This is a genomic window from Holophagales bacterium, from assembly GCA_016699405.1.
GTDB lineage: Bacteria > Acidobacteriota > Thermoanaerobaculia > Multivoradales > JAGPDF01 > JAAYLR01.
In genome coordinates this window covers 745,487-859,103 of the sequence record CP064972.1, presented here as the reverse complement: position 1 = coordinate 859,103, position 113,617 = coordinate 745,487, and the positions used below count along the sequence as shown (strand labels likewise).

The following is a 113,617-nucleotide window of genomic DNA, read 5'->3' as shown; positions in this document are numbered from 1 at the left end:
GTCGCCGATCCACAGGATTTCGTCCACCCCGGCCCGCGCCACTTCGAGATTGCCGAGAACCGCCGCGGCAAGCGAGGTGCTCTTGAGGTCGCCGCGCCGCCAACGCCAGTCCGGCCGCGAAATCGCCGACCACCCGGTCGCCGTCGCAAGATCGGGGAAAGCGATCTGAGCGGGGAGCACGAACAGGGTCGGCTCTCCCTCGGTCGGCGGCCGGTGCTGCCGAGTGGCGAACGCGCCGCGCGTGACCTGCACATAGAGCGAGCCGTCAAAGCGGCCGGTGGCGGCGAGCAGGGCGTGGGTCGTCTCGACGAGGCGGCGCGGTTGGGGGATCGCCAGGCCGGCGAGGCTCGCGTCGAGCCGGGCGAGGTGCTGCCGCAGGAAGAGCGGGCGCCCGGCGAGAACCTTCATCGTCTCGTAGACGCCGTCGCCGAACAGAAACCCGCGGTCCAGCGGCGAGATCCGTGCCTCGGCAACCGGCAGCACCGACTCGCCGAGGGCGCAGAGCGGGGGAATCGCAGCCGGCGAGCTCACCGCGCTATGCCGCCGCCTCGTGCTCGTCGAAGAACCCCTCGACCGCGGCAAGCAGCGTCGGCACATCGGCGAGCGTCTGCAGCCTCTGCCGGAGATGGCGTCCATTCGGCAGGCCATGCGTGTACCAGCCGGTGAACTTCTTGAGCTTGTGGAGAGCGAACGTGGACTCTTCGCGCTCGGCCACGAGACGGAGGTGCCTGAGAATGAGGTCTCGCCGGTCGGCGAGCGTGGGCTCCGCCCAGCTCTGACCCGCGAGATGACGGGCCGTCTGCAGGAAGATCCACGGGTTCTTCGTCGCGGCGCGGCCGATCATCACGCCGTCGCAGCCGGTTTCGGCGAACATCCGCGCGGCGTCCTCGGGCGTCTGCACGTCGCCATTGCCGAGCACCGGAATCGTCAGTGCCTCCTTGAGGCGGGCGATCTCTCCCCATTGCTCGCGGGCGTCGCCGCCGAACATCTGCCGTGCGGTGCGGGCGTGGAGCGCCACGGCCTGAGCGCCGTTGTCCTCGCAGATCCGGCCGAGCTCGAGAAAATTTCGCCTCGGCTGGTCGAGACCCAGGCGGAACTTCACGGTGAGCGGAATGGCGATCGCGCGGCGTACGGTGGCGATGATCTGCGTCGCCAGCTCGAGGTCACCCATCAGCGCGCAGCCGGAGCACCCCTTGAGCACCTTGTTGGCTGGGCAGCCCATGTTGATGTCGCAGACGTCGGCGCCCATCGCTTCGACCTGTCGCGCCGCCTCGGCCATCGTCTCGGGATCGGAGCCGTAGATCTGGATCGAGATCGGTCGCTCCTCCTCGACGAACGTCATCAGGTCGAGCGTCTTCTGGATGCCGCGCACGAGCGCCCGCGAGGCGATGAACTCCATGGTCACCAGCCCGACGCCGCCGATTCGGCGCACGATGAGGCGGAAATCGCGGTCCGTCACCCCGGCCATCGGAGCGAGGACGAGCGGCGGGTCGATCTGCAGGTTGCCGAGGCGCAGCATGGCGCCGCGCATTCTAACGGCCAGTGGCCCGGGTCCGATGGGCCAGGCGCCCGAGCAGCCGGGCGAAGAGGGCACCGAGAAAGCCCCACCAGGCTCCGCCGACGAGGGAGCTCCAGGTCAGCAGGGTGCGGCCGCTCTTGCCGAGGTAGGCGAGCGACCAGGGCAGATCCATCCAGACGACCAAGCCGCCGCGAGCCCCCTGCCCGTAGCGCGTCCAGATCCAGGCAAGCGCCAGGGTGTGGAGGAGGAAGGCGGCAACGAAGGCGCGCTTGACCGGCGCGCGCGGCAGTTCGTCCCGGCGGCTCATCTCCACAGAGCATAGACGCTTGCGGCTGCCCCTGGCGGCAGCGGCAACCGAGAAGCAGCGACGCACCCGCTATGATCGCCCCGTGGCCTGGTACCGCGACTGGTTCGGCGAGGAGTATCTCGAGCTCTACGCGCACCGCGATGCCGGTGAGGCCGATCGGCACATCGACTTCGTCGCGTCGGTCCTGGCGCCGCGGCGACCGCGGCGCGTCCTGGATCTGGCCTGCGGCGCGGGCCGGCACAGCACGGCGCTTGCCCGGCGTGGCTTCGCCGTCTGCGGAGTCGATCTCTCGCTGACCTTGCTCGGCAAGAGCCCGGATCTCGCGCGGGTACGCGGCGACATGCGCCGCTTGCCGTTTGCCGCCGGAGCCTTCGACTGGGTGCTCAACTTCTTCACCTCGTTCGGCTACTTCGAGAGCGAGCGCGAGAACTTCCACGTCCTCGAGGAGATCGCGCGCGTGCTCGCGCCGGGAGGCGGATTTCTCATCGACCTGATGAATCTCGACCACGCCCTGGCGAATCTCAAGGAGCGGGAAAGCCACGAGATCGACGGGCGAAGGGTCGAGATCGAGCGCCGCTTCGACGCGGTGTCCCAACGGATGCTGAAGCGGATCCGGGTCGACGAGCCCGGCCAGGCGCCGCGCTCGTTCCTCGAAAGCGTGCGTGCCTACCGTGAGGACGAAGTCGTCGGTGGCCTGCGCTGGGCCGGGCTCGACGTGGCGAGCGTGCACGGCAGCTTCCGCGGAGAGCCGTTCCGGCCGGAGAGCGAGCGGCTGATCCTGATCGGCCGCCGCCACAACTGAGACAGAATCGACGGAGATGAATTCCCAGATGAGCGAGCGACCGGACCTCGTGGCGAGCGGCTTGGTCGGTGGGCTGCCGGCGGCGCTGCTTGCCGGGCGCGACGGGGCGCTGCTCGAGCCGCTCCGCTTCCTCCCGCCGGGCGATCGACCGAGCGGGCCGCCGCCGGCGGTCGATCGACGCGCGCTCGCCGAGGCGCTCGGCGAGGCCAACGCCGCGTACGGCCACCCGCGCGCGTCGACCTTGGCGGCGAAACTGGCGAACCCGGCCACGCGTGTCGTGGTGACCGGCCAGCAGGTCGGCATTCTCGGCGGGCCCCTCTATGCGCTGGTCAAAGCGGTCGCCGCGGTGCGCTGGGCCGAGGAGCTGGAGAAACACGGAGAGCCGGCGGTCCCGGTGTTCTGGATGGCCACCGAGGACCACGACTGGGCCGAGGTCGCGGCCGCGACCGTGCTGGCTCCGACGGGACCGCGTCATGTCGACCTGGGGCCCGACCCTTCTCCCCTCCTGCCGGTGGGAATGCGCACCCTCGGGGGGGGCATCTCGTCACTGTTGTCGGAGCTCGCCGAGCTCTTCCCGGCGGAGCGCTACCGCTCGTGGCTCGCCGAGCTCGCCGCCTGGTATCGCCCCGAGGCGCGCTTCGGCGAGGCGTTCGCCCGTCTCTTCGCCCGTCTCCTTGGCGAGCGAGCTCCGCTGCTGCTCGATTCGCTCCTGCCGGCGGTCAAGAGCGCCTCGGCCCCCTATCTGGCCCGGCTGGTCGAGCGGCGGGACGACCATGCGGCGGCGCTTGCCGAGAGCGAGGCGCGAATCGTCCAGGCCGGCTACTCCCTGCAAGTTGCACCGCAACCCGGGGCGAGCCCGCTCTTCCTGCTGCGCGGTGGCGAGCGCCGCCGCATCGAATGGCGCGGTGCAGAGAGCTTCCGTCTGCGCGGTCGCGCGGGTGAGGAACCGGTGGCTCGCCTCCTCGAAATCCTCGAGGAGAACCCCGGGGTGGTCGGACCGGGGGTTCTGGTCCGCCCGGCGATTCAAGACGCCATCCTGGGGACCACGCTCCAGGTCATGGGTCCAGGAGAGCTCGCCTACCTCGCGCAGACGGCGCCGGCCTACTCCCTGCTCGGTGTGGAAGCGCCCTGGGTGGCACTCCGCCCCCAGGCGCTGGTGATCGATGCGCGACAGCGCGCGCAGCTCGCCGAGCTCGGGGTCGACCTCGGGGGCCTGCTCGTCGATCCAGACCGCGCCGAGCGGGCGCTCGGCGAACGGGCCGGGGCCGGCTTCGTGCAGGCCGATCGCAACGCGCTCGCGGGGGTGCTCGCGGGCTGGCGTGACGCGGCGCTGGCGATCGACCCACAGCTCGAACGGCCCTGGGAGAAGACGCGCGACCAGATGCTCGGCGCGCTCGAGCAGTTCGCGAGCCGGGTTGCGGCGGCGGCCGTTCGTCGCGACGAGGTGCAGTCGCGGCGTTTTCTCGCCCTGCGCGAGCACGTCCTGCCCGCCGGCGTACTGCAGGAGCGCAGCGTCGCGACGGCGCACTTCCCGGGCAAGTACGGCGATGGCTTCGTCGCGGCGCTCTTCGCGCAGCTCGACCTCGATCCCCGGCGTCTCTCGCTGATCGACCCGGGTGCCTGAGTGCCGCCCGGGCCCGCCTGAACTAGAGTCCCGAGCGATGAGCTCTCCTCTCGATGTTCTCGCCATCGGTCCCCATCCCGACGACGTGGAGCTTGCCTGTGGCGGGACCCTCGCCAAGCTCGCCCGTGCCGGGCGCCGGGTGGGCATCCTCCATCTCACGCGTGGCGAGGCCGGGACGCGGGGGACGGCCGAGGAACGGCGGCGTGAGGCCGAAGCGGCCGCCGAGGCGCTCGGCGCCGCCGACCTGGTCCTGCTCGATTGCGGCGACGGTTCGTTGCGCCACGGCGTCGCGGAGGAGGAGGCGCTCATCGCCGAGCTGCGCCGACTCCGCCCCGAGTTGGTGCTGGGTCCGCCACCGGTCGATCGGCACCCGGATCACGGTCGAGCCCACCGTCTGGTCACCGATGCCTGCTTCTATTCCGGGCTAGCGCGGCGAGGTCAGGGGCTCCCCCACCGGCCCGCGGCGCTCTTCAGCTACATGCTGCACGACGGGTTCGAGCCGAGCTTCGTCGTCGATGTCACCGACGCCTGGCCGGCGAAGATGGCGGCACTCGACGCCTACGGGAGCCAGATCTATCGCCCCGGGGCGGAACCGGCTGACGATGGGCAGCCGATGACCAAGATCGCCTCGCGCGAGTACCGCCTGGCGGTCGAAGGGCGGGCGAGACACTTCGGCGGCCTGATCGGCGCCGAGCTCGGTGAGCCGTTCCGCAGTCGCACCCCCCTCGCCGTTGCCGACCCGTTCACGCTCCTCCCGGGAGGTCTCCGATGAAGATCGGTATCAGCTGCTACCCGACCTTCGGCGGCTCGGGGATCGTCGCCACCGAGCTCGCCATGGCGCTTGCCGAAGGGGGGGACGAAGTCCACGTCATCAGCTACGCGCTCCCCTCGCGGTTGACGCTCGCCGACCCGCGTCTCTTCTTCCACGAGGTGGCGATCACCCACTATCCGCTCTTCGAGTATCCGCCCTGGTCGCTGGCGCTCGCCTCGAAGATGGTCGAGGTCGCCCGCTACCAGGGGCTCGACCTGCTGCACGTGCACTACGCCGTGCCCAACGCCGTCTCAGCCGTGCTCGCGCGTTCGATCCTGGCTCCGCGCCGTCTGCCGGTGGTCACGACGCTCCACGGCACCGACGTGACCCTGGTGGGCAACGACCCGAGCTACCTCGAAACGACGCGCTGGAGCATCCTGCAGAGCGACGCGGTGACTGCCGTCTCCTCGGCGCTCCGCGACGCGACGATGCACCAGCTCTGCATCGAGGACAAGCCGATCGACGTGGTGCCGAACTTCATCGACCCGCGCCGCTACGAGGCGGCGCGCCTGCTTCCCGGTGCCCGCCGGTGGGCGCGCGGCGACGAGCGGGTGATCGTCCACATCTCGAACTTCCGCCCGGTCAAGCGAGTGCTCGACGTGGTCGAGATCTTCGCTCGCGTGCGCCGGCAGATGCCGGCGCGGCTTCTCTTGGTCGGAGACGGCCCCGACCGCGTGCGTGCCGAGCAGCGCTGCCGCCAGGACGGGCTCTGCTCCGACGTGATCTTCCTCGGCAACTTCCCGGCGATCGAGGAGATCCTGGTCGGCGCCGATCTCTTCCTGCTGCCGTCCGAGAGCGAGTCGTTCGGTCTCGCGGCGCTCGAGGCGCTCTCGTGTGAGGTGCCGGTGGTGGCGAGCCGGGCGGGCGGCCTCCCCGAGGTGGTGGTCGAAGGCGAGAACGGCTACCTCCGACCGGTCGGCGATGTCGAAGCGATGGCGGCGGCGGCCATCGACCTGCTCGCCGATCCCGCCAAGCTGCGCGCCTTCGGGGCGGCCGGCCGTCGCTGGGCGCTGGCGCGATTCGAGCAGGGTGCGATCGTCGCCCAGTACCGAGAGGTCTACACGAAAGCCCTCGCGCACGCCGGATGAGCGCAACGGACGGCGGCTATCCGGCCCCGGCGGGAGAGGGCCGAAGCGAGCTGCGCGATCGCGGGTCCCTCTTCCTCGCCGTCGTGTCGCCCTGCGCTGACGAAGACGAGGCGAAGCGCATGCTCGCCGCCGTGGCAGCGCGTCATCCCGAGGCGACCCACCACTGCTGGGCCTATCGGCTCGGCGATCCTCCCCGGGAGCGGAGCGCCGATGCTGGCGAGCCCGGCGGCACCGCCGGAGCGCCGATTCTCCAGGCCCTGCGGAGCGCCGGGCTCTCGGACGCGTTCGCCGTCGTCACCCGGTGGTTCGGCGGGGTCAAGCTGGGCAAGGGGGGCCTGGTGCGCGCCTACGGCGGCGCGGCGCGCGACGCGGTCGCGGCGACGCCGGTCCTCCGGCGCGTCCCCGTCGACGAGCTCGAGGTCGAGCTGCCGTTCGCGCGACTGGGCGCGGTCAAGCGATTGCTGCGCCCGCCCGAAGTCGAGCTGCTCGCCGAGTCCTACGGCGAGACGGTGAGACTCCGCCTCCGTGTGCAGCGGCCGCGAGTCGCCGCGCTGCGCGCCACCTTCGCCGAGCTCGGCGCGCGGGAGATCGCCGGCGAGGATTGAAGCCCTTCTGGGGCTCCTGTACACTGACGCGGTTCCACCTTCGACCGCTTCCATGCAAGGAGATCGCGCGATGAGCGAGCCCTATGTTCCGCCTCCGCCGCCGGCTGCGCCGCCGCCGGCCGCGTCGAGCAACCGGACCCTGATGCTGGTGCTTTCCTATCTCGGACTGCTCGCCCTCGTCCCGCTGCTGGTCGAGAAGGACGACGCCGAGGTGCAGTGGCACGCCAAGAACGGACTGGTCTTCACCGGGGCGTTCATGGTCATGTTCGTCGCCCTCTCGATCATCGGCATGCTGCCGGTGGCCGGTTGCCTCACGCTCATCCTCTGGCCGTTCGTCGGTCTGGGCTGGCTGATCGTGACCATCATGGCCATCGTCAAGGCGACCAATGGCGAGCGCTTCGTCATCCCGGGCCTGAGCGACCTCGTCGCCAAGTTCTGATCGAAATCGCGCCGACACGGAGAGACCCACGTGAGCGAACCGTTCCCGCCGCCGCCCCCGCCACCCGCTCCTCCGGCCCCTGCCGGATCGAGCAATCGGGCGACGGTCGCCCTCATCCTCGGCATCCTCGGTGTCGTCTGCTGCGGCCTCTGCGCCCCCTTCGCCTGGGTCATGGGCAACCGTGAGCTCGAGGCGATCCGCAGCGGCCTGGCGCCGGCCGCCAATCAGGGGCTGGCCACCGCCGGCAAGATCCTCGGCATCATCGGCACGATCCTGTTCGCTCTGGGGATCGTCTGGATGATCTTCTTCGGCGGGATGGCGATCGTCTCGGCCATGGCCGGAGGCGCAGGCCACTGAACGGAACGGGAGGGGAGCACCTCCCCTCCCGCGCGCTCCGCCTCTGGGTCGTCGCGGGAGTCGGCGCGTTGATCGCGGCGGCAGCGGCGTCCATCGCGGTCGATGCGCTCGACGCCGGCCCGGTCCTCTGCCTCTTTCGTCGTTTCACCGGCATCCCCTGCCCCGGTTGCGGTTTGACCCGGGGCGTGGCTCGCCTGATGCGCGGCGAGCTTCGCCAGTCGTTTGCGCTCCATCCGCTCGCGCCGGTGATCGTCCTCGAGGCGGCGGCGCTCTGGGTGGTGTGGGGTGGCGTGCTGTTTCGCCGACTCCCGCGTCCCTCAGAGTCCACGGTGTTGCGCCTTCTGTGGGTCAACCTCGCGTCGCTCGCTGTCGTCTGGTTGGCGCGACTCGCCCTGGGGACGCTCCCGGGATGAGCGGGCCCGCTGCGCCTCCCTCTCCCCGGCGTCGTCGCCGACTCCTCTGGGGAGCGATGCTCCTCGCATCGCTCCTCGCCGTCGACCTGGCACGCGCGCCGGCGAGCCAATGGAGCAATCGAGTCCTCCTGGCGTCGGTGCGCGCCTATCGCGCCAAGCTCTCCCCTCACTTCGCCCGCCGCTGTCGCTTCACTCCGAGCTGTAGCGAGTACGCCCTCGCGGTGCTGGCCCACGACGGGGCGCTCGTCGGAAGCCTTCGCGCGGGCTGGCGGATCGTGCGATGCGGGCCGTGGACGCCGCGCGGAACCGTCGATCGGCCGGAGCCGTCCGGCGGCGAAGGCACGACCCGCGCTCCCACCAGACAACCCCCCTCCGGGAGCCCAACCCGATGACGATCGAGCCCTTTGCCGGGTCGCCCTCGCCTCCGCAACCCCCCATTCCCTGGGAGGACCGGCAGCGACTCGGCCGTGTCCTCGCCTTCGTCGAGACCCTCCGGCTCTTCACCCTCGCTCCAAGGGAAGGCTTCGCCCGCATGCGCGAGCGCGGCGATCTGGCCAGCCCTCTGATCTGGGGGGTGCTCTGCGCCTGGCTCGGCGTCGTGGCGGCCCAGTTCTGGTCGCTTGCGCTCGGTCCCCTCGCCTGGCTCCCCCTGCTGCCCGGCGGGCTTCGGCAGGAATGGGCGGGAAGCGTCGCCGCCCTGGCCTTCGGTCTCGTGGCGACACCGCTCCTGGCGCTCGTCGGGCTCTTCGTGAGCGCCGCGATCGTCCATCTCTTTCTCTGGATGTTCGGCGGTCTTGCCGAGTCGCGCGCCGGCTACGAAGGCACGCTGCGGGTCGTCGCCTACTCCTCGATGGCGCAGGTCGCCAACGTCGTGCCGATTGTCGGCTGGGTGGCGGCGGTCGGTTGGACGCTGACCCTGCAGGTGCTCGGCCTCACTCAAGTGCACCGGACGACGCCTGGGAGGGCGATCGCGGCGGTCCTGATGCCCGCCCTGCTCTGCTGTGCCGCCGCGCTCGTCTTCCTGGCGGCGGTGGTGGCGCTCGTGGCCGGGGCGATCCTCGGCACTGGCGCCCATCGACCCTGAGAGGAAACGCGCCGGCGCGTCGCCAAACCGGTAGAATCGCCCCCCTTAGCGAACGCCGCCGATGCGTGCCCGCGCGTTTCCCGCTGTCCCCAAGCTCCGTTTCCTCCTCGGAGCGGCCGTCGTCGCCGCCCTCTTCCTGTTGCAGCTCTGGGAAGACCGGGGAAGTGCCGCGCGGCGGGTGGGGATCTCGATGGAGACCCGCGACGGCGCCGTGGTCGTCACCGCGGTGACCCCTGGCCTGCCGGCCGACCGCGCCGGCCTGAAGGGTGGCGACCGCATCCTCTCGATTGCCGGCCGGCCCCTCGCGGGCCGCACGACCTACGACGAGATCGCTTCGGAGTTCGCCGAGGGAGTTCCGGTCACGTTCGCGGTCGGGCGCGAAGCGGGTCCGCAAGTCCTCCCCGTGACGCCGGGGACCCCGTTCGAGTGGGGGCCGGTCGCGATGGTGGTGCTGATCCTTGCCGCCTACCTCGCGCTCGCCGGGCTCGTCGCCCGGCAGCCGGAGGGCGACATCCGCGCCCTCCTCTTGCAGCTCTTCTCGCTGGCTGTGGCGTTCGAGTTCGCCCTGCCGACCGGCCTGATCGGCAGCCCGACGATCGCCTTGATCAGCCTGACCCTGCAGCAGCTGATCAACGGCGTTCAGTTCGGCCTCGAGCTTCACCTGGCCTCGGTGCTGCCCGATCGTCCCGAGTGGATCCGCCGTCGTCCCTGGCTGATCCGTCTCTACTATGCCGTCGGGCTCGCCTTCGGCTTCGGCGTCGCGGGGACCCAGCTCCTCGAAGGCCTCGGGGTCGAGGCCCTGCCGTGGAGCGCCGAGCAGGCGCAGGCCGTCCTCTATCAGGCCGGATTCCCGGTGTGGGCACTCGCCGTCGCGATGCTTCTCGGCCACGCGATGCTCACCCACGCGGAGCCGCGGCGGCGGCAGCAGGCCGGCCTCGTCTTCCTCGGCATCCTCCCCTGGGTCGCGTCGGTGCTGATCGGCCTCGTGTTCGACCTCGCCGGCATCGCGCGTTGGGATTGGCTCGACAACTGGCCGCTGCTGGTCCTGCCCTATCCGATCGCCGTTTTCATCGCCATCTACCGCTACCGGCTCTTCGACATCGAGTTGGTGGTCCGTCGCAGCCTCCTCTACACGGCGCTCACCTCGACCCTGCTGCTCGTCTTCTACGCCGTGCTCGGCGCCGGCGGAGCGCTCTTCTCCCACCTGGTCGGCGGCACCCGCGACTCGCTCTGGGTCGTCTCGGGGGCAACGCTGCTGCTCGGACTGATGTTCGCGCCCCTGCGTCAGTCCCTGCAGCGGCTGATCGACCGCCGGTTCTTCCCGGAGCGCACGGCTCTGCGGCAGCGCCTGGTCGACCTCGCCTCCGGCCTCCCGGCCCGCGGCAAGTTGCCGTTGATGGGGCAGCACCTGGTCGGCCGGCTGCCGGAGATCTTCGACGTGCGCACGGCGACGCTCTTGCTCGCCACGCCCGAGACCGGGCACATGGTCACCCTCGCCTCGACGGCCTTCGACCTCGAGGAGCAGTTCGACCAGTCGTTCCTGCTCGCGCCGGACGATGCCGGCATCCAGATGCTGCGCCGTTCGGCGCGGCCGCTGGTCGCCAGCCTGCCGGCGGCGCGGAGTGCGACGATGGCCCAACGGCTGCGGCGACTCGGTGCCGAGCTCGCCGTGCCGCTCATCTCGCAGGAGACGATGGTGGGGCTGCTGCTGCTCGGCGAGAAGACCGACGGCCGGCCCTACACGGCCGAAGAGCTCGAGCTCCTGTCGCTGCTCGGACATCATGTGGCGACGGTCTTCGAGAACGCCCGGCTCTTCGAGTCGGCAACCTACGAGGGGCTGACCGGCCTCTTGCGACGCGAGGCGATCCTCGACCAGCTCGAGCGCGAGCTGCAGCGCGCAGCGCGCTACCGCCGGCCGCTGTCGATCGCCCTCGCCGATCTCGACCACTTCAAGTCGATCAACGACCGTCATGGTCACCTCGTCGGCGATCTCGTGCTGAAGCGGACGGCCCAGGCCGTGGCCCTCGCCCTCCGCGCCACCGACACGGTCGGCCGGTTCGGCGGCGAGGAGTTTCTCGTCGTGCTTCCCGAAACCGACCTGACCGGCGCGAGCGCGGTTGCCGAGAAGCTCCGCGAAGTCGTCGAGGAGCTGCAGATCGAGCTCGAAGACGGCGAGGTGCTCGGCGTCACCACCTCGATCGGCCTCGCCTCCGTGCCGGATGCCGAGCGACCGGGCCTCAAGAGCGCCCGGGATCTGCTCGTCGAGGCCGACCGGGCGCTCTATCGAGCCAAGGCGGAAGGGCGGAACCGGATCGAGCCCGCCGCGGTCGTCGCGTGATTCGCCTCAGGCGACGTCGTGCCGCCATTCCTGCCGGGATCCTCCTGGCAAGCCTGCTCGCCACCCCGTCGGTTGCCGCGACCACCCGGCACGCGCCCCCGTCCCCGCGATGCGACCTCCTCTTCGCCGGGGGGCGGGTCGTCGACGGAACCGGTGCGCCCTGGTTCCGCGCCGATGTCTGCGTCGCCGACGGTCGCATCGTGGCGGTCGGCTCTCTCCAGCGCTCGCCGGCTCGCCGCCGAATCGACGTTCGGGGACTGGTCGTCGCTCCGGGGTTCATCGACCTGATGGGGCAGTCCGAGTACAACGTGCTCGTCGACGGCCGGGCGGCCAGCAAGATCACCCAGGGAGTCACTACGGAGATCACCGGCGAAGGAAGCTCCATCGCGCCGCTCGACGCCCGGATGCTCGAAGCCGGGCGAGAGACCTACGAACGCTACGGTTACCGCCCCACCTTCACGACGCTCGCCGGCTACTTCGCCGAGCTCGAGCGCCGGGGAAGTGCGATCAACCTGGGGACGTTCGTCGGCGCCGGCGGGCTGCGCGAGATGATCGTCGGGCGAGACGACCGTGCGGCAACGCCGACCGAGCTTGCGGCGATGGAGGCCGCCGTCGCCCGGGCGATGGAAGAGGGAGCGCTCGGCCTGTCGAGTGCGCTCATTTACGTCCCGGACCGCTTCGCGTCGACCGAGGAGCTGATCGCCCTGGCGAAGGTGGCGGCCCGCTACGGCGGCATCTACGCGACCCATCAACGCGACGAGGGCGCCGATGGATCGGTCGGACTCGACGCCAGTCTCGAGGAGGTCTTTCGCATCGCGCGGGAGGCCGGCATCCCGACAGAGATCTTCCACCTGAAAGCGTCCGGTCGGGCGAGCTGGGGGCGCATGCCGGAGCTTCTGGCCAAGATCGAACGGGCGCGCGCCGCCGGACTCGACGTCGGAGCCGATCAGTACCCGTGGGCGGCGAGCTCCAATCAGCTGTCCGCGAGCCTGCCGGCGTGGGTTCTCGAAGGCGGCACCGAGGCGATGCTGGCCCGGCTCGCCGATCCCGCCCAGCGAGAGCGCGCCCGCGCAGAGTTCCTGCGTCGCGCCGATGCCGCCGACTGGCCGGCGGGCGCCGAGCGCATCCTGATCACCGGGGTCCTGACGGCGGAGCTCGAGCGGTATCAGGGGATGACGCTGGCGGCGATCGCGGCGGAGCGCGGCGTCGATCCGTTCGACGCCCTCGTCGATCTGGTGATCGCCGATCGCGGCCAGACCGCGCGCGTCACCTTCGGGATGAGCGAAGAGGACGTGCGTGCCGCCCTTCGCCATCCGCTCGTCGCCTTCTGCACCGATTCGGGGGCGCGGGCGGAAGACGGACCCTTCTCCCGCCAGCGCGTCCACCCGCGGGCTTTCGGCTCGGCGCCGCGGATCCTCGGCCACTACGTCCGGGAGGAGAACCTGCTGACCCTCGAAGAGGCGATCCGCAAGATGACCTCGCTTCCCGCCTCGCGCCTGCGGCTTGCCGACCGCGGCCTGATCCGGCCGGGCATGGCGGCCGACCTGGTCGCCTTCGACCCGGCGACGATCGCCTCCCGGGCGACCTACGAGAGCCCGCTGCACTACAGCGCCGGAGTGCCGTTCGTCGCGGTCAACGGCGTCCTGGTGGTCGACGAGGGGAGGATCACCACGGCACGCCCCGGGAGAGCCCTGCGTGGGCCCGGCGCCCAACCGGGGGGCTCGCGCCGTCGGCGGAGTGGCGCGGAGCGGGTCGTCGAGGGGGGGGAATAGCGAAAGGGCGGGCCCTGGATCGGCCCGCCCCGTGAAGCGTCGGTGTGGCGCCGGGATCACCAGGCGATGATCAATCCCGCCGACACCTGCCCCTGGGTGAAGTCGTTGCCGTAGGTGTAGTCGTCGTCCCACCAGTCGTGGTTGTCGTTGTGCCAGTGGTTGTTGTCGGAAAGGTCGGTCCAGAAACCGCGCCCCTCGAGCCGCAGGCCGACGTGCTCCTGGTCGTCGAAGAAGACCTTCACACCGCCACCCAGGCTGGTCGAGAGCCGGGTTTCGCTCGACGCACCGGCAATCTTCGGGTCGAGCTCGCCGACGCCGAGGCTGGCGACGAAGAAGGGGCTGACCCGTCCGGAATGCCCCTGCCAGAGCAGACCGACATGGTAGTAGGAGACGTCGAAGTCGGCGACGGCGAAGTTCGGTCCGAACAGCCCCTCGTCGAAGCGCAGCTCGGTCGACTGCCGGCTGGCCAACAGCTCGATCTGCAGATTCCGCGACAGCGGGATGTCGAAGGAGACGCCGTAGGACGGGCTGTCCTTGGCCTCCAGATCGGTGTTGAACTGGAACGTGTCTTGGCCGTCGAGGGTGCCGCCGAAGTTGTAGCCGATGCGCGGTGTCAGCTCGAAGCGGTAGCCGGTGCCGGCGGCACCAGCCACGGCGGGGACGAGAGCGAGCGCCAGCGCGGCGAGAGCAAGGGTCTTGAGTTTCACGAGAGTCCTCCTTCCACGGGACCTGGAATCGAATCGGCCGCCATCGAGCGGCGGTCCAGAGTCTTTAAACGCAAATCCGATGCCGGGGTTCTGGGGGCGTTTCGCGCTCGGAAGGTCCTGAGGTGGAGACGGTGCCGTCCCCGTTTCGCCGCAGCGACTGTCGCGGCGCCGCCCGGCGAGTCTATGATCGCGCCGACGCCGCCATCTGGCGAGAAGCGTCGAGCCGATGAGCCAACCGACCCCCGTCGAAGTCCGCCGCCTCCCCCTCGAACGCCGGCTGCTGATCGTCTGGAACGACGGCCACGCTGCCGCCTACGAGTACGATCACCTGCGCGGCTACTGCCCCTGTGCCGGCTGTCAAGGGCACGCCCCCGCGCGTCTCGAATTTCACCCGCCCCGATCGCCGGTCGACCTGCTGCGGATCGAACAGGTAGGGCATTACGCCCTGTCGTTCCGCTGGTCGGACGGCCACGCGACCGGGATCTACCGATTCGACCTGCTGCGCGCGCTCTGCCCCTGTCCGGCCTGCCGCGCCTCGTCGGTCCCACGCCCGGAGGAAGAACCGTCATGAGCCCCGTGCTGTTCCTGCTCGCCACGCTGATGGCCGAAACCCCTGCTCCCGCCAAGCCCGCCGGACCCGTCAAGGTCAAGCTCGAGACCACCAAGGGCGCGATCGTCCTCGAGCTCGACGCGGCGAAGGCCCCGCAGACCGTCGAGAACTTCGTCAAGTACGTCCGGGACGGTCACTACGACGGGACGGTCTTCCACCGGGTGATCCCAGGCTTCATGGTCCAGGGTGGCGGGTTCACCGCCGACATGGCCCAGAAGCCGACGCGTGCGTCGATCCAGAACGAGGCCGACAATGGCCTGCGCAACGCGCGCGGGACGGTGGCCATGGCCCGCACGAACGACCCCCACAGCGCCTCGGCCCAGTTCTTCATCAACGTCGTGGACAACGCCTTCCTGAACCACACGGCCAAGAGCGCCCAGGGTTGGGGCTACGCGGTGTTCGGCAAGGTGGTCTCGGGAATGGAGACGGTCGACGCCATCGCCAAGGTGCCGACCGGCAACAAGGGTCCCTTCCAGAACGTCCCCATCGAGCCGGTGGTGATCACCAAGGCGACGGTTCAGCCGTAGGCGACGGGAACCCCCGGCGGCGGCGAGATGCCGCCAGAAGCAGCGAAGCCCTCCGTGAGGAGGGCTTCGTCGTTTCGCGAGAACCCCGCGAAGGGCTCTGGATGGCTCGGGAGGGATGGTGCCGAAGGCCGGACTCGAACCGGCACGGGTTGCCCCACACGCCCCTCAAACGTGCGCGTCTACCAATTCCGCCACTTCGGCTTCAAAGAACCAGCGAACAACCGCGAAAGTCTACCAGAGCCGCGCGACTCTGCCACCCTCCCCGGACGACCGTCAGGGGGCCGGCGTCGCGGTCGGGGTCGTCGCGGGGGCGGTCTGCGCCGTCGGCGCGCCAGCCATCACGGACGAGCGGTGCTGCTTGCCCTGCAGGATCGCGATCCCCAGCGTCGTCAGGATGAAGGCCACGAACGAGCCGACAGTCAGCCGGTGCAGCAGGGTCGTGGCGCCGCGGGCTCCGAAGGTGGCCATCGAGCCGCCACCGCCGAAGACCGATAGATCGGCCCCCTTGCCCTGTTGGAGCAGCACGACCAGGATGAGAAAGACGCAGATGACGACGTGAATCACATAGAGCAGATAGATCACTTGGGGGGGTCCTCGTCAGTCGGGGCGGCGAAACCGCAAGCGGCAATGATAGCGAGGAATTTCCCCGGGTCAAGGCTGGCCCCGCCGACGAGGAAGCCGTCGATCTCCGGCTGGGCGATCAGCGAGGCCGCATTCTCCGGGGTGACCGACCCGCCGTAGAGGATCCGCAGGGCCCCGGAAGGGTAACCCAGGCGCTCCAGCTCGGTGCGCAGGAAGGCGTGGGCCTCGCCGGCGATCTCCGGGGTCGCCGTCTCCCCGGTACCGATTGCCCAGACCGGTTCGTAGGCCAGGCAGAACGTCGCCGGGCGGCTTGCCAACCCGGCGGCGAGCTGCCGGGCGAGGACGGCAAAGGTCTCGCCGGCGCGCCGTTCTTCGCGCGTCTCGCCGACGCAGAGCAGCGGCTGCATGCCGTGGCGAAGTGCGGCGGCGACCTTCTTGCCGACCAGCTCGTCGCTTTCGCCGTGGTCACGCCGCCGCTCGCTGTGCCCGCAAAGGGCCCAGCAACAGCCCAGCTCGGCGAGTTGGAGCGGGGAGACGTCTCCGGTGTGGGCGCCCTTTTCCTCGGGATGGAGATCCTGCGCGCCGAACGCTACCGGGCCCTCGGCGAAGGCGTCTGCGGCGGCCGGCAGGAGCGTGAAGGAGGGAAACACGACGACCTCGACCCGCGGGTCGGGAACCGGGATGCCGCCGAGGACCGCGCGACCCCAGGCCGCGACCTCGGCGCGCAGCAGGTGCATCTTCCAATTGGCAGCGGCGATCGGGCGGCGCGGCATGGCGACCTCAGCCCTTCACCAGGGCAGCGACACCGGGCAGCTCACGCCCGGCGAGGAACTCGAGCGATGCGCCCCCGCCGGTCGAAACGTGGCCCAGGCGGCCGGCGACCCCGGCCTGATGCGCTGCCGCGACGGTCTCCCCGCCACCGATGACGGTGAAGCCCGGACAGCTCGCCAGCGCCTCGGCGACCGCGCGCGTTCCCGCGTCGAAGGGCGGTTTCTCGAAGACGCCGAGCGGTCCATTCCAGAAGAGGGTGCGGGCCTGGCCGACGGCGGCAGCGAAGCGCCGCCGCGTCTCGGGACCGACGTCGACGGCGAGCATGCCGTCGGGAACCGCGCTCGCGGTCACGGTCTCAATTCGTTGCGGGTTGTCGAAGCTGTCGGTGACGACGAGATCGACCGGCAGGAGCATCTCGATGCCGCGCTCGGTGGCCCGGGCGAGAATCTGGCGCGCCAGGTCGAGCCGCTCCCGCTCCACCAGCGAGGCCTTTAGGTCGTGGCCCTGGGCAGCCAGGAAGGTGTTCGCCATGCCGCCGCCGACCATCAGGATGTCGAGGCGCGGCAGGAGGTTCTCCAGCGTGTCGATCTTCCCTTCGATCTTGGCTCCGCCGAGGATGGCGGCGAAGGGGCGATCCGGCTCGCCGAGCAGGCGTCCGAGCGCCTCGACCTCGCGCACCATCAGCCGCCCCGCTGCCTTCCGTGGCAGGTGGGGAAGCACCCCGGTCACCGAAGCGTGGGCGCGGTGCGCCGAGCCGAAGGCGTCATCGACGTAGGCGCGTGCCGGTGCGGCGAGGGCGCGGGCGAACTCCGGGTCGTTCTTCTCCTCCCCGGGATAGAACCGCAGGTTCTCCAGCACCGCGACGCCGCCGGCGGGAAGCTCGGCGACGACACGCGCCACCGGCTCGCCGAGGCAGTCTTCGGCAAAGGCCACCGGCTTGCCGAGCAGCTCGCCGAGCCGCTCGGCCGCCGGGCGAAGGCTGTACTTCAGGTTCCGTTCGCCCTTCGGCCGGCCGCAGTGCGAGCAGAGCAGCAGCTTGGCGCCGGCGGCGACGAGCTCGCGGAGGGTCGGCAACGCTTCGACGAGGCGGGTGTCGTCGAGCACCCGGCCCTCCTTCATCGGGACGTTGAAATCGACGCGGACGAGCACCGGAACGCCGTCGAGCGAGCCGAGATCGAGATCTTCGAGCGTGAGCATGCGGGTCATGAGGGGCTCCTTGCCGGAGGCGATCGAGAGAGTCCAGCCGATTGTAGACCCCGTCACGACGCCGCTCCCCGGCCGATCGGGTGGGGGTGGAGGGCGGTCGGTGCCGCGTCTCAGCCGCCGCGGGCGAGAATCAGGCCGAGGAGCTCGGCCAGGCGGTGGGTGTAGCCGTACTCGTTGTCGTACCAGGCGACGACGCGGAAGAGGCGATCGCCGGCCGCCTGCAGCAGCGGCAAGTCGACCACCGCCGATCGCGTCTCGCCGATGAAGTCCGAGGAGACGAGCTCCTCCTCCTCGACGCCGAGAATCGGGGCCAGGTCGCCGCGGGCGGCCTGGCGGAAGGCGTCGGCGACCTCGTCGCGCGTGGTGCCCCGGCGGAGGGTGACCGCGAGATCGACGAGCGACCCGGCCACGATCGGCACGCGCATCGCCAGCCCCTCGACCTTGCCGGCCATCGCGGGCATAACCGAGCCGATCGACGCGATGGCGTCCGAGGTGGTCGGGATGATGTTGGCGATCGCCGCCCGCGCCCGACGCGGGTCGACATGCGTCATGTCGACCAGGTTCTGGCTGTTGGTCACGCAATGGACCGTGTTCATCAGCGCATGGTCGACACCGAAATGGCGATCGAGGACCAGGAGCAGCGGGGCGAGACAGTTGGTGGTGCAGGAGGCGTTCGAGACGACGTGGTGGCGGCCGGGGTCGAAAGTCCGGTCGTTGATGCCGACACAGAACGTCGCGTCGGCGTCGGGCACCGTCGCCGAGACGACGACCCGCCGGACGCTGCCACGCAAGTGGGTGGCGGCGAGCTCGCGCCGCCGGAAGCGTCCGGTCGCTTCGACGACGACCTCGACGCCGTGGGCCTCCCAGTCGATCTCCTCCGGGCTCAGCGCCCGGCTCTGGGGCACGAAGCGGCCGTCGATCCGCAGCCCGGCCTCCTCCCAGCCGATCTCGCCCGGGTAGGTTCCGTGGACGGTGTCGTGACGCAGCAGCCGGGCGATCTGGCGCGGCGGAGCGGGGTCGTTGACCGCCGCCAGGGTGATCCCGGGATGCTGTCGGAGGACGCGAACGAGAGCGCGGCCGATCCGGCCGAGACCATTGATGCCGACGCGGAGAGCCATCGGGAGAGAATCTATCAGGCGGCATGACCCTTGCTCTGTCGATGACCGGCCGAGCGGGCAGCCGCGAACCCGACGAGCCGAACCCCGAACCGCCATGACCCTGCGCCTCCGCTTCTTTCTCCTCGTCGCCGGCCTCCTCTCGCTCGTCCTGGTTGCCCAGGCGATGTTGGTGCGGTCGCTCGCCGCGCGCCTGACCGAGAACGTGCGCACCGTGGCGGTGCGGGTTGGCAACGAGATCCTCTCGGGATTCGAGCTTCGTTCGGGGGACGACGAAATGCCGCCGGCGTCGGGGCACGAGACCCGCGTGCTGGTGCTGGCGGGTTCGCCCGAGACGGGGACCGCGCCGCGAGCCGAAGGGGGAGCCGACCGCCGTGCCGCGGGGACCGACCCGTCCGGACCTGCCGAAAAGGGGAGACTCCGCTGGGTCGTCCACGAGGAAACGGCTTGGCGGCACGCGCACGAGCACGACCCGGCGCCGGGACCTGCCGACCGGACGCGCGAGAAGGACAAGGTCGAGGTGGAGATGCGCACCCTCGCCGGTCACCCGGGTTCTGGAACGATCGTCACCGAGCGGCGACAGGACGGTTCGACCGTCACCCGGGAGATCCACCGGATGGTCGTCGACTCTCCACCCGAGGCCGACATGCTCTTCGTGCGTGGCCCGCAGCTCGAGCGGGCGATTCCGATCCCGCACGCCGAGGTGAGCTCGACCCTCGAGGCTTTCGGTTCGCGCCTGCTCGTCGGCTCGCTCGCCATTCTCGGACTGGGGCTCCTGGCCACCGCGTGGGTGACCCGACGGCTGACCCGGCCGCTCGCCGAGCTCGCCACCGCGGCGCGCCGGGTCGGTGAGGGTGAGCTGGGCGTCGAAGTCACCACCCAGCGGCAGGACGAGGTGGGCCAGGTGATCGCCTCGTTCAATCGCATGTCGGAGCGCCTCGTCGAGCTCGACCGCGACAATCGCCGGCTGCAGGACCGCCGCCAACTCGGCGAGCTCGGCGACGTCGCCCGCGGTCTCGCCCACTCGTTGCGCAATCCGCTCAACGCGCTCGGCCTCTCGCTCGAGGAGCTGGGGGCGAGGGCGGCGCCGGGGAGCGACCCGACGCCGCTCGTCGAGACCGCCCGGCGCCAGATCCAGCGGATCGACGGCGCGCTGCGCTCGTTCCTGGCCTTGGCCAGCTCGGGCGTCGGCGGCGGAGAGGACGAGGTCGACCTGTCGGTCCTCGCACGTGAAGTCGCGCTCGAAGCGCTGCAGGATGCCCGTGGGCGCGTGCGAGTCGTGGTGGAGGCCGTCGAGCCGGTTCCGCCGCTGCGCGCGCTCACCGCCGAGCTGCGGGCCGTCGTCCAGGCCCTGGTGGTCAACGCGGTCGACGCCAGCCCCGACGGAGCCGTGGTGACGGTGCGGCTCTCCGCGGCGGCGGGGCGGGTCCGCGTGGAGGTGCTCGACGAGGGCGCCGGAGTGGCCGAGGAGATCCGAGCGCGACTCTTCACCCCACACCTGACCACCAAGCCGCACGGCGCCGGCATGGGGCTCTACCTCGCCCACCGGGTGGCCACCGGCCGGTATCGCGGGAGCCTCTCCCTCGAGCCGCGAGAGGGGGGCGGCACGCGAGCGCGGCTCGAGCTCGGCGAGCGCGAGGAGGCACCCCATGGCTGACGAGCGGATCCTGGTCGTCGAGGACGAGGCCGATCAGCTCGAGCTCGTGTCGGCGCTCCTTGTCGGCGCGGGCTACCTCGTGCGCGGTTGTCTCTCGGCGGAGGCGGCTTCGGCAGAGCTCGCGCGCGCACCGGTCGATCTCGTGCTCTCCGACTGGAAGCTCCCGGGTCGCGACGGGCTCTCGCTGCTCGCCGAGGTCAAGGAGCGCGACCCGGAGACCGCCGTCGTCATGGTGACGGCGTACGGCACCATCGCCCATGCGGTCGAGGCGGTGCGGGCGGGAGCGGACGACTACCTGCCGAAGCCGTTCGAGCGCCAGGCGCTGCTGCTCGCGCTCGAGCGGGCCTTGCGCGCCCGCCGTCTGGCGGCAGAGAACCGCCGGCTCGTCGAGGAGGTGGCCGATCGCGATCGGCTGGTCGACCTGCTGGGTCGGGCGCCGGCGATGCAGAAGCTCTTCCGCCAGGTCGAGCGCCTGGCGGCGACCGACGCGACGATCCTGCTCACCGGGGAGAGCGGCACCGGCAAGGAGCTCGTCGCCCGCGCCTTGCATGCCCTCTCCCGCCGCCGGACCGCACCGTTCGTCGCGGTCAACTGCGCCGCAGTGCCGGAGAACCTGCTCGAGTCCGAGTTCTTCGGCGTCGAGAAGGGCGCCTTCACCGGGGCGGATCGGATGCGCCCCGGGCGGTTCGAGCAGGCGCACGAGGGGACGCTCTTCCTCGACGAGGTCGGGGAGCTGCCGTTGCCGCTGCAACCGAAGCTCCTGCGAGCGCTGCAGGAAGGGCGAGTCCAACGGCTCGGCGGTCACCACGAGGTGCCGGCGGCGCCGCGACTGATCGCGGCGACCAACCGCGACCTCGCCGCGGACGCGGCGGCCGGCAGGTTCCGCCAGGATCTCTTCTACCGGCTCAACGTGGTGCCGCTCGCCCTGCCGCCGCTGCGCGAACGGCGCGAGGACGTGCCGTTGCTTGCCCGGCACTTCGCGGAGCGGGCGGCGCGACGCCATGGAATCCCGGTGGCGGCCCTCCCGCCGACCGTGATGCGCCGCCTGCTCGAACACGCCTGGCCGGGCAATGCCCGGGAGCTTGCCAATGTCGTGGAGCGACTCGTCCTGCTGGCCGAAGACGGCCGCATCCGGGCCGAAGACCTTCCGCCGGAGCTCGCCGGCCGGCCCCCGGGAGACGGCGGCTTCCGCCTGCCGCCGACCGGTCTCGCCTGGGAAGAGCACGAGAAGGACTGCCTGCGGCAGGCGCTCGATCTCGCCCAGGGCAATCGCGCGCGAGCCGCGCGGCTGCTCGACCTGCCCTACAAGGCGTTTCTCTATCGCCTCGAGAAGTTCGGGCTCGACGGCGACTGATCGTCTCCCGCTTTCCGGACCGATCTCCCTATTTCGGGACCCCCACGGCCACCTCGGCTGGAGCGAAGGTGGCCGAGAAGTGCGGCAGCACCTCCGGGCGTTCGACGAAACGCAGCCCGCGGATCGAATCGCGCCGACCGTAGAGCTCGACCAACCCTTCGACGAGGTAGTCCATGTGGCTCTGCGTGTAGACGCGGCGGGGGATCGCCAGCCGAACGAGGTCGAGCTCGGGCCAGCTCCAGACGCCCGTTTTCGGGTCCGGAGTGCCGAACATCACGTTGCCGATCTCGCAGGCGCGCGCGCCGAGCTCCTCGTACATCGCCACCGAGAGCGCCCAGCCGGGCAACAGCTCGTCGGGCAGGTGCGGGCAGAAGCGCCGGGCGTCGAGATAGATGGCGTGGCCGCCGAACGGCTTGAGCACCGGCACGCCGTTCTCGTCGAGGTGCCGTCCGACATAGGCGGTCGAGGCGATGCGATAGCGCAGGTAGTCCTCGTCGAGGATCTCCTCGAGCCCGATGGCGAGCGCTTCGAGATCGCGTCCGGCGAGCCCGCCGTAGGTGGTGAACCCTTCGGTGAGGATCAGGTTGGTCCGCAGCGCCTCGGCCCAGCGGTCGTCGTCGAGCGCGATGACGCCGCCGATATTGCCGAAGGCGTCCTTCTTCATGCTCATCATCGCCCCGCTGGCGTGGGAGAACATCTCGCGAGCGATGTCGAACGGGCTCTTGTCGGCGTAGCCCGGCTCGCGCAGCCTGATGAAGTAGGCGTTCTCGGCGAAGCGGGCAGCGTCGATCAGCAACGGCACCGAGAAGTGGTCGCAAAGCTCGCGGGCGGCGCGCAGGTTGGCCATCGACACCGGCTGGCCGCCCCGCGAGTTGTTGGTGACCGTGACGAGCACGAACGGAATCGTCTCGCGACCGTGGTGGAGCAGCGCGGCCTCGAGCTCGTCGAGGTCGATGTTGCCCTTGAACGGCGCGTCGCTCTCGAGGTCGTGCGCTTCCGGCGAAGGCAGGTCGAGCGCGGTGGCCTGCGAATGCTCGATGTTGGCGCGCGTCGTGTCGAAGTGCGTGTTGCCCGGGACCACCTGGCCGGGTTGCACGATTGCCGCGCACAGCAGCCGCTCGGCGGCGCGCCCCTGGTGCGTCGGAATGACGTGCTTGTAGCCGAAGACCTTGCGCACCGCCTCCTCGAAGCGGAAGAAGCTCCGCGCACCGGCATAGGACTCGTCGCCCAGCATCACGCCGGCCCACTGGGCGGCGCTCATCGCCGAGGTTCCGGAGTCGGTGAGCAGATCGATCAGCACGTCCTCGGCATGCAGGCGGAACGGGTTGTAGCCGGCGCGGGCGATCAACCCGCGCCGCTCGTCGACGGTGGTGAAACGGATCGGCTCGACGGCCTTGATCCGGAACGGCTCGATGATGGTTTTCACGGTCAAAACCTCCCGCCCGGAGTCTAGACGCGGAACGCTCCGCGGTCGCCCCACTGACGGGTGGGAGATCCCGGAATGGGGTGGAATCTCTCCAGATGGGGAGCGGATTCCGCGCTCTCGGCCCGCTCGAGCTGGCACCGCCCTTGCTCTTCAGGCCCTCGTCCCGGGGCGGCTCAGCGCCCCGGCAGCGAACGGAGAGAGAGCCCATGACCAGTGGTCGACTGCAATTCCGCACCCACGCCCTGGCGATGTTCGCCGGAGCCTTGCTCGTCGGTGGCGTCCTGCCCCTGCTCGCCCTGGCGAGCGACACGGCGCCCCTGGCGGCGAAGGACGGCGGCAAGGACGAGGTGAAGAAGACCCGGATCGTCCTCGTCACCAAGGACGCGAAGGGTGAGCAGAAGGTCGAGATCGAGAATCTCGGCGAGCTCAAGGACGGCGAGACACGCGACGTGCCGAACGCGGCCGACGGCGGCAAGGTGACGGTGACGCGCCAGGGCGACGAGCTCGTCGTCAAGGCGGCGGGGGGCAAGGAGATGCGCATTCCGGTAGCCGGTGAGGGTCACGCGATGGCCTTCGCCGCCGACGATGACGGTGAGGTCCGGATCGTCGAGCGCAGGGTCCGGCACGATGGGGAGGGCGGCGAGCCGATGATCTGGATGGAGCACGACGGCCCGGGGCCGGGATGCGGCTGCTCGTGCTGCCGCCACGGCGGGGGACACCATGCGGGGATGGGGCATGGCGGGCCGCACCGCGAGATCCACGTCGAGGAGCGCGGGATGCGAGGCGACGGAGGACCGGGCGGCGACAAGGAGGTCTTCGTCATGCACGGTGGCCCCGACATGCACGGTGCGATGATCGACGGCGTCATCGAGCGTCTGCAGGCCTCGCCGAGCTTCAAGCAGCTCGACGCCGCGACGCGGGACAAGGTCCTCAAGGCCCTGCGCGAACAGAGCGACGAAGCCGGTGGGAAGCGCCGGGTCGAAGTCCGGGTCATCGAGGACAAGAAAGAGCAGAAGGACGCCAAGGAGTAGTGCCGGCGGCTCCCGGGGCCGGCGCACGCTATGCTTCGCGGTCGTGCGACGGCCCCTGGCGCTCGGCATCGAAACCTCCTGTGACGACACCGCCTGCGCGCTCGTCGATGCCGACGGGCGCGTGCTCGCCTCGGTGGTGTCGAGCCAGCTTGCAGCGCACCGCCCGTACGGCGGCGTCGTTCCCGAGATCGCCTCGCGCGAGCATCTGCACAACTGGCCGGCGGTGCGGAGCGAGGCCTTTTCCCGCGCCGGCGTGGCGTTCGCCGATGTCGACCTCGTCGCCGCCACCAGCGGTCCGGGCCTCGTCGGTGCGCTGCTCGTCGGTCTCTCGTTCGGTCAGGCGACGGCCTGGGCCCTGGGCCGTCCGTTCCATGCCGTCCATCACCTCGAAGCGCATCTCTTCTCGCCGTTTCTCCGCCCGGAGGGAGAGCCGGCCGAAGCGCTCCCCAAGCGCTTCGTCGGCCTGATCGTCTCGGGCGGGCACACGTCGCTCTACGAAGTGGGCGAGGGGTCGGTGCGTCTGCTCGCCGAGACGCGTGACGATGCCATCGGCGAGGCTTTCGACAAGCTCGGCAAGCGCCTCGGCCTTCCGTATCCGCAGGGACCGCGAGTCGATGCCCTCGCCGAGCTCGGGGACGCGGCCGCCGCGCCGCTCTCCGTGGCGTCGCCGGGAAGCGGCGAGCTCTTCTTCTCCTTCTCCGGGCTCAAGACCCAGGCGCTCGTGGCGCTCGGCAAGCTCGCCGACCGTGGCGTTGCGGTCGACGCGCGGCTCGACGAGGAGCCGCCGCTGCCGCCGCCGGTGCTCGACCTGCTCGCCGGCTTTCGGGCCGCGGCGGTCGGTCAGTTGCTCTCCCGGCTCGAGCGTCTGCATCGGCGTCAACCGATCCCGCTGCTCGCCGTCTCCGGGGGCGTGGCGGCCAATCGCCTGCTGCGCCGCGAGTTGCCAGGATGGTGCGAGCGGCACGGCGTCGCCCTGCGGCTGGTGCCGTTGCCCTTCTCGGGCGACAACGCGGCGATGATCGCTCACGCCGCGCAACGGCGGCACGCCGTCGGCCTTGCCGACGATCCGCTCACCGCGATCGCCGCGAGCCGTCGCCCGATCCTCGGTCTGGAGGCGTCGCGGTGAGCGAGCCGCAGAGTCGGGTGCAGCCGGGCGCCCTGGGGGTGGAGGCGCTCTGGCGCGTCGTCAACCTGGTGCAGTTCGTCTTCACCGTCGGGTGGACGGCCTTCTGGATCAGCGTGGCCTTCCTGGCGACGCTCTTCGCCGGCAAGCGGGCGTCGCTCTGGCTCGCCCGCCGCGTCTGGGCGCCGGGGCTGCTGCCGAGCGGTCCCGTCTGGGTGGAGGCGCGCGGTGTCGAACGCCTACGCGCGCCAGGCGGGGCCCTGCTCGTCGCCAACCACTCCGCCTACCTCGACATTCCGGTGCTGTTCAAGGTCGTGCCGCGAGCACTGCACTTCGTCGCCAAGCGTGAGCTCGCCCGGGTGCCGCTGCTCGGCTGGTACATCGCGGCGATGGGGATGGTGTTCGTCGATCGCCACGACCGGCAGGCCGCGCTGCGCAGCCTCGGCGTCGCGGCGTCCCTGCTCGCCCGCGGGGAGCTCGTCGTCACCTTCCCCGAGGGGACGCGCAGCCCGGACGGCACGCTCCGGCCGTTCAAGCATGGTGGGTTCCTCGCGGCGATCGAAGCCGGCGTGCCGGTCGTGCCGGTGGCGATCGAAGGGATGAGCCGGGTCATGGCACCGCGCGGTTTCCGCTTTCGTCCGGGCCGGGTGCGGGTGGCGATCGGCGAGCCGATCCCCACCGCCGGGATGGCGCACGACCAGCGCGCCGAGCTCGCCCGGCGCGCGGAAGAGGCGGTGCGCCGCCTGCTCGCCGAGCTCGAGCGCTGAGCCGGGAAACCTTCGTCCGCTTCTACCGCGACGAACCGAACGGAGGTTTCCCGGCTGAGCCTTCAGCCCTTGGCCGGCGGTGTCTTGCCGCGGCGCAGGAGCACGAGATTCCGGGCGTAGAGCACGGGGAGGAAGGCGTAGCCGAGGATGATCGGCAGCTTGTCGACGTGCAAGGCGTAGACGAGCGAGATGACGCTTCCCCAGAAGGAGAGGTGCCAGAAGATCGGCGGCACGACGAGCTCCTTCTTCTTCTCCGAGTGCAACCACTGGATGACGAAGCGGGAGCTGAAGAGCGCGTTGCCGATGAGGCCGAACGCCGTCCACCAGCCGGAGTCGACGTAGAGCAGCGGCAGCAGCCGGCCGAGCCACGGCTCGAGAAACGCACCTTCCTGCATCGGTCTTCCTCCCGTCAGGAACCCTCGCCGAGCTCGACGAGCAACTCGCGGCGGCGGCCGTCCCGGACGACCGAGACGCGGACCTTCTCGCCGACCTGGCGTTTCTCGAGCGCGAGCTGCAGATCGCCGCTCGAGCGCACCGCCTCGTCGCCGACCGCCACGATGACGTCGCCGAGCTCGACACGGCCGAATCGATCCCGCCGCGTCGGCACGATCCCGGCGCGCGCCGCCCCGGACCCGTCGACCACGTCGATGACCAGCGCCCCCTCGAGGCGCAACTCGCGCCGCACGCCTTCCGGGGCGAGCTGGACGCCGAGGGTCGGCCGCCGCACCTTGCCGTACCGGATCAGGTCGGGCACTACCCAACGCACCGTGTCGACCGGAATGGCGAAACCGATCCCGGCGTAGGCCCCGGACGGGCTGTAGATCGCCGTGTTGACACCGATCAGGCTCCCGGAGCTGTCGAGGAGCGGTCCGCCGGAGTTGCCGGGGTTGATCGCCGCGTCGGTCTGGATGACGTCGCGAATCGGCACGCCGGAAACCGAATCGATCTCCCGCCCGAGCGCGCTGATGATCCCGGTCGTCAGCGTGCGATCGAGGCCGAACGGATTGCCGATGGCGAAGACCTTCTGGCCGACCTGCAGATCGTTCGAGCGACCGATGCGCAGCGGGCGCAAGTGCTCGGCACCGGCGTCGATGCGCAACACGGCGAGGTCCTTCTCGGGCGCTGCGCCGACCAGGCGCGCCTCCCAGGTGGAGTGATCGGCGAGCGTCACCTGCGCGGCATCGGCGTGTTCGATGACGTGGAAGTTGGTGATCACGTGGCCGGCGCTGTCCCAGAGGAAGCCCGAACCGGCGCCCTGCGGGATCTCCAGGACGTTCAGCCGGAAATCCCGCCGCACGGCAAGCGAGGTGATGTAGACGACCGACGGCGAGCTGTTGCGGAAGAGCGCGATGGTCGCCTGCTCGTCGGCGGCAAGGTCGCCCCGCGCCTCGACCGCCGGCGGTGGGGTGGGGGCCGGCCCGGCTTCGGCGGCGTGGCCACCGACCCGTCGGCCGAGGGCGAATCCCAGGGTGAGCAGGACGGCGACGAGGAGCAGGCGAGAGACGACGCGGCCCATCGAACACCCAGCATAACAGCGCGTCGGAGCACGAGAGGGTTAGGATCCGCCTCCCCGACGAACCACTGCAAGGAGAGAGAGTCGATGTCGATCGCCCAGAGCCTGTTGCCCGAGTTCGATCACGAGGTCGCCGGCACCCGCAAAGTGCTCGAGCGGATCCCTGCCGACAATTTCGACTGGCGCCCCCATCCGAAATCGTTCAGCCTGGGGCAGCTCGCCAACCACACCTCCAACCTGGTCTCGTGGGGCCACGTGACGCTGCGGACCACCGAGCTCGACCTTTCGCCGAAGGACGGCGAGGTGATGCGGATGCCGATCGCCACGGACGCCGCCGGATTGGTCGCCAACCTCGACCGCGCCGCCAAGGAGACGCGGGCGGCCCTCGAGGCAGCAGCCGACGCCGACTTCGGCGTGGCCTGGACGCTCAAGGGCGGGGATCAGGTCTACTTCACGATGCCGCGCGGCGCCGTGCTGCGCAACATGGTGTTCAACCACCTGGTCCACCATCGCGCCCAGCTCACCGTCTACCTGCGCCTGCTCGACGTGCCGGTCCCCGGGCTCTACGGACCGTCGGCCGACGAGGCCTGAGAGCTCTCCGGGGCGTCTCTCCAGACCATCCCTTCGGCGAGCGCGGCAAGCCGCTCGCCGGGGGAGCTCCCTTCAACGACCAGCGAGATCACCTGGGTTCCACGCACCCAGACCGCCCCGGCTCGGTCTGCGGCGAACGCGACGAGCGCCGGCGCGCCGCCGAGGCTGCGGCGCACCGGATTCGCCCCGACGCCGAGGGCGGCGAGCTCGGTGGCGGCGACGCTCGCCCCGTTCCGTCCATCGAGATCACCCTCCCGCAGGACGGCTCGTGTTCCCCGGGAGTCGGCGAGCTCGAGCAGGACCGGATCGGGCCAGACCGCCTCGGTGTGGGACGGAACGAAGCCGTCGGGCACGACCAGGCGCAGTCCGAGGCCGGGATTCTCGTAGCGACCAGCGGCGAGCGAGGACGGAGCGCGCGCTCCGGCGAAGTCCCGCCTCACCCCGTCGAAGTCGCCGTCGAGCACCTCGACCCGGACCTTCCCGACGATCGACAGGCCGGCGAGCGAGGCGCCGCCGAACCCGTGGCGCAGGGAGTCGCGCGAATAGGCGATCCGCGCCGCGTCGGCGATCCCCGGTGAATAGACCGTCGCGTCGAACGGCAGCCAGCGGCCGCCGATCTCGAGCTCGACCCAGGCATGCCCGCCCCAGGCCCCGAGCAGGTAGACGCTGCCCATGACGAAGCGTGCCGGGATCCCGACCGCTCGAGACAGCGCGGCGAGCAGCGTCGCGTATCCGGCGCAGGTGCCACGGCGGGTGCGAACGAGCTCCGACGCCGGCGCCATGACGATGCCGAGATCGAAGTGCATCTCCCGATGAACCCAGGCGGTGAGCGCCAGCGCCTGGCGGTAGCGATCCCGCTCGCCAGCGACGATCGTGCGGGCGAGCCGCACGACCTCCGGATCGTCCGACTCGATCCAGACGTTCGGCGCCAGCTCGTCGGCGAGCGGATCGACCAACCCGGTCGACTCCGGCGTTGCTCCAGCCGGAGGAGCCGGACGCCTCACCTCGAGCTCGATCGCGGCCGCCTGACGGGCGACGACGCGCTGATTGCCGCCGTCGAGGTCCGGCCAGGCGACCGCCGGGCCCGCGGGGTCGAGCGGCAGCAGGCGGAAGTGGAGCCGGTCGGTGCCGCGCGGCGAGGGCAGACGGACGTTGCTCCGGGCGAGCGAGCGGGAGTAGATCTCCTCGGGAAGCTGCCCTCCGCTGCGAGCCGCCTCGGCCTCGGCACGCGAGGTGCGCACCACCTCGAGGTCGCCGAACGGACTCGGCTCGCGCTCGCGCAGCAGCTCTCCGTCCTCGTCCAGCCAGAGTCGCCGGGCATCCGGGACGCCCTCGGTCGTCTCTTCGATCTCGCGGGTTCCTCGAGCGGGTCGATCCGTGCGCCCACCCGGCGGCTCGGCGAGCGGCGCGAACGCGACGAGCTTGCGCCGGACGAGATAGACCCCGCCGAGCTCGGCGATGAGCTCGCGAACGGCGATCGTGTCTCCGGGAGAGCGCAGCTCGGCGAGTGTGCGACGCCGCACGGCTTCGGGGCCGAGAAGCGAACCGGCGACCGGGACGATCTGCTCGCGCAGCGGGGCGTCGCTTCCCGAACCGGACCGCAGTCGCAACCCGCCCGCGACCCGTTCGGCCTCGAAGGTCGACACCTGGGACGAGAGGCGGCTCTCGAGACGAGCCGACAGGAGCTCCCCCGTCGCCGCCTCGCGGGTCACCGCGGTCGCGTTCATCTCCACGCGGGTACCGGCGCGGTTGATCGCCAGCGTCAGCTCGCTCGTGGCCTCGAACCCGCCGTCCGGCAGGGGGCGGCGTCGCTCGACCACCGAGCCGACCGGTGTGTTCCCGAGTCGGACCAGCCCCCACCAGGACGAGGGAGCGCCTGCTCCCGAGGTCGGGGTGCCGGTCGCGGCTGCCGTTCGCGGATCGGCGGCGAGCAGCAGGAACCCGGCCAGGCCGAGCGACCGGAGAGTCGTGCCTCGAGGGCGACAGCGAGCGAGCGTTCTCGACATGGGCGGATCCTCTCGCGGTCGGGGCCGTTCCGGCGAGCCTCCGGCGGTGATTCCGGAGACCGGTGTGCGGTTGACCGGGAGAGGTCTTTGCGGGGAGGATCGCCGCGCATCGCCCTCCAGGAGGACCCTTGAGCCTCACCGACCGTCTTGCCACCCTTCGCAGCGGCTTTTCTCGGACGTTCTGGATCGCCAACGTCATCGAGCTGTTCGAGCGCTTTGCCTACTACGGCAGCAAGGCGATTCTCGCCGTCTACGTCGCCGAACAGGTCGGCCTCGGGCCGGAGAAAGCCGGCTGGCTGGTGGGAAGCGTCTTCAACACGCTGCTCTACTTCCTGCCGATCCTCGCCGGCACGGTGGTCGACCGCTACGGGTTCAAGAAGAGCCTCACCGCCTGCTTCTCGATCTTCTGCGTCGGCTATCTGCTGATCGGCCTCGGCGGACTGCCGCTGGGCAAGCCGCTCGTCGACGCCCTCGGGCCGACCACCTACATGGTGCTCGCCCTGGTGGTCACCGCGATCGGCGGCTCGTTGATCAAACCGTCGATCGTCGGCACGGTGGCGCGCACGACGACCGAGGCGAGCAAGGGGCTCGGCTACTCGATCTACTACACCCTGGTGAACTTCGGCGGTGCGATCGGTCCGATCCTCGCCCTGCAGGTGCGGCAGAACCTCGGCATCGCCTACGTGCTGGTGATGTCCTCGATCACCAGCCTCGCGCTGGTCGTGGCGACGCAGCTCTTCTACAAGGAGCCGCCGCAACCCGCCGACGCGCCGCCGGCGCGCTCGATGGGCAAAGTGCTCGCCGACATGTTGCTCGTCTTCGGCAACCTGCGGTTCATGAGCTTCCTCGTCATCTTCTCCGGCTTCTGGATGATGTTCTGGCTGATCTTCTACGCCCTGCCGTTCTACGTGCGGGACGTGCTGCACTTCGAGCAGTTCGAGATCATCGAGACGGTCGACGCCTGGACGATCATCCTGATCACCGTGCCGATCACCGCGCTCGCCAAGAAGCTCAAGCCGCTGACCGCGATGACGCTCGGCTTCGCTCTCGCTTCGGTGTCCTGGTTCCTCATGGGGTCGATCCCGACGATCTGGGCGACGGTGGCAGCGATCATGATCTTCGCCCTCGGCGAGGGGCTGCAGGCGCCGCGCTACTACGAGTACGTCGCCGATCTGGCGCCGAAGGATCAGGTGGGGACGTACATGGGCTTCGCCTTCCTGCCGATCGCCATCGGCACCTTCGTCGCCGGCGCGCTCGGCGGACATCTGGTCGCCACCTACGTCACCCCGTTCAAGCAGGGCGTGGTCGGAGCGCCGGCACCGCAGACGATGTGGTACGTCGTCGGCGCGATCGGGCTCGCGGCGACCGCCGCCATGTGGCTCTACGACCGCCTGGTCGTGCGGCGCCGTTCGGCCTGAGGCCGCTTGCGGCGCGGCGGTCGCGCTCTCCGGGGCGCGACCGGCCTCCGGTCAGTCGCGCCGGCGATGCTGTCGGTAGTACTCGCGCGCCTTGGCGCGGTTGCCGCAGACCTGCATGTCGCACCAGCGGCGCGACCGGTTCTTGCTGCGGTCGACGAAGAACCAACGGCAGGTCTCCGCGTCGCAGCGGCGGATTCGCGCGAGCGTCTCGGGAGCGGTGAGGAGCCGCGCTGCGGCCATCACGACGGGACCGAGCACGGACTCCGGGCGTTCGGCGGAGACCGCGAGTTCGAAGACCAGCCCACCGGACGCCGGACGCAGGACGACGGCGGTCTGCGCCTCGGCGAGAAAGCCGTTGAAGACCCGGAGGTCGTCGCTCGCGGGAGTGCCCTCGGCGAGGAGCGCGGTGACGATCCGATAGAGGCACTCCCGCAGCTGCAGCGCGCGCCGGAAGACGCCGTCGGCGGCACGCGGGTTCTGCGCTTCCAGGGCACGCAGCTTGGCGGCCACCGGTGGTTTCGCCAGCCCCGCCTTGACGGTCCACTCGACGAGCTCCGACCAGGACGTCAGTGCGTCCTCTCGCACCGGTCCCTCGTGGTGCTCGAGCGTGTTGACGAAGTCGAGGCCCAGGTCGCCGGCGGTGAACTCGTGCGCCATGGCGGTGTCCCTCCTCGGTTAACCAGCATACGTCAGTTGACAGGTTAAGGAGCGCGGCGTAGGGTTGTAACCATCATTACGCCACTTCGGAGGTTCGTTCTTGCCGAGCCCGTCGCCTTCCGCGCCCCTGTCCGCACCGCCGCGCCACCTGCTGGTCCTGGCGTTCGTCGCCATCTTCCTCGTCTGGGGGACGACCTATCTGGCCATCCGCTACGCGGTCGAGACGATCCCGCCGCTGCTCACCGCCGGGGTGCGCCACGCGGCGGCGGGGACGGTGCTCTTCTCGCTCGCCTGGCTTCGCGGCTATCGACCCTGTCGGGCCGATTGGATCGCGGGCAGTGTCCTGGGCGCCCTCTTCTTCCTCGCCGGCCACGGGCTCTTGCACTGGGCCGAGCTCCACATCGCCTCGGGGTTCGCCGCGCTCCTCATCGCCACCGAGGCGCTCTGGATCCTCGCCTTCGGCGCGATGCTCGGGCGCCAGCGCGTCAACTGGGCCAACGGCCTCGGCCTGCTGCTCGGGCTCGCGGGCGTGGCGATCCTGACGCTCCCCGAGCTCGGCGCCGTGCGCCTCGTCGACTGGGCGACCTTCGCGACCCTGCTGAGCTCACTCGCCTGGTCGCTCGGGGTGATCGTCGGGCCGCGGTTGAAGCTCCCCAGCCATCCGCTCGGGCGCGCTGCGGTGGCGACTCTCTCGGGAGGGGCGATGCTCCTCGTGCTCGCGGCGCTGACCGGCGAGCCTCGCCGAGCTCGACCCTGGTGCGGTGTCCCTGCGCTCGGCCCTCGGCCTGGCGTACCTGATCAGCTTCGGATCGGTGATCGCCTTCTCCGCCTACACCTGGCTGCTCCAGCACGTGTCGCCGACGCTCGTCGCGACCCACACCTTCGTGAACCCGGTGGTGGCGATCCTCGCCGGCTGGCTGTGGGCCGGAGAGCCACTCGGCGGCCGACTCGTCGTCGCCACCGCGGTGATCGTCGTGGCGTTGGTGCTGGTTCAGCGAGGGGAACGGGGCGCCGGGCCGCACGACGGCGACCCCCAGCTGGGGGCGGCCCACGCGGGGCTTCGAGACGCCGGAGCGGATTCGAACCCCGCCGAGGGCCCCCGCAAGTGAGAAAGCGGTGCAGAATGGAGCGCAAGCCTCTGCCCGAGAGTCGACCAGCGACCGCCGCGCGGCGACGACAACGGCGAAAGGCTGCCCGAGGTGCGCCATGCGCGCAGTGACCTTCGATCCTGACACCGACCGCTTCAGCTTGCGCGAGATCGCGCCACCGGCGCCGGGGCCCGGGGAAGTGCGCGTGCGCGTCGCGGCTTGCGGCCTGAACCCCGTCGACGCGAAGCTGCCGAGCTGGAAGGCGATGGCGCTCGGGATGACCGCCGACTGGGTCGCTGGGCTCGACGTCTCCGGCCGAATCGACGCCCTCGGTCCCGGAGTCGAGCACTGGCGGGTCGGTGACGCCGTCCTCTACCACGGCGACATGCTCTCGCCGCACGGTGGGCTCGCCGAGCTCGCGATCCACCCGGCCGCGACCCTGCTCGCCCATCCGCGCCTGCCTCCGGTGATCGCGGCCTCGCTCCCCTGCTCCGGCTGGGTGGCCTGGCGGGCCCTCGTCGACAAGCTGCGACTGGCGCCGGGAGACTCGCTTCTGGTCCTCGGCGGCTCCGGGGGTGTCGGCGGCTTCGCCGTCCAGCTGGCGCGTCTGCTCGGTGCGCGGCCGATCATCGCCGTCTGTTCGCGGGCCCACCATGCCTTCGTCCTCTCCCACGGGGCGACCCATGCCATCGACTACCGGAGCGAGGACGTGGCGCGACGGGTGTGCGAGATCACCGGCGGCTACGGGGTGACGCGGGCCATCGATGCCGTCGGCTGGGACGCCGACCTCGCGGCGGTGGAGTGTCTCGCTTTCGAGGGGGAGCTGGTCGAGCTCGTCGATCTCGCCCGCCCGCACCACTACCGTGACGCCTTCGGGCGCGGGCTGTCGTTCCATCAGCTCGCCCTCGGCGCGGCGCATCGCCACGGCGAAGCCGCGCGCCGCCGACTCCTCGAAGTCGGTCGCGAGGTCTGCGGGCTTGCCGAGGCCGGCGTCGTGCGCGCCACCGTCGCTCGCGAGCTCGAGCTGGCCGACGTTCCCGCGGCCCTGCACGGCCTGCTCGGCGAGCGCCTCGTCGGCAAGACGGTGGCGATCCTGTCGCCCAACGCCCTGGATTCGAGCGACCGCGCCAGCGCCAACTCGACGTAGCATCTGCCGCGGAGGTCTCCCATGGCCGAGTTCTTCCAGGACGGTCCTCGCCTGTCGAACCCGTACGACGCCGACTGGACCTTGCGCCGCTGCCTCGCTCGACTGCTGCCGGCGTCCCTGCTCGTCGAGATCGAGCCCGGGCTGCGCGCCCTCGGCGCCCGCGCGGCCGGCGAGATGCTCGACCTCTCTGCCGCGGCCGAGGCCGATCCCCCGCGCCACGTGCCGTTCGACGCCTGGGGGCGGCGCGTCGATCACATCGCGACCTCGCCGGCCTGGGAGCGGCTGCACGCCATCGCCGCGGAAGAGGGCATCGTCGCCACCGCCTACGAGCGACGTCACGGCGCCCTCTCGCGAGTCCATCAGTTCGCCCGGCTCTACCTCTACCATCCGAGCTCGGCCATCGCCTCCTGCCCGATGGCGATGACCGACGGAGCGGCGCGCGTGCTCGAGCTCTTCGCCGAAGGCGATCTGCGCGCGCATGCGCTGCCGCGTCTCCTGTCGCGCGATCCCGCTACCTTCTGGACCTCGGGTCAGTGGATGACCGAGCGCGAGGGTGGCTCGGACGTCAGCGGCACGGCCACGGTGGCCCGTCGCGAGGGCGATGGCTTCCGCCTCTACGGCAGCAAGTGGTTCACCTCGGCGACGAGCGCGCCGATGGCGCTGACCCTGGCGCGGCTCGACGGGGCGCCGGCGGGGAGCCGGGGCCTGACGATGTTCTACCTCGAGCTGCGCGACCCGGCCGGCCATCTCCAGGGGGTCCGCGTGCTGCGGCTCAAGGACAAGCTCGGCACGCGGGCGCTGCCCACCGCCGAGCTCGAGCTCGACGGCGTGCCGGCGCGTCAGGTCGGCGGGGCCGGACGGGGCGTGGCGACCATCGCCACCCTCCTCAACATCACCCGTCTCTACAACGCCTGCTGTGCTTCGGGCTATCTCGCGCGAGCGCTTCAACTGGCGCGCGACTACGCCGGACGGCGCCGGGCTTTCGGTCGCACCCTCGCCGAACAGCCGCTGCACGTCGAGACCCTGGCCGGCCTCGCGGCCGAACATGCCGCGGCGCTGCAGCTCACCTTCCGCTGCGCCGAGCTCTGCGGCCGCGAGGAGACCGGCGAAGCGACCGCCGCCGAGCACGCCTTGCTGCGACTGCTCACGCCGATCGCCAAGGCGCTGACCGCACGCCAGGCGGTGGCCGGCGTCTCGGAGGCACTCGAAGCCTTCGGCGGGGCGGGCTACGTGGAGGACACGGGACTGCCGGTGCTGCTGCGGGACGCCCAGGTGCTCGCCATCTGGGAAGGAACGACCAACGTCCTCGCCCTCGACGCGCTGCGAGCGGCGGCGCGGGAAGATGCTCTGCCGCCGCTCGTCGCCGACCTCGAACGTCTCCTTGCTGCGGCGCGCGGCGGGCCGTTGGTCGAGGCCGCCCATCGCCTGCGGCAGCTTGCCGGCGCCTGTCAGGCGTGGTGGCGGCGCACGGCACCCGAGGGTGGCGACGAGCTCGAGGCCGGTGCCCGGGCGTTCGCTCTCGGCCTGGGTCGGGCGTACGCCGGTGCGCTCCTCGTCGCCCAGGCGGCCTGGGAGCTCGAACGCGGCGACGGCGAAGCGGCGGCGACGGCAGTCGCCGCCGCGCGGCGCTTCGCCGACTCCCACCTTTCGGCACCTCCGGGGCCGGCCACCGACGCGGTCGGCGCGCGCCGACTCGTATTCGCCGGAAGCGAAGCGGGGGTCGCGTGAGACGGCGCCCGCTCCTCGGCTCGTTCGTCGGTTGGGGTCTCGTCGTCCTTGCCGGGACGCTCGGCGCCTGCGCGTCGGGTCGCGTCGCGCCCGACCCGGTTCCGGATCCCGCCTGTGGGCTCCTCGTCTCCGGCCTCCCGGCCCGCGCGATCATCCTCGACTCGCGAGAGGTCGCGACCGGCTCCTCGCGCGAGGCGGTGGTGCTGGAGCTCTCGCTCCGGGTCCTGCCGTCCGTCGGCAAGGCGTTCGACGCGCCGGCGAGCACCCGGGTGTCCCGTCTCACCCTGCCGCAACTGCAGGCCGGCAACTGGGTGCCGGTGCGCTTCGACCCGGTCGACCGCGGCCGGGTGGCCGTCGATCTCGGCGACTGCCGCACCCCAGGCGGGGCGAAGGGAAAGGACTGAACGGCGGATGAGCGAGCAGGCGTTCCAGGACTTCTACCCCGAGGCGCTCGCCCACTGCTACGGCTGCGGGCGCCTGAACGACGACGGGCTCCACATCCGCAGCTACTGGGAGGGCGACGAGTCGGTCTGCGTCCACACGCCGGACCCGCGATACATCGCCATCCCCGGCTTCGTCTACGGCGGATTGATCGCCTCGCTGATCGACTGCCACGGCACCGGCACCGCCGCGGCGGCGGCCTACCGTGCCGCCGGACGTCCGATGGACAGCGAGCCGCCGCTGCGCTTTCTCACCGCCTCGCTTCACGTCGACTACCTGAAGCCGACACCGCTCGGCGTGACGCTCGAGGTTCGGGGGCGGGTCAAGGAGGTGAAGGGGCGCAAAGTCGTCGTCGAGGCGCTCCTGCGGGCGGACGGCGCGGTCTGTGCGCGCGGCGAGATTGTCGCCGTCCAGGTACCCGAGCACCTCTTCCCGAGCGCTGCGGCCGTCGCGCCGACCGAGCGATGACCTCGACGGCCATCGCCCTGCTCGTCGCCGCGCTCGACGAGGCGTTCGAGCGCCGCTCCTGGCACGGCACCAACCTGCGGGGAGCTCTGCGCCGGGTGAATGTCGCCACCGCGGCCTGGCGCCCCGCTCCGGAGCGACACAACACCTGGGAGCTGGCGGTCCACTGTGCCTACTGGAAGTACGCGGTCTGGCGCCGGGTGACCGGCGAGAAGCGCGGCTCGTTCGCCCTCGGAGGGTCGAACTGGTTCGCGCGTCCGTGCCCCGGCGAGGCGACCGAGGCGGCTTGGAAAGCGGATCGACAGCTCCTCGTCGATCAGCACCGCCGCTTGCGCGAGGCGGTCGCCGCCCTCGCGCCGCGCGACCTCGACCGCCGCGTTCCCGGCAGTCCGTTCCCGCTCGGGCGGGTGATCCAGGGTGCGGCGGCGCACGACCTCTACCACGCTGGCCAGATCCAGCTGCTCAAGCGACTCGCGAACGCATCCGGATGACCCGGAGAGCGCCCGCTATACTGCGCGCCACCGACGACGAGGAGAAGGGCCATGCCTGAGGGAAAGAGTCCGATGGGCGGTGGGCTGCAGGATCTCGCGGAGCGGATCCAGTCCGGCGCCTCGGTCAAGCAGGTCTACGGCGAGCCGATCGAAGTCGCCGGACGCACGCTGATTCCGGTGGCCCGGGTCGCCTTCGGCTTCGGCGGCGGGCTCGGCGCCAGCCGCGACACGCAGAAGGGGATCACCGCGGCGGGGGAGGACAAGTCGGCCGGCGCGGGTGGCGGTGGCGCAGCGACGCCGGTGGGCGTGCTCGAGATCAGCGCCGAGCAGACCCGTTTCATCCCGGCCAATCCGCTGCGGTGGATCCTCGGCGGCGCGGCGCTCGGCGCCCTCCTCGGCTGGTTCGTCGGCCGACGCACCCGCTGACGCACGTCCCCGCGAGCGCTGCCGCGTCGCGTCGACGCGGAATCTGACCGGAATCGGGAACCAAAACCAGCCCTTCAGACTCTCATTTCCAGGTCCATGCCGATCGCCGCGGAACTCTTCGTCCGCGGGCAAGGAGGGGAAATGAGCCGAAGCACGGAGCTTGACCCGTGACGCGGGTCGTCGTGTTGGGGGCCGGTGTCGCCGGTCACACCGCCGCGGCCTTCGCGCGGAAGTGGCTGCCGAGCGCCGCCCAGGTCACCGTCGTCTCGCCGCTGCCGCACTACAACTGGATCCCGTCCAACATCTGGGTCGGCGTGGGGCTGCTGCGACCGGAGCAGGTGACGTTCGACCTCGCCCCGGTCTACGCCCGCAGCGGCATCGCCTTCGAGCAGGCGCGCGCGGTCGAGATCCACCCCGAGGGGCGCGGCGATCGCACCGACCCGTTCGTCGTCGTCGAGTCGACCCGCGAGGCGAACGCCGGCGCCCGGATCGAGATCCCCTACGACTACCTGATCCATGCGACCGGGCCGAAGCTCGACTTCGCCGCCACGCCGGGCCTCGGCCCGGGCGGGCATTCGCTCTCCGTCTGCACCGAGTCGCATGCCGCCGAGACCGCCCGCGCGCTCGACGAAGAGGTCGAGCGCATGCGTCGTGGCGAACGACGGCGTTTCCTCGTCGGCACCGGGCACGGCGGCTGCACCTGCCAGGGCGCGGCATTCGAGTACGTGGTCAATCTCGAGTTCGAGCTGCGCGCCCGGGGCGTGCGGGATCGCGCCGACATCGTCTGGGTCTCGAACGAGTACGAGCTCGGCGACTTCGGCATGGGCGGCATGCACCTGCGCTACGGCGGCTTCGTGACGCCGAGCAAGATCTTCACCGAGTCGCTCTTCGCCGAACGCGGGCTGACGTGGATCACCCGCGCCCACGTGCACGAGGTGGCCGAAGGACGGATCGACTACGAGACGCTCGAGGGCGAGCGGCGCGAGCACGGCTTCGACTTCGCCATGCTGCTGCCGCCGTTCCGCGGCGTCGGCCTGCGCGCCTACGCCCGCGACGGGGTGGAGATCACCGAGAGGCTCTTCCAGCCGAACGGCTTCATGAAAGTCGATGCCGACTACACGCCGCGTCCGTACGAGGAGTGGAGGAGCCGCGACTGGCCGCGCACCTACCAGTCTCCGGCCTACCCGAACCTCTTCGCTGCCGGCATCGCCTTCGCACCGCCCCATCCCATCTCGCGACCGCGCAAGGCGCCGAGCGGCGCGCCGATCGCCCCGGCACCGCCGCGCACCGGCATGCCGTCGGCCACCATCGGCAAGGCGGTCGCGCGCAGCGTCGTCGACATGATCGAAGGTGCCCCGGCGCCGACGCGGAGCGCCTCGATGGCGGAGATGGGCGCGGCATGCGTCGCCTCCGCCGGAGCCAATCCGTTCACCGGGACGGCCGCCTCGATGACCGTCTTCCCGATCGTCCCGGACTTCGAGCGCTATCCCGACTACGGCCGCGACCTTCGTCACACCTTCGGCGAGATCGGCCTCGCCGGACACTGGATCAAGATCCTGCTGCACCACCTGTTCCTCTACAAGGCGCGGCTGCGCCCCGGATGGAGCCTGATCCCCGAATGAGCGCCGAACCGACCCCCCCGACACCCCTCGGGCTGCGCGGCAGCCCGGCCTTCTACGCTCCCGTCCCGACGCGCTTCCGGCTTTTCTGGCGGACGTTCCTTCCCTGGCAACTCTGGCGCTTCGTGTGGATCAACCTGAAGATGCTCCGCATCCTCGCCAAGGGTCACGCGGGAGCGAAGAGCGGAGGAGGCGCCGTCGTTCGATGAGCGGCCTTGCGGCGCCGGGGGCCGTCATCCTCCGGCGCCCGAGGCGCAGCTCAGATCGCCGCGGCGCAGCGGCGGACGACTTCGGCGGCCGGGAGCACGGCGTCGATCCCGGCGACGCTCTTGCCGGCCTGCCAGAAGTCCTTGTAGCCCATCCCTTCGAGCGAGGCCTTCTTGAGCTGAGGCAGCGAGCGCAGGGCGTAGAAGGTGCGCATCCAGTGCTTGGTGCGGCGGCCGCGGAGCAGAAAGCGGCCGATCGGGCCGGCGGTGGTGCCGACGCGCTCGACGTACGGTGTCTTGATTACCGAGCAGGGAACGCCCGAGAGCCGCTCGGTGAGCACGATGTCCTCCTCACGAGCGCGGACGATCGCCTGCTTGTAGTCGTCGTGCGCCCGGCACTCCGCGGTGGCGATGAATCGCGTGCCCATCTGCACGCCGGCGTAGCCCATCGCCAGCGCCTCGGCGAAGCCCTTCTCGTCGCCGACGCCGCCGGCGCAGACGACCGGCACGCCGAGGTCGGCGAGGCTGTCGAGGACGGTCTGCGGATCGAGCTTGCCGGCGTGCCCGCCAGCGCGGCGGTTGACGGCGATCAGACCGTCGACGCCTTCGGCGAGCGCCTTCTCGGCCCAACGGCGATCGGTCACGTCGTGGTAGACGATGCCGCCGCACCCGTGTGCCTTCTCCACCACCCAGCGCGGATTGCCGAGAGCGGTGACGAAGAAGCGGACGCCCTCCTCGATCGCCACGTCGACCCACTGCTTCATCCGCTCCTCGTAGGTGCGCGAGCTCTTCTCGACGATCGCGTTCAGACCGATCGGCTTGGCGGTGAGCGAGCGGATCCGGCGCAGCCCTTCGCGGAAGTCGCGACCGTGGACGTAGGAGAGCGAGATCGGCTGGACGATCCCCAGGCCGCCGGCCTCGGAGACCGCAGCGACGAGCTCGGGGTTGGAGCACGGGTACATGGCGCCGCAGAGCAGCGGCACCTCGATGCCGGCGTGGCGGGTGAGCGGGGTCTCGCGGCTCATGGCTTGGCTGCTCCCTTCGGGGTTTCGGGTCCGATCAGCCAGCGGGCGGTGGCGCGCGCGACCACGTCGCCCGTCGCGTCGCGGATCACCGCCTCGACCGGCACCTCTCGCCGCTCGCCGGTGTATTCGATCGTCGCATCGCAGACCGCCTCGAGCGGGCCGCGGGCCTTCTTCAGGTACTCGATCGAAAGCCCCGCGAGGATGCCGCGCGCGCCCGGGGGGAGAGACGAGATGGTGGCCAGTCCGCTCGCCACCTCGGCGAGGTTCATCAGCGCCACGGCGTGGACCGAGCGCAGGTGGTTCCGCACCGCCGGCCGGTCGCGCAGGCCGACCCGCGCGTGCCCGGGGGCGAGCTCGAGGACGCGCGGCGCGATCGAGCCGGTGTAGCGGGCGGCGCGGCCGAGGAGGAACGAGAAGAGGCGACGGCCGCCCGGCAGAGGCTCGAGGCGGCGCCAGAGCGAGAGCAGCTCGGCGGGCTGGGGCATCCGAGAATCCTACCCTGCCGCGCCGCGGCGAGGAGCCGCCGACGCCCCGCCCAGGCGAGAAGCGGGGCGGGACGAGCGTCTCGGAGCGCTCGCCCCGCCGGGCGAATCCGCGGCTCAGTTGGCCGGCAGCGGATTGCCGTCCGCGTCGAGGCGCCGAACGTCGCCGAGGCTGAGCGAGCGCAGGCCCTCTTCGATCTGCTTGGCGTCGCCGACGACGAGGTAGACGACCCGGGCCGGATCGATCACCGCCTTGCCGGCACTCTCCACCGCGGCAACGTCGAGCGCCTGTACCGCGGCCGGATAGGTGGCGAAGTAGTCGGCGGGAAGCCCGAACTGGACCTGCTGGGCGAGCGAGCCGAGCACCGCGCCGTTCGTCTCCCAGCGGCCGGGCAGGGTGAGCGTCAGACCGGTCTTGGCCTTGGCGAGCTCGTCGGCGGTGTACGGCTTCTCGCCGACGATGCCGGCGAGCTCTCGGGCGACCTCGGCCACCGCCTCCTTCGTCTTGTCGCCCTGGACCGGGGCGCTGACGAAGTAGGGACGCAGGCCGCGGGCGTCGGGCATGGTCATCCGCGCGCCGTACGACCAGTGCTTGTCCTCGCGCAGGTTCATGTTGATCCGCGAAGTGAAGGTGCCACCGAGGGCGTAGTTGAACGCCTGCAGCGCGGTGTCCGCCGGGCTTTTCTTCGGCGGGGCGAGCAGGCCGGCGAAGATGACCGACTGCTGCGAGCCCGGGCGGTCGATCAGATAGATCTCCTTGCGCGGGGCGACGGTGGCGTTGGCCACGTTCTTCTTCGGCACCTCGCCGGGGGCCCAGCCGCTGAAGAGCTTTTCGAGCTTCGGCGCGAGCGCCGCGAGCGACGTGTCCCCGACCACCACCAGCGTGCTGTTGCCCGGCTTGAACCAGGTGCGGTGGAAGGCGACGAGCTGATCGCGTGTCAACGAGGCGACCGACTTCTCCGTGCCGGTGCCGCTGAACGGCACGGCGTAGGCGTGGCCCGCACCGTAGAGCAGGGCGGGCAGCACGCGCAGGCCCATCGCGCTCGGATTGACCTTCTCGCGCTGGATGGCGGCGAGCTGCTGCTTCTGGATGCGCTCGAAGTCGGCGGGCGGGAAGCTTGGATGGAGCACCACGTCGGCGAAGAGAGCGAGCGAGTCGTCGAGGTTCTCGGTGAGCGAGGAGAGCGACACGTCGACGCTGTCGAGCCCGGAATCGGTCTCGAGCGACGCGCCCAGCCGTTCGAGCTCGTCTGAGATCTGAAGCGCCGAGCGCGTCGTGGTGCCTTCGTCGAGCATCTCGACGGCGAGCGCCGCCGTTCCGAGCGTGCCGCCCGCGTCGGCGGCGTAGCCGGAGTCGACGATCAGGTCGAGCTCCACCGTCGGCACGCCGGTGCGTCGCGCCACGACCACCTCGAGACCGTTGGCGAGCTTGGCGCGCTCCACCGCCGGGAAGCTCGGCGAGGCCGGAGCCGGCACCGGAGGGAGAGCGGAGCGATCGACACCGCGACCGGCGGCACCGAGCTTGGCGAACGGATGCACTTCGAGCAGGTGCACGCCGTCGGACAGCCAGGCCGCGGCCGTCTCGCGAACGTCCGCCGGTGTTGCCGCCAGCTTCGTCGCCAGGCTCTTCTTGTAGGCGTACGGATCGCCGGTGTAGACGAGGCCGGTGGCGAGCACGTCGGACTTGCCGCCGAAGCCGCCGATGCGCTCGAGCCCATGCACCAGGCCGGAGTAGGCGGAGGTCTGGGCGCGCTCGAGCTCGACCGGCGTCGGCCCCTGCTCGAGGAAGCGCGCGAGCTCTTCGCGCGCCGCCTTCTCGACGGCCGCGAGGTCGCCGCCCGGCTTGACCGTGGCTTGCAGGATCACCTGCCCGCCGATCTCGCGCCCGGCCGCGAACACCGCGACGCTGGTGGCGATCTGGTCGTCGTAGACCAGCCGCTTGTAGAGGCGCGAGCTCTTCCCCTCGGAGAGGATCGAGGCGGCGAGCTGCAGCCGGTCGAGCTCGGGCGTGCCGATGCCGGGCACGTTCCACACCATGTAGAGCCGCGCCTGCGGCACGCGGTCCTCGAGGATGGCGCGCTTTTCGCCGCTCATCTTCGCTACCCAACGCTCGTGGCGGCCGATCGGCGGCCCTGGCGGGATGTCGCCGAAGTACTTCTCGACCTTCGCCTTCACCTCGTCGAGCGTGACGTCGCCGGCGATCGACAGCACCGCGTTGTTCGGCCCGTAGTAGGTCTTGAACCACTCCTGGACATCGGCGAGCGAAGCGGCGTCGAGGTCGGCCATCGAGCCGATCACCGGCCAGGAGTAGGGATGGCCGGCGGGGTAGGTCTGCTCGGAGAGCAGACTGAAGACGCGTCCGTACGGCTGGTTCTCGCCCTGCCGCTTCTCGTTCTGCACCACGCCGCGCTGCTCGTCGAGCTTGGCCTGGTCGATCGCCGAGAGCAGATGGCCCATGCGATCCGACTCGAGGAAGAGCACGTAGTCGAGCGCCGCCTTCGGCACGTTCTGGAAGTAGTTCGTGCGGTCGACGTTGGTGGTGCCGTTCAGGTCGGTCGCCCCGACCTTCTCCACCGCCTTGAAGTAGTCGTCGTTGAAGTTCTGCGAGCCGTTGAACATCAGGTGCTCGAACAGGTGCGCGAAGCCGGTCTTGCCGACCTTCTCGTTCTTCGAGCCGACGTGGTACCAGACGTTGACGGCCACGATCGGCGCCTTGGTGTCGCGGTGGAAGAGAACGGTCAGGCCGTTGGCGAGGGTGAACCTCTCGTAGGGAACGTCGGGAATCGTCCGCGGAGCGGCCTTGGCGGCCGGGGGCGGGGCGGTCGCCGCGAGCGGGGCGGCGAGAGCGGAGATCGCCACGAGGGCGAGCAGGACGATCGAGAGCTGGCGCATCGGTCCTCCGGGTCGGGGGTTGGGACGGGCGGTGGGGCCGCGCGGACGGGGCGCGGCGAACCCGGAAAGGCTACACCCCACGAGCCGGAGGGGCGAGCCCCCCGGGGGCTGCGACGGATCGGCGACCGGTTGCGTCTTGCTGGGGAACGCCGATCCCTGGAGGCTGCATGCACCGTCGCTCCGTCCCCTTCCTTCCGTTGCCCGCGCTGCTGGTCCTCCTGTCGCTGCCGGTCCTGCCGGTGCTGACCCCTACCCCCCTCGCCGCGGCTCCCTACCTCCTTGCCACGCGTCCGGCGGGCGCGAGCGCGGTGCTCGTCGATCTCGCCGGCGTCGAGGGGCCCCGCGAGATCGCGGCGGGAAGCCTGCCGTCCGGAGTTGCCGCCCAGTCGGCGAGCGGGCGATGGGCGGTGGCCGATGCCTCCGCGGGAATCGTCCGTCTCTTTGCGCCGGGGGCCGTGGCGCCGCTCGACCTGCCGGCGGGCCCAGGCGCGGCGGGTCTCGCCTTCTGCGGCACGCACGCCTCGCGATGGCGGCGACGCAGGCCGATCGGATCGACCTCTTCGCTCCCGAGAGCGGCGCCTCGCTCGGGTCGGTGGCCGTTGGCGCACAGCCGCTCGCCCTGGCCTGCGACGCCACGCGCGCCGTCGTGACGGCCTACGGGGAGGACCGAGCCTGGATCGTTGATCTCGCCGCGGGGACGGCTACCCAGGTGGCCGTCGGCGCCTTCCCCGCGGGTGTCGCTCTCGTCGGCGATCGCGCCTGGGTGGCGAATTTCGGCGACGACACCGTCTCGGTCGTCGATCTGCCGAGCGCCACGGTGATCGCCACCCTGCCGGTCGCGGGTGGGCCGCGCGGCGTGGCGCAGGGCGGCGGCCGCGTCTTCGTGGCGGCCTGGAACACGCCGACGATCGCCGTCTTCGATGCGACGGGCGCGGCGCTCGTCGCCACCTGGAACCTCGCGGCGGGGCCCGCCTTCGACCTCTTCTACGCCGAGTCGGGAAGGCTCTACGCCACGCACCCGGCCGGCACCGCGCTCTCGGTCCTCGACACGACGAACGGGCAACTCGTCGCGGCGCCTGCTGTTCCGAGCGGACTCGCCTTGATCGGCGGGGTCGTTCCGACCGGCCCCCAGCCACCGGCGATCCCGACGCTGCCGCCGGGAGGGTTGGCTCGGCTCGCCGGCCTGCTGGCGCTTGCCGCTCTCGTGGTTCTGCGCGGCGGTCGCCGCGGCCGCGCCGCGGGGGTGCGGCTCGCGCTCTTCCCGCTCTTCCTGCTCTTCGCCAGGACCGGCTCGGCCGCCGACGTCGCCTTCACGGACAGCGTCTTCGCAGTCGCCGACTGGGAGGTGGCGAGCGCCTCCGTCGGGGCGGGCTCGCACGAGGTGATGCAGTCGCCGAGCATCGGTCATCCCGCGCCGAGCCGCTGGATGAGCCATCACGTCGCCGCGTCGCCCGGCGGCGCGGAGAGCGTCGAGGTGGTGCACCGTTTCCTCGGTGGGAGCTTCGACCCGACGGCCTCGGGGGCCGTGGGCTCGATCGACGCGACGTGGGAGCATGCGCTCCTTCAGGCTGACGGCGTCTCGTCGGTCGCCGAGGGTTTCGTCGTCTTTCAGGGCGGCGTGGCCTACCGCTCGGCGGCGACGAGCTTCAGCGGCGCGGCCTGGCAGTCGGCGAGCTGGAGCGGGCTGACCGCGGCCGCGCTCGACGACGGCAGCGCAGGCCACCCGGACTTCTCGGCGACGGCGGCACCGCTCTCCTTCGGCTACCTGCGGCGCACGGTCAGCGATTCGACCGCCGCCGGCACGGCGGTGCACGCCCTCGACAACTTCGCCGTCACGGTGCACACGTCCGCCGGGGTGACGCTCTTCGCCCGTGCCGAGCGCCAGTACGTGTTGGCGGGAAGCGGCGCCATCGACCTCTGCGCGCAGCGGGAAGGGGACGGGGTCGGGCCGGCGGGGGTCGAGCTGCGCATCTCGCTCGACGCCAACTCGCCGGATGCCACGGTGCTGCAGCTCGGATGGGCCGACGGGGAGTTGGGGGTGCGCTGCGCGGCGTTCACCCCGCCGGACGGGCTGCCGAGCGCACGCTTCGTGGTGCAGCTCGCCAATGCGACTCCGAGCCCGGGAGCGGCGATCGACGCGACGCGCACCCGCGCCCTGCTGCTCTACTCCTCCGATCCCTCCTTCGCTGGACCACTTGCGCTGATCGCGCTGCTGCTCGCCAGGTTCGATCCGGGATCGCTCGCGGCGCTCGCCCTGCTCGCGGCGAGCACGTTCCTTCTCCGCCGCGCCAGCAGGAACGCCGCGGCGGCACCGGCGACCGAGGCGTAGAGATGTGCGGCGTGCGCGATCCCCGCCGCCGGAGCGAGGGCGAGAGCCGGCACTGCGCCCCCCCAGCGCTCGAGCGCGAGCTTAAGCGCCAGCGCGGCGGCCAGCGCGAAGCCGAGAGGGCTCCGGCGAAGGCAAGCCGCTGTGCAGCCAGCGGCGAGCAAACCGTGGACGACCGCCGAGAGGCCCGCGAAGGCGAGCGTTGCGGGCGAAAGCCAGAGCACGGCAAGGCCGCTGCCGAGCGCACTGGCGAGGGCGACGAGCCACCAGTCCGACGCGGTGAGCTCCCCGCCGACGAGCAGGGCGACCAGCGCCAGCGCAGCGAGATCGACGACCAGATGCGCCGTCGTGGCGTGCACGAAATGCGCGGTGAGCAGACGCCAGAGCTCGCCGCCGGCGATCGCCGTCCGGGTCCACGCCAGTCGAGCGACGGAGCCCGGCAGCAGCCAGGTCGTCGCCGCGGCGGTGAGCCCCAGAACGAGAAACGGCATTCGGCGGTGCACGCCGCGGATGCTGCCACAGCCTTCCCTCCGTCATCGAGGTTCGCCATGTCCCGAGTTGCCATCGCCCGTCTCTGCTGCTGCGCACTTGCCCTCTCGACCTTCGCCTGCATGCCCGCCGACGACCTGACGATCGCCTGGAACTCCGCACGCTTCAACGAGCGAGTGCGCAGCGACCTTCATCCGCTGACTCCGCAAGATGTCGGAACCGACCTTTCGCGCGGCTTCTTCCGCGACGGCAGCGACCAGGGGCTGGTGAGCCCGCTCCTGCCGGTCGCCGCTTCGCGCCCGTCCGGCAACGGCAACCTGGTGCAGACCCCCTGCCTCTTCGTCGGCGTCGAGCGCGACCCGGCGGGAAAGAGCCTCGGCGCCGACGAGCTTCGCCTGTCCTGGGAGCTCGTCGGCAAGATCGACCGCAGCGCAGGGCTGGCCAGCGAGCTCTTCGTCGAAGGCTACGAGGAGATCGGGCTCTGCTCCTTCTCGAGCCCCGACGCGCGCATGCTCTTCGAAGATCCGAAGCGAGCGCCACGGAGCGAGGACAGCCGCATCTGCGGCAAGGGGCAGGGCGGAGGAACGGGAATGGCGCTCGCCTTGACGCTGAATCGGGACGATCCGGAAAGCAATCGCAATCAGCCGATCTGGTGCGCCGTGGCACCCTCCTACTTCGATCTGGCCCTCGATGCCTTCGTCTCGCCGCCGGACGCCGACGGTCGCTGCCCCTCCGGAGTGCCCGCAGGCCCGGCTCGACGGCTCGACGAGCGCGAGGTCCAGGGAGGGGGTGCGCTCCTCGGCGATCGCTTCGCCGCTTGCGCGCTACCCGGCGTCGGGGTCGTGCCGACGGGCGACACGCGGTATCGGGCCTCGCTCCATCCGGACGCGCCGTTCGGTGGCACCCCTCCCGAGCTCTGGTTCTCGCCGGCGGTGATGCACGTGGCGGGGCGGCGCGAGATCGCGCGACCGCTCACCGCCGCGGGCGGCGGGCGGTACGCGTGGCACACCAAGGTCGATCCGGAGATCGGCGAGGGGCCGGTGCGCTGGCAGGAGAACTTCACTCCGACGGTGCGGGTGGAGAGCGTCGAGATCGTCTCGCGCCGGATCGGCGGCGGCGGCGAGCAGGTGGTGCGGCCAGCCAGCGACCGGCTGGTGCTCACCATTCCGCGCTCGGGCGGCGACGCGATCGTGGCTTGCACCGGCAGGCAGCGCGACGGCCGCTTCGGCTTTCTCGTCGACCCGCTGAGCGGCAGCTCCGACTGCGCTTTCGACGGGCCGGCGTTGCGAGCGCTCACGCCGACCTACGCGCTCTCGGTGCTCGACCTCGATCCGCCGGTAACGCGGCCGATCCGCTGGGAGGCCACGGTGCCGGCGTTGCCGGCGGATCGGGAGCTCTTCGTCCGCTTCCGTCTCGTCGCGCGGGCTCGTGGCGCGGCGCTCCGCTCGACGTCGGTGCGCAACCTCGGACCGCTACAGGTCGGGGACTGGGCACAGGGCGATCTGACGCTCGAGAACCTCGGTGGCCGCACCCTTCAGATCACGGCGGTGGCGCTCGATCCGACGTCCCTTCATCCCGAGGACTTCTCCTGGGTCGTGGTCGGCGACCCGGTGCCGGTCCCCTTGCCGATCGAAGGCAAGCCGGACGGCAACGGCCTCGCGCTCGCCTGGGTCCCCGCCGCGCCAGCGCAGGAGCTGATCCGTGTCACCGATGAGGGCGGCCAGATCTCGGTGAGCTGGGGCGACCCGCGGCGCGGCGCGGGGAGCGAGTCGCTCGATCTGGGCGGCAGCTCCGGGACCCTCGTGGGCGACCTGCTGCTGCGCGACGATCCGGCCGCCCGCTTCGCTCCGGAGCCCGGGAGCCTGGCTCGTCCCTTCTGGGTCTCGGCCTACGCTCAGACCCAACCCCCATTCGAGCTGCCGCCGGGAGCGCAGCGACGGATCGTCGTCACCGCGACGCCGTCGGGCACGGGGCCCCGCGAGGCGCGCGTGCGAGTGCGAGCGATCGATCCGGCCAACCCGTCGACGCCGCTCGACGTGGTCGGCGTGGTTGCCGTCACGGGGATCGCGGGACCGCAGCTGGCGGCGCTCCCGACGTCGATCTGGATCAAACGGGACGCCGGTCAGCCGGCCGTCGCGCCGAGCCGCTGGGCACTCCTCGAGAACGTCGGCGCATCCCCCCTGACGGTGAGCGCGCTGCGCCTCGAAGGAGCCGGTGCCACCCGATTCGGCGCGACCGCCGAACGCGGCGCACCGCCCTTCGTTCTCGCCTCGGGCGAATCGACCCGGGTCGAGGTGAGCTACCCGCCGCAATGCGACGGCACCTACGCGCTGCCGGACGACGAGGCGTCACTGCGCGTCGTCTCCAACGGCGGTAGCGCCACGCTCCGGCTCTACGGCCTCTCGTACGGCTTCTGCGAGCTGCCGTGAGGCCGCTCGCCCCGCTCCGGAGCGCCCGGCCGGGATCGAGCTAGAGGATCGTCCGCCGGCGAAAGGCGCGGGCGCCGAGCAGGGTGAAGAGGAGCGTGTAGCCGGAGAGCCCGGCGAGCAGCAGCGGCGCGGCCATCGCCGGCACCTCCGGGGTGACGGCGAGGCGTAGCCCCTCGGAGACGAAGGTCAGCGGATTGAGCAGGAAGAGGAAGCGCAGCGGGCCGATCGCCGCGAGGCCGCTCCACGGGTAGTAGGCGCAGCCGAAGAGCATCATCGGTCCGAGCACCACGGCGAAGAGGAGGCCGGAGAAGCGCGGCTGCACGAGGGAACCGAGCGTCAGGCCGAACGCGGCGGCGAGCAGGCCGCAGAGCAGGACGACCGGCGCCAGCACGCCCCAGCGCGGCGAAACGGCGATCCCCGCCGTCTGATGCATGAGGACGATCATCGCCGGCAGTGCGAGCAGGCCCGCCGCCGCCGAGTGGATGGCGCCGGCGACGATCCTCTCGCAGGCGACGGCGCCGACGCCGATCGGCGCCAGCAGCCGCTCCTCGACCTCGCGCGAGCCGGAGAGATCCTGGGCGAGCGGGATCAACACCCCCTGGACGCCGGCCATCAGCATGGCGATCGCCATCAAGCCCGGGACCATCACCGTGCGGAAGCCGTCCGAGACCAGTCCCATCCGCGGCAGCAGGTTGCCGAAGACGAGCACGACGAGCACCGGCTGCGTCAGGGTGCCGAGCAGCATCGGCAGGGCGTGCCGTCGGGCGACCAGGAGATCGCGCGACAGCATCGCCAGGAAGGGGCTCATTCGCGCAGCTCCCGTCCGGTGAGGTGGATGTAGACGTCCTCGAGGCTCGGCGCGGTGAGGCTCACGTGGTGGAGGTCGGCGCCGGCCGCGCGCACCGTGGCGAGCACGCGGTCGAGGAGGCCTTCGCCCGGCGCGACGAAGAGCCGCAGCCGTTCGAGATCGTCGCCTCGGCCCTCGTCCTGACCGCCGAAGGCGACCGTCTCGAGTCGCAGGACACCGTCGAGGGCGGCAAGGCGGGGTGCCACCGGAGCCTGGCCGCGCACGAAGAGGTCGAGGATCTGCCCCCCGGGCAGTTGCGCCTTCAGCCCTTGCGGCGTGTCGAGCGCCAGCAGCTCGCCGTGGTCGACGATCGCCAGGCGCTCGCAGAGCCGGTCGGCCTCGTCCATGTAGTGGGTGGTGAGGAGAATGGTGAGCCCGTCGCGGTGCAAGCGCTGCAGGAGCTCCCAGAGCAGCCGCCGTGCCTGCGGATCGAGGCCGATCGTCGGCTCGTCGAGCAGCAGCACTTCGGGATCGTGCATCAGCGCGCGGGCGACGAGCGCCCGCTGCTGCAGGCCGCCGGAAAGGGTGGCGGGCTTGGCGTCGGCCTTGTCCGTCAGTTGCAGCTCCTCGAGCAGCCGCGCGCAGCGTGCCTCGCGCTCGGCGCGCGGCAGGCCGAAGTAGCGCCCATGAAAGAGCAGGATCTCGCGGACCGACAGGTCGCGATCGAGATTGCGCACCTGGGGGACGACGGCGATCTTCCGCCGCGCGGCGATCGGATCGCCGGCGACGTCGACGCCGCCGATCGAGATTCGTCCGCCGCTCGGCTGGACGAGCGTGGTCAGGCAGCCGATCGTCGTGCTCTTGCCGGCGCCGTTGGGTCCGAGGAGGCCGAAGAGCTCGCCGCGCTCGACCGAGAAGGAGATTCCGCGCACGGCCTCGACCGGCGCGCTCTTGCGCGTTCCCGGATAGGTCTTGCGGAGGTTCTCGACGAAGATCGTGGGGGGCATGGCAGCTCTGGTCGCGGCAGGCGCGGCACATGCTATCGCTTCTGCTCTCCGCCGAGTGGAGGGACGGATAGGATCGAGGACAAGCCGCGTCGGAAAGCGAAGCCGGACGATGAGTGAATCGAGCATGGAGGTGAGAACCGAACGGGCGGTCGCGCCACTCCTCGTGCGCGATTCCCTCCAGTTGCTCGTCACCGACTCGGGGCTCGGCGGCCTCTCGGTCGTCGCCGAGCTCGAGCGTTCGGGGCGGGGCACCGGCCGTTACCGCACCCTGCGGCTCGACTTCGTGAGCGCTCTCGGCGAGACCGGCCAGGGCTACAACAAGATGCCCTCGCACGCGCGCAAGCTCGCGGTCTTCGACGACGCGCTCGCCGGGATGCTCGGCGAGGGCCGTCCCGACATGCTCCTGGTCGCCTGCAACACCCTGTCGGTGCTGATTCCGGAGAGTCGCGTGCTCGCCGCGCAGTCGGTGCCCGTGTTGGGAATCGTCGAGCTCGGGGTTGCGGCGGTGGCCGAGCACCTGGCGAAGGAGCCGGAAGCGGTCGCGGTCCTCTTCGCCACCGAGACGACGATCGACGCCGGCGCTCATCAGCGTGCCCTCACCGCCGCGGGCGTCGCCGAGGAACGGATCGTGCCACTCCCCTGCCCGGGACTGGCGAGCCGCATCGAGCTCGAAGGGCGGAGCGTCGGCGTCGTCGAGGAGATCGCTCGCTTCGCGCGGCAGGCGGTGGCGCGGACGGGTCGAGCGCCGGTCGTCGCGGCGCTCGCCTGCACGCACTACGGCTATTGCGCCGCGATCTTCGCTGCGATGTTGCGCCGGGCCGGGGCCGAGCGGGTCGACGTGCTGGATCCGAACCGGAAGATGAGCGAGCTGTTCTTCCCCACGCCGGCCCGGCAGCCTGCGATCGACCCGCAGGTCTCCGTGCGCGTCGTCTCGCGAGCGATTCCGCTCCCCGGCGAGATCCGCTCGATCGCCGAGCTCGTCGAACCGGTTTCGCCCGCCACCGCCCTGGCTCTCCGCAACTACGAGCTGCGGCGCGACCTCTTCCCCTTCACCGGCCTCGACGGCTGAGCGATGAGGGGACAGGCTTCAGCCTGTCCCCCAAGACCCGCGAGCGCCCGCTCAGCCCGCCTACCCCTTCTTCCGCGCCAGATGGAACTTCGCGACATGAGCCCCGTCCGGCGAGCCGTTGACCCAGGCCTGCCATTCGGCATCGACGCGGTCCGGCCCGAGCAGGGCGACGAAGCCCGAGTGCATGTGCATGTCCTTGGCCGGGTCGAGGTTGGTGCCGCCGTCGAACTCGAAAACCAGCTTGTCGCCCGACGGCTTGCGGGCCCGCATGCGTGGCTGGTTGCCCGCAGCGCAGTAGTGGGTCAGCACGAGGTCGTCGCCGTCGGTGTGGTAGACGGTGGTCATCTCGTGCGGCGTGCCGGGGAAGAGGGTCTCGACCACCGCCGAGCCGGCGCCGGTGACGTGGTAGACGACGACGACCTTGTCCTTCTGTCCGGTCGAGCCGTCGACGTCGATCCACTCGCCCGCCAGGGCCTGGAGGCGAGCGAGCGCGGCGGCGGACGGCGAGGTCGCGGCCTTGCTCGCCGCGTGGTCGTGTTGGGCGGCTGCCGGCAGGGCGGAGAGCAGGGACGAGACGGCGAGAGCGAGTCCGAGCGAAACGACGCGGCGACGGTGCATGGGGCTCCTCCGAAGGTTGGGGGATTCTACGTGGGCGCAACCCGCGAGGTTGCGCGGCATGCTCGGCACCCCGAAACCGTGTGCTACCTTGGCGTCCCGATGCTTCTCGATCCGGAGCCGTGGAGCGCCGCCGATTACGGCGACGGGTGCGCCGACTTCTACGACGAGATCTACCCGCAGCTCGACGCGGCCACGCTTCAGGGCCTGCTCGCCCTTGCCCGCGGTGGGCCGGCGCTCGATCTCGGGGCCGGGACCGGCCGGGCGCTTCTCGCGCTCGCGGCGCGCGGGGTCGCTGTCGCCGGGGTGGAGGCCTCGCCGGCCATGGTCGAGCGGCTGCGTGCCAAGGCGGGCGGCGACACCATCCCGCTCGTCCTCGGCGACTTCACGCACTGCGACCTCGGCGGCCCCTACCGGCTGATCTTCTCGCTGGTGAATTCGTTCTTCCTGCTGCCGGACCCCGCCCTGCAGAGCCGGGCGCTGGCCAACGCGGCGAGCGCGCTTGCCCCCGATGGCGTCCTGGCACTCGAGCTCTATGGCCCGTTCGCCGGCGAGGAGCAGCGGACGGTGGAGTCCACCCACCGCCTCGACACCTCCCTCGGCGCGCGGCTCTACCGTGTGCGCATGCGGTGCTTTTCGCCGGCGGAGCTCGACGCGATGGCGGCGGACGCGGGACTCGTGCTGCGCGAGCGCACCGCCGACTGGCGCGGGACACGCTTCGCCAGTCCGGCGGGCCGGTGGGTCAGCATCTACGCGCGAGCCGAGCCGGGCTAGCTACTGCCAGCGGAAGATCCGCAACGCCACGAAGAAGGAGACGCCACCCCAGATCGCCAGGTTGGCGAGTTGCGGCAGGACGGCGACGATCCCGACTCCTTCGAGCATGACGCCGCGCAGCGCGTCGTTCAGCGCGGTCAGCGGAATGGCGCGCAGAAACGGCTGCGCGGCGGCGGGGAAACGCTCGATCGAGAAGAAGACCCCGGAGCCGATCCACATCGGGAACATGGCGAGGTTCATGATCCCGGAGACCCCTTCGATCGTCTTCGGTCGTGCGGCGGTGAGCAGCCCGACGCCGACGAAGGCGCCAGCCCCGACGAGACAGACGAGGGCGAAGGCGGCGAGCGACCCGCGCATCGGCACGTCGAGGGCGAAGACCGCGAAAGTGACGAGGATCGCCACCTCGAGCGCCAGGAAGACGAGCCTCGCCAGCACCTGCGCGGCGAGCAGTTGCCAGCGCTTCATCGGTGCGGCGACGAAGAGCTTGAGCAGCTTGCCGACCCGTTGCTGCACCAGCGAGAAGCCGATCGCCCACATGCCGGTCGACATCAGGTTCATGCCGAGCAGGCCGGGAACCAGAAAATCGATGTAGCGCGAGCCGCGCTCGTCGAGCGCCAGCTCGGCGGGGCGGAAGCGGTCCTCGCGCCCGGCGGCGCGTTCGAGCGCCGCATCGACCTCGAGTCGGGCGAGACGGCTCTCCGGCCGCGTCGGATCGAGCCAGTAGGTCGGCGGGTCGGTGGCGAGGACGACGAGAGCGATCTTGCCGACACGCAACTGACGCCGGGCTTCGTCGTGCGACAGCACCTCGGCGCGCAGCTCGCGCGAGGCGCCTAGCGCGGCGAGCCGATCCTCCGCCCCGCTGCCGGCTTCGATGCCGACCTGCACCGGCTCCGGCGGCTTGTTGCGGAAGGCGATCCCGAGCGCCACGGCGAGCAGCACCGGGAAGAAGAAGACCCAGAAGACCGCTTCCGGCTCGCGCAGGAACTCGGCGACCCGGGCACGGGTGAGCTGGAAGAGCGACGAGCGCGCGAGTCGGCTCACGTGGCACCCTCCTCGAGGCCGCGACCGGCGAGCGCCAGGAAGACGTCCTCGAGCGTCGCGTGGTGGGTGGCGAGCCGCTGCGGCGTCAGCCCCTGCGTCGCCAGAAGCGAGAGGAGCGGCGGCACCGCGCGAGCGACGTCCCGCACCGTCAGCCGCCAGAGCGCCTCGTCGTGGCGCACCGCCTCGACGCCGGGGAGCGCGGCCAGCGCCGCGGCGTCGAGCTCGCCGTCGACCGCGAGCTCGATGACGTGCTCGGCGCCGAGCGACGCGACGAGCTCGGCGGGGGTGCCGAGAGCGAGCCGTCGCCCGCGATCGACGATCGCCACCCGATCGCAGAGACGCGCGGCCTCCTCCATGTAGTGCGTGGTCAGGAGCACGGTCCGGCCGCGCCGCTTGAGCGCTTCGACGATCTCCCAGATCTGCCGCCGCGAGGCCGGGTCGAGCCCGGTCGTCGGCTCGTCGAGGAAGAGCACCTCCGGGTCGCCGACGAGGGCGCAGGCGAGCGAGAGCCGCTGCTTCTGCCCGCCGGAGAGCGTGCGCACCCAGGCCTTCGTCTTCTCCGTCAGACCGACGCTCGCCAGCGCTTCGGCCGGTTCGAGCCCGCGCGGATAGAAACTGCGGAAAAGGTCGACGATCTCGCCGACCTGGAGCTTCTCGGGGAACTTCGTCTCCTGGAGCTGGATCCCCAGCCGCGCGCGCAGCGCCCGCCCGTCGCCGTGCCAGTGCTCGCCGAGCACGGTGACCTCGCCGCCACTCGGGGCGAGCAGCCCCTCGAAGATCTCGACGGTCGTCGTCTTCCCGGCGCCGTTCGGCCCGAGGAGTCCGAAGCACTCCCCGGCTTCGACGGCGAGGTCGAGGCCGTCCACGGCGACGAGATCGCCGTAGCGCTTGACGAGTCCGCGGCATTCGAGGGCGGGCGACATGGGGGTGAAGTCTATCCGCCGCCGCGGACGCAGGAAGCGGATCGGCCCACTCTCGATGACGGGTGCGCGAACGTCAGGGCGCCTCGCCCGACCAGAGCAGCAGGTGGCCGACCTCGAAGGCGTCGGAGAAGACGGGGGACTCGGCGCGAGGGACGAGCAGGCGCTCGAAAGCGCCGACGTCGCAACCATCGCCGGCGCCATCGGGCACGGAGGCAAGGTCGGCGATCCGGCCGCCGCCGAGGCCGCCGGCACCCCCGCGCTGATCGCCGGTTGCCGTCGGGCACGAGCCCTGGTCGATGAGCGGGCTGGTGGCCTCCAGGATCGGCCGCAAGGTCGGTGCGAAGCCCCCATGGTCGGCGAGGGGCTCGAGCCGGGGGTCGATCGGTGCCGCCGCGGTGCCGACCCGATCGCCTTCGGGATTCGGGGCTCCCGCCTGCAGGTAGCTCTCGGCGCCCGCCACCGAGCCGATCACGTTGAACCCCTCGCTCTGCCAGATGATCGAGTGCACCGCGGGCAGGAAGAGGTCGGGCGCGGCCGGGCCGGTCGGATCTTCGTTGGCGGCGAGGAGGCTGTTGCGAGCCGCGATCGTCAGGGTGTTGCCGGAGGCCGTCTGGGTGGCGATTCCGCCGCCGTCTCCCGCGCCCGAGCCGTCGGCGTCCGCCTGGTTGCCGACGATCGTCACGTCGCGCAGCGTGAGGACGGAAGGCCCGGTGGTCGCGCGGGCGAGGATCGCTCCCCCGTTGGAGCTCGCGCTGTTGTGGGAGAACGTGCTGCGCTCGAGGGTGAGGGCCGCCTCCTTGAGGAAGATCGCTCCGGCCACGCCGTTGACGTGGGCTGCCCGATTGCCGGAGAAGGTGGTCGCCGTGACGATTCCGGTGAGACCCGGACCGGCGAGATTCAGCGCCCCCGCGCCGGTCGGCCCCCACGCCTCGTTGTCGGCCAACTCGCATTCGACGAAGGTCGCCGTTGCCGGCTGCGTGGCGGAGGCCTGCAGGTCGACCGCGCCGCCGCCGTTGGTGGCGACGTTGGCCAGGAAGCGCACGCGCCGCGCAAAGAGGCTTCGCCCGACTTCGGCGGAAATCGCCGCGCCGTACGCCGCCGAGCCGTGGGCGAGGGTCAGCTCCTCGAAGCCCAGCCAGATCGCGGGGCCGACGTTCGGTGCGCGGATGATCTGCCAGAGATCCTGCCCATCGATCGTCAGCAGATCGGCTCCCGGTCCCTGGAGCTTCAACGTGCCGCTCAGCGACGGCAGGTTCGAGAGCAGGAGGATGGTTGCCGGCGTCGGCAGAGCGAAGGCGATCCGGTCGGCTCCCCAACCGCTCGCGCAGCCAGCGTACGCAGCATCGGTGTTGGCAGCCACGATCGCTTCGCGCAGCGAGCAGAAGGCATCGGCCACCTCGCTGTCCTGATCCGTGTTGACGACGATCGTGGCGGCGGGCGAGGGGCTGGCGAGGCGCAGCGCGAACACGAGCGCGGCGGCCAGGGCGGGGCGGAGAGGGGGCAGCGAATCGCTCATCGGGGGGTCTCCTCCCTCGGGATGGCGTCATCGCGGAAGGTGAACGGACATCCTCCGCCTTGACCCACATCTCGGTCCTTCCTAGTCTCCGAGCCGTGAATCCCGAGAACGCGGGCTCCGGGAGCTCCGCGGGTCGGTTCGAACGCCTGGCGGAGCTGTTCGACGAGCTGGCGGGGTTGGCGGCCGAGGAGCGCGAAGAGCGCCTCGCGAGATCGGCCGACGATCCGGCGCTGGTGGCGGAGCTGCGTGGGTTGCTCGCGGCACACGACGCCGAGCGACCGTTGGCGATCGAAGCACGGCTGGCCGAGGCGAGAGGGGCTGGTTTCGTGCGCGGTGCGCGCCTGGGGCCGTACGAGTTGCTCGAGCCGATCGGGCGCGGAGGGATGGGAGAGGTCTGGCTCGCCGAGCAGGAGCTCGGCGGAGGGCGGCGTCGGGTGGCGATCAAGCGCATTCGCCGCGGGCTCGAGAGCGAAGAGCTGCTGCGGCGATTTCGCGTCGAGGGGGCTGCGCTCCTGCGCCTCTCCCATCGCTCGATCGCGCGCCTGCTCGACGCCGGGGTCGATCGCGAGGGCGTGCCCTACCTGGTGCTCGAGTACGTCGAGGGTCGGCCGGTCACCGAAGCCTGCGATGCGCGCCAACTCGGGATCGACGCGCGGCTCGCGCTCTTCGAGGAGATCTGCCAGGCCGTGGCGGCGGCGCACGCCAGCCTCGTGCTCCATCGCGATCTCAAGCCGAGCAACATCCTGATGACCGCGAGCGGCGAGATCCGCCTGCTCGACTTCGGCATCGCCAAGCTCCTGACGCCCGAAGGCGAAGGTTCGGGCGACACCGCGACCCGCGGCCTGCTCGCGACGCCCGAATACGCGAGCCCCGAACAGCTCGCCGGCGCGGCGGCGAGCACCACCACGGACGTCCACGCGCTGGGCGCCTTGTTGTACGAGCTGCTCACCGGACGGCGGCCGTTTGCCGAGCACGAGGGCTCCGACCTCGCGCTGGCGCGCGCGGTGGCCGAGGTCGAGGCGCCAGCACCGAGTAGTGCCGCGCTCGCGGGAGCCCCCGAAGCGCAGCGGGCTCGAGCCGCCGCGCGCGGGCTCGAGCCGCGCGCGCTCGCCCGCGCGCTGCGAGGCGATCTCGACACCCTGGTGGCGACCGCCCTGCGCAAGGAGCCCACACAGCGCTACCCTTCGGTCGAGCGACTCGCCGAGGATGTCGCGCGCTTTCGTGCCGGGCGTCCTCTGCGAGCGCGACCCGCGTCGGCCGCGTATCGGCTGCGCAAGTTCGTGGCGCGCCATCGCGCCGCCGTTGCAGTAGGAGGGGTGGCCGCGCTGCTCGTGGTCGTCTTGCTGGCGCAGATCGTCCGCCAATCGACGATCGCCGCGCGCGAGCGCGACGTCGCCCGCGCCGAGCGCGACGCCGCGCGGGCGGTGACCGATTTCGTGGCGCGGCTCTTCGCCACCGACCCCTACGCCAGCGACGCCGGCGAGCGGGATCATCAGACGCTCGGGGACTTCCTGGTGGCGAGCGAGGGGAAGATCCGCCGCGAGCTCGCGAGCCAACCGGCCCTGCGCACCCGCCTGCTCACCCTGCTCGCGCGGTTGAACGCCAATCTCGGGCGGCTCGACCCGGCACTGGCGCTTGCCCGCGAGGCGGTCGACCAGCGCCGCAGTGCCGGCGTGTCGCCGGTCGAGCTCGCCGACAGCCTGAACATCCTCGCCACCGCGCAGCAGGAGCGTGGCGACTACGACGCGGCCGAGCGCGCCTTTCGCGAGGCGCTCACGCTGCGCCGCGCCGCCCTCGGCGATCGCCACGCCGACACCGCCGAGAGCGTCAACAACCTCGCGGTGTTGCTCGCCTTGCGCGATCGCGAAGAGGACCGGCCCGAAACCGAGCGACTCGAGCGCGAGGGTCTCGCCCTGCGCCGCGAGCTGTTCGGCCCCGAGCACCTCGAGACCGCCCAGAGCCTCAACAACCTCGGCGCTTTCCTCCTCGGACGCAAGGCGCCGGGCGACGTCGCGGCGGCGGAGAGGCTCTTTCGCGAGGCACTTGCCATCCGTTTCAAGCAGCTCGGCGAAGACCACCCGGCGGTCGCCACCACGCGCAGCAACCTCGCGCACGTCGTCCAGGAGCTCGGCCGCCTCGACGAGGCCGAGACGCTCTTCCGCGCGGCGATCCGCGGTTGGACGTCGTCGCTCGGGCCGGCGCACCCCCGGGTCTCGGCCGGATTCTGGGGTCTCGCCAAAGTGCTCGAAGAGCGCGGTGCGCTCGCGGAGTCGCTCGACGCGCTGCGTGCCTCGCTCGCCATCGACGAGCAGACACTGCCGGCGGATCATCGCTACCTCGTGGAAGGACGTGCGCGGATCGCCGCGCTCGAGGCGCGCCTCGCCACCGCCGGCGCGGGCAGGCGGAGATGAGCGGCGAGATCACCCGCTGGCTCGGTGCCCTGCGCGCCGGCGATCGTGGGGCGCTCGATCGGTTGGTCCCGCTGCTCTACGACGAGCTGCGCGGCCTTGCCCGCCGCCTGCTCGGCCAGGAGCGCGCGGGCCACACGCTCACCCCCACCTCGCTCGTGCACGAGGCCTACCTCCGCCTGCTCAAGGAGCGGCGGATCGGGGCGGAGGACCGCGGCGAGTTCTTCGCCGTCGCCGCGACGGCGATGCGCCGCATCCTGATCGAGTCGGCACGTCGGCGGAGTCGGGCCAAGCGGGGGGGCGCCGCCGAGCGGGTATCGCTCGAGGCGCCGGAGGCAATCGACGCCTGGCTCACCGAGGCCGAGGCCGAGGAGCTCTTGGCGATCGACGAGGCGCTCGCCGACCTCGAGGCGCTCAACCCGCGCCTGCGTCAGGTCGTCGAGATGCGCGTCTTCGTCGGGCTTTCGGTCGAGGAGAGCGCCGCCGCGCTTGCGGTCAACGAGAAGACCGTCCGCCGCGACTGGCAGCTCGCTCGCGCCTGGCTGCGGCGGAGGATCGGCGGCGAGCTCGGCGCTGCGGCGGATTAGAGCGAAAAGGCCCTCCCGGCGATCGCCGAGAGGGCCTTCGAGCCCGCGCCGCCACCGCGTCGACTACGGCGTCTTCGCGCTCCACATGTTGGCGCTGCCGATCTCGACACCGTCGGTGAAGAGACCGCACTCGAGGAGGCGCACCGCGCCGATCCGCGTCGCCCAGGTCGCCGAGCTGGTCGCGGTGTAGTACTCGCTGGTGTACCAGAAGGTGCAATCGTCGGTGGGGTCGAGCGAAAGGGTGCTGTAGTCGCCCCATCGGTTCGAGCTGTGCGTCTGGCTGCCGCCGCCGGCGACGAGGACGCCCTCGCCGAGGGCGAGCGTGCCGGCCGGGTCGCCGGCGAGACGGCCGGCGTAGAGGATGCTGGGGAAGGTCGAGGCGCTCGACTTGGTGAAGCCGAGCAGGATGTTTCCGCCCTTGTCCATCGCCGTGCTCGCCATCCAGCGGTGGTCGGTGTCCGGAGCGTAGGTGCCCTGCTGGGTGATCAACGGCGTGCCGCCGACGATGCCGCGCACCTCGTACCAGCGCGGTGCCGCCTGCAGCGCACCGGTGCCGACGCCGACGGTGTTGTTCACCATCATCACGTTGTGCGTGCCGAAGTTGCGCAACGGCATGCGGAACATCAACCGGCCGTCCGCCGCGGCATCGAGGCCGTTCGCCGTGCCCGACTGTGGCACGCAGTTTCGCGTGGTGCAACCGCTCGGCGTGGCATCGGCGGTGGCGAGCTTGTGGTTCGGGTCGATCGCCGCGCCGTTCGTCCCCATGACGATCGACGGCGCCGTCCAGTCGACGGTCACCCGCCAGATGCGCAACGTGTCGGTCGGGTCGCCGATCCAGCTCGAGTCGTCCCACTGCGAGACGATGCCGGGAGTGTTGGCGGGGAGGTCGGTGCCGCCGTCCCAGGTGGCCGGGAGCTGGCCGCCGTAGTTGTTCGGAAAGGCCGAGGTCGAAAGGTCGACCTTCAGGAGTCGCGCGACGCCGCCGTTGAGCATCTGCGAGCGCTCGAACACGCCGACTCCGGCGCCGCCCCAGGCCTGGGTGACGCGGACGAACTGGTTGACGGTCATGTAGTAGCCGTCCGGCCAGACGCCGAAGTGCGGGTAGTCGTTGAGCTTCGTGGTGCTCCACTGGAAGTCGTAGAGCCAATAGCTCCCTGCGGCGTCGCCGTTCTGCGAGATGGCGATGCACTGCCGGTAGTTGCTGCCGTTCGGGAAGGCCGCCGCACCGGCGAACTCGCTGATCAGCCAGCGGTCGGCCATGCGGTCGTAGAGGACGATCGGATCGCCGTCATTCGCCGTCGAGCACAGGCTGCCGGCGCCGAGCGCACTGAAGAGCGTCGCGAGATTGATGACTCCGGTGACCGCGGTGCCGTCCTTCTTCCAGATCTTCACGCCGCTGTTGACGGCCTGCACATAGTGCGCCGGGCCGACGTCGCCGGTCGTGTCCGGCGGCAGCACGCCGAAGGTGTTGCCCATGCCGGCGAAGGTGCGGACCGGTGCGGGCAGCGCGTCCGGGGCGACCGGAAGGAAGGAGTCCTGGAGCGCCTCGTCGAAGCCGTAGCTGAATGGCGAATGGAATGCCGCCTGGCGTTCGATGGCGCCCGGAGCGCGGGTCTCACGGACCGGGATCTCGAGCGGTTGCGGCACGGCCGCCGGCATCGAGATCAGCGGTAGCGATTGAGCCACCCGGCTGGCGCGGACGACCTCGACTCCCTCCTGGCCGGCCGCTGGCGTCGCGGCGGCGAGAAGGGCGAGCGACCCCACGGCCACCCCGACGAGCGTGAACGAATTCCTCATGACAGACCTCCCTCGAGCGTGGATCTTGGTGGGACCGCCTCGCGGCGGCGAGGGGCAGAACACCTTCGAAATCCCGAATGGGCGGACTCTATACCGATCGCGGCGCGACGGCGGGTCCCCTGCTACGATGCCGCGGCCATGCCGGCTCTCCTGGTTCTTCTCCTCACACTCGCCGCCCCTCCGACTCCGCCCCCGGCTCCCGTCGGCTCTCCGCCGGCGGCGGTCGCGAGCCACGACCTCGCCGGCGACCTGCTGCGTGCGGTGGAGGCCGGCGATACCCCGCAGGTCGTCGCACTGCTGGCCCGCGGCGCCGACCCGAACCAGATGAGCAAGTTCCGCATCGGGGTGCTCGCGCGTGCTTGTGAACGGGGGGATCTGGCGACTGCCCGCGTCCTGCTCGGCGCCGGCGCCTCGGTGGCCGCGACCACCTCGTGGGGCGAGACGCCGCTCTTCGGCGCCGTGCGCAGTGGACGGTTCGAGGTGGTCGACGCCCTGCTCGGCGCTGGAGCCGATCCGAACGTGCGGGCCAAGCACGGTCTGCGACCCCTGCTGCTCGCCGCCGGCGAGGGAAACCTCGCGATCGTCGATCGGCTGCTTGCCGCCGGCGCGGCGACCGACGTGGCGAACGCTGAAGGCTGGACTCCCCTGCATCTCGCCGCCTGGGCCGGAAGCCTGCCGCTCGTCGAGCGGTTTCTCGAACGCGGCGTTGCCCCCGAGGCGCGCAACCAGTTCGGACAAGATGCGCGACTCGTTGCCCTCGTCGCCGCCCACCCCGAGGTTGCGGCGCGCCTCGAGGCGACGCTCCGACAGCGCGGCCTGCCCGTCCTCGAGCCGCCGCCGACGCCCACCGAGTGGGACCACGCGGGTGACCTCCGCTGGGAGGAGCGGGACTACCCGCTCGACGGTTGCGTCGTCCGGCTGCGTGGCGGGCGAAGCGAGAGTCGCACGGGACCCTGCGCGGTCGAGGCGATCGACGTGCTGCTCGGCGACCTCACGGGCGATGGCGAGGCCGAAGCGACCGTCGCGCTGCATCTGCGGCCGGCCGCCGACCGGTCGGCGGTCGTGGTCCTGATCTACCGTCTCGTCGACCGTCGGCCAGCGCTGCTCGCCCGGCTGCCGGCGGCGGGGGAGTCGGCCTCCGAGCTGCGTGAGCTGCGCCTCGATGGAGGCAGCCTGCTCGTCGAGCTCGGCGGCGACGGGATGTCGGGATCGCAGCGGTCCCGCTACTCCGGCGGGGTCCTCGCCTTCGAGAAGGTCCCGGAGGCCGGACGGCGCTAGTCGGCGGGTGCGAAATCGCGGCGCCGACGGGAGGCGGTCGAGCCCGCGGCGCGGCCCGGGATCCGCCGGCGACGAGGCCTGCCGCGAACCTTCCAGCCGAGCGGCCGTAGACTGGTTCAGGAGCCCCCGCCCGCCTTGGCCCCCGCCCTTCCCACGCAATCATCGTCTGCGCTCGAGCCCACCCACCGCCGGCTCTTTGCTCTCGGCGCCGCGGGTGCGGCGGTCTTCGCCCTCGGACTGCTGGCGGCTGCGGTGCGCCTTCCCGAGTGGCGCGGCGTGGGACTCGCGGCGGCGTCGACCTACACGGAACGGGTGCTCTCGGTCTTGCCCGAGGCCGGGTTGACCCGGTCGGACGCGCCTCCCAAGGTTTCGCTCGCCAGCCAGGTCGAGGCGCCCGGCGAGAGCCCGATGGATCGGCGCGACGCGGCGTACCGCGAGCTCGGCACGCCGGAGGCGGCGGACTGGCTCGCGGCACAGGGACGCGGGCCGTACGTCGTGGTTCGCGTCGACGCGTCCCGTGCCGGGGCCGCGCCGGCCGGCGCCCAAGGGCTGCTGCGCGTCGTCTTGGCGCGTGATGCCACCCCCGTGGCCGCGAGCTGGATTCCGCGCGACGCGCTTCGTTCCGCCACCGGTCCGGGGGAGTTGGCGACGATCGGGCGCTCGCTCGCCGCCCTGCTTTCGGGAAGCTCGCCCGGTGCGGACGAGCGCGGGTTCGATCGTCTCGGTTCGCAGTTCGGCGTGCGTGCCGTTCGCGGGACGACGCATCCGCCCGAGACCGTCTTCTGGATGAGCCTGGGCGCCAACGGCGTGGTGTTGTCGCACCGTCGACCGGGGGCGACCGACAAGGTCATCGCCCGGCTCGAAGAGTCCTCGGTGCTCGACATGGTGATGCCGGAGCTGGCTCGACTGCTGAGCCAGCTGGCGCTCTGCCTGGTCGTCGGCGGTTCGCTGTTTCGTCTCGTCCACCAGCGGCGACTCGGCATGGTGAACGCCCTGTTGCTCGGCACCCTGACGGTGCTCTTCGCGCTGCCCTGGGCGCTCGCCGAGGTGGAAGGTGCGCTCGACCTGATCAGCCAGCTCCTGGGAACCGTTCTGGGGGCCGCTGCTCTCGCCGCCCTCTGGGCGGTGGCCGAGTCGTGGACGCGTCTCTCGGTGCCAGGGTTTACCACCAGCCTCGACACACTGCGGCTCGGTCGACTCGGGCCGCGCGCCGGGCGAGCGCTGCTCGCCGGGGCGGCGTGCGGCGCTACCTTCGCCGGCCTCTGGCTCGCTGCCGCAGCCCTCGCCGCCACGGTACCCGCCCTGGCACCGGCCGGGTCGAGCTCTCCGTTGCCGGTCTTCGGGGCCACCCGCGGGCCGCTCCACTCCGGGCTCCTCTGGGCCGGCGTCGTGTTGCTCCTGCTCGGGTTCGCCGAGCGGCTCGCCCCGCGCCGGGCGCGCAGCCTGGCGGTGACGGCGGGGGCGGTCGGTGCCAGTGCGCTCTTGCTCGCCCCCTTCGTGCCGGTGCGCCCGTTGCCGGCGGCGCTCGCCGTCGCCGTGGCTCTCGCCGCGCTGCTCACCGCCGCCTATCGCCGGTTCGGGCTCGCCGCGCTGCTGGTCGCCGCGGCGATGGGGTTCCTCCTGCCGTCTGCGGCAGCGGCCTGGTGGTATCGACCCTGGTCGCCGGGTGCGCTCGTGGCGAGCGTGGCGCTGGCCGCGGCGCCGCTGGTCGCCGGGGCGGTCGGTCTGGCCCGCCCGGCCCGCGACGAGCGCGGCGCCGGCCCCGTCTCGGCGTTCGTGCGCCAGCTCGAGCAGGAGCACCGGCTGCGCCACGAGATGGACCTGCTCACCCGCATGCAGCTCGGCCTCCTGCCGGCATCGCCGCCCCCGCTGCGCGGTTGGCGCATCGCCGCACGGTCGCTGCTCGCTTCCGAGGCCGGGGGCGACCTCTACGACTTCGTCACCGACGCCGACGGCTCGTTCTGGCTGGCCGCGGGCGACGTGGCCGGTCACGGCTACTCCTGCGCCATCACCGGCGCGATGACCAAGGCCGGTCTCGCGGCGCTGATCGAGCCCGGGCGCGGCCCCGCCGAGGTTCTCGAACGGCTCGACCGCGTGCTACGGCGCGCCGCGAGCAACGGCCCGCGCGCCTTCACCAGTCTTTGCCTGGCCCGCCTCGACCCGGCGACCGGCGAGCTTCGACTCGCCAACGCCGGCCACCCGTTCCCCTTCCTCCTCGGTGCAGACCGCAGCGTCCGAGAGCTTGTTCTGCCCGGCCTGCCGCTCGGCCAGGGGCCGGAGAAGCGACGCGACGAAATGGTCGTGACGATTCCGCCGGGCGGCGCGTTGGTCGTCGCCTCCGACGGTCTGTTCGAAGGCGTCGACGCCGACGACGAGGCCTACGGCTTCGAGCGCGCCGGTGCGGCGATCGCCGCGGCGGCATGGCGGGCCGATCCCGGCTCGCTGCTCGAAGCGCTCCTCGCCGACTGGCGCCAGCACGTCGGCGACGCCCCGCTCGCCGACGACACGACGCTGGTCGTCTTGCGCCGCGAGCTCGACGTCGACTGAGCGGACCGCCAGGCCGCCGGCCGGCGACCTGGCGCGACACGCTCCCCGGCCTCCGCGGCGCGGCGGCTCCCCGCGTCCGTGGCTAGTGGCGGTCGCGGTGATGTCGCCCGCGCCCAGACTCGTCGTGAGCTCCGGACCGCCGGTCGCGAGAGCCGTCGCGGGAGCGACCGCGAGAGTCGTCCCGGTAGTGGTCGCGGGAGTCGTCACGGTAGCGATCGCGGGAGTCGTCGCGGTAGCGGTCGCGTGAGCGATCGCGATCGCTCTCGCGCCGACCGCGGTCCCACCGGTGATCCCAGTGGTGGTCGCGGTCGTATCCGCGATGGCTGCGGAATTCGTCGGAGCGGTAGTAGATGTTGTTCCGCGGGTAGTAGCCGCCGACGCCGGAGAAGAGCCGAGCGTCGCAGTAGACGTGGGGCCGGTAGACCACGACGCCGTCGACGAGGACGGGGAAGCTGTAGACATCGTGGTAGTGGCGATGCGGGCCGTAGTACTCCTGCCCGTCGAAGTACACCTCGAGATCACCGCGCGTGGCGACCTCGAGGAAGAGCGGAATCGGATCGAGAACCCGCGCCAGGTCGTGGATCCCGCCGAGGACATCGAGCAGATGGCCGCGCACCTGCCGGTGGACCTCACGCGGCGACGGCGGACCGGCGCTCGCCGGAGCGGCAGCGAAGAACGTCCCAGCGACGAGCAGCGCCGCGGTCGCGAACGACGTCGGGAGCGAACGGAGTCGGAGTGGTGAGTGCATGGGCAACCTCCTGGCGGGCTAGATTGCGAGCCTCGTGCCAGAGGTCCGGACTCAAGCCAACTCGTTGAAAACATGGGGTGTGCGCGATGGCTCCCGGCGAGGCCGCGCCGACGGCGTCCTCGCGAGAGGACGGTCGAGCCCCGGGGCGGCTCCATCGCGCTTCGCTCCGTCAGGGAATCGCGCCGCGCCGGCTGCGCCCAAGGACCTGGTGCCCTTGGGATCTGTCCTATCGCCGAGCGTCGACGACCAGGGTCGGACGAGGCGAGTCTTCGATCCGCCAAGCGCAGCCGAGCTGTCGGCAGAAGGCGTCAAGAACGTCGTGCACCGCGGTGTCTTCGAGTTCGACGACCAAGGTCCGCTCCTCCAGACCTTGGTCGAGCCGCACTTCCACCGCGAGGATGCGAACGAACGACGCGAAGACGTCCTTCGCCGTGGCGCCGGCGAGCGACACGGAGATCCGCTCATTCAGCCTCTCGGGCAGGCCCTTGGTCGCCTTGCGCGGTGGGGTGGGAAGCGCCGAAAGGGAGACCGTCGCCGGCGACCCGGCCAGTCGCTCCCAGCGGCAATCGACGGTGTCGCAAACGGCATCGAGCACGACGCGCAGCCGAACTCGGTTGACACAGAGGCTGATCGGCCGAGTCGCCAGCTCGCCGGAGTTGCCCCCCTCGATTCGCAGCGACACGCCGAACACCGAGAGCGACTCGGCGAGGTGGGCGAGAGGAACCGCATCGAGGTCGAACGAAATCCGACGGTCGAGCAACTCGCCGTCGGCCGCTGTTGCCGGCGGTGCGCCTTCCTCACCGGCTCGAGCCCATCCAGTGAGCGGAACGAGAAGTGACAGAGCCAAGAGGACGCGAGCAATTCGACGGTTCATTGGAGCTCTCCCATGAGAAGAAAGGGGCCCTGCCGGAGCTTTCGCCGATTGCCGGGTTGAACGAGGAGCAGCGAGCCGTCGCTGCGCTCGATCGCCAGGAGAGGTGCATTCCCGGCGACCCGAGCCAACACCGTCTCGAGCCGCGGCTCGGGAGTGCTGAGCTCGAAGGGAATCAGCCCGAGTCCCGCAGCGACGGCCAGAGCCAGAACCGCGGCACCAGTCGCCGAAACGACCCAGCGTGGAACCTGCTGTCGCCAGGGCGGACCTGGTGCCGTTTCGAGAGCCCGCAGACGAAGGCGCACGAGCTCGTCTTCCGCGGGGGACAGTGCGTCGCGCAACGCGCCATCGAGAGGGTGCTCTGGTGGTTTCATCGCGATTCTCCTGTCGGCTGGACCCCGAGCAGCCGCCGCAGACGCGAGCGCGCCCGGTGGAGCCGCATCCTGATGGCCGAGCGACTGCGCCCGAGCAGGGCGGCGGTCGAGGCCTCGTCGAGCTCGCCGGCCGCCACGAGCAGCAGGATCTCGCGGTCGCCGGTGGAGAGCTGCGCCAGAGCCCGCCGCACCCGTGCGAGCTCGAGGGTCGCTCCGACCTCGGCTTCGACGCCGCGCGGTGCCGCGGGCTCGCGGGTCGTGTCCAAAGGGTGAAGAAGAAGCCGTCGCCAGCGGGCGCGCAGGAGCCGGCGGCGCAATACGGCAAAGGCGAACGCCTCGGCGCTCTCGGGCGGTCCGTGCCGGCGCCACCGGCCGACGAGTGCGACGAGCGCCTCCTGTGCGGCGTCCTCGGCCAGGTCTCGCTCCCCACCAAGCCCGAAGGCGACGCGAAACAATCGGGGGGCAAGCGCGCTCACGGTTTCCTCCAGATCCACATGGGGAAAGTACCCTGGGACCGATTTCGGTCACACCCCGAAGGGGAATCCGGGGCGCCGCGGGCCGCGTGTTACGCTCCCGCCCTTGTCCGACCGCTCGGTCGGGCGCCTCCAGGAGCCCGCCGCCACGCTCGTTCGGCTCCAGGGGTCCGTTCCGGGGCTCCCCGCCGCGCCTCGCTCCGCTCACTGCCATTCGCGAGAAAGACCGATCCGTCATGCACCCCCCGTCGCGCATCCGCAACTTTTCGATCGTCGCCCACATCGACCACGGCAAGTCGACGCTCGCCGACCGGCTGCTCGAGCGGACGGGAGCGCTCTCGCAGCGCGAGATGCAGGCGCAGGTGCTCGACGACATGGATCTCGAGCGCGAGCGCGGCATCACGATCAAGGCGCGGGCGGTCCGGCTCGCCTACCGGGCGCAGGACGGCGAGGACTACGTCTTCAACCTGATCGACACGCCCGGGCACGTCGACTTCAGCTACGAGGTCTCGCGCTCGCTTGCCGCCTGCGAAGGGGCGCTCCTGGTGGTCGACGCGGCGCAGGGGGTGCAGGCGCAGACGCTGGCCAACGCCTACCTGGCGGTCAACGGCGGCCTCGCGCTGCTGCCCGTGATCAACAAGATCGACGTCGCGGCGGCCGACCCCGAGCGGGCGCGCGAGCAGATCGAGCAGGTCATCGGGATCGACGCCTCGCGCGCCGTGCTCGCCTCGGCCAAGGCCGGGCTCGGCATCGACGAGCTGCTGGAACGGATCGTCTCCGACATCCCCGCACCGTCGGGCGACCCGGAGGCCCCCCTCAAGGCGCTGCTCTTCGACTCCTGGTACGACGTCTACCGCGGTGTGGTCTGCCTGCTGCGCGTCGTCGACGGGACGATCCGGCGCGGCGACAAGGTGCGCTTCGTCGCCACCGGCGGCGTCTTCGCCGTCGAGGAGCTCGGCACCTTCCATCCGAAGGCGCGCCAGGTCCAGGAGCTCTCGGTGGGCGAGGTCGGCTACCTCTTCGCCAACGTCAAGGACCTCGCCCAGGCGCGCATCGGCGACACCGTCACCCATCCCGACCGGCCGACGACCAGTCCCTTCCCCGGCTTCCAGGAAGCCAAGCCGATGGTCTTCGCCGGCCTCTACCCGGTCGTCTCCGACGACTACGAAGACCTGCGCGACGCGGTCGAGAAGCTGCGCCTCAACGACGCCTCGTTCAGCTTCGAGCCGGAGTCGTCGAGCGCCCTCGGCTTCGGGTTCCGCTGCGGCTTCCTCGGCCTGCTGCACATGGAGATCATCCAGGAGCGGCTCGAACGCGAGTTCAACCTCTCGCTGATCACCACGGCCCCCGGCGTGCGCTACCGCGTGCTCACCACCGCCGGCGAGACGGTCGAGATCGCCAGCCCGGCGCAGCTGCCGCCGCCCGGGCGCATCGATCACATCGAAGAGCCGTACATCCGCGCGACGATCGTCACCCGCACCGAGTACGTGGGCGGCATCCTGGCCCTCTCGCAAGAGCGGCGCGGCGTGCAACGGAGCCTGCAGTACCTGTCGACCGACTCGGTGCTGATCGAGTACGACTTCCCGCTCGCCGAGGTGGTGCACGACTTCTACGACAAGCTCAAGTCGGTCTCGCGCGGCTACGCCAGCTTCGACTACGAGCTCGCCGACTTCCGCGAAGGGGAGATCGAGAAGCTCGACGTGCTGGTCAACGGCGAGCCGGTCGACGCCCTCTCGCTGATGATCCACCGCAGCAAGGCGTATCCGAAGGGCAAGGCGCTGGTCGAGAAGATGAAAGAGCTCATCCCCCGCCAGCTCTTCGAGGTCGTCCTGCAGGCCGCCATCGGCGCCCGCATCATCGCCCGCACCAGCGTCCGGCCGTTGCGCAAGGACGTCACCGCGAAGTGCTACGGCGGCGACATCAGCCGCAAGCGCAAGCTCCTCGAGAAGCAGAAAGAGGGCAAGAAGCGCATGAAGTCGGTCGGCAACGTCGACATCCCCCAGGAGGCCTTCCTGGCGGTGCTCCAGGTCGAGGACTGAAACGAGGCCGCCTCAGGAGGGAGCCGGCTCGCCGGCGCCGACGGCCTTCTTTCGCGTCGGCCGCGGCCGCCGTACCCGCTTGATGACCTCCACTCCGCGCACGCAGCCGACGGGGTAGATCACGTAACCGTTCTGACCCGAGACGTCGTGGTCGACGGTCGTCGTGGTGACCAGGCAGTAGACGCCGTGGCTCTCCTGGAAGCCCCAGAAGAGGCCGTAGGAGGTCCGCCGGGCGAGCGACGCGAGGGCCGGGTTGCCGAGCGGGTCCTCGGCGATGTCGACCCACTCGACGCGCAACAGATCGCCGCGCAGGAGCTCGAGCTCCTGCAGGACGCGGTCGATCGGGGGCGACGATTCCATCCCCAATAGTCTAGGACAACCCACCGAAGGGGTCGGGCCGGCGGGTCGGAGCCCCCTCGGGTCGGGCCTGGGTTATCGTCCAGGGCGAGGACGACGATTGACGATGGACGAACTCTTGTTGGGTCCGCTCCTTCACGGCCTGGAAGCGGCCGTGGCGCGAGGAGGTGCGTCGAACCCGAGCGCCGAGGTGGAGCGCGAGCTGCGTGCCTTGGCTGCGGCGGGGGCCCTCGCCCTGCCGGAACGGCTGATGCGCCCCGGCGAGACGAGCTACGCCCGCCATCTCGTCCACCTCGACCCGGTGGGACGCTTCTCGGCGCTGGCGATGGTCTGGGGCCCCGGGCAGGGGACGCCGCTCCACGACCATGACGGCCTCTGGGGGGTCGAGATCGTCGTCGCCGGGGAGATCGAAGCGGAGATGTACCGGCACTGCGGGACGGACCTCGACGGGGCGGAGCGCTTCGAGCGCCTGAGCGTCGACCGTGGTGGCCCCGGTGCGACCGGGACGCTCGCCCCGCCGCTCGAGTACCACACGATGCGCAATCCGAGCGCCAGCGAGAAGACGGTGACTCTCCACGTCTACGGCGGCGAGCTCACGCGCTGCCGGGTCTTCCATCCGCTCGGCGACGGTCGGTATCGCGCCGAACCCCGGCGGCTCGCGCTCAGCGAATAGGCTGCGGCCGGATCACGAGGGCATCGCGATCGAGTCGTGGCGTCTGGCCCGCCACGCGTCGACGCTCCACGGCCCCGCCCCGGCGGCCGAGAAGTAGAGCCAGACGAAACAGTAGAGCGCCGCTGCGACACCGCCGTTGGCCGCCGGCCAGAAGCCCTGCGGAGCGTGGAACTGGAAGTAGGCCACCGCCATCATCCCGGAGAGCACGAAGGCGACCGGGCGGGTGAAGAGTCCGATCGCCAGCAGTGCACCGCCGAAGACCTCGAGCACGCCGCCGAACCAGATCTGGGACGGGAAGTGCGCGGTGCCACCATCGGGCGGCATGCCCATCGGGTAGGCGAAGAGCTTCATCGTTCCCGGGACGATGAAGATGACCGCCGCAGCGATGCGCAGCAGCGCGAGAAGGTACGGGGACCAGCTGGCCCAGCGGGTCAGCGGAGGGCTCGTCATCGGCAGGCTCCTCGGGCGTGAGGCCCGGTCGGGATGCGTCTCGTGGCAATCTAGCCGCCCGGGCGAGGATTGCCAAGGGGAGGCGCATGCACGCGCGATCCGCTGTCCCGCCACCGACCGTCTCGCCGCATCCCCATTTGGCGAGTGCCGTGCCTCCGGACGACTGGCCCGGCACCGAAAGGAGATCCATGCGACGTTCGCTGTCCGTCCTCCTCGTTCTCTCGGCCCAGCTGGGCAACGTGGTCCGATGCCAGGCCGCGGCGCCGAAGCGGCCCTCCGAGGCTCCCGCCCTCCGCGAGGAAGCCGGACCGGTCGAGATCCTGAGGCTGCTCTACGGCAACTACGACTCCGCCAGACACGCCGCTATCGCCGAGCCGGGCGAGCCGGGCGAGCCGGCGGGCCCGGGCCGTTCCGCCGACGAGGCCACCCTACCGGTGATTGCCACCGTCGAAGGGCTCTATCGCTATCCGCCAGCGACCCCGGATCACCTGTTGGCGATCGTCGCCGAGAATCCGGAAGGCGCCGACAGCCACGGACAGTCGCCGGGGATCGCCGGCGCGCTCTTCGAGAAGGTGCCTGGCGGCTGGCACCTGCGAGCTCGGAACCCGAGCATCACCGAGATGGGCTCGTACGGTGCCGCCCCCGAAGGGACGTTGGTCCAGCTCGGGCCGTCGCGCTGGGGCGTGCGCTACGAACCGGGCTTCACCAACATGGGCGAGTCGACCGTCGGTCTCACGCTCCTCGCGCCGGTCGGCGAGTCGATCGTCGAGGTCCTGGCCCTTGGCGAGCTCGAGAGCGAAAACAGCGGCGGCTGCGACGAAGCAGAGAAGAACTGCTACGAGTTCAAGTCCCAGGTGACCTTCGAGCGCGGGGGCAACCCGGACTGGTTCGACGTCGTCGTCGTGACCTCGGGGAGCCGCCTCAACGACGAGATGACCGTCGAGACGTTCCGCGAAACCCACCGTTACACCTTCTCGGGTTCGGTCTATCAAGAGGCGGCGTCGGCCGCCGCGCGTCGCTGACGACTTTCGGGGTGCGACCACGGTGCGACTGTGGGAGGCTCGACAGCGTGGAGCCGAGCCCCGGCGAGATCGATCCGGAACGCGTCGCGCGGGCCGCGGCGGCGGTTCGAGCGGCACGCGCCCTGGTGATCACCGCCGGAGCCGGCATGGGCGTCGACTCCGGACTCCCCGACTTCCGCGGTGACGCCGGCTTCTGGAAGGCCTATCCGCTCTACGAGCGGCTGGGCCTCTCCTTCGTCGATGCCGCCGACCCGATCCACTTTGTCCGCGACCCGTCGTTCGGCTGGGGCTTCTACGGTCACCGCCTGGAGCTCTACCGCCGCACGGTGCCGCACGCCGGATTCCAGGTCCTGCGGCGCTGGGTCGCGCGCTTCGGGCTCGACGTCTTCGTCGTCACGTCGAACGTCGACGGCCAGTTCCAGCGGGCTGGGTTCGGCGAGGAGTCGATCGAGGAGATCCATGGCTCGATCCACCACCTCCAGTGCGCCTCCGGATGCAGCGCCAGGATCTGGCGGCAGGAGGGGAACGTCGAGGTCGATCCGGCGACGATGCGCGCGACGAGCCTGCCGCACTGTCCGCGCTGCGGTGGTCTCGCCCGACCCAACATCCTGATGTTCAACGACTGGGGCTGGATCGCCGACCGCAGCCGCGAGCAACGCCGGCGTCGCGAGGCCTTCCTCGTCTCCTGCCGCGCTCTGCCGCTGGTCGTCGTCGAGCTCGGGGCCGGCACGGCGATTCCGTCGATTCGCCGGTTCTCCGAGCAACTCGGCAGCCGATCCGGCACGACCGTCGTGCGGATCAACCCGCGCGAGCCGGAGATCGGCGGGGGGCACCTGTCGCTCGTCTGCGGGGCGCTCGCCGGTCTCGCGGCGCTCGACGCGGCGCTCGTCTGAGCGCTTGGCGGAACGTGCAAGGCGACCGCCATCGAGGAGAGAATGGCGCCCGAGGAGGAGATCATGGAGCTCGCCGAAATCGATCGCAGCGTGGTGGTGGTCATCGACCTGCAGGGCAAGTTGGTCGAGCAGGTCCATCGGCCCGAGCTGGTCCAGGCCGCGACCTGCCGGCTGATGAAGATCGCCGACCTCTTCGGCGTGCCGGTCGCGCTGACCGAGCAGTATCCGCGCGGCCTCGGGGCGACGCGGCCGGAGATCCTCGAGGTGTTCGATGCCCTCGGTGTCGCCCGGCGGCGCTTCGAGAAGGTCGCCTTCGGCTGCTTCGCCGAACCCGGCTTCGCCGAGTTGCTCGCCGAGCTGCGGCCCGGTGTCCCTCCCGGACGGATGCAGCTCGTCGTCGCCGGGATCGAAGCGCACGTCTGCGTCATGCAGACGGTCCTTGCCGGTCGGGCGGCCGGCTACGGCGTCCAGGTCTGCTGGGAGGCGGTCAGCGGCCGCGGGGTCGAGCATCGGCAGTGGGCGCTCGAGCGGATGCGACAGGCCGGGGCGCAGATCACCAGTCTCGAATCGGTCGCCTTCGAGTGGGCACGCGACAAGAACCACCCGAGCTTCAAGGCGCTCTCCGCGCTGCTCAAGGAAGGACAGCTCGGCGGCTAGCGCGAGGCTTCCGGCCGGCGGCGGGCGGCGCCGGCGCGAGTGCCCTCTGGTGGGTGGTCAGTCGTCGGACCAGCGGAAGCGCAGGCGGGCGATCAGCAGGAAGAGCGCGGTATAGCCGAGCAGCACGGCGCAGGCGGGAAGGGCGCCGGTGACGAGATCGGCGCCGCGCCAGACGACGGCGTCGAGACCGTCGATCGCCCAGCGGGTCGGCAGGGCGAGAGTGACCGACTGCATCCACGCGGGGAAGACGAAGGCCGGCACCCAGCCGCCACCGAGCATCACGAGCAGCAGGACGGCAAGGATCGAGAGGCCGCGGGTCGTGCCCGGGGTCTGTCCCAGCGCGGCGAGCAGCAGCCCGAACGACGAGGCCATCAGCGCCGAGGCCACGAGCAGCAGCAGGAATCCGGGAACGCTCCCCACGACCCGCACGCCGAGGACCGCGATCCCGAAAGCGAAGGTCGTGCCGATGGAGATCAGTCCGATCAGCGCTCCCGCCGCCGTCTTGCCGGCGAGCAGTGTCGTGCGCGACAGCGGTGCGGCCCGCAGCCGCTTCCATAGCCCGCCCTGACGCTCGACGAGGAAGGCGATGCCGAAGTCGAGGGCGACGAAGAGCAGGAACTGGATTCCCATGCCGGCGAAAGAGTGCGCGTAGCTGTTGTAGGTCGCCCCCCGCCGCGCCGTGACCGCCTCCTCGCGCAAGGTGAACGGGACGGCGGAGCCGGGTCCGCGGGGAGCGCCCGAAACGCCGGAAGGTTGGCCCGGTCCGGCGCTCGACGACTGCCAGCGCGTCACGTCGCGCAGCAGCTGCTTCAACGCCTCGCGCTCCGGGCTGGCCGGTGCGCGGTCTGCTTCGAGCGCACGCAGACTCTCCGCGAGGACGTCGTGGCCCGTGCTGCCGGCGAACGACTCGCGCGACGCCTCGCGATAGATCTTCTCGGCGAGGAGGCCGCGCACCAGGCCGGCCTCGGTGCTGCGCGACGGATCGACGAGCAGGCGGACCTCCGGGGCCGCCGCGGTTCCGAAGAAGCCGCGCACCGCGTCGACGCCGAAGCCCGGAGGGAGGAAGACAGCGGCGACCGCCTTGCCGCGGCGCACCTCCTCCCGCGCCGGATCGGCCTCGGCCGTCGTCACCGCGAGCAGCGGGTCGCCGGCGAGGCCGGCGATGACCGCTCGCGAGACGGCGCTCCGGTCGGCATCGACCACGCGAACCGGGATCTTGGTGGCCTCCTGCTGCCCCCCGCCGGAGAAGAGAAAACCGAAAAACCAGGCGAGCAGGATCGGCGTGACGACGCCGACCACGACCGAGCGACGGTCGGAGAGGAAGAGCTTCAGCTCCTTGCGGACGATGGCGGCGATCTGTCTCATGGCTCGTCCCGCAGGGCATGACCGGTGAGGTGGAGGAAGACCGCTTCGAGGCGCGGGCCGCCGTCGGGTGTCCCGTCGATTCCGCTCACATCGAGACCGCGCGAGGAGAGCAGCGCCAATGCCGCGCGCGCCTCGGCGTCGAGCTCCGGACGATCGTCGTTCGGCAGCAGAGCGCCGAGCTCCGCGGCGGTCCCCTCGGCGATCACCCGTCCGTGGTCGACGATGACGATCCGGTCGCAGAGCCGGTCGGCCTCCTCCATGTAGTGGGTGGTGTAGAGGATCGCCTTCCCGGCATCGCGCAGCGCCTCGAGGCTCTCGAAGATCGCGTTGCGGCTCTGCGGATCGACGCCGACCGTCGGCTCGTCGAGCAGCAGGACCTCGGGGTCGTGAAGCAGTCCGACCGCGAGGTTGAGGCGGCGCTTCATCCCGCCGCTGAAGACCTTCACACGGTCGCGCCGGCGCTCGAGCAGTCCGGTGAGTCGCAGCACCTCGTCGCTGCGGGTCGCGAGCGACGATCCGGACATCCGCTGGAGCGCTCCGAAGAAACGCAGGTTGTCCTCCGCCGAGAGCTCCTCGTAGAGCGCGAGCTCCTGGGGCACGAGGCCGAGGCGCGCCTTGGCCGGATCGGTGTCGCGAGCGAGGAGGGCTCCGCCGAGACGTACCTCGCCGGCGTCGGGGGTGAGCAGGCCGGAGATCATCGACACGGTCGTCGTCTTGCCCGCGCCGTTCGGTCCGAGCAGGCCGAGGATCGACCCACGCGCGATGCGGAAGGAGATCGCCTCGACCGCGAGGACGCCGCCGTAGGACTTGCGGAGGGCGGTGACCTCGAGAGCAGGGACGGAGACCGTGGTGTCGGTCTTCGTGGCTTCGTTCATCGGGTGGCCAGCCGTTCGGCCTGCGCCGCGATCGTCAGGTAGCCGCGCGCGCGAGCGTCGCGCGCGAGCGTCGAGATCGCCGGATCGTCGCGCGGCCCGAGCTCGGCCAGGGCGAAGCGTGCCTCGAGCTCGAGGCTGGCCAATCCGATCTGGCGCGCTTCGGCGAGCGCCGTGGTGAGCGCGGCGCGGTCCCGTTCGCGATTGCCGCCGCCGGCGCGCGCGGCGGCGATCCGCGCGCCGAGTTGCACGGCAGGGCTCTGGGTCGAAGCGGCGAGGCCGACCGCCTCCTCGCCGAGCGAGCGGGCGGCCGCGGTGGCGCCGCGCCCGGCGGCGGCGCGACAGAGCACCGTCCGGGTCTGGACGCGCAGCTCCGGCAACGGTTCGTCGTCGAGTCCGGCGAGGAGCTCGCGCCCGGCGCTCTCGGCGACATCGAAGGCCCCGCGATCGAGCGCGACGCGGGCGAGCGCCAACCGGCTCTGCAGACTCGCCACGCGCTCGCCGATCTCCTGGCGCAGGGCGAGGGCGGCGCGATGGTGAGCTTCGGCCTCGTCGAAGCGCGCCGCGAGCGCGGCGAGCTCGCCCTGGCCGGCGAGCGCCTGGGCCTCGGCGCTCTTGTTGCCGATCTCGCGCGCCATCGTCAGCGCGGCGGCGAATCCCTCGGCGGCGCGCCCGAGCTCGCCCTGGTCGATCGCCACCTGGGCGAGCGCCGAGAGCGAACCGACCTGCCCGATCTTCTGTCCGATCTCCCGCTGCAGCGCCAGCGACTCCTCGAGCCGGCGCTGCGCCTCGGCGAGCTGTCCCTCGCGTCGCAGCACTGCGCCGAGGCTGGCGAGCGACGCGCCGGTCCCGGCCTGATCGCCGATCTCGCGCCGCGCGGCGAGCGCCTGCTCGAGACGTTGCCGGGCCCCGGCGAGATCGCCCTCTTCGGAGAGCAGGGTGCCGAGGTTGTGGGAGGCGTAGGCGGTGCCGGCGCGGTCGCCGGTCTCGAGCGAGATCGCCACCACCTCCTCGTAGAGCCGACGCGCCGTGGCGCGATCGCCCGAGGCGCGACCGATCACCGCGATGTTGTTCAGGGCGCGTGCCACGCCGCTCTGGTCGCCCACCTCGCGGAAGGTGGCGAGGGCGCGCTCGTTGTCGGCGCGGGCGCCTTCCAGGTCGCCCTGGTCGTAGCGCACGCCGGCGAGCGCGGTCAGCGCGGCGGCGGCGCCGCTGCGATCGCCGACGTCGCCGAAGATGCGCCCCGCCTCCTCGCAGGCCTGGCGGGCGCGGGCCGGGTCGCCGAGATTCCGCGCCGCCCAGGCCTCGCTCACCCGGGCCTCCGCGACGAGCCGCTTGGCCCCCTGGGCGGTCGCACCCTCGGCGGCCCTCGCGGCGCTGGCGAGCTGGGTCTTGAAGTCCGAGAGGCTGCCGGCGGCCGCGGCGGCCGCGAGGTCGATCCGCGGGTCGGCGCCGAGCGGCGCCGGGAGGCGGCGCAGCGCGCCGAGCGTGGCGAGCGCCTGTTCGCCGGCGCCACCGGCGGTCTGCATCGCCGCGAGCCGCAGCCCGTAGTCGAGGCCGTCCGGGTAGGCCTGCCAGAGCGCGCCGTAGATCTCGGCAGCCCGCCGGAAATCGTGCTGCATCTCGCGATAGCGCGCCTCGACGAGCAGCCGTTCGTCGCGCGGCAGGCGGGCGGCGAGCTCGTGGGCGCGCTCGGCCTCGCGCTGGGCGCGTTGCTCGTAGCCGAGCGCGGACCAGGCGGTGGCGAGCGACGAACGGGCGAGGGCGAACGAGGGGTCGAGCGCCACCGCCTGCTCGAAACGCTCGCGGGCTTCTTGCGGCTCGAAGGCACGCAGCCGGTCGAGACCCTCGACGTAGAGCCGCACCGCCTCGGGGTTGGCCGGCAGCGCCGCTTCGAGCGCCTCGCCCTCGGCCTTCGACAGCTCGCCGGCGCCGAGCGCCTCGCGTGCCCGCCCGCCGATGCGGCTCACCAGGTCGAAGAGCTGGGCACTGCTGCCGCTCTCGGCGAGCGAGGCGAGCTGGCGCCCGGTCGCCGCGTCCCGCAGCCGCAGGTCGAGTCGCAGGCCGTCGCTGCCCGGAACGATCGTGTAGGCCCCGCTGATCAGCACGTCGACACCGAGGCGGCCGCGCAGCCGGGAGAGCTCGGCAGGCTCGAGCTCGACGGCCTCGGCCAGCTTGAGCTCACGGCGTGCGCGCGCCACCTGGTCGCCCGAAATCGTCCGCAGGGCGCCGCCGCCGGCGATCTCGGTGGTCAGCATCTCGCTTAGCGCGGTCGAGAGCCAGGCGGCTTCACCCTCGCCAGAGAGGTTGCGGGAGCCGAGCACGGCGACGGCGCGTCGCGCCGTCGCGCCGGGGTCGGGCAGATCGCCGTGTCGCAGGTTGCGAATCCGCCAGAGGGCGCTCCCCACGGCCACCACGAGGGCGATGCCAACGGCGATGGCGATCCAGCGCATCCGCCGGTCGCGCGCCGAAAGGGTGGGAGGAGCGGTGACCGGGGGAGGTGTCACCCGGGGAGGAGGCGACAGCTCACCCTCCTCGGACGAGAGCGTGTCGACCAGGTCGCTGGCGGCGGCGAAGCGGTCTTCCGGCCGACGGGCCAGGCAACGCAGGACGAGGCTCTCCCAGCGGGCCTCGAGGTCGGCGACCCGCTCGCGCGGCGACGGCGCCGGCTCGGTCAGCCGTTTGACCGCCGTGGCGATGGCGGTCTCGCCCTGGAAGGGGAGCTCGCCGGTGAGCATCTCGAAAATCACCACGCCCAGCGCATAGAGGTCGACCGCCGGGGTGATCGCTCCGCCTTCGAGCTGCTCGGGCGCCATGTACGCCGGCGTGCCGACCACCACGCCGCTGGTCATCGTCGCGGCGAACGCCTCCTCGTCGCGGGCGCCGCGCGCCACGCCGAAGTCCGTCACCACGACGCGCGGCGCGCCGTCGCCGCGTTCGGGCGCCGGGACGAGGAAGACGTTCTCGCTCTTGAAGTCGCGGTGGATGATCCCGGCCGCGTGCGCGGCACCGAGCGCTTCGGCCATCTGTCGCACCAACGGGCGTGCCGTCTCGACGCTCATCCGCCCCTCACGCCGCAGGCGCGCGGCGAGGGTCTCGCCCTCGAGGAGCTCCATCGTCAGGAAGACGACGGGCCCGCCGGGCGAGAGGTCGTCGAAGCCGACGTCGAAGATGCGACAGACGTTCGGGTGGGTGACGCGCCGGGCGAGGTGGATCTCGCGCTTGAAGCGCTCGACGGCGGTGGCGTCGCCGGCGCTCTTCGGGTGGATCGTCTTGAGCGCCAGTCGGTCGCGCAGCTCGAGGTCCTCGGCCTCGTAGACCTCACCCATGCCGCCGCGCGCGATGAAGCGGACGATCCGATAGCGACCGCCGACGAGCTGTCCCGGTGCGAAGACCGGGCCGGCCGGAGCCGTCGCGGCGGTGCCGCCGGTCGTCGGGAGGCGCAGCGCCGAGTCGGGGCTGCGCTCGAGCCCGGTCGGCGTCGCCAGGGTCATCGCACCCGGCCCGGCGGTGGGCCAGGAGAGGGGACGCTCCGGAGTCTCGCCGATCGCCCTGGACCCAGGTGTGCCGGGCCCCGGCGCGGCGGTCTGCGGCCCGGAGTCGATGGCGGCCGCGCCGGAAGTCGGCGCCGGCGGCTTTGCCGCGACCGGCGAGGCGCGCCGCGTGTAGCGGGCGCCGCAGCCCGGGCAGATCACCGACGCTCCCCCGGCCGCGGCGACCTCGGGCGGGATCTGGATGACGGCGCCGCAGCGGCGGCAGTCGAGCTTCATGACCGGGAGTCTCTCGTGAACCTGCGGGCATTCTTCGGCAAGCGGGCGGGAGACGCAACCGCAAACCGCCGAGTGTCGCGGCGGCGGCGCCCGAGGAGCGGGCGGAACCCACCCGCCGGAGCGGCGTCGGATCCGGCGGACTGATGGAAGATAGGCCTCCGGTTCGCGCCGGCCGCCCGACCCGCGGCCCCCGAGAGGAGACCCTCATGCCCGAGTTCCGCTACGCCGACCCCTTTCCCCACGCGCATCACGACGAGACGCACTATCGGCTGCTGAGCCGCGACCACGTCTCGACGGTGAAGCTCGGGCGCACCGACGTCCTGAGGGTCGACCCTGCCGCGCTGACGCTGCTGGCCCGCGAGGGCTTTCGCGAGATCGCCTTCTTCTATCGCGAGCGCCATCTCCGGCAAGTGGCGGCGATCCTCGACGATCCGGATGCGTCGGCCAACGACCGCGGCGTGGCGCTTGCGCTGCTGCGCAACGCGGCGATCGCCGCTGAGGGGAAGCTGCCGATGTGCCAGGACACCGGCACGGCGACGATCGTCGGCAAGAAGGGCGAGCGGGTGATGACCGGGGGTGGCGACGCCGAGCACCTGGCAAGGGGCGTGTACGAGACCTACACCACCCAGAACCTGCGCTACTCGCAGACCCTCGCCCTCAGCATGTACGAGGAGAAGAACTCGGGCACCAACCTGCCGGCGCAGATCGATCTCTACGCCGTCGACGGCGAGAGCTACGAGTTCCTGTTCGTCGCCAAGGGCGGCGGCTCGGCCAACAAGACGATGCTCTTCCAGGAGACCAAGGCGCTCCTCAACCCGGCGAGCCTCGAGAAGTTCATGGCCGAGAAGATGCGTTCGCTCGGCACTGCGGCCTGCCCGCCGTACCACCTCGTCTTCGTCATCGGCGGAACCTCGGCCGAGGCCTGCCTGAAGACGGTCAAGCTCGCCTCGACCGGCTACTACGACGACCTGCCGACGCAAGGCAACGATCTCGGCCAGGCGTTCCGCGACCTCGAGCTCGAAGCGAGGGCGCTCGAGATGGCGCACGCGACCGGCATCGGTGCGCAGTTCGGCGGCAAGTACTTCGCGCTCGACGTCAAAGTCATCCGCCTGCCGCGCCACGGTGCCTCTTGCCCGGTGGGGATGGGTGTCTCCTGTTCGGCCGACCGCAACGTCAAGGCGCGCATCGATCGTCACGGAATCTGGATCGAAGAGCTCGAGCACGACCCGGCGCGATTCATCCCGGAGAAGTTCCAGAAGGGCACCCACCGCCACGGCGTCGCCGTCGACCTCGAGCGCCCGATGCCGGAGATCCTCGCCGAGCTCTCGCGCCACCCGGTGTCGACGCCGCTCCTGCTCACCGGGCCGATCGTCGTCGCGCGCGACATCGCCCACGCCAAGCTCAAGGAGCGCCTCGACCGCGGTGAGGAGCTGCCGGACTATTTCAAGAACCATCCGGTCTACTACGCCGGCCCGGCGAAGACGCCGGACGGGATGCCGTCCGGCTCGTTCGGGCCGACGACCGCAGGGCGCATGGACTCCTACGTCGACCTCTTCCAGTCGCACGGCGCCTCCCTGGTGATGATCGCCAAGGGCAACCGCAGCAAGCAGGTCACCGACGCCTGCGCCAAGCACGGCGGCTTCTACCTCGGATCGATCGGCGGCCCGGCGGCGCTACTCGCCCACGAGTCGATCAAGAAGGTCGAGCTGCTCGAGTACTCCGAGCTCGGCATGGAGGCGATCTACCGGATCGAGGTGAAGAACTTCCCCGCCTTCGTCCTCGTCGACGACAAGGGGAACGACTTCTTCCAGAAGGTGTCGCTGCCGGTGGTGTCGGGATAGGGGCAAGGGCGAGGAGCGCGCGCCCTCCTCGGTCGGTCGCCAGGGTCGCGAGGTGAGGCTGGAAGGTGACGCGCCGACGCATAGACTCCCGTCCATGAGCGATCGTTACGCGAACCAAGTCATCGTCCTCACCGGCGCGTCGGCCGGGATCGGGCGTGCGCTGGCGTTGGAGTTGGCCGGCGAGCGGCCGCGGCTGGTGCTCGCGGCGCGGGATGCGGGGCGGCTGGAGGAGGTCGCGGCGGCCTGTCGGGAGCGCGGCGCCGAGGCGCTGGTGGTGCCGACGGACGTCACCGACGAGGCGGCCTGTCGGGACCTGGTCGCGCGGACGGTGGAGGCCTTCGGCGCGATCGATGCGCTGGTGCTCAACGCCGGCGTGTCGATGTGGGCGCGCTTCGAGGAGATCACCGACCTGTCGATCTTCGAGCGGTTGATGCGCGTCAACTACCACGCCTGCGTCTGGCTCACCGCCGCGGCGCTCCCGCACCTGCGGCGGAGTCGCGGTCAGTTCGTCGTCGTGGCGAGCCTCGCCGGTCTCGCCGGGGTGCCGACCCACACGGCCTACGCCGCTTCCAAGCACGCGCTCATCGGCTTCTTCGACTCGCTGCGCGCCGAGCTCGCGGGGAGCGGTGTCGCAGTGACGATCGTCGCGCCGGACTTCGTCCTCTCCGAGATCCACCGCCGTGCGCTCGGTCCCGACGGCCGGGCGCTCGGCAAGAGTCCTCTCGAAGAGGGCCGGATCATGACCGCCGAGCGCTGTGCCCGGGCGATCCACCGCGCCATGGCGCGCCGCCAGCGCCTGGCGATCCTCTCGCTGCGCGGGCGGGTCGGGCGGTGGGTGCGGCTCGTCGCCCCGGAGCTGATCGACTGGATCGCCCGGCGCGCCATCGCCCGCGGTCGCTGACCCCCGGTCGCCCGCCGCTCGCCCGACCGCGGACCGCCGATTCGATCGGCGGCGTTCCCCTTTTCGGCGCCTTTTCGTTTCTCCAGGTGAGGAGAGCCACCATGTCCCGACGATTCCTGTGCTCGCTCGTCCCCCTGGCCCTGGCCCTGCTGCTTCACGCGCTGCCGATCGGCGCGAGCGAGCCGCCCGGGCAGGAAAAGTACGCTGGCTTCGACATCGCCAAGCTGGCGGAGGCGACGGCGCAGCTCACCACCTTGCGGACGCAGCACGGAGAGAAGGAAGGTGCCGCGGCGTTCGCCGACTGGCTGCGCCGTCAGGGCTTGAGCCGCGCCGGCTACGACCAGGCCTTCGCCGCCTGGTGGGAGCGCTTCCGCGCCGACCCGACCGGCCAGCTCGAGGCCCGGTTCCACCGCATCAACTCCGAGTGGACGCAGCAGCTCAACTTCGCCGACGCCCCCGACCGCCGGCAGGAGACGCGCGAGGGGGTGACCCTCGACACCTACGCGCGCATCGCCGTCGAGCTCACCCGCCTGCCGGGAGCGAAGCTCGAGGACGTCCTGCGGCGTCACGGCGTCAAGGACGCGGGGCAGTGGCAGAAGGTCAACGAAGCGTGGGGCAAGGCGATGAAGGACGACACGTCGTTCGCCCTCGTGCAGCAGTATGCAGCGCTCTACCAGAAGTACGCGGGGCCTCAGTTCGTCGCCGAGCAGGACGCGACGACCGCCAACATCCTCGCCGCCAACGGGCGCCGGGCGGACACGGCGCCGTCGCCCCGTCCGGTCCCCGAGACGCTCGACGAGGTGGCGACCCGGATGCTCGCCGCGTCGGGGCGCGACCGGCTGAATGCGGCTCGCGAGTACGCGCACGCCTGCGATCTCTGGTCTGGGCCGGCGCGGCGCGATCCGCACGATCCCCGGGCGTCGCGCTGCGCCCAGCCGAGGCTCGAGCGGGACCTGCGGCCGGTGATCCTCGAAGGTCTCGAACGGGCCGACGACGAGACGATCGGCTACGCGGTCCACGTCGCCGGGTACCTCGGTGAGCTCGAGATCGAGGACGCGAGCGGCAAGTTGACCGTGGAGCGGGTGCTGCGCCGGGCCGAAGAGCGCCTGGCACAGCTCGAGGCCTCGTTCGCGCCGATCCGCGACAAGGCGGTTCCCGAGCGGATGCCGCTGCGCGCCAAGATCGACGAGTACACGGCGGCGGTACGCGACCTGCGAGCGCTGCTCGCGGGCTGGTAGGGGGACAGCGCAAGCGACTTGCGGATCGCCAAGGCGGGACGAGCGCCAGATCTGGCGGTAGCATCGCTCCCGTGGCCCATCGGGCGAGGGCGGGTCGGCGGGAGAGAGGGACGCAGCGGCTCGCGGACCCTCGAGCGGAGCAACGCCCGAGCGGCCGATCCGGCCCCCTGGCCCGCGTCGGGGAGGGGCGCTGGGCGATCGCCGCGGCGGCGGTGCCGCTCCTCTTCTATTGGCAGACGACGCGCTTCGGCTTCCTTCTCGACGACTACGTCCTCTTCCAGCGGAGCGCCTCGCTCAGCGATCTCACGAGCCTCGGACGCGGTTTCCTCACGGACGTCGGCGCGCTGCGCAAGGGCGCGGAGGCGGTGCTCGGCAGCTACTATCGGCCGCTCTTCCTGGCGCTCTCGACGCTCTACTACCAGCTTGCGGGCGGCGGAACGTTCGCCTGGCATCTGGCGGCGGTTCTCCTCGCGGCGGCGATCGGAAGGCTCGCCTGGGCCCTGTTGCGCCGGGTCGGGCTCTCGCCGGAGCATTCGCTGCTGGGCTCGCTGCTCTTCTCGCTGCATCCCTCGCACGTCAGCTCGGTCGCCTGGGCTTCGGGGATCCAAGAGCTTCTGGCGACGCTCTTCGTGTTCCTGGCGCTGCTGGCGCTCGTCACGCGGCCGACGGTGCAAGACGACCGCCGTGCCCTGATCCTGGCCAGCGTCGCCTTCGCCGCCGCGCTCCTGTCGAAAGAGGTGGCGATCGGACTCCTGCCGCTCGTCGGCATCTGGGCCTGGCTCCGCCGCGGCGTTGGCCCCGGCGATGCGACGGCGGACGAAGCCCGCCGCTTCGCGCGCGCTGGGGTGCTCTTCGCCGGAGTCGTCGGGCTCTACCTGGGCTTGCGGGTCCATGCGCTCGGGGCATTGGCGAATCCCTGGCCGCACGCCCCCGGCCTGGCTGCGTCGCTGCCGTCGGTTCCTCTGGCGCTCCTGGTCTACCTGCGGCTGCTGCTCTGGCCGTTCGGATTCTCGATCTTCCGTCCCGAGCGGCCGGTCTGGCAGTGGCACGATCCCGCGGTCTGGTGGGCGACGCTGGTGCTCGTCGGGCTCACGGCCCTCGTGGCCGTGGCGTGGCGCCGCCGTCGCGGCCTCGTTCTGCCCGTCGCCTGGTTCGCCGTCTGGCTGCTGCCGGTGCTGAACTTCTGGACTCTCGACCCGCAGTGGATGGTCTCGGACCGCTACCTCTTCCTGCCCTCCCTCGCTTTGCCCTGGTTGCTCGCCGAGCTCGTGCCGGCGCGCCGGCTGTCCGCGGTGCTGGGCGCGGCGGTGCTCGTCTGCGCGGCGTTCTCCTGGCGCTACACGGCGATCTTCGCCGACGAGCGGACGTTCGTGGCCGCCATGGAGCGGGCCGAGCCGACGAGCCCGCTCATCTACGCCGAGAAGGCGCGCCAGCAGACCGGCGCGGGGGACCTCGCGGGAGCCGAAGTGGCGCTGCGCCGAGCCGTCGCGCTCGATCCCCGCTCCGCGCGGAATCTGCGGGCGCTGGGCGATCTCGAGCTCGAGCGCGGCGACCTGGCTTCCGCCGAGGGGCACTATCGAGTGGCGCTCGGCGAAGAGCCGAAAGCGAGCCGGACGTTCAAGCACCTTGCCATGGCGCACGCACGTGCGGGCTCGCCCGAAGAGGCCCTCCGGGTGCTCGAGGAGTCGGCGCGGCGCTGGCCGGAAGACGGCCAGGTCGAGCTGATGCGAGCGATTCTCCTGTTCGTGCGGGGGGATCGCGCGGGGGCGGAGAGCGCCTACGCGCGCGCGGTGAGCCTGCGACCGGACGATGAGGACCTCGCCGGAGGTCTCGAGGCCGCGAGCGCGCGGATGGCGCCCCTGCTCTCGGCGCCATCCGCAAGACCGGCCGCGACGCCGGCGCGTCGCTGAAGGGGTCTACTCGAGGTCGGCGACCGGCTGGCCGCCCTTCTGGTAGTGCAGGGTGACCTTCGAGATCTCGAGGAGGTTGAGGTTGGTCCAGACCACCTCGTCGCCGTCGGAGTCGACGATCTTGAGATCCCAGTGCTTGGCCTGCTCCTTGGCGGAGAAGTGGATGTTGACGCTCGCGCCGTCCTCGAGGACGTCGACGCCCAGCACGTCCTCCTCCCACTCGTCGGTTTCCGACGTCGAGATGTAGAGCTCGACGATCCGCAGGCCGGTGCGGTTGACCAGCGTGAAGTCCTGGGCGCCGGCGAGCGCCGTGGCCGGCGCGAGCAGCGCGAGGACGATGGCGAGTGTGAGCAGAGTGGCGAGCGGACCGAGTGACGACTTGCGCATGCAATACCCTCCTGGGGCAACGTGAATAATCCGCGGAGTGTAGCCGGTCGGCGCGAGCGCTGCCAGGGGGTCAGCGGGCGGTCGCTATACTGATCGACCGATGTCGCCGCCCGCCGAGTTTCCTTTGGAAGAGCGCCCGCCGCGACTGATCGTTCTTGGTGCGCCGGCGCCGGGGCGACGGGCGCTGGCCGCCCGGTGGGCGGGCGAGGTGGTCGCTCTGGGGCGCGACTGGAATCCGCTCGAGATCGCCGACCCGCCGCCGAGCCCACGCGATGCGGTCGTGCTCTGGGTCGAACGCGAACAGAGTGCGCCGCTCCCGCGGCTCGCCGCGCTTCATGCCCAACTCCCGCGCCTGCCACTGCTCGCGCGCCTGGCGCGTGGCGCACGGGAGCCGGCGGCACGGCTCTTGGCTTCCGGAGTTCACGAGGTGATCGCCGGGCCCGCCGATCTTCCCGAAGCCCTCGTTCGCGCCCGGGCGAGGCTGGAGCTCGGCGGCGACGGCGGAGCACGCATGACGCGGGAGCGCGCCGTGCCCGCCTACGAGGGGCTCTTTCCCAACCTCTACGACTGGATCTACGTCGTCGGCGTGGCGGAGGACGGTGCGCTGAGCTTCGAGACCGTCAACCCGCCGCTGCAGGCGGCGGGCGACTTTCTCGACCCCGATTTCGTCGGTCGCGCGCCCGAAGCCTGCCTGCCCCCCGAGGGCGCCGAGCGGATGACGTCGCACCTGCGCCGGGTGCTCGTCGAGGGCTGCCCGCTGCGTTTCGAGGAGGAGCAGTCTGTCGGCGGCCGGCGGCGGAGCTTCCAGACCATCCTCACCCCGGTGCGCAACAAGTGGGGGCGCATCCACCGCGTCGCTGGCATCTCGCGCGACATCACCGCGCTCGTCGAGGCGCAGGCAGCCCTGCGCGAAAGCGAGGAGAGGCTGGCGCACGCGCTCGAGGGGACGCAACAGGGGCTCTGGGACTGGGATCTGCTCCGCGGCGTGGTCTATCGCAGCCCGCGCTGGTTCGAGATGCTCGCGCTCGAGCCCGGGGCGGTTGCCGAGACCCTCGAAGCGGGGCTCGAGCGCATTCACCCCGACGATCGGGCCGGCGTCGAGCAGGCGATCCGCCTGCATCTCGACGGCCACCGGCCGCGCCTGCAGGCGGAGTATCGGGTTCGCACCGGCACGGGAGACTGGCTCTGGCTGTTCGACGCGGGGAAAGTCGTCCGTTGGGCCGACGACGGTCGCCCGGCGCGGATCGCCGGCCTCTGCACCGACATCACCGAGCGGCGTCGTGCCGAAGAGTCGCTCCGTGCCCTGGTCGGCGGCGTGGTGCACGAGATGCGCAATCCGGCCTTCGGTATCGGGGTCAACCTCGACGCGCTCGAGGCGACCTTCGGGGAAGATCCGCGCACCCGGCCGTTCGTCGCCGCCCTGCGCGAGAGCTGCCAGCGGATCCTCAACCTGATGAACGATCTGCGCGACTACGGCGAGCCGCGCTCCTGGCGCGCCGAACCGGTCCACGTGCGGGCACTGGTCGACGAGGCCGCCCGCTCCTGCGCGGTCCTCGCCGCGGAGCGTCGTTGCACGGTCCGCCTCGACTTCGAAGACGAAGGGCTGGTCCTGCCGCTGCACCGCCTCCGCATCCACCAGGTCTTCCGCAACCTGCTCGAGAACGCGCTCCAGCACGCACCGGCCGGCAGTGTCGTCCGCGTGACCTGCCAGACCGAGTCGGGAGCGGCGCGAGCATGGTCTGTGCTCGCCGTCGAAGACGACGGGTCGGGGTTCGACGCCGAGGCGCTCGGCCGGGCCTTCGAGCCGTTCTTCACCCGACGGCCCGGCGGTACGGGCCTGGGCCTGTCGATCGTCCGGCGCGTGGTCGAGGAGCACGGCGGGAGCGTCACGGCCGCCAACCGTCCGGGCGGCGGGGCGCGGCTCACCGTCCGCCTGCCGCGGCCCGGGCGCCAGCCCCCGGCGAAGGGAGGCGAGGTTGCCTAGCGCGAGGATCCTGCTCATCGAGGACGACCCGGCGGTGCGCCACGGACTCTCGGCCTTCATGCGTGCGAGCGGTCTCGAAGTGGACGAGGCCGCGAGCTGTCGAGAGGCACGCGCGGCCTTTCGCGAGACGCTGCACGAGGTCGTGGTGGCCGACTACAGTCTCCCCGACGGAACCTCCCTCGACCTGCTCCCCGAGCTCAAGCGGCAGAGCGAGGAGACGCCGGTCATCATCCTCACTGCCCACGGCTCGATCGATCTCGCGGTGCGAGCGATCAAGGAGGGGGCCGAGCAGTTCCTCACCAAGCCGGTCGACGCCAAGACCCTCCTCGTCCTGGTCCGCCGGCTGGTCGAGCAGCGTCAGCTCCGACGCCGGCAGGCCCTCGCCGCGCGCGAAGAGCCGCGCAGCCCGGAGCCCTTCCTCGGGACGAGCGCGGCGATCCGACATCTCGAGGAGCAGGCGCGGCGGATGCTCGAGTGGGACAGCCCGGTCCTGGTGCTCGGCGAGACCGGGTCGGGCAAGGGCGTGCTGGCGCGCTGGATCCACGGCCACGGTCCCCGCGCCGACGAACCGTTCGTCAACGTCAACTGCGCCGGGCTGACGCGCGAGCTGCTCGAATCGGAGCTCTTCGGCTACGAGCGCGGAGCCTTCACCGGGGCGGTGGCGGCCAAGCCCGGGCTGCTCGAAGTCGGCCATCGCGGCATCGTCTTCCTCGACGAGATCGGCGACATGGACATGGCGATCCAGCCCAAGCTCCTGAAAGCGCTCGAGGAGAAGAGCTTTCGCCGTCTCGGTGCGATCGTCGACCGCCAGGTCGACATCCGGCTGATCGCCAGCACGAACATCGACCTCGAAGAACAGGTCCGCGCCAAGCGCTTCCGCGACGATCTCTTCTACCGCGTCAGCACGCTGACGCTGCGCATCCCACCGCTGCGCGAGCGGCAGGAGGACATTCCGTTGCTGGCGCGCGCCATCCTGCGGGCGATCGGCGGGCGCATGGGCAAGCCCGACGTCCGCCTCGAGCCGGCGGCGGAGGCCGAGCTGCTCGCCTACGCCTGGCCCGGCAACATCCGCGAGCTCGCCAACGTCCTCGAGCGGGCGATGATCCTGCAGCGCGGCGAGCGGCTGCTGCCGGAGGACCTCGGTCTTCGCTCGGGGGCTGCAGCGAGTGCCGACCGCGAAGAGGAGGCGCTGTCGCTGCGTGAGGTCGAACGGCGCCACATCCAGCGGGTCCTGCGTCGGACCGGAGGACGTGTCGCCGAGGCGGCCGAGGTGCTCGGCATCGCCCGGCGGACGCTCTACGACCGACTCAAGGCCCTCGGCCTCTCGCGGCAGGACGACCCGACCTGACGCAACGCGGTGGCGGAACCCCGCACGCGGCCGTGCGGAAACCCGCACGACGCAAGTCTCGTTTGGTCCACGACACCAATCCATCTTCAAGAAAACAATGAGGTGACGCGCGCCGCGCGAGCGTGGCACGGCTCTTCCAATAGGCGTTGGCGTCGGGCCCCCCGTCTCGGGGGGCCGAAGTCCAACCCCCCGCCCCGCATGAGCCTGGCGGGGCACAACCGGGAGGAGCCCGATGAAACCCCTCACCTCGATGGCCACCGTGCTGGTCGCCGTCGCCCTGCTGGTCACGCCAGCCTTCGGTCAGGACGCCGCCGCCAACGAGAAGCGCATCCAGGAGCTCGAGAAGAAGGTCGAGCAGCTCCTGCAGGAGAAGGAAGCCCCGAAGGCGACGCTGGCCAGTGGCGCCGAGGCCGAGCGTGAGCTCGAGCCGGTCGGCCTCACCGGCTTCTACGACAACGGCTATCTCGTCGCTACGAGCAAGGACGGCCAGTTCAAGTACTGGCTCGACGGGCGGGTCAACCTCGACTTCGCCACCTACTCCGGCGCCGAGAACCGTCTGCCCACCGGCTTCGAAGTCCGCCGGGCGCGCATCGGCGTCAAGGCCACCCTGTACCAGGACTGGCTCGCCGAGATCGACCTCGACTTCGCCGACAACGCGGTGGAGATCAAGGACCTGTGGGTCGGCTACGCCGGCTTCGACAACAGCGTCATCCGCCTCGGCAACCACAAGGCGCCGTTCGGCCTCGACACCCTCACCTCGTCGAAGAACATCGTCTTCATCGAGCGCTCCTATCTCGATTCCTGGGCTCCGGACCGCCTGATGGGCCTCAGCTACAGCCGTTGGGGCAAGAAGTGGCAGTTCTCGACGGGCGTCTTCGGCCAGGCCGCCGGTGCGTTCGACGACAAGGACACGCTGACCGGCGGCGGTGCCGGCACCGATCAGGAGTTCAGCCTGGTCGGCCGGTTCACCATCGCGCCGCTCAACGAGAAGGGCCGGGTCCTCCACTTCGGTGTCGCCGCGAACCACATGAAGCCGGAAGTCGGCAAGATCGCCACCAGTGGCGCCGACCTGCCGGACCGCCTCGACGCCGCCCGCGTCGTGAAGCTCGACTCGCGCGCCGAGACCCATCCGCTGCGCGCCAAGTTCCTCTCCACCGGCGACATGAAGTACGTCGACTCCTACGACCAGATCGGCGGCGAGCTCGCCGGCGTCTTCGGTCCGGTCAGCTTCCAGGCCGAGTATCAGCAGACCAAGGTCAATCGCGCCGACACGACGATCGTCGCCGTGCGCGACCACGAGTTCAGCGGCTACTACGGCCAGGTGAGCTGGTTGCTCACCGGCGAGACGCGGCCGTACTCCTCGTCGGAGGGCGAGTTCGGTCGGGTCATCCCGAAGGGCCGTTTCGGCGCCCTCGAGCTCGGCCTGCGCTACAGCACGATGGACCTCAACGACATCACCGCCGTCGACGCGATCAAGGGCGGCTCGGCGGAGAACCTGACGCTCGGCCTGACTTGGTTCATGAACGCCAACCACAAGCTCATGGTCAACGTCACCCAGGTCGACAACGACGAGTACGCCAAGCCCGGCAAGGACTGGGCGCCGCTGCCGACCGGCACCGGCACCACCCTGTCGCCGGTCTTCGGAGACGACTTCACGACGATCGCGGTGCGCTACCAGATCGCCTTCTGAGGCGCCTCCCGCGCCAGGCACGACGAGCCACGACCGATGAGCGACTTCGCTCCCGTCTCGATTCCCCGATGGCAGTGGCGCACCGTCGCCCCGGATCTGTCGTGGCTCTTCCGCCCGCTCTCCATCCGCGAGAGCGGGAGCTTTCGCCACCTCGACGAGACGCACCTGGTCTGCCGGCAGAGCTCGCACCATGCCTGGCTCGCCGGCGACACGCTCGAGCTCGCCTGGCGCAAGGAGGTTTCGCCCGAGGGGCTCGAGCTCTGGGACACCGTGCTGCGGGCGCGCGCGCCCTTCGGGCGGGAAAGCGTCGGACGGCTCTTCGAGGCCTGGGGCCTCGCGGCACCGGAGATGGCCGTCGCCCTGCCGACGGTCCCGGGCCTCCTGGCCGGGCCGATCGCCGCCTCCCCGGCGATCCGCCCGGCGAGCCTCGTCCGGCGCTGCCGGGTGGCACCGTTCCACGGCATCGACTGCTCGCTCGAGACGTTGGTCGTCGACGGCGAGATCCGTCTGCAGAGCTTCTCGATCGAGCACGAAGATCCCTCGCTGGTGGTCCAGGTCCTCGAGGAGCTCGGGCTCGGCGCGCTCGCCAATACCAGTCTTCTCCAGGGCCTGCGCGTCGCCCTGGGCCTTCCGCTGACCGAACCGGGGATCCGCTCATGGCCAAAGAGATCGAACGCAAGTACCTCGTGACGCCGGGTGCGTGGACGCCGCGCGACGCCGGCAAGCACTTCAAGCAGGGCTATCTCAACTCGCAGAAGGAGCGCGTCGTTCGCGTCCGCATCGAGGGGGATGTCGCCAAGCTGACGATCAAGGGCGTGACCACCGGCGTGTCGCGCAGCGAGTTCGAGTACCCGCTGCCGCTCGCCGACGCGACGATCCTGCTCGACCAGCTCTGCGAACAGCCGCTGATCGACAAGCACCGCCACGTCGAGGAGCATCACGGCCTGACCTGGGAGATCGACGTCTTCCACGGCGACAACGAGGGCCTGGTGGTCGCCGAAGTCGAGCTGTCGTCGGAGACCGAGCAGCCGACCCTGCCCTCCTGGGTCGCCAGCGAGGTGTCGAGCGATCCGCGCTACTTCAACTCCAACCTGCTCAAGAACCCGTACAAGAACTGGCGCCCGGCCTGAGCCGATCGCCGGCCGCTGGAACAGAATCGACGCATGACGAGCCCCGCCCCCCTCTCCCTGCCGGCCGAGCGGCCCGATCGCCTCCAGGAGCTCCTGGACATGGAGAAGATGACGCTCTCGTCGAAGGGGAGAGCGGCGCAGGGGGCGTCCGAGCGCTGGATGCGGTACCTCGGTTTTCCCGCCGGCATCCTCGCGTTCCTGCTCGTCTTCTATCTCCCGGCGGAGGCCAGCCTTTCGGGCGCGGCGCAGGCCGGGATGGCCTGCTTCGTCCTGGCGCTCGTCTGGTGGGTGACCGAGCCGTTCCCCACCTACGTCACTTCGCTCGCCCTGATGTTCCTGCTGCTCGTCACGCGCGCCTCCGCGGCCAAGGCGATCATGGACGTGCTGGGGATGGAGGTGATCTGGCTCAATCTCCTCGCCTTCATCCTGAGCGCGATGCTGGTCAAGACGCGGCTGGCGCGTCGCCTCTCTCTCTGGCTGGTGCTGCGTCTCGGCAAGAACGCCGGACAGGCGTTGCTCGCCTTCCTGCTGCTGCAGATGGTGCTCGCCCCGCTCATTCCGGCAACGGCGGCCCGCTGCGTGATGACCCTGCCGTTGATGCTGGTCGTGGCGGCGATCTACGGCTCGACCGAAGAGTCCCCGAACGCCTTCGGCAAGAACCTGATGCTGCTCAACCTGGTCGGCATCTCGGTGCTGTCGTCGATGACCATGACCGGGAGCTCGGCGAACCTGATCGCCGTCGGGCTCATCCAGACGATGGGCGGGCACCGCGTCTACTACATGGACTGGGCGCGGCTCGGCGCGCCGATCGCCATCCTCACCACCGTCCTGATGTGGCTGCTCGGACAGAAGCTCCTCTTCCGCATCCCGAAGGCGGAGCGGGCGCCACGCCTCGCGGGCGGACTCGACCGGATCCGCGCCAAGTACGACGAGATGGGTCCGCTGTCGACCGGCGAGCGCAAGGCGATCGCCATCTTCGGACTCGTCCTCTTCCTCTGGATGACCGACATCTTCCACCTGCGCTGGTTCGGGGTGGAAGTCACGGCGCCGTTCGCCGCCCTGCTCGGCGCGGTCATCGTCCTCTTCCCGCGCTGGGGAGTTCTGCAGTGGGCCGAGGCCGACATCCCCTGGCACCTGCTGATCTTCAGTGCGGGAGCCTATGCGGGGGGCCTCGCCCTCGACGACACCGGCGCCGCCGAGTGGGCGGTGCGCAAGCTCTTCGGCGGCGTGGCGCTCGACGGCCTGCCGTTCGGCGTGACCTTCACCGTCATCATGGCGGTGATGATGTACAGCCACCTGCTCACCACCTCGAAGACGGTGCGGACGATGATCATGCTGCCGATCATCATCACCCTCGCCAAGACGCTCGGCTGGGATCCGCTCTCGCTCGCTCTGCCGGCGGCGCTCTGCATCGACTGGGTGGTCGGGCTGCCGATCAGCGGCAAGCCGAACGTCATCCTCTTCTCCACCAACCAGTACTCGGTGATGGAGAACTTCCGTTACGGCATGGCGACCTGCACCCTCGGCCTCGTCCTCCTGGTGATCTCGGCCGCCACCTGGTTCCACTGGCTCGGCATCACGCCGTCGTTCTGGGCGGTGGCGCGATGAGAGCCGCCGTGCGCGTCGCCCTGCTCGCCGTCCTGCCCTTCGCGGCAACGGCCGCGGCCGGCGCGACGCGAGTGGAGAGCTACGAGCTCCGTCTGACCCTCTCCGCCGACGGCTCCGGCCTGGCCGCCGCGACGGTCCACCTCGTCGGCTGCTCGGCCGGGTCGCTCCTCCTGCCGCTGGGGTTGCCTGGAGCGAACGACCTCCGCCTCCTCGACGCCCCTCCCGGGACGGCGGTCGACGTCGTGCCCGCCGGCGGCCAGGCGAACCTCCGCATCTCGCTGCCGGAAGGGGTGCCCGAGAGCGCGAGCCTGCGCGTCGAGCTGCCGGTTGCCGGGCTGCTCGTGCGGCAGGCGGCGGCGTCGGAGAGCGACGGGTCGACGGCGATGCTCGACCGTTGGACGCTCCGCCACGCCCTGCTCGCGACGCAGCCGGAGTCGATCGATCGCTACCGGGTCGAGGTCGTCTTCCCGCCGGGGATGCGCGCGCATGCCCTGCGCGACGCGTTGCCGCGCCTGCGCAAGGGCGAGAGCCTGCCGCGCGCCGGGCTCACCGCGATCGACGGCCACCCGGGAGCGCAGCTCGCGGTCGACCGTCTGGTGCAGGGCGAGACCGCCGCGCTCCAGCTCGAGCTGGTGCGGAGCGAGCGCTCGCCCGCCTGGTGGATCGTCGGGCTCGTGCTCTCCCTCGTCTACCTCGTCCGATTCCGGGATCTGGTGGCGAAGTCGGCCTCCTGAGCCGCCACCGTTCCCTCCCGCAAGGAGCCTTTTCATGTCCGATCCGCTCGCCAAGAACGTCGCCACCACCGCCGAGGAGGCGGCCAAGATCGTCCCTCGCGCCGAGTTCCGCGTCTTCGGGCGCGGCATCATCGACAGCGTGAAGTCACGCCTGTGGAACGGCAAGACCGTCCTCTTCCAGGCACGCAAGATGCCGGCCGAGACCTACTTCCTCTCGCGCCGGACGAACGAGGCGAACGTCAAGGTGCGTGACGGGCTGCTCGACATCAAGACCAAGACCGGCGAGACGCCGGAGGGCTACGAGATCTTCCAGCCGCGCGGCAAGTTCCAGTTCCCGGTCCGGCGCGAGGAGCTGGCGACGATCCTCTCGCACCTCCAGGTGACGATGGAGCTCGCGGCCGAGACGTACACCCTCGACGAGTTCATCGCCATGGCGCGTCAGCATGCCGACCTCGTCCCGGTGCTCGTCGAGAAGATGCGCTACGGCTTCACCATCGACGGCGTGATCTGCGAGTACGCCGAGGTCTTCTTCAACGGCGCGCTGGTCGAGTCGGCCTGCGTCGAGAGCGAGAACTACGCGGCGATGCGCGACGTGGTCGCCGGGCTGGGCCTCGCCGAGCAGCCGAACGTGAACTACCTCAAGGCCGCCAAGCGAGTGGTCGGGATGGAATGAGTCGCTGCCGCCGGCGTTCGCGCCGGCGTCCGGCCCGACCCGCGAACGGATCCGCACCATGACACCGGCGATCGTCACTCCCTTCCTCCTGACCATGGCGGTCAGCTTCCTGATCGGCATCGGTCTGCGCGAGTACTACGAAGGGGAGGGGAAGTTCGACACCTTCGGGACGGTGCGCACCTTCGTCTTCATCGGCATGCTGGGACTGATCCTCTTCCAGTTGCCGGAGATCGGGCCGCAGGCGTTCCTCGTCGGTCTGGCCGCGCTGTCGTTCTTCCTGCTCGTCTACTACAGCAACAAGGTGCGGCAGAAGAAGAGCCCGGGCCTGATCGGGGTGCACATCGCCCTGCTGACCTACGCCACCGGCCCGATCGCGCTCCTGCAACCGCACTGGTTCCTGGTGCTGATCGCCATCTCGATCCTCTTCGTGCTGCACTCGAAGGGGCGCATCCGGCAGTTCACCGACCGGCTGGAGACCGGCGAGGTGGTGACCGCCTGCAAGTTCCTGGCGATCGTCGCGGTGATCCTGCCGCTGATCCCCGACGCGCCGGCGGGTGACGATCTGCTCGGGCACTTCTTCCGCGCCTTGCCGGTGACCCCGCGGCAGATCTGGATGGCCGTCGTCGTCACCACGGCGATCTCCTACCTCGGCTACGTCCTCCAGACCTACCTCTTCCCGCACAAGGGACTGATGCTCGCCGGCATCATCGGCGGCGTCTACTCGAGCACGGTCACCGTGCTGGTGCTGTCGAAGAAGTCGCGCTCACTCCCCGGCATCGACCGCGAGGCCGCGGTCGCCATTCTCCTCGCGGTCTCGATGATGTACCTGCGCCTGCTGGCGCTCACCGCGATCTTCCGCTTCTCCTCCGCGCTGGCCGTGGGCCCGGCGCTCCTCGTTCTTTCCGGCCTGGCGGCGGGCTACGGCATCTGGCTGCGCCGCCGCCGCGAGGCCGTGCCGGCGAGCGAGAGCGCCGTGGAAGAGCCGCCGGCCGAGGGCCGGGTGGGGTCGGAGGAGCCCGAGCTGCGCAAGAACCCCCTCGAGCTGAACTCGGCGCTGCTCTTCGCCGTGCTCTTCGCCGTCGTCTCGCTGGCCACCAAGTACAGCCTCGAGACGTTCAAGGAGATGGGCCTGCGCATGCTGTCGTTCGTCGTCGGCTTCTCCGACATCACGCCGTTCGTCGTTTCGCTGCTTCAGGGCAGCTACGGTATCGGTGAAGCGCAGATCCTCCAGGCGGTGGTCATCGCCAGCGCCAGCAACAACCTGCTGAAGACGGTCTACACCTACGCCTTCGGCTCGCGCCGCACCGCCCATCTCGCCGCACCGGGGATGATCGGCCTCGCGGTGCTCTCGCTCTTCTACGCGCTCGTCGGTCTCTGACGCTCACCCCGTCGCGCGTCGTTCCGATCGCGTGGCGCGAGACGGTCCCTTCCTTGTCGGGGCGCGGCTCGAGCGCGCGGGCGGCGCCGGCTCTCCGGGCTCGACCGTCGAGCCGGCGTCCCGCGAGGATCAGCCGACGAGGCGAACGGCGACGCGGGTCTCCTTGTCGCTCGCCTTGGCGACGAGACGGACGTGGTCGACCTTGCGGCCGTTGCCGAAGTCGAGCAGCGAGTAGATGCCGATCTTCTGGACCCCGTCGTTGAAGTCGACGACCTGAGTCTCGCCGTTCTCGAAGACCACCTCGGCAAAGCTCAGTTGCGCCGGCCCCTCGGTGATGTCGAGCAGCAGCCGGTCGCCGCGGCGATCGACGTCCATGGCGATCTCCGACCAGTTGTCCTCGCGCGCGAGCGACTCGGCGTCCGACCAGACGATGCGGTCGGTTGCCGGCGCCGCGATCACCACGGCGCCGAAGGCGACGTGCGGCAGGTAGATGCGGGGGGCGACGCGGAAGGTCACCGCCGGCCGGCGGACGACGACGTGCGGCAACGGCCGGTGGAGGGGGAACCCGACGCTGACCCGCACCGTGGCCCGCGGTCCACGGTGGACGACTCGAACGCGAGTGGCGGAGGCGGGCGCGGCGCCCGCGAGGAACGAAGCGACGAGAAGGACAACGGCTGCAGCGCGGTTCATCGGCGTCTCCTGGCAGTGTGGACTGCTTCACCGGCGGTGTCTTGCCCGCCTCGTTCGTTGCAACACCGGAATGCCAGCTCTCCTGCGCCCTCAGCCTTCTCTCGCGACGCGGCGGAGGTCGTGAGCCGCATCCGGCTCGCCCCTCGTCCGACCCCCGGCCGAGTCCGGTCGGGATCGGTCGCCGAGCGAGGGCTCTTCGGTCAGGGAAGCCTGGCCGACCACGCCAGCGTGTTCCCCGCCTCGTAGCCGTCGGCCCAGAAGAGGTACAGCTCGTCGGCGCCGAGATCGTAGGTCCCCCCGTTCGGCCCTGGCGTTCCGTTCGAATTGCTCGCGGCATCATAACCGCGCGCCTCGAGGTCGAGGTCGCTCTGCAGCGGCGAGTAGAGGAACGTGTCGCAGTAGTCGATCGCCGGGGAGGTGGAGCGCAAGGCGAGGTTGCCGTTCGCGGCATCGACGAAGGCCGGATCGACGGTGCTGACGAAGGTGGCGGAGGGGGGCAGGCCGGTCGTGTTCGACAGGATCAGGCAGTCGACCTCGGGGAGTGACGCCCCGAGAATCGCCTGGACTGCCGAGTTCGGGTAGAAGATGCTCGAGTTGAGCGTCGCGGTGGCGTTCGTGCTCAAGAAGACGGGGCGGGCCGGGAGCGTGCCGCTGGCGAAGAAGTTGCCGGAGGCCGAGACGAAGCCGACGTGGATCTCTGCGTTAGACGAGCCGGAGAAGAGGGCGTCGGGCCCCTGGTTGTTCCAGAAGCTCAGCCCCTCGGCCTTGATCGTCGAGCCGACGCCGAAGGCGTAGAACAGGCTTCCCCACTCGGCGGAGACGTCGATCGAGTTTCCTTCGACCAGGGTCTGGTAGATCTCGAGGTCGGCGTCGCTTTCGACCCAGGCGACCGCGCCGTCCACCCCCTGATTGGCCTGGGTGACCTGGTTGAGCGACAGGTCGGAGCAGCGTTCCGGGTCGTAGCAGCGCCCGCTCACCCGGTCGACGATGACCCGTGCTCCCTGGTCGGCCCAGATCGCACCCCCTTCGAGCCCGGCCTGGTTGACCCGTACCCGGGCGTTGCGGATCGTCACCGTCGTGCCGGCACCGCTCGCGTAGATGCCACCGCCCTGGTCGGTCGCCGTGTTGCCCGAGACCTGCGTCGCGAACTGCGTCGCCTGATCGGAGCCGTCGACGATCACCGTCGCTCCGCCGCTCGCGTGGATGCCGCCGCCGAACGAGGCGTCGTTGTTGGTGATCGCTCCGCCGGCGTGGACGGTGAGGGTGCATCCGGTCCCGGCGAGGATCCCGGCGCCGTTCGTCGCGATGTTGTTGTCGACGGTTGCGGCGAGCTCGACGTGCGAGCCCGAGAGGCAGGCGACGCCGGAGCCGGAGTTCGGGCCGATGCTCGACCCGGTGTCGGCGAGGATGGTCGCACCGTTGAAGGCGCCGATGCCGCCGCCGCCGTTGGACTGCACGGTGACGTGCGTCAGCGTGACCTGCGCGCCGCCGTCGGCCCACACCCCGAGCGCCCCGGAGCCGTTGAGCATCAGGTCGCGGAGGGTGACCAGCGAATCGGCTTGCGAGGAGGTGTCGACCTTGACGACCGGGGCTGAGAGCGAGCCGGTGAGCGTCGTCAGGCCACTCGGCGTCGCGTCCGCGCAGTTGTCGTAGCCGCCGGCCAGCGTCAGCGAACCGACGGTGGCCGAGCTCCAGTCGGTGAGGTGGAGCGAGACGTTGCTGTAGGTCTGGTTGCGCGCGATGCGGATCTCGTCGTTGCCGGCGGCGAGCGAGGCGAAGAGCGCGGCGGTGATCGTCGAGTAGCTGCAGGCTCCGTCGCTGCCGACTGTGAAGACCGCGGCTTCGAGCGAGGCGGGAACCGCGATCAGGAGCAGCGAGGTGCAGACGAGGATGCCGATGCGACGAGCCCACCGAGCAGAAGACATGCGCCCCTCCCTCCGGAAGATCCTCAAACAGCAACCAGCCCCATCGGATTTTCGCGGCGCAGAGTAGCACAGCCCATCCCCTGGATCGGCGATGGTCCGCCACGACCGATGCGAGTCCGCAGGTCGTCCCGCACGCCAGGGCCAACCGTGTTCACTCGATCCGCTCCGGGACGTACGTCCTGCCGCGCCCTTGGGTCACGCACCCGCACTGGGGCGCCCGTCGTGGAGGTGAGCCAAGCAAGGTGCCGGGCGGTGGGGAGCGACGCCGCAGGGAGCGAGAAGGCACCGGCCGGCGATGGGGAGTTGCGGACGGTCGGGACGACCGGCGACGTTCGCGCGTAGGAGAAGTGGGAGCCGCCTCACGGCCAACCCTCCCGCGGAGGTCTCTCATGCCCGACGGAACCCGCACCTGGCGTCCGATCATCTGCGAGCTGTTCCTGGCCTTGCTGCTGCCGCTCGTCGCCAGCGGAGCGACCGTCACCGTGACGACGTCCCCTGACCGGATGGACTTCGCTCCCGTGGTCGCAGCGCTCCCCGACGGCGGATGGGCCGTGGCGTGGGAGGCCATCGGCGCCGGTTCGCTCGGTCAGGTCTGGATCCGACAGCTCGACGCCAGCGGTGCGCCGCGCGGGCCGGAGGAGCTGGTCGACTCGGGGATCATCGCGCTCGCCATGCGCGCTCCGCGTCTGGCGGTGGCGCCGGACGGCACGATGCTCGTCGCCTATCGGATGCAGCGCTACAACTTCTCGGGCCTCGCCGTGCGCCGTTTCCCCGCGAGCGGCGCGCCCCCGGCGGGGAGCTCCGCTGCGCTCGTGACCGCCGGTCCGACCGAGATCGGCCGACACGACGTCGTCGCGCTGCCCGGTGGCGGCTGGCTGCTCGTCTACGCCTTCACGCCCGCCGATGGCTCGGCGCCGGCGTCGATCCGCGCGTTGAGGCTCGATGCCGCCGGGGCGGCGAGCGGACCCACGACGACGCTCTCCCCAGCGGATGGGGCCCATCGCGTCGACCCCGCCCTCGCCCGCCGCCCGGACGGCCTCGTCGTCACCTGGGTGCGAACCTCGCCGGGGGAAGGCGAGCCGCCGCTCCTCCCGGTTACCGCGGCCCGTCGTCTCGACGCGCTTGGCGATCCGCTGGGGGGCGAGCAAGTCGTCCGCCTCGAAGATGGAACGCTGCAGTCGGATCGTCTCCCTGCCGCAGCGAGCGCCGGCAACGTCGAGGGACGTGCCGTCTGGTTCGCTCTCGACGAGACGACGCGGGCCGTGACGCTGCGCACCCGCCGCCTGCTCGACGGCTTGCCGATCGGCAACATGCAGGAGATCCGCTCGCTGGCCACCTGGCTCGAGCCTTCGCTCCCGGCGGTCGCGGCCGACGAACGCGGGCGGTTTCTCGTCACGTGGACCGAGCCGATCCCCGGCGATCCCTCCGGTCGCTTCCAGCCGGGGTGGCAGGCGTTCGGCCGAGGTGCGAACCCCCTCGGCCCGATGAATCCGCTACCGGCGTCGATCGCCGGCCTCGGCTCCGCTTCACCCGGAGCCGCGATGCAGCCCGGTGGCGCCTGGGCCGTGGCGTGGGGTGGGCAGACGCCAGCCGGCCAGTCGGCGATCTACGCCGATCTCGGGGCGCTGGCCGACGATTGCGTGGCGACCGAGACCGCTCTCTGCCTCACCGGTGGCCGCTTCCGAGTCGAGGCGACCTGGAACGACCACCACGGCCTGCCGGGTTTCGGTCACGCCGTGCCGATCGCCAGCGACACCGGCGGCTTCTGGTTCTTCGGGCCGGGAAACGTCGAGCTGGTCGTCAAGGTGCTCGACGCCTGTCACCTGCCGGAGTTCCGCGACTTCTGGGTCTTCGCCGCTGGCCTGACCGACGTCGGGGTCGACCTGGCGGTCACCGACACCGTCACCGGTGAACGCTGGACGTACGACCATCCTCGCGGCGTTCCCTTCCCACCGGTTCAGGACACCGACGCCCTTCACGTGTGTCCGTGAAGCCCCGGCGTCGTCGGTCGGGCTCCCACCGCCGGCGCCTCACTCCCACTCGATCGTCCCCGGCGGCTTGGTCGTCAGGTCGAAGGCGAAGCCGCTGATGGCGGGCAGGGCGAGCAGGCGTTCGCCGAGCTCGCCGAGCAGCGCCGGCGGGAGCTCGGCGGGGGTGGCCGTCATGCCGCGCTCGGAGCGGATCGGCCGGACGATGACCAGCTCGCTGCCGCGACCGTCGACGGCGAGTGGCACGAGGACGGTCGGACACTGCCAGATCGCATCGTAAAGGCCGTGGCGTCGCAGCCCCTGCATGACGATGGCGTCGGCGTGGCGCAGCAGGTCGAGCCGTTCGCGGGTCACCGTGGCGGCGAGCGGCGTGAAGCTCGCCGGTCGCCCGGGGCCGAGCCAGCGCAGGCAGCGGTTGACGTGCGGCACCTCCTGATAGATCGCCGCCGCGAGCGTCAGCAGGCGCGGCCACGAGATCTGCTCGGGGCCGAGATCGAGGAGCACCGGGTGCTCGTAGGCGCGCAGGTCCGCCTTGACCCCCACCGAGCGGATCGGCAGGGCAAGCGCTCGCACCCCTTCCCGCGCCGCCAGCGTGGCGAGCGCCGGCTCGAGCTCCTCGAAGTGCGACCGATCCCGCTCGCCGTCCGAGCAGAGCAGCCGGACGCCGAGGCCGGGCCCGGGAAACGGGTGCCGCCAGAGCGCCTCGCGCGGGATCCCCAGCCGCTCCCCGAGCTCGCGGACCTCGACCTTGTAGAGGTCGGCGAGCGGCTCGACGATCCTCCCGGCGGCGATCATCTCGGCGATCACCGGCACCCGGTTGTGATGCGTCTTGATCGTGTCGGCCCGCTTCGTGCCGCCGGTCTCGATCGTGTCGGGGTAGATCGTCCCCTGGGCGAGCAGGTGGCTCTCGATGCCGAGCCGGCGTGCCTTGCGCTCGAAGACCTCGACGAAGGTGTCGCCGATCACCCGGCGCTTGCGCTCCGGCTCGACGATCCCTTCGAGCGCCGAGAGGAAGGTGTCGCTCGCGTCGATGAAGGAGAGATTGGCCCCGAGGCCGAGCGACTCGAGCAGCTCGACGACCTGGTGGCTCTCGTCCTGCCGCATCAATCCGTTGTCGACGTGCAGCAGGCGGACGCGGTCGTTGCCGAGCGCCTGGGCGAGCAGCTTGGCGGCGACCGTCGAGTCGACGCCGCCGGAGGCGAGCAGGAAGACCGAGCGGTCGCCGACCTGGGCGCGCAGACGGACCGTCTCCTCCTCGAGGAACTGGTCCATCGTCCACGAGCGCTCGCAGCCGCAGATGCCGAAGACGAAGTTGGCGATCATCGCCTCGCCGTGCAGCGTGTCGTCGACCTCCGGGTGGAACTGCAGGCCGTAGCGCCGAAGGCGATCGGAGCCGATCGCCGCGAAGCGATGGGCCGGTGAACCGGGAGCCAGCTCGGTCGCGCCGAGCTCCTCGAAGTCCGGGCCGAGGGCGACGACCGAGTCGTAGTGGCTCATCCAGACCGGCTCGACCGGTCCGAGCCCGGCGAAGAGCGGATGCTGGCGCGTCAGTCGCAGCTCGGCCGGCCCCCACTCGCGACCGCCGTGCGCCACCTCGCCACCGTAGTGCTTGGCGATCTCCTGGTGACCGAAACAGAAGCCGAGGATCGGCACCGGCAGGTCGTAGATCGCCCGCGTGTAGTCGGAGTCTTCGCCGAGCGACGAGAGCGACGGGCTGCCGGAAAGGATGATCCCGCGATAGGGCGCGAAGCGCTCGATCGGGTCGTCGGGTTGGCGGATCTCGGCGCGCACGCCGAGGCGGCGGACCTTCGTGGCGATCAGGTGTGCGTACTGGCCGCCGAAGTCGACGACCGCGATGATGTCGTGGTGCAAGGGGTGCTCCTTCGGGGTGGACGCCCGGAGGGCCGGGCGTGCGTCACGATCCTATCGCCCGAGCGCGACAGCGGCCCTCTGCTACGCTGATCGCTTACCATTCACGCAACGGCGGGAGGAGAGGCGATGAGTGCAGATCGCAGGCGAGCCATCGTGGCCGGAGCGAGCGGGCTCGTCGGCTCCCATCTGGTCGACGAGCTGCTCGCCGACGAGAGCTGGAGCGCGGTGACGCTCCTCGTGCGACGGCCGCTGCCGCGCACCCACGCGAAGCTCACCCATCTCGTCGTCGACTTCGCGGCCCTCCCGTCGTTGCCCGCCGCCGACGACCTCTTCTGCGCTCTCGGGACGACGATCGCCAAGGCCGGATCGCAGCCGGCGTTCCGTGCCGTCGACCACGACGCCGTCCTCGCCTTCGCCGCGGCGGGCTGGCAGGCGGGGGCGCGCCAGCTCCTGGTGGTCAGCTCGCTCGGTGCCGACCCGGCATCGCGCACCTTCTACAGCCGGGTCAAGGGCGAGATGGAGCGGGCGGTCGAGGCGCTCGCCTTCGATTCGATCCAGATCTTCCGCCCTTCGCTGCTGCTCGGCGACCGCGCCGAGCTGCGCGTCGGGGAGCGCGTGGCCAGCGCCGTCTTCGCCCCGCTCGGCCCGCTCTTCCTGGGCCCGCTGGCGCGCTACCGGCCGATCGCCGCGAGCACGGTGGCCGCGGCGATGCGGCGGGTCGCCCGCGCCGCGCCGAGCGGTCTGGCGATTCACGAGTCCGAGCGGATCCGCGCCCTGGCCGAGGGCTAGCGCGACGATCCGCCCGGACGGCTGCGTGCGCCGCTCCCGCGGCGTGGGCCACCCGCTCAGGAGCCGGCGAGCGTCTTCTCGAGCTTTGGGATCAGCGGGTGGCCGTGGGGGTAGGAAGCGCGCAGGTCGGCGAGCGCACGCTGGCGCAGCTCCGTGGCACGCGCCCGGTCGCCGCGAATCGCCAGGGCGTCGGCAAGCCGCGCGCGGGTCTCGGCCACGGCGTAGTGGCTCGGCAAGAGGGCTTGCTCGAGATCGGCGAGCGCCTTCTCGAGCTCGGGGACCGCGCGCGCCGTCGCCCCGGTGGCGACGAGCGCACCGCCGAGCAGGCTTCGTGCGTGGGCGGTCTCGTAGTGGTCCGGTCCGAGCGCGCGCAGGCGGCTGGCGAGCGCCTCCTCGAGCAGGGGGAGAGCTTCGGTCCCCCTCCCCAGCGAAAGCAGGACGCGGCCTCGGATGCCGCGCGCCGCAGCGATCGCCGGCGAGTCCGGGGCCTGCGTCTCGCTGTACATGGCCAGCGCGCGGGAAGAAAGCTGGTCGGCCTCGGCCAGTCGGCCGGCGCGGTCGGCGTGGCGCGCCCGCCGGGCGAGAATGCGGGCGAGCGACGCGTTGGGCGGCTTGAGCTTCTGCTCGAGGATCTTCTCCGACTCGTCGATCAGGGCGAAGGCGCCCGCCGGGTCCCCGAGCTCGAGGCGGGCGTCGGCGAGGTTCTCGAGATCGACGCAGAGGTCGGGGTGGTCGGCGGGCAGGCGGCGCCGGCTGACCTCGAGGGCGTGGCCGATGAGATCGGCCGCCCGACGCCAATCGCCGCGACGCAGGGAGAGCACACCAAGGTTCGCCGTCGCCAGGGCGACACGAGGGTGATCGTCGCCCATCAACCGTCGCCACATCGCCGCCGCCTGTTCGAATCCTGCGGTCGCAGCGGAGAGATCGCCTTGATCGGCGGCGACCATTGCCCGGTTATTGAGCAGATTGGCGAGCTCGACATGGTCGCCGGGCACCACCGAGCGGAGGAGTGAGAGCGACGTGTCGAGGAGCTTGGCGGCACGAAGCGGCTCGCCGATCCAGCGATAGGCGACACCGAGCTCGCCGCCGATCATCGCCTCGCGCACCGGATCGTCGTCGTGCCCCTTCCTGAGCCAACCTTCGGCCGCGGTGAGCTCGGTCTTCGCTCCGTCGCGCCTCCCCTGCGCCTGCACGACGAGCGCCAGGCTCGAGAGGTTCTCGGCGCGATCGAGCGGAAGAGCGTCCGTCATCCGCTCGTAGATCGCATCGGCCTCGCGATGCAGCCGCTCGGCTTCCTTCCAGTCGCCTTGGTCGCTGCGCAGCCGCGCGAGCTCGGCCAGCACGTGTGCTTCGCGCACGGGATCTCGCGCCCGCTTCGCCTCGCCGAGCGCCTCGGTGAAGGTCTTCTCGGCGGCCGGAAGGTCGCCCGCCGTCTGTTCCGCGCGGGCGAGGAAGAGCAGTGTCGACGAGAGGTCGCCCGGAGCGGCGAAGGTGCGGGAGAGCGCCGTGGCCTTCTCGAGCAGCGTGCGCCCGCGGGCGTAGAGGCCGAGGTTGTGGTAGACCCGGCCCATCGTCTCGAGCAGCGTGGCGCGGACCTCGGGCTGCCCGGCGAGCTCGCGGTCGATCCGCTCGGCGCCGCGGTCGAGCGCCTCGCGGACGGTGAAGGCGGTGCCGCGCGCCTCGCTCGGGTCGGAGAGCTCGAAGAGGCCGACCATCGTCTCGGTGACCTCGCGCGCCTTGTCGCGCTCGCGGGCGACCTCGCGCAACTGGCGCTCGCGCTCGACGAAGTAGAACGAGAGCAGCACGAGGGCGGCGGTGCCGGTGGCCAGCGGCCAGCGGTTGCGCCGCACGAATTTGGCGGTGCGGTAGAGCCGCGAGCCTCGCCGCGCGAGGACGGGACGCCCGTCGAGGTGGCGCCGCAGATCGTCGGCGAGCTCGGCGACCGAGCCGTAGCGCTCGGCCGGCTCCTTGCGCAGCGCCTTGAGGACGATGGCGTCGACGTCGCCGCGCAGGGCGCGCCGGCGCCGCGGGCGGCCACGCTCCTTGCCCATCGCGGCCGCCGACGCGGTGAGCACCGGCAGGGTGAGATCGACCGTCGAAGGCGGCAGGGGCTCGCGTTCACAGACCGCGCGCAGCAGCGCCGGCAGGGTTCGCGAATCCTCCCCGTAAGGCGAGGTGCCGGTAAGCAGCTCGTAGAGCAGCACACCGAGGGCGTAGACGTCGGTGGCGACGGTGACTGGTTCGCCGCGCACCTGTTCGGGAGCGGCGTAGCGGATGGTCATCGGCGAATGGCCGTGCCGCGTCTCGACAGCGGCCTCCGGATCGAGCGCCGGGTCGAGGAGCTTGGCGATGCCGAAGTCGAGGAGCTTCGGCACGCCGTCGGCGGTGACCAGGACGTTGCTCGGCTTGAGGTCACGGTGGACGATCAGGTTGCGGTGCGCGTACTCCACCGCCGCGCAGACGTCGAGGAAGAGCCGCAGGGTCGTCGCGAGGTCGAGGCGGTGGGCAGCGACGTACTCGTCGATCCGTTGGCCCTCGACGAGCTCCATGACGAAGAAGGGCTCGCCGCCGGGTGCCGTCCCGCCGTCGAGCAGACGGGCGATCGACGGATGGACGAGGCGGGCGAGCAGCCGTCGCTCGGCGAGAAGGCGTCCGGCGACCTCGCGGCTCCCGAGCCGCAGCGGGTCGAGGATCTTGACCGCGGCGCGCTGGTCGTAGGCGCCGTCGGCGCGCTCGGCGAGCAGCACCCAGCCCATGCCACCGCGCCCCAGCTCGCCGAGGATCCGCCAGCGACCGAGCTGCGTGGGCCAGGGGCTCGGTACCGCGACGCCGGCTGGTGGAACGGCGGGGAGGTCGTGGCCGGACTCGGTTCCCGCCTCGGCGAGCAGGGCGGCGAGGTCGCCCGCCAGGTCCGCATCGTCGATCTCGAGCGCGGCCAACAGCGCTGCGCGCTCGGCCTCCGGGCTTTCGATCGCGCGATGGAAGAGCTCGCGCAGCCGGGCGTGGCGCTGCGGCGTCATGCGCCACTCTTCAGGCGAGCGCGCCGGCGACCGTGCGACGAATGCAGTCGCCACCCGTCGCCCGGACCGTCGGCGCACGGCCGGGTCGTCTGCTGGAGGTCGGCGTCCCGCGGGCTCGGGGTGGGCATCGTGCGACCGGTGCGCGGCGTTTTCCGGAAAGCTCCGCGGATGGTAGCACCGCGCCTTGCCGGGGGGCGGGCGTATCCTCGCCGGGAATCCGGGAGGAGAGGATGAACGACCTCGTCTCCGACCTCGAGAGGGCGCTCGCGGCGCTCGGCGACCCGCGGCGGGCGGAGAGCGCCGCCGAGCGGCTCGCCGTCCGGCTGCGCAGCGTGGCGGAACGCCTCCCGGACGAGCTGCTCGACCGCGTCGCCGGACTGCACAACCTCTCCTGCTCGCGCTTCTCCGGCCTCGGTCCGCTCCCGGTCGCCCACCTCCGCCGCGCGGCACGCGCCGAGATCGACCGCCGCGGTGGGGAGGGGTGGCGTGCGCTCGCTCCCGAGCACGAAGGGCTCGTCCCGCGCGGCGCGCTCGAAGGGCACGACAGCGAAGTCCGCCACCTCGGCGCCGAGGCTCCGGGTCTGCTGCTGAGCGACGCGATCGAACCGACGCCCGTCCTCTGGGACCTCGACTCCGCGAGCGAGCGGGCCCGTCCGCCGCGCGACGACGGGTTCGGGGCCGGCTGGTGGGTTCGGCGTGGGCCCGGCGAGCGGGCGCGGGCGATCGACCTCACCGATCGCCGCCCGCCGACCGAGCTGGCGCTGCCGCCGGGCGGCGTCGCGGCGGTCACCGCGACGCGGCTGGCACTCCTCGAAGGGACGAGTGGCGCGGCGGCGATCTCGGTCTGGGAGATCGCCAGCGGGCGCCGGGTCTTCCGTCGCGCCGGTTTCTCCTGGGACCGCCAGAGCGGCGACGCGATCGATCTCTGGCTCTCGCCGAACGGGAGCACGCTTGCCCTGGCGGCCGGATTCGCGAGCTCGATCACGCTCGTCGCCGTCGACGAGGGCCGGGAGCTCGCCTCGCGGGGCACGGTCGCCGGCGAGACGGGGACCACCCTCGCCGCGCTCGGGCCGGAGCCGATCGCCCTGCTGTGCCGAGTCGACGGCATCGAGCGGCTCGACCTCGCCTGCGGCGAGAGCCGGCGCATCGCCTTCGAACAACCGACGGCGGCCACCCTCCATCCGGTGAACGGCGACATGGCCGTCGGCTGCGCCGGAGCGGTCGCGCTCCATGCCGCCGACGGCTCGCCCGGATGGCACGCTGTCGTCGCCGGCCAGATCGAGCAACTCGGCTTCGACCCAGGCGGCGAGACCCTCGGCGCCGTCTTGTGCGACGGCTGGCGGCCGACAGAGCGCGGCCCCGCTTGGAGCCTCGCTTTCCGGGATCGCCACGGTCGCCGGCGCGGGCGAATCGGCGCGGGCTGTTGCTTCGCCTTCCTCGATCGTTCGGATCCCCCCGGCGCCGACCTCGCCACGGGCGGTCGCTGGGGGACGATCTGGCTCTGGCGCTTCGCCGATTGACCGGCGGAAACGCCGCGACCGCGGCGGGCGGCTTGGTATCCTGCGGACGATGAGTCCGCGACGCGTTTTCGACAAGCTCTCCGACGCGGTGGGCGGTACGCCGCTCGTGCGTCTGCGCCGGGCGGTGCCCGGCTTCGCCGGCGAGGTCTTCGCCAAGTGCGAGTTCATGAACCCGATGGGCAGCGTCAAGGACCGGATCGCGCGGTTCATGATCGAACAGGCGCTCGCCGACGGGCGGCTGCAGCCTGGCGGCACGGTGGTCGAGGCCTCGTCGGGCAACACCGCGATGGGTCTGGCGATGATGGCGGTCGAGCACGGTCTGCGCTGCGTCATGGTGGTGCGGCGCCAGACGAGCCGCGAGAAGCTCGACTCGCTCCGCGCCATGGGTGTCGAGCTGGTGCTGGTCGACGGGAACCTGCCGCCCGAGCACCCGGAGAGCTACAACCGCAAGGCGCGCGAGCTCGCGGCGACGATCCCCGGGGCCTTCTTCCCCGACCAGCACAACGACCGCACCAACAACGAAGCGCACTATCGCTCGACCGGCCCGGAGATCTGGGAGCAGATGGAGGGACGGCTCGACTACTTCGTGGCCGGGATCGGCACCGGCGGCACCGTCTCGGGCGTCGCCCGCTACCTCAAGGAACGCGACCCGAAGGTCCGCGTCGTGGCGGTCGACATCGCCGGCTCGGTCTTCACCGAGTTCTTCAGGACCGGCCGCACCGGCCGCCCGCACCGCTACCTCGTCGAGGGTCTGGGGGACGAGGAGGTCATCGGCTGCCCGGAGTTCGAGCGACTCGACGACATGCTGCAAGCCACCGACCGCGAGGCGCTGCTGGCGGCACGCGATCTCGCCCGGCTCGAAGGGCTCTTCTGCGGCGGCTCGTCGGGCGCCGCGCTCTGGGGTGTGCGGCAGGTTGCCGCCCGGCTCGAGTCGCCGGCGCGCATCGCCACCCTCTTCTGCGACTCCGGCACGCGCTACCTCAGCACGCTCTACAGCGACGACTGGATGCGGCGCCACGGCCTGCTCGACGCCGAGCCCGCCGCGGTCGCGAGTTGACGCTGCCGCGCTCCCGGATTCCCGCCGCGGTGTTACCCTGACGCCACGATTCTCTGGCGAAAAGGAGAGACCCATGCGCGCTCGTAACCTCGTGGCACTCGCCGCCGTGGCGGCGCTCACCCTGACCGTTCCGGCGCTCGCCCAGGACCCGGTCTTCCTCGGCTCGTTGCCGGCCGACGGCGACGTCGCCCTCCGCGCCGACGGCGACGGGCCGACCTCCTGGCTGGTGCCCCGGATCAACGATCGTGCGGTGAGCTTTCCAACCACCTCGGTCGGCAGCTCCTCGCTCAAGCAGTGCTACTACATCTGCTGGGGCGACAACTGCACCTCGTCCGGCACGGTGACTCTCGACGAGGCGCTCGCCGCACCGTTCTCGGTGATCAACCTGCGGCGCCACACCGGGCCGATCAACGGCAGCGGCGACTGCACCGGCACCGCCGTGAGCTTCCCGGTGAGCCTCTCGGCCAATCAGCAGCTCATCATGGACTTCCGCTTCGCCCCGACGGCAGAGGGCAACTTCGCCGACACGATGATCGCCAGCGGGCTCGTCTACAGTCTGACCGGCTCGACACCCGGCGCCGGAACGACCTGCACGCCCGACTCGACGACCCTCTGCATCGAGGGGCGCTTCCGCATCCGGGTCACCTACAGCACGGTCCAGGGCGGGGGCCTCTCCGGTTCGGGTCGCGCCATTCCGCTCACCAGCCTCGGGGTCACCAAGGGCGGCCTCTTCTGGTTCTTCGGCGCCGACAACCCGGAGTTGCTCATCAAGGTGCTCGACGGCTGCGGCCTGAATGGCAAGCGCTGGGTCTACTACTCGGCGGGGACCAACGTCGGCTTCACGGTGACCATCGTCGACCTGCAGACCGGGGCGACGAAGACCTACACCAATCCGGACCTCAACCCGGCCGCGCCGCTCCAGGACACCTCGGCCCTGAGCTGCAGCTGACCCCCCGCGCGCGGAGCGCGCCCGGCGCTTGACAGGCCCGGGCGCGGCTCCTACCGTGCAGGGCGGGGCGTCTTTCGCGCCCCGGGGAGAGCGGAGCGCATGGCAGGCGCCGGGTGGACCCGCCGCGAGGTGCTCGAGCTCGCCACCCGCGGCGGGCTGGCGGCGGGTGTCGCACCGCTCCTGCCCGCGTCCTGGGCGCTTGCCGCGGCCGAAGCGGACGGCGGCGATCCCCTCGCGGGGCGGATCGCCCGGGCCCCGGTGGCGCGCTACTGGGTCTCCGCCGACGCTCCGGAGGCCTCCTGCCGCGACTGTCATGCGTCGCCGCCCGCCGAGGCGCCCCACCGCCACCGTCCGGCAGCGGTCCAGTGTCTGCTCTGCGCTCACGCCTGCGTGCTGCGCGAGGGTGAGCGCGGCCGCTGCCGCGCGCGGGTCGTCGTGCGCGGGGAGCTGCGCAGTCTCGTCTACGGCCACCCGGTCGCCGAGCACGTCGATCCGATCGAAAAGAAGCCGTTCTTCCACTTCCTCCCCGGATCGGCGGCCTACTCCTTCGGCACTGCGGGCTGCCCACTGCGCTGCCGCTTCTGCCAGAACTGGGAGATCTCCCAATCCTCGCCCGAGGACCACGGCGGAGCGAGCGCCACGCCGGAGGCGCTGGTCGCGCGGGCCACGGGGCGCAGCGCGCCGATCGTCGCCTTCACCTACAACGAGCCGACGGTCTTCACCGAGTACCTCGTCGATGTCGCACGCGCGGCGCGCCGGCGCGGGTTGCGCTCGGTGCTCGTCTCCTGTGGCTTCATGAACGAGGCGCCGCTCGCCGAGATGATCGAGGTGCTCGACGCGATCAAGATCGACCTCAAGGGCTACGCCCCGGCGTTCTACCGCGACGTCTCCGGCGCCGAGCTCGCCCCGGTGCTGCGCAGCATCCGGCAGATCGCCCGGGCCGGCCGCCACCTCGAGATCGTCAACCTGGTCGTGCCGACGCTCAACGACGCGGACGGGATGCTCGGCGAGCTGGTGCGCTGGGTCGCCGGCGAGCTCGGGCCCGACGTGCCGCTCCACTTCAGCCGCTTCCACCCCGACTACCAGTTGCAGAACCTCCCGCCGACCCCCGTCTCGACGCTCGAGCGCGCCCGCGAGCTGGCGCTCGCCGCCGGCGTGCGCTACGCCTACGTCGGCAACGTGCCCGGCCATCCGGGAGCGCACACCACCTGCCCGCACTGCGGCAAGGTCTGCATCGAGCGCAGCGGCATTTTCCTTACCGCGCTGCACCTGAAGGACGGCGCTTGCGCTTTCTGCGGCACGAAGCTCGCCGGGGTCTGGAGCTGAGATGAGCCACCGTCGCGTGCGCGCCCTCGCCGTGTCTGCACTCCTGGGGCTCGGCGCGATCACGCTCGCGCCTGCGGCGAGCGCGCCGGAGCCCGCGGCGCCGGGTGAGCGCCCGCCGGCGGTGGCGGGGAAGTTCTACCCCGCCGACCCGACCCGCCTCCGCGCCGCCGTCGAGGCGTATCTCGCCGACGCCTTGCCGCCGCCGGCCGGAGCGCCGGTGCGACCGCTCGCCCTCCTCGCGCCGCACGCCGGGCTCCTCTTCTCCGGCCCGATCGCCGCCGATGCCTACCGCCAGGCGACGGGCTTCGAGGTCGAGGTCGTCGTCGTCCTCGGCACGAACCACACGGTCCCCGCGTTCCCCGGCGTCTCGGTGCAGCAGGCGACGGCCTACCGCACGCCGCTCGGACGGATCGAGGCCGACACCGCGCTGGCGCGGCAACTGCTCGCCCTCGGCGGCGAGGACGGTCTCGTGCGCTTCGACCCGGCCGCGCACACGAGCGAGCACTCCGAAGAGGTGCAACTGCCGTTCGTGCAGGTGGTCTTCCCCCACGCTCGCGTCGTCACCGCGGTGGTCGGCAGCTCGGACGCGCATCGCGCGGCGCGCTTCGGCGAGCTCCTTGCCCGCGCTCTCGCCGGACGGCGTGCGCTCGTCGTCGCCTCCTCGGATCTCTCGCACTATCCCGCCGCCGACGCGGCGGTCGAGGCCGATACCCGCGCGCTGGCGGCGATCGCCACGCTCGACCCGGCCGAGGCCTCGCGCGAGCTCGCGCGCATCGAGCGCAGCGGGGGGCCGGCCCTCGTCACCGCCGCCTGCGGTCAGGGGGCGATCCTCGCAGCGATGGCGGCGGCGCGCGGGATGGGGGCGACGCGCGGCCGGGTGGTGAGCTACGCAAACTCGGGCGACACGGTGGCCGGCGAGCGCGACCGCGTCGTCGGCTACGGCGCGGTGGTGTTCGACGCCGGTCCGCCGCTGCCGAGGGAGAACGAAGCGAAGCCGGCCGCAAGCGTGACGACGACCGCACCAGCCAAGTCGGAGGCTGAGCTCTCTCCCGCCGATCGCCAGACCCTGCTCGCACTCGCGCGCCGCACGGTCGAGCGCTGGTTTGCGACCGGGACGCTGCCCCTGCCGCGCCCGGAGGGCGCGGTCTTACGTCGCAATCAGGGTGCGTTCGTGACCTGGAAACAGCACGGCGAGCTGCGTGGCTGCATCGGCCACATGGCCGAGGACACGCCGCTCGCCCTGACCGTGGCGCGGATGGCGATCTCCGCTGC

99 protein-coding genes, 1 tRNA gene and 2 pseudogenes (2 of these 102 cut by a window edge) are annotated in these 113,617 nt (G+C 71.3%); 64 read left to right on the top strand and 38 right to left on the bottom strand.

Going from position 1 to position 113,617, the window contains the following annotated elements; translation table 11 throughout:
• The 3 genes in view from IPJ17_03630 to IPJ17_03620 are tightly spaced (at most 4 nt apart) and all read right to left on the bottom strand, a layout consistent with a single transcriptional unit that may run on beyond the window.
• Positions 1–531 carry the 5' portion of an aminotransferase class IV gene (locus IPJ17_03630; protein ID QQR74693.1) on the bottom strand. Its footprint begins 336 nt before the window's first position, so the window shows 531 of its 867 coding nt (coding positions 1–531); the start codon lies at positions 529–531; its stop codon lies beyond the left edge, outside the window.
• Between the two features lie 4 nt (positions 532–535).
• On the bottom strand, positions 536–1,594 hold the full coding sequence (dusB, locus tag IPJ17_03625) for a tRNA dihydrouridine synthase DusB (protein QQR74692.1): 1,059 nt from the start codon (positions 1,592–1,594) through the stop codon (positions 536–538).
• Positions 1,533–1,826 carry a hypothetical protein gene (locus IPJ17_03620; GenBank protein QQR74691.1) on the bottom strand — a complete coding sequence of 98 codons (294 nt, stop codon included), beginning with the start codon at positions 1,824–1,826 and terminating at the stop codon, positions 1,533–1,535. The genes dusB and IPJ17_03620 overlap by 62 nt, the downstream gene beginning before the upstream one ends.
• 19 nt (positions 1,827–1,845) lie before the next feature.
• On the opposite strand from IPJ17_03620, the gene IPJ17_03615 reads away from it, so the two are divergent.
• The 12 genes from IPJ17_03615 (at position 1,846) to IPJ17_03560 (ending at position 13,159) form a co-directional block, all read left to right on the top strand.
• A complete protein-coding gene (locus IPJ17_03615; GenBank protein ID QQR74690.1) occupies positions 1,846–2,628 on the top strand; it encodes a methyltransferase domain-containing protein in 783 nt (260 codons plus the stop codon).
• 28 nt (positions 2,629–2,656) lie between these two features.
• Positions 2,657–4,252, top strand: a complete 1,596-nt coding sequence (gene bshC / locus IPJ17_03610) for a bacillithiol biosynthesis cysteine-adding enzyme BshC (GenBank protein QQR74689.1) — start codon at positions 2,657–2,659, stop codon at positions 4,250–4,252.
• 37 nt (positions 4,253–4,289) lie between these two features.
• Positions 4,290–5,024, top strand: coding sequence for a bacillithiol biosynthesis deacetylase BshB1 (gene bshB1 / locus IPJ17_03605; protein QQR74688.1), 735 nt, complete (start codon positions 4,290–4,292; stop codon positions 5,022–5,024).
• On the top strand, positions 5,021–6,151 hold the full coding sequence (bshA, locus tag IPJ17_03600; protein QQR74687.1) for an N-acetyl-alpha-D-glucosaminyl L-malate synthase BshA: 1,131 nt from the start codon (positions 5,021–5,023) through the stop codon (positions 6,149–6,151). Before bshB1 ends, bshA begins: the two co-directional genes overlap by 4 nt.
• Positions 6,148–6,756, top strand: coding sequence for a YigZ family protein (locus IPJ17_03595; protein ID QQR74686.1), 609 nt, complete (start codon positions 6,148–6,150; stop codon positions 6,754–6,756). Before bshA ends, IPJ17_03595 begins: the two co-directional genes overlap by 4 nt.
• 70 nt (positions 6,757–6,826) lie before the next feature.
• Complete coding sequence (locus IPJ17_03590; protein ID QQR74685.1) at positions 6,827–7,195, top strand: DUF4870 domain-containing protein; 369 nt, start codon at positions 6,827–6,829, stop codon at positions 7,193–7,195.
• 30 nt (positions 7,196–7,225) lie between these two features.
• The gene (locus tag IPJ17_03585) at positions 7,226–7,552 is read left to right on the top strand and encodes a DUF4190 domain-containing protein (GenBank protein QQR74684.1); all 327 of its coding nucleotides are present in this window, start codon (positions 7,226–7,228) and stop codon (positions 7,550–7,552) included.
• 68 nt (positions 7,553–7,620) lie between these two features.
• A complete protein-coding gene (locus tag IPJ17_03580; GenBank protein ID QQR74683.1) occupies positions 7,621–7,965 on the top strand; it encodes a DUF2752 domain-containing protein in 345 nt (114 codons plus the stop codon).
• Positions 7,966–8,021: 56 nt separating this feature from the next.
• A complete protein-coding gene (gene yidD / locus IPJ17_03575) occupies positions 8,022–8,357 on the top strand; it encodes a membrane protein insertion efficiency factor YidD (GenBank protein QQR74682.1) in 336 nt (111 codons plus the stop codon).
• Positions 8,354–9,049, top strand: a complete 696-nt coding sequence (locus IPJ17_03570; GenBank protein ID QQR74681.1) for a YIP1 family protein — start codon at positions 8,354–8,356, stop codon at positions 9,047–9,049. Before yidD ends, IPJ17_03570 begins: the two co-directional genes overlap by 4 nt.
• 61 nt (positions 9,050–9,110) lie before the next feature.
• Entirely contained in the window at positions 9,111–11,387 is a 2,277-nt protein-coding gene (locus IPJ17_03565) for a diguanylate cyclase (protein QQR74680.1), read from the top strand.
• A 53-nt stretch (positions 11,388–11,440) separates the two neighbouring features.
• Positions 11,441–13,159 (top strand): D-aminoacylase, encoded by a 1,719-nt coding sequence (locus IPJ17_03560; protein QQR76078.1) that lies wholly within the window; start codon positions 11,441–11,443, stop codon positions 13,157–13,159.
• A gap of 56 nt (positions 13,160–13,215) precedes the next feature.
• On the opposite strand, the gene IPJ17_03555 is transcribed toward IPJ17_03560, so the two are convergent.
• Positions 13,216–13,866 carry a hypothetical protein gene (locus tag IPJ17_03555; protein QQR74679.1) on the bottom strand — a complete coding sequence of 217 codons (651 nt, stop codon included), beginning with the start codon at positions 13,864–13,866 and terminating at the stop codon, positions 13,216–13,218.
• Positions 13,867–14,092: 226 nt separating this feature from the next.
• Between IPJ17_03555 and IPJ17_03550 the strand changes: the two genes are divergently transcribed.
• On the top strand, positions 14,093–14,437 hold the full coding sequence (locus tag IPJ17_03550) for a DUF971 domain-containing protein (GenBank protein QQR74678.1): 345 nt from the start codon (positions 14,093–14,095) through the stop codon (positions 14,435–14,437).
• A complete protein-coding gene (locus tag IPJ17_03545) occupies positions 14,434–15,003 on the top strand; it encodes a peptidyl-prolyl cis-trans isomerase (GenBank protein ID QQR74677.1) in 570 nt (189 codons plus the stop codon). The genes IPJ17_03550 and IPJ17_03545 overlap by 4 nt, the downstream gene beginning before the upstream one ends.
• A 116-nt stretch (positions 15,004–15,119) precedes the next feature.
• Here IPJ17_03545 and IPJ17_03540 read toward each other — a convergent pair.
• The 5 genes from IPJ17_03540 to IPJ17_03520 form a co-directional block, all read right to left on the bottom strand.
• Positions 15,120–15,204: transfer RNA gene (locus IPJ17_03540), tRNA-Leu, on the bottom strand.
• Positions 15,205–15,276: 72 nt separating this feature from the next.
• Entirely contained in the window at positions 15,277–15,585 is a 309-nt protein-coding gene (gene secG, locus IPJ17_03535) for a preprotein translocase subunit SecG (GenBank protein QQR74676.1), read from the bottom strand.
• Positions 15,582–16,358, bottom strand: a complete 777-nt coding sequence (locus IPJ17_03530) for a triose-phosphate isomerase (GenBank protein QQR74675.1) — start codon at positions 16,356–16,358, stop codon at positions 15,582–15,584. The genes secG and IPJ17_03530 overlap by 4 nt, the downstream gene beginning before the upstream one ends.
• 7 nt (positions 16,359–16,365) lie before the next feature.
• Positions 16,366–17,562 carry a phosphoglycerate kinase gene (locus IPJ17_03525; protein ID QQR74674.1) on the bottom strand — a complete coding sequence of 399 codons (1,197 nt, stop codon included), beginning with the start codon at positions 17,560–17,562 and terminating at the stop codon, positions 16,366–16,368.
• A gap of 110 nt (positions 17,563–17,672) precedes the next feature.
• Positions 17,673–18,680, bottom strand: coding sequence for a type I glyceraldehyde-3-phosphate dehydrogenase (locus IPJ17_03520; GenBank protein ID QQR74673.1), 1,008 nt, complete (start codon positions 18,678–18,680; stop codon positions 17,673–17,675).
• A gap of 94 nt (positions 18,681–18,774) precedes the next feature.
• On the opposite strand from IPJ17_03520, the gene IPJ17_03515 reads away from it, so the two are divergent.
• Together IPJ17_03515 and IPJ17_03510 are read left to right on the top strand one after the other, a co-directional pair.
• Positions 18,775–20,334, top strand: a complete 1,560-nt coding sequence (locus IPJ17_03515) for a HAMP domain-containing histidine kinase (protein QQR74672.1) — start codon at positions 18,775–18,777, stop codon at positions 20,332–20,334.
• Positions 20,327–21,688: a sigma-54-dependent Fis family transcriptional regulator gene (locus IPJ17_03510; protein QQR74671.1), complete on the top strand. Its 1,362-nt coding sequence runs from the start codon at positions 20,327–20,329 to the stop codon at positions 21,686–21,688. The genes IPJ17_03515 and IPJ17_03510 overlap by 8 nt, the downstream gene beginning before the upstream one ends.
• Before the next feature lie 28 nt (positions 21,689–21,716).
• On the opposite strand, the gene IPJ17_03505 is transcribed toward IPJ17_03510, so the two are convergent.
• Positions 21,717–23,114: a tryptophanase gene (locus IPJ17_03505; protein QQR74670.1), complete on the bottom strand. Its 1,398-nt coding sequence runs from the start codon at positions 23,112–23,114 to the stop codon at positions 21,717–21,719.
• 206 nt (positions 23,115–23,320) lie between these two features.
• Here IPJ17_03505 and IPJ17_03500 point away from each other — a divergent pair, with 206 nt between their 5' ends.
• The 3 genes from IPJ17_03500 to IPJ17_03490 are packed head-to-tail and all read left to right on the top strand — an operon-like array spanning position 23,321 to position 26,035.
• Entirely contained in the window at positions 23,321–24,145 is an 825-nt protein-coding gene (locus tag IPJ17_03500; protein QQR74669.1) for a hypothetical protein, read from the top strand.
• A gap of 55 nt (positions 24,146–24,200) precedes the next feature.
• Positions 24,201–25,271, top strand: coding sequence for a tRNA (adenosine(37)-N6)-threonylcarbamoyltransferase complex transferase subunit TsaD (gene tsaD / locus IPJ17_03495; protein QQR76077.1), 1,071 nt, complete (start codon positions 24,201–24,203; stop codon positions 25,269–25,271).
• Positions 25,268–26,035: a 1-acyl-sn-glycerol-3-phosphate acyltransferase gene (locus IPJ17_03490; GenBank protein ID QQR74668.1), complete on the top strand. Its 768-nt coding sequence runs from the start codon at positions 25,268–25,270 to the stop codon at positions 26,033–26,035. Before tsaD ends, IPJ17_03490 begins: the two co-directional genes overlap by 4 nt.
• 62 nt (positions 26,036–26,097) lie before the next feature.
• Here the strand turns inward: IPJ17_03490 and IPJ17_03485 are convergent, their stop codons facing one another.
• Positions 26,098–26,430 carry a lipid-A-disaccharide synthase N-terminal domain-containing protein gene (locus IPJ17_03485; GenBank protein QQR74667.1) on the bottom strand — a complete coding sequence of 111 codons (333 nt, stop codon included), beginning with the start codon at positions 26,428–26,430 and terminating at the stop codon, positions 26,098–26,100.
• Positions 26,431–26,444: 14 nt separating this feature from the next.
• Positions 26,445–27,551, bottom strand: a complete 1,107-nt coding sequence (locus IPJ17_03480) for a trypsin-like peptidase domain-containing protein (GenBank protein ID QQR74666.1) — start codon at positions 27,549–27,551, stop codon at positions 26,445–26,447.
• A gap of 84 nt (positions 27,552–27,635) precedes the next feature.
• On the opposite strand from IPJ17_03480, the gene IPJ17_03475 reads away from it, so the two are divergent.
• Positions 27,636–28,139 (top strand): DinB family protein, encoded by a 504-nt coding sequence (locus tag IPJ17_03475; protein ID QQR74665.1) that lies wholly within the window; start codon positions 27,636–27,638, stop codon positions 28,137–28,139.
• Here IPJ17_03475 and IPJ17_03470 read toward each other — a convergent pair.
• A complete protein-coding gene (locus IPJ17_03470; protein ID QQR74664.1) occupies positions 28,112–30,145 on the bottom strand; it encodes a transglutaminase domain-containing protein in 2,034 nt (677 codons plus the stop codon). The genes IPJ17_03475 and IPJ17_03470 overlap by 28 nt on opposite strands.
• 128 nt (positions 30,146–30,273) lie before the next feature.
• On the opposite strand from IPJ17_03470, the gene IPJ17_03465 reads away from it, so the two are divergent.
• The gene (locus tag IPJ17_03465) at positions 30,274–31,563 is read left to right on the top strand and encodes an MFS transporter (protein QQR74663.1); all 1,290 of its coding nucleotides are present in this window, start codon (positions 30,274–30,276) and stop codon (positions 31,561–31,563) included.
• Between the two features lie 51 nt (positions 31,564–31,614).
• On the opposite strand, the gene IPJ17_03460 is transcribed toward IPJ17_03465, so the two are convergent.
• Positions 31,615–32,220, bottom strand: coding sequence for an ABATE domain-containing protein (locus IPJ17_03460; protein QQR74662.1), 606 nt, complete (start codon positions 32,218–32,220; stop codon positions 31,615–31,617).
• Positions 32,221–32,320: 100 nt separating this feature from the next.
• Here IPJ17_03460 and IPJ17_03455 point away from each other — a divergent pair.
• The 10 genes and pseudogenes from IPJ17_03455 (at position 32,321) to IPJ17_03410 (ending at position 39,834) form a co-directional block, all read left to right on the top strand.
• Positions 32,321–32,764 (top strand): annotated as a pseudogene (locus IPJ17_03455) (EamA family transporter).
• Positions 32,765–32,981: 217 nt separating this feature from the next.
• Positions 32,982–33,329, top strand: coding sequence for an EamA family transporter (locus tag IPJ17_03450; protein ID QQR74661.1), 348 nt, complete (start codon positions 32,982–32,984; stop codon positions 33,327–33,329).
• A gap of 97 nt (positions 33,330–33,426) precedes the next feature.
• Positions 33,427–34,455 carry a zinc-binding dehydrogenase gene (locus IPJ17_03445; protein QQR74660.1) on the top strand — a complete coding sequence of 343 codons (1,029 nt, stop codon included), beginning with the start codon at positions 33,427–33,429 and terminating at the stop codon, positions 34,453–34,455.
• Positions 34,456–34,476: 21 nt separating this feature from the next.
• Positions 34,477–35,799, top strand: a pseudogene (locus IPJ17_03440) (acyl-CoA dehydrogenase family protein).
• Positions 35,800–36,179: 380 nt separating this feature from the next.
• Entirely contained in the window at positions 36,180–36,587 is a 408-nt protein-coding gene (locus IPJ17_03435) for a hypothetical protein (GenBank protein ID QQR74659.1), read from the top strand.
• 7 nt (positions 36,588–36,594) lie between these two features.
• The gene (locus IPJ17_03430; GenBank protein ID QQR74658.1) at positions 36,595–37,092 is read left to right on the top strand and encodes a PaaI family thioesterase; all 498 of its coding nucleotides are present in this window, start codon (positions 36,595–36,597) and stop codon (positions 37,090–37,092) included.
• On the top strand, positions 37,089–37,580 hold the full coding sequence (locus tag IPJ17_03425; protein QQR74657.1) for a DinB family protein: 492 nt from the start codon (positions 37,089–37,091) through the stop codon (positions 37,578–37,580). The genes IPJ17_03430 and IPJ17_03425 overlap by 4 nt, the downstream gene beginning before the upstream one ends.
• Before the next feature lie 51 nt (positions 37,581–37,631).
• Positions 37,632–38,006 (top strand): hypothetical protein, encoded by a 375-nt coding sequence (locus IPJ17_03420; GenBank protein ID QQR74656.1) that lies wholly within the window; start codon positions 37,632–37,634, stop codon positions 38,004–38,006.
• A gap of 167 nt (positions 38,007–38,173) precedes the next feature.
• Entirely contained in the window at positions 38,174–39,628 is a 1,455-nt protein-coding gene (locus IPJ17_03415; GenBank protein QQR74655.1) for an FAD-dependent oxidoreductase, read from the top strand.
• Entirely contained in the window at positions 39,625–39,834 is a 210-nt protein-coding gene (locus IPJ17_03410; GenBank protein ID QQR74654.1) for a hypothetical protein, read from the top strand. Before IPJ17_03415 ends, IPJ17_03410 begins: the two co-directional genes overlap by 4 nt.
• A gap of 50 nt (positions 39,835–39,884) precedes the next feature.
• Here IPJ17_03410 and IPJ17_03405 read toward each other — a convergent pair whose 3' ends face one another.
• The 3 genes from IPJ17_03405 to IPJ17_03395 form a co-directional block, all read right to left on the bottom strand.
• Positions 39,885–40,856, bottom strand: a complete 972-nt coding sequence (locus IPJ17_03405; protein QQR74653.1) for a nitronate monooxygenase — start codon at positions 40,854–40,856, stop codon at positions 39,885–39,887.
• Positions 40,853–41,341 (bottom strand): DUF4442 domain-containing protein, encoded by a 489-nt coding sequence (locus tag IPJ17_03400; protein ID QQR74652.1) that lies wholly within the window; start codon positions 41,339–41,341, stop codon positions 40,853–40,855. The genes IPJ17_03405 and IPJ17_03400 overlap by 4 nt, the downstream gene beginning before the upstream one ends.
• 114 nt (positions 41,342–41,455) lie before the next feature.
• Positions 41,456–44,230 carry an insulinase family protein gene (locus tag IPJ17_03395; GenBank protein QQR74651.1) on the bottom strand — a complete coding sequence of 925 codons (2,775 nt, stop codon included), beginning with the start codon at positions 44,228–44,230 and terminating at the stop codon, positions 41,456–41,458.
• Between the two features lie 526 nt (positions 44,231–44,756).
• Between IPJ17_03395 and IPJ17_03390 the strand changes: the two genes are divergently transcribed.
• Both IPJ17_03390 and IPJ17_03385 read left to right on the top strand, forming a co-directional pair.
• Positions 44,757–46,559 (top strand): hypothetical protein, encoded by a 1,803-nt coding sequence (locus IPJ17_03390; protein ID QQR74650.1) that lies wholly within the window; start codon positions 44,757–44,759, stop codon positions 46,557–46,559.
• Positions 46,560–47,104: 545 nt separating this feature from the next.
• Complete coding sequence (locus IPJ17_03385) at positions 47,105–49,474, top strand: hypothetical protein (GenBank protein QQR74649.1); 2,370 nt, start codon at positions 47,105–47,107, stop codon at positions 49,472–49,474.
• Between the two features lie 40 nt (positions 49,475–49,514).
• Here IPJ17_03385 and IPJ17_03380 read toward each other — a convergent pair whose 3' ends face one another.
• On the bottom strand, positions 49,515–50,282 hold the full coding sequence (locus tag IPJ17_03380) for an ABC transporter permease (protein ID QQR74648.1): 768 nt from the start codon (positions 50,280–50,282) through the stop codon (positions 49,515–49,517).
• A complete protein-coding gene (locus tag IPJ17_03375; GenBank protein ID QQR74647.1) occupies positions 50,279–51,268 on the bottom strand; it encodes an ABC transporter ATP-binding protein in 990 nt (329 codons plus the stop codon). The genes IPJ17_03380 and IPJ17_03375 overlap by 4 nt, the downstream gene beginning before the upstream one ends.
• A 109-nt stretch (positions 51,269–51,377) precedes the next feature.
• On the opposite strand from IPJ17_03375, the gene IPJ17_03370 reads away from it, so the two are divergent.
• The gene (locus IPJ17_03370; protein ID QQR74646.1) at positions 51,378–52,337 is read left to right on the top strand and encodes an aspartate/glutamate racemase family protein; all 960 of its coding nucleotides are present in this window, start codon (positions 51,378–51,380) and stop codon (positions 52,335–52,337) included.
• Between the two features lie 60 nt (positions 52,338–52,397).
• Here the strand turns inward: IPJ17_03370 and IPJ17_03365 are convergent, their stop codons facing one another.
• Positions 52,398–52,955 (bottom strand): hypothetical protein, encoded by a 558-nt coding sequence (locus tag IPJ17_03365; protein QQR74645.1) that lies wholly within the window; start codon positions 52,953–52,955, stop codon positions 52,398–52,400.
• 99 nt (positions 52,956–53,054) lie between these two features.
• On the opposite strand from IPJ17_03365, the gene IPJ17_03360 reads away from it, so the two are divergent.
• On the top strand, positions 53,055–53,726 hold the full coding sequence (locus IPJ17_03360) for a class I SAM-dependent methyltransferase (GenBank protein ID QQR74644.1): 672 nt from the start codon (positions 53,055–53,057) through the stop codon (positions 53,724–53,726).
• Here IPJ17_03360 and IPJ17_03355 read toward each other — a convergent pair whose 3' ends face one another.
• The 3 genes from IPJ17_03355 to IPJ17_03345 form a co-directional block, all read right to left on the bottom strand.
• Positions 53,727–54,767 carry an ABC transporter permease gene (locus tag IPJ17_03355; protein ID QQR74643.1) on the bottom strand — a complete coding sequence of 347 codons (1,041 nt, stop codon included), beginning with the start codon at positions 54,765–54,767 and terminating at the stop codon, positions 53,727–53,729.
• The gene (locus tag IPJ17_03350; protein QQR74642.1) at positions 54,764–55,690 is read right to left on the bottom strand and encodes an ABC transporter ATP-binding protein; all 927 of its coding nucleotides are present in this window, start codon (positions 55,688–55,690) and stop codon (positions 54,764–54,766) included. Before IPJ17_03350 ends, IPJ17_03355 begins: the two co-directional genes overlap by 4 nt.
• Before the next feature lie 73 nt (positions 55,691–55,763).
• On the bottom strand, positions 55,764–57,206 hold the full coding sequence (locus tag IPJ17_03345) for a CSLREA domain-containing protein (protein ID QQR74641.1): 1,443 nt from the start codon (positions 57,204–57,206) through the stop codon (positions 55,764–55,766).
• Between the two features lie 95 nt (positions 57,207–57,301).
• Between IPJ17_03345 and IPJ17_03340 the strand changes: the two genes are divergently transcribed.
• Both IPJ17_03340 and IPJ17_03335 read left to right on the top strand, forming a co-directional pair.
• Entirely contained in the window at positions 57,302–59,617 is a 2,316-nt protein-coding gene (locus IPJ17_03340) for a serine/threonine protein kinase (protein QQR74640.1), read from the top strand.
• Positions 59,614–60,201 (top strand): sigma-70 family RNA polymerase sigma factor, encoded by a 588-nt coding sequence (locus tag IPJ17_03335; GenBank protein ID QQR74639.1) that lies wholly within the window; start codon positions 59,614–59,616, stop codon positions 60,199–60,201. The genes IPJ17_03340 and IPJ17_03335 overlap by 4 nt, the downstream gene beginning before the upstream one ends.
• A 63-nt stretch (positions 60,202–60,264) precedes the next feature.
• Here IPJ17_03335 and IPJ17_03330 read toward each other — a convergent pair whose 3' ends face one another.
• Complete coding sequence (locus IPJ17_03330; protein ID QQR74638.1) at positions 60,265–61,998, bottom strand: hypothetical protein; 1,734 nt, start codon at positions 61,996–61,998, stop codon at positions 60,265–60,267.
• Positions 61,999–62,136: 138 nt separating this feature from the next.
• On the opposite strand from IPJ17_03330, the gene IPJ17_03325 reads away from it, so the two are divergent.
• Both IPJ17_03325 and IPJ17_03320 read left to right on the top strand, forming a co-directional pair.
• Positions 62,137–63,276 carry an ankyrin repeat domain-containing protein gene (locus IPJ17_03325; GenBank protein ID QQR74637.1) on the top strand — a complete coding sequence of 380 codons (1,140 nt, stop codon included), beginning with the start codon at positions 62,137–62,139 and terminating at the stop codon, positions 63,274–63,276.
• Positions 63,277–63,411: 135 nt separating this feature from the next.
• Positions 63,412–65,823 carry a SpoIIE family protein phosphatase gene (locus tag IPJ17_03320; GenBank protein QQR74636.1) on the top strand — a complete coding sequence of 804 codons (2,412 nt, stop codon included), beginning with the start codon at positions 63,412–63,414 and terminating at the stop codon, positions 65,821–65,823.
• Between the two features lie 82 nt (positions 65,824–65,905).
• On the opposite strand, the gene IPJ17_03315 is transcribed toward IPJ17_03320, so the two are convergent.
• The 4 genes from IPJ17_03315 to IPJ17_03300 all read right to left on the bottom strand — a co-directional run bounded on the left by IPJ17_03315 (position 65,906) and on the right by IPJ17_03300 (position 68,292).
• Complete coding sequence (locus IPJ17_03315) at positions 65,906–66,571, bottom strand: hypothetical protein (protein ID QQR74635.1); 666 nt, start codon at positions 66,569–66,571, stop codon at positions 65,906–65,908.
• A 226-nt stretch (positions 66,572–66,797) separates the two neighbouring features.
• A complete protein-coding gene (locus tag IPJ17_03310) occupies positions 66,798–67,445 on the bottom strand; it encodes a hypothetical protein (protein ID QQR74634.1) in 648 nt (215 codons plus the stop codon).
• Positions 67,442–67,816: a hypothetical protein gene (locus tag IPJ17_03305; protein ID QQR74633.1), complete on the bottom strand. Its 375-nt coding sequence runs from the start codon at positions 67,814–67,816 to the stop codon at positions 67,442–67,444. The genes IPJ17_03310 and IPJ17_03305 overlap by 4 nt, the downstream gene beginning before the upstream one ends.
• On the bottom strand, positions 67,813–68,292 hold the full coding sequence (locus tag IPJ17_03300; GenBank protein QQR74632.1) for a sigma-70 family RNA polymerase sigma factor: 480 nt from the start codon (positions 68,290–68,292) through the stop codon (positions 67,813–67,815). Before IPJ17_03300 ends, IPJ17_03305 begins: the two co-directional genes overlap by 4 nt.
• Positions 68,293–68,525: 233 nt before the next feature.
• On the opposite strand from IPJ17_03300, the gene lepA reads away from it, so the two are divergent.
• The gene (gene lepA / locus IPJ17_03295; protein QQR74631.1) at positions 68,526–70,328 is read left to right on the top strand and encodes an elongation factor 4; all 1,803 of its coding nucleotides are present in this window, start codon (positions 68,526–68,528) and stop codon (positions 70,326–70,328) included.
• Between the two features lie 12 nt (positions 70,329–70,340).
• Here lepA and IPJ17_03290 read toward each other — a convergent pair whose 3' ends face one another.
• Positions 70,341–70,688, bottom strand: coding sequence for a hypothetical protein (locus tag IPJ17_03290; protein ID QQR74630.1), 348 nt, complete (start codon positions 70,686–70,688; stop codon positions 70,341–70,343).
• Positions 70,689–70,791: 103 nt separating this feature from the next.
• On the opposite strand from IPJ17_03290, the gene IPJ17_03285 reads away from it, so the two are divergent.
• Positions 70,792–71,358 (top strand): cysteine dioxygenase family protein, encoded by a 567-nt coding sequence (locus tag IPJ17_03285; GenBank protein QQR74629.1) that lies wholly within the window; start codon positions 70,792–70,794, stop codon positions 71,356–71,358.
• A 12-nt stretch (positions 71,359–71,370) separates the two neighbouring features.
• Here IPJ17_03285 and IPJ17_03280 read toward each other — a convergent pair whose 3' ends face one another.
• Positions 71,371–71,808 (bottom strand): DoxX family protein, encoded by a 438-nt coding sequence (locus tag IPJ17_03280; GenBank protein QQR74628.1) that lies wholly within the window; start codon positions 71,806–71,808, stop codon positions 71,371–71,373.
• 188 nt (positions 71,809–71,996) lie between these two features.
• On the opposite strand from IPJ17_03280, the gene IPJ17_03275 reads away from it, so the two are divergent.
• From IPJ17_03275 to IPJ17_03265, 3 genes are all read left to right on the top strand, one after another.
• Positions 71,997–72,830 (top strand): hypothetical protein, encoded by an 834-nt coding sequence (locus IPJ17_03275; protein QQR74627.1) that lies wholly within the window; start codon positions 71,997–71,999, stop codon positions 72,828–72,830.
• Between the two features lie 146 nt (positions 72,831–72,976).
• Positions 72,977–73,723: an NAD-dependent deacetylase gene (locus IPJ17_03270; protein QQR76076.1), complete on the top strand. Its 747-nt coding sequence runs from the start codon at positions 72,977–72,979 to the stop codon at positions 73,721–73,723.
• A gap of 42 nt (positions 73,724–73,765) precedes the next feature.
• The gene (locus IPJ17_03265) at positions 73,766–74,380 is read left to right on the top strand and encodes an isochorismatase family protein (protein ID QQR74626.1); all 615 of its coding nucleotides are present in this window, start codon (positions 73,766–73,768) and stop codon (positions 74,378–74,380) included.
• Positions 74,381–74,437: 57 nt separating this feature from the next.
• Here the strand turns inward: IPJ17_03265 and IPJ17_03260 are convergent, their stop codons facing one another.
• Genes IPJ17_03260 through IPJ17_03250 form a run of 3 tightly spaced genes read right to left on the bottom strand, consistent with a single transcriptional unit; the run spans position 74,438 to position 80,387 of the window.
• Positions 74,438–75,745: an ABC transporter permease gene (locus IPJ17_03260; GenBank protein QQR74625.1), complete on the bottom strand. Its 1,308-nt coding sequence runs from the start codon at positions 75,743–75,745 to the stop codon at positions 74,438–74,440.
• Complete coding sequence (locus IPJ17_03255; protein QQR74624.1) at positions 75,742–76,620, bottom strand: ABC transporter ATP-binding protein; 879 nt, start codon at positions 76,618–76,620, stop codon at positions 75,742–75,744. The genes IPJ17_03260 and IPJ17_03255 overlap by 4 nt, the downstream gene beginning before the upstream one ends.
• Positions 76,617–80,387, bottom strand: a complete 3,771-nt coding sequence (locus IPJ17_03250) for a tetratricopeptide repeat protein (protein ID QQR74623.1) — start codon at positions 80,385–80,387, stop codon at positions 76,617–76,619. The genes IPJ17_03255 and IPJ17_03250 overlap by 4 nt, the downstream gene beginning before the upstream one ends.
• A 206-nt stretch (positions 80,388–80,593) precedes the next feature.
• Here IPJ17_03250 and IPJ17_03245 point away from each other — a divergent pair, with 206 nt between their 5' ends.
• The 4 genes from IPJ17_03245 to IPJ17_03230 all read left to right on the top strand — a co-directional run bounded on the left by IPJ17_03245 (position 80,594) and on the right by IPJ17_03230 (position 86,277).
• Positions 80,594–82,228, top strand: coding sequence for a fumarate hydratase (locus IPJ17_03245; GenBank protein ID QQR74622.1), 1,635 nt, complete (start codon positions 80,594–80,596; stop codon positions 82,226–82,228).
• A 94-nt stretch (positions 82,229–82,322) separates the two neighbouring features.
• Complete coding sequence (locus IPJ17_03240; GenBank protein QQR74621.1) at positions 82,323–83,129, top strand: SDR family oxidoreductase; 807 nt, start codon at positions 82,323–82,325, stop codon at positions 83,127–83,129.
• Between the two features lie 101 nt (positions 83,130–83,230).
• The gene (locus tag IPJ17_03235) at positions 83,231–84,367 is read left to right on the top strand and encodes a hypothetical protein (GenBank protein QQR74620.1); all 1,137 of its coding nucleotides are present in this window, start codon (positions 83,231–83,233) and stop codon (positions 84,365–84,367) included.
• Positions 84,368–84,579: 212 nt separating this feature from the next.
• Entirely contained in the window at positions 84,580–86,277 is a 1,698-nt protein-coding gene (locus IPJ17_03230; protein ID QQR74619.1) for a tetratricopeptide repeat protein, read from the top strand.
• Between the two features lie 6 nt (positions 86,278–86,283).
• Here the strand turns inward: IPJ17_03230 and IPJ17_03225 are convergent, their stop codons facing one another.
• Entirely contained in the window at positions 86,284–86,664 is a 381-nt protein-coding gene (locus IPJ17_03225) for a hypothetical protein (GenBank protein QQR74618.1), read from the bottom strand.
• 100 nt (positions 86,665–86,764) lie between these two features.
• Between IPJ17_03225 and IPJ17_03220 the strand changes: the two genes are divergently transcribed.
• From IPJ17_03220 to IPJ17_03180, 9 genes are all read left to right on the top strand, one after another.
• Positions 86,765–88,648, top strand: a complete 1,884-nt coding sequence (locus tag IPJ17_03220) for a PAS domain-containing protein (GenBank protein QQR74617.1) — start codon at positions 86,765–86,767, stop codon at positions 88,646–88,648.
• On the top strand, positions 88,641–89,996 hold the full coding sequence (locus IPJ17_03215; GenBank protein ID QQR74616.1) for a sigma-54-dependent Fis family transcriptional regulator: 1,356 nt from the start codon (positions 88,641–88,643) through the stop codon (positions 89,994–89,996). Before IPJ17_03220 ends, IPJ17_03215 begins: the two co-directional genes overlap by 8 nt.
• Before the next feature lie 232 nt (positions 89,997–90,228).
• Positions 90,229–91,686, top strand: a complete 1,458-nt coding sequence (locus IPJ17_03210) for a hypothetical protein (GenBank protein ID QQR74615.1) — start codon at positions 90,229–90,231, stop codon at positions 91,684–91,686.
• A 36-nt stretch (positions 91,687–91,722) separates the two neighbouring features.
• Complete coding sequence (locus IPJ17_03205) at positions 91,723–92,376, top strand: hypothetical protein (protein QQR74614.1); 654 nt, start codon at positions 91,723–91,725, stop codon at positions 92,374–92,376.
• A complete protein-coding gene (locus tag IPJ17_03200; protein ID QQR74613.1) occupies positions 92,343–92,816 on the top strand; it encodes a CYTH domain-containing protein in 474 nt (157 codons plus the stop codon). Before IPJ17_03205 ends, IPJ17_03200 begins: the two co-directional genes overlap by 34 nt.
• A 33-nt stretch (positions 92,817–92,849) precedes the next feature.
• Positions 92,850–94,424 (top strand): anion permease, encoded by a 1,575-nt coding sequence (locus IPJ17_03195; protein QQR74612.1) that lies wholly within the window; start codon positions 92,850–92,852, stop codon positions 94,422–94,424.
• Positions 94,421–95,158, top strand: a complete 738-nt coding sequence (locus IPJ17_03190; GenBank protein QQR74611.1) for a hypothetical protein — start codon at positions 94,421–94,423, stop codon at positions 95,156–95,158. The genes IPJ17_03195 and IPJ17_03190 overlap by 4 nt, the downstream gene beginning before the upstream one ends.
• A 34-nt stretch (positions 95,159–95,192) precedes the next feature.
• Complete coding sequence (locus tag IPJ17_03185) at positions 95,193–95,831, top strand: hypothetical protein (GenBank protein ID QQR74610.1); 639 nt, start codon at positions 95,193–95,195, stop codon at positions 95,829–95,831.
• A gap of 58 nt (positions 95,832–95,889) precedes the next feature.
• Positions 95,890–97,209 (top strand): DUF4010 domain-containing protein, encoded by a 1,320-nt coding sequence (locus IPJ17_03180; GenBank protein QQR74609.1) that lies wholly within the window; start codon positions 95,890–95,892, stop codon positions 97,207–97,209.
• Between the two features lie 129 nt (positions 97,210–97,338).
• On the opposite strand, the gene IPJ17_03175 is transcribed toward IPJ17_03180, so the two are convergent.
• Together IPJ17_03175 and IPJ17_03170 are read right to left on the bottom strand one after the other, a co-directional pair.
• The gene (locus IPJ17_03175; GenBank protein QQR74608.1) at positions 97,339–97,899 is read right to left on the bottom strand and encodes a hypothetical protein; all 561 of its coding nucleotides are present in this window, start codon (positions 97,897–97,899) and stop codon (positions 97,339–97,341) included.
• A gap of 200 nt (positions 97,900–98,099) precedes the next feature.
• Positions 98,100–99,824 (bottom strand): right-handed parallel beta-helix repeat-containing protein, encoded by a 1,725-nt coding sequence (locus tag IPJ17_03170; protein ID QQR74607.1) that lies wholly within the window; start codon positions 99,822–99,824, stop codon positions 98,100–98,102.
• Positions 99,825–100,213: 389 nt separating this feature from the next.
• Here IPJ17_03170 and IPJ17_03165 point away from each other — a divergent pair, with 389 nt between their 5' ends.
• Entirely contained in the window at positions 100,214–101,815 is a 1,602-nt protein-coding gene (locus IPJ17_03165) for a hypothetical protein (protein ID QQR74606.1), read from the top strand.
• Between the two features lie 39 nt (positions 101,816–101,854).
• Here IPJ17_03165 and guaA read toward each other — a convergent pair whose 3' ends face one another.
• On the bottom strand, positions 101,855–103,684 hold the full coding sequence (guaA, locus tag IPJ17_03160; protein ID QQR74605.1) for a glutamine-hydrolyzing GMP synthase: 1,830 nt from the start codon (positions 103,682–103,684) through the stop codon (positions 101,855–101,857).
• 126 nt (positions 103,685–103,810) lie between these two features.
• Here guaA and IPJ17_03155 point away from each other — a divergent pair, with 126 nt between their 5' ends.
• Positions 103,811–104,473 (top strand): NAD(P)H-binding protein, encoded by a 663-nt coding sequence (locus tag IPJ17_03155; protein QQR74604.1) that lies wholly within the window; start codon positions 103,811–103,813, stop codon positions 104,471–104,473.
• Between the two features lie 56 nt (positions 104,474–104,529).
• Here the strand turns inward: IPJ17_03155 and IPJ17_03150 are convergent, their stop codons facing one another.
• Positions 104,530–107,493: a serine/threonine protein kinase gene (locus IPJ17_03150; GenBank protein ID QQR74603.1), complete on the bottom strand. Its 2,964-nt coding sequence runs from the start codon at positions 107,491–107,493 to the stop codon at positions 104,530–104,532.
• 230 nt (positions 107,494–107,723) lie between these two features.
• On the opposite strand from IPJ17_03150, the gene IPJ17_03145 reads away from it, so the two are divergent.
• From IPJ17_03145 to amrB, 5 genes are all read left to right on the top strand, one after another.
• Positions 107,724–109,013 carry a hypothetical protein gene (locus IPJ17_03145; GenBank protein ID QQR74602.1) on the top strand — a complete coding sequence of 430 codons (1,290 nt, stop codon included), beginning with the start codon at positions 107,724–107,726 and terminating at the stop codon, positions 109,011–109,013.
• 49 nt (positions 109,014–109,062) lie between these two features.
• Positions 109,063–110,070, top strand: a complete 1,008-nt coding sequence (locus IPJ17_03140; GenBank protein ID QQR74601.1) for a cysteine synthase family protein — start codon at positions 109,063–109,065, stop codon at positions 110,068–110,070.
• A 73-nt stretch (positions 110,071–110,143) separates the two neighbouring features.
• Positions 110,144–111,019 (top strand): hypothetical protein, encoded by an 876-nt coding sequence (locus IPJ17_03135; GenBank protein QQR74600.1) that lies wholly within the window; start codon positions 110,144–110,146, stop codon positions 111,017–111,019.
• A gap of 99 nt (positions 111,020–111,118) precedes the next feature.
• Complete coding sequence (amrS, locus tag IPJ17_03130; GenBank protein ID QQR74599.1) at positions 111,119–112,345, top strand: AmmeMemoRadiSam system radical SAM enzyme; 1,227 nt, start codon at positions 111,119–111,121, stop codon at positions 112,343–112,345.
• A 1-nt stretch (position 112,346) separates the two neighbouring features.
• Positions 112,347–113,617, top strand: the 5' portion of a protein-coding gene (gene amrB / locus IPJ17_03125; protein ID QQR74598.1) for an AmmeMemoRadiSam system protein B. The gene runs 316 nt beyond the window's last position; 1,271 of the gene's 1,587 nt are visible here — the first part of the coding sequence; its start codon is at positions 112,347–112,349; its stop codon lies beyond the right edge, outside the window.

Coding starts and splice junctions, on each gene's coding strand:
- IPJ17_03225 (QQR74618.1), bottom strand. CDS start 86,664: ATGCGCAAGTCGTCACTCGGTCCGCTCGCCACTCTGCTCACACTCGCC.
- IPJ17_03235 (QQR74620.1), top strand. CDS start 83,231: ATGTCCCGACGATTCCTGTGCTCGCTCGTCCCCCTGGCCCTGGCCCTG.
- IPJ17_03180 (QQR74609.1), top strand. CDS start 95,890: ATGACACCGGCGATCGTCACTCCCTTCCTCCTGACCATGGCGGTCAGC.
- IPJ17_03515 (QQR74672.1), top strand. CDS start 18,775: ATGACCCTGCGCCTCCGCTTCTTTCTCCTCGTCGCCGGCCTCCTCTCG.
- IPJ17_03570 (QQR74681.1), top strand. CDS start 8,354: ATGACGATCGAGCCCTTTGCCGGGTCGCCCTCGCCTCCGCAACCCCCC.
- IPJ17_03255 (QQR74624.1), bottom strand. CDS start 76,620: ATGAACGAAGCCACGAAGACCGACACCACGGTCTCCGTCCCTGCTCTC.
- IPJ17_03400 (QQR74652.1), bottom strand. CDS start 41,341: ATGCCCCAGCCCGCCGAGCTGCTCTCGCTCTGGCGCCGCCTCGAGCCT.
- IPJ17_03210 (QQR74615.1), top strand. CDS start 90,229: ATGAAACCCCTCACCTCGATGGCCACCGTGCTGGTCGCCGTCGCCCTG.
- IPJ17_03485 (QQR74667.1), bottom strand. CDS start 26,430: ATGCAGGAAGGTGCGTTTCTCGAGCCGTGGCTCGGCCGGCTGCTGCCG.
- IPJ17_03135 (QQR74600.1), top strand. CDS start 110,144: ATGCGCGCTCGTAACCTCGTGGCACTCGCCGCCGTGGCGGCGCTCACC.
- IPJ17_03510 (QQR74671.1), top strand. CDS start 20,327: ATGGCTGACGAGCGGATCCTGGTCGTCGAGGACGAGGCCGATCAGCTC.
- IPJ17_03405 (QQR74653.1), bottom strand. CDS start 40,856: ATGAGCCGCGAGACCCCGCTCACCCGCCACGCCGGCATCGAGGTGCCG.
- IPJ17_03470 (QQR74664.1), bottom strand. CDS start 30,145: ATGTCGAGAACGCTCGCTCGCTGTCGCCCTCGAGGCACGACTCTCCGG.
- IPJ17_03565 (QQR74680.1), top strand. CDS start 9,111: ATGCGTGCCCGCGCGTTTCCCGCTGTCCCCAAGCTCCGTTTCCTCCTC.
- IPJ17_03425 (QQR74657.1), top strand. CDS start 37,089: ATGACCTCGACGGCCATCGCCCTGCTCGTCGCCGCGCTCGACGAGGCG.
- IPJ17_03360 (QQR74644.1), top strand. CDS start 53,055: ATGCTTCTCGATCCGGAGCCGTGGAGCGCCGCCGATTACGGCGACGGG.
- IPJ17_03335 (QQR74639.1), top strand. CDS start 59,614: ATGAGCGGCGAGATCACCCGCTGGCTCGGTGCCCTGCGCGCCGGCGAT.
- IPJ17_03310 (QQR74634.1), bottom strand. CDS start 67,445: ATGAACCGTCGAATTGCTCGCGTCCTCTTGGCTCTGTCACTTCTCGTT.
- IPJ17_03325 (QQR74637.1), top strand. CDS start 62,137: ATGCCGGCTCTCCTGGTTCTTCTCCTCACACTCGCCGCCCCTCCGACT.
- IPJ17_03520 (QQR74673.1), bottom strand. CDS start 18,680: ATGGCTCTCCGCGTCGGCATCAATGGTCTCGGCCGGATCGGCCGCGCT.
- IPJ17_03350 (QQR74642.1), bottom strand. CDS start 55,690: ATGTCGCCCGCCCTCGAATGCCGCGGACTCGTCAAGCGCTACGGCGAT.
- IPJ17_03410 (QQR74654.1), top strand. CDS start 39,625: ATGAGCGCCGAACCGACCCCCCCGACACCCCTCGGGCTGCGCGGCAGC.
- IPJ17_03200 (QQR74613.1), top strand. CDS start 92,343: ATGGCCAAAGAGATCGAACGCAAGTACCTCGTGACGCCGGGTGCGTGG.
- IPJ17_03150 (QQR74603.1), bottom strand. CDS start 107,493: ATGACGCCGCAGCGCCACGCCCGGCTGCGCGAGCTCTTCCATCGCGCG.
- IPJ17_03195 (QQR74612.1), top strand. CDS start 92,850: ATGACGAGCCCCGCCCCCCTCTCCCTGCCGGCCGAGCGGCCCGATCGC.
- IPJ17_03430 (QQR74658.1), top strand. CDS start 36,595: ATGAGCGAGCAGGCGTTCCAGGACTTCTACCCCGAGGCGCTCGCCCAC.
- lepA (QQR74631.1), top strand. CDS start 68,526: ATGCACCCCCCGTCGCGCATCCGCAACTTTTCGATCGTCGCCCACATC.
- IPJ17_03595 (QQR74686.1), top strand. CDS start 6,148: ATGAGCGCAACGGACGGCGGCTATCCGGCCCCGGCGGGAGAGGGCCGA.
- IPJ17_03385 (QQR74649.1), top strand. CDS start 47,105: ATGTCCCGAGTTGCCATCGCCCGTCTCTGCTGCTGCGCACTTGCCCTC.
- bshA (QQR74687.1), top strand. CDS start 5,021: ATGAAGATCGGTATCAGCTGCTACCCGACCTTCGGCGGCTCGGGGATC.
- IPJ17_03250 (QQR74623.1), bottom strand. CDS start 80,387: ATGAAGCTCGACTGCCGCCGCTGCGGCGCCGTCATCCAGATCCCGCCC.
- IPJ17_03245 (QQR74622.1), top strand. CDS start 80,594: ATGCCCGAGTTCCGCTACGCCGACCCCTTTCCCCACGCGCATCACGAC.
- IPJ17_03170 (QQR74607.1), bottom strand. CDS start 99,824: ATGTCTTCTGCTCGGTGGGCTCGTCGCATCGGCATCCTCGTCTGCACC.
- IPJ17_03545 (QQR74677.1), top strand. CDS start 14,434: ATGAGCCCCGTGCTGTTCCTGCTCGCCACGCTGATGGCCGAAACCCCT.
- IPJ17_03620 (QQR74691.1), bottom strand. CDS start 1,826: ATGAGCCGCCGGGACGAACTGCCGCGCGCGCCGGTCAAGCGCGCCTTC.
- IPJ17_03285 (QQR74629.1), top strand. CDS start 70,792: ATGGACGAACTCTTGTTGGGTCCGCTCCTTCACGGCCTGGAAGCGGCC.
- IPJ17_03475 (QQR74665.1), top strand. CDS start 27,636: ATGTCGATCGCCCAGAGCCTGTTGCCCGAGTTCGATCACGAGGTCGCC.
- bshC (QQR74689.1), top strand. CDS start 2,657: ATGAGCGAGCGACCGGACCTCGTGGCGAGCGGCTTGGTCGGTGGGCTG.
- bshB1 (QQR74688.1), top strand. CDS start 4,290: ATGAGCTCTCCTCTCGATGTTCTCGCCATCGGTCCCCATCCCGACGAC.
- IPJ17_03525 (QQR74674.1), bottom strand. CDS start 17,562: ATGACCCGCATGCTCACGCTCGAAGATCTCGATCTCGGCTCGCTCGAC.
- IPJ17_03330 (QQR74638.1), bottom strand. CDS start 61,998: ATGAGGAATTCGTTCACGCTCGTCGGGGTGGCCGTGGGGTCGCTCGCC.
- IPJ17_03205 (QQR74614.1), top strand. CDS start 91,723: ATGAGCGACTTCGCTCCCGTCTCGATTCCCCGATGGCAGTGGCGCACC.
- amrS (QQR74599.1), top strand. CDS start 111,119: ATGGCAGGCGCCGGGTGGACCCGCCGCGAGGTGCTCGAGCTCGCCACC.
- IPJ17_03145 (QQR74602.1), top strand. CDS start 107,724: ATGAACGACCTCGTCTCCGACCTCGAGAGGGCGCTCGCGGCGCTCGGC.
- IPJ17_03270 (QQR76076.1), top strand. CDS start 72,977: ATGGGCGTCGACTCCGGACTCCCCGACTTCCGCGGTGACGCCGGCTTC.
- IPJ17_03290 (QQR74630.1), bottom strand. CDS start 70,688: ATGGAATCGTCGCCCCCGATCGACCGCGTCCTGCAGGAGCTCGAGCTC.
- IPJ17_03500 (QQR74669.1), top strand. CDS start 23,321: ATGACCAGTGGTCGACTGCAATTCCGCACCCACGCCCTGGCGATGTTC.
- IPJ17_03155 (QQR74604.1), top strand. CDS start 103,811: ATGAGTGCAGATCGCAGGCGAGCCATCGTGGCCGGAGCGAGCGGGCTC.
- IPJ17_03315 (QQR74635.1), bottom strand. CDS start 66,571: ATGCACTCACCACTCCGACTCCGTTCGCTCCCGACGTCGTTCGCGACC.
- yidD (QQR74682.1), top strand. CDS start 8,022: ATGCTCCTCGCATCGCTCCTCGCCGTCGACCTGGCACGCGCGCCGGCG.
- IPJ17_03480 (QQR74666.1), bottom strand. CDS start 27,551: ATGGGCCGCGTCGTCTCTCGCCTGCTCCTCGTCGCCGTCCTGCTCACC.
- IPJ17_03240 (QQR74621.1), top strand. CDS start 82,323: ATGAGCGATCGTTACGCGAACCAAGTCATCGTCCTCACCGGCGCGTCG.
- IPJ17_03265 (QQR74626.1), top strand. CDS start 73,766: ATGGCGCCCGAGGAGGAGATCATGGAGCTCGCCGAAATCGATCGCAGC.
- IPJ17_03190 (QQR74611.1), top strand. CDS start 94,421: ATGAGAGCCGCCGTGCGCGTCGCCCTGCTCGCCGTCCTGCCCTTCGCG.
- IPJ17_03375 (QQR74647.1), bottom strand. CDS start 51,268: ATGCCCCCCACGATCTTCGTCGAGAACCTCCGCAAGACCTATCCGGGA.
- IPJ17_03530 (QQR74675.1), bottom strand. CDS start 16,358: ATGCCGCGCCGCCCGATCGCCGCTGCCAATTGGAAGATGCACCTGCTG.
- IPJ17_03185 (QQR74610.1), top strand. CDS start 95,193: ATGTCCGATCCGCTCGCCAAGAACGTCGCCACCACCGCCGAGGAGGCG.
- IPJ17_03175 (QQR74608.1), bottom strand. CDS start 97,899: ATGAACCGCGCTGCAGCCGTTGTCCTTCTCGTCGCTTCGTTCCTCGCG.
- IPJ17_03395 (QQR74651.1), bottom strand. CDS start 44,230: ATGCGCCAGCTCTCGATCGTCCTGCTCGCCCTCGTGGCGATCTCCGCT.
- IPJ17_03305 (QQR74633.1), bottom strand. CDS start 67,816: ATGAAACCACCAGAGCACCCTCTCGATGGCGCGTTGCGCGACGCACTG.
- IPJ17_03460 (QQR74662.1), bottom strand. CDS start 32,220: ATGGCGCACGAGTTCACCGCCGGCGACCTGGGCCTCGACTTCGTCAAC.
- IPJ17_03590 (QQR74685.1), top strand. CDS start 6,827: ATGAGCGAGCCCTATGTTCCGCCTCCGCCGCCGGCTGCGCCGCCGCCG.
- IPJ17_03345 (QQR74641.1), bottom strand. CDS start 57,206: ATGAGCGATTCGCTGCCCCCTCTCCGCCCCGCCCTGGCCGCCGCGCTC.
- IPJ17_03390 (QQR74650.1), top strand. CDS start 44,757: ATGGCGGCGACGCAGGCCGATCGGATCGACCTCTTCGCTCCCGAGAGC.
- IPJ17_03420 (QQR74656.1), top strand. CDS start 37,632: ATGCCTGAGGGAAAGAGTCCGATGGGCGGTGGGCTGCAGGATCTCGCG.
- IPJ17_03365 (QQR74645.1), bottom strand. CDS start 52,955: ATGCACCGTCGCCGCGTCGTTTCGCTCGGACTCGCTCTCGCCGTCTCG.
- IPJ17_03550 (QQR74678.1), top strand. CDS start 14,093: ATGAGCCAACCGACCCCCGTCGAAGTCCGCCGCCTCCCCCTCGAACGC.
- IPJ17_03380 (QQR74648.1), bottom strand. CDS start 50,282: ATGAGCCCCTTCCTGGCGATGCTGTCGCGCGATCTCCTGGTCGCCCGA.
- IPJ17_03275 (QQR74627.1), top strand. CDS start 71,997: ATGCGACGTTCGCTGTCCGTCCTCCTCGTTCTCTCGGCCCAGCTGGGC.
- IPJ17_03260 (QQR74625.1), bottom strand. CDS start 75,745: ATGAGACAGATCGCCGCCATCGTCCGCAAGGAGCTGAAGCTCTTCCTC.
- IPJ17_03140 (QQR74601.1), top strand. CDS start 109,063: ATGAGTCCGCGACGCGTTTTCGACAAGCTCTCCGACGCGGTGGGCGGT.
- IPJ17_03445 (QQR74660.1), top strand. CDS start 33,427: ATGCGCGCAGTGACCTTCGATCCTGACACCGACCGCTTCAGCTTGCGC.
- IPJ17_03280 (QQR74628.1), bottom strand. CDS start 71,808: ATGACGAGCCCTCCGCTGACCCGCTGGGCCAGCTGGTCCCCGTACCTT.
- IPJ17_03370 (QQR74646.1), top strand. CDS start 51,378: ATGAGTGAATCGAGCATGGAGGTGAGAACCGAACGGGCGGTCGCGCCA.
- IPJ17_03165 (QQR74606.1), top strand. CDS start 100,214: ATGCCCGACGGAACCCGCACCTGGCGTCCGATCATCTGCGAGCTGTTC.
- IPJ17_03220 (QQR74617.1), top strand. CDS start 86,765: ATGTCGCCGCCCGCCGAGTTTCCTTTGGAAGAGCGCCCGCCGCGACTG.